The organism is Dickeya undicola (genome assembly GCF_000784735.1).
Classification (GTDB): domain Bacteria; phylum Pseudomonadota; class Gammaproteobacteria; order Enterobacterales; family Enterobacteriaceae; genus Dickeya; species Dickeya undicola.
On sequence record NZ_JSYG01000015.1, the window covers coordinates 1 to 115,343 of the forward strand.

Annotated in this window: 99 protein-coding genes, 1 pseudogene and 1 other annotated feature (1 of these 101 running past the window's edge); of the genes and pseudogenes, 41 read left to right on the forward strand and 59 right to left on the reverse strand. The window is 53.4% G+C overall.

Features of this window, described 5'->3' with window-relative positions:
• Positions 1-332 precede the first annotated feature (332 nt).
• Entirely contained in the window at positions 333-473 is a 141-nt protein-coding gene (locus OB87_RS20830) for a hypothetical protein (protein WP_161783612.1), read from the reverse strand.
• A 96-nt stretch (positions 474-569) separates the two neighbouring features.
• Complete coding sequence (adhE, locus tag OB87_RS06990) at positions 570-3,275, reverse strand: bifunctional acetaldehyde-CoA/alcohol dehydrogenase (protein WP_033568730.1); 2,706 nt, start codon at positions 3,273-3,275, stop codon at positions 570-572.
• A gap of 531 nt (positions 3,276-3,806) precedes the next feature.
• Between adhE and OB87_RS06995 the strand changes: the two genes are divergently transcribed.
• The 7 genes from OB87_RS06995 to oppF all read left to right on the forward strand — a co-directional run bounded on the left by OB87_RS06995 (position 3,807) and on the right by oppF (position 10,908).
• On the forward strand, positions 3,807-4,451 hold the full coding sequence (locus OB87_RS06995; RefSeq protein WP_033568731.1) for a YchE family NAAT transporter: 645 nt from the start codon (positions 3,807-3,809) through the stop codon (positions 4,449-4,451).
• 377 nt (positions 4,452-4,828) lie between these two features.
• Entirely contained in the window at positions 4,829-5,188 is a 360-nt protein-coding gene (locus OB87_RS20565) for a hypothetical protein (protein WP_148042031.1), read from the forward strand.
• 134 nt (positions 5,189-5,322) lie between these two features.
• Positions 5,323-6,966, forward strand: coding sequence for an oligopeptide ABC transporter substrate-binding protein OppA (gene oppA / locus OB87_RS07000; protein WP_033568732.1), 1,644 nt, complete (start codon positions 5,323-5,325; stop codon positions 6,964-6,966).
• Positions 6,967-7,059: 93 nt separating this feature from the next.
• Positions 7,060-7,980, forward strand: coding sequence for an oligopeptide ABC transporter permease OppB (oppB, locus tag OB87_RS07005; protein WP_033568733.1), 921 nt, complete (start codon positions 7,060-7,062; stop codon positions 7,978-7,980).
• Between the two features lie 12 nt (positions 7,981-7,992).
• On the forward strand, positions 7,993-8,901 hold the full coding sequence (gene oppC / locus OB87_RS07010) for an oligopeptide ABC transporter permease OppC (protein WP_033568734.1): 909 nt from the start codon (positions 7,993-7,995) through the stop codon (positions 8,899-8,901).
• 16 nt (positions 8,902-8,917) lie between these two features.
• Positions 8,918-9,907, forward strand: coding sequence for an ABC transporter ATP-binding protein (gene oppD / locus OB87_RS07015; protein ID WP_033568735.1), 990 nt, complete (start codon positions 8,918-8,920; stop codon positions 9,905-9,907).
• Positions 9,904-10,908, forward strand: coding sequence for a murein tripeptide/oligopeptide ABC transporter ATP binding protein OppF (gene oppF / locus OB87_RS07020; RefSeq protein ID WP_033568736.1), 1,005 nt, complete (start codon positions 9,904-9,906; stop codon positions 10,906-10,908). Before oppD ends, oppF begins: the two co-directional genes overlap by 4 nt.
• A gap of 107 nt (positions 10,909-11,015) precedes the next feature.
• On the opposite strand, the gene OB87_RS07025 is transcribed toward oppF, so the two are convergent.
• Both OB87_RS07025 and cls read right to left on the reverse strand, forming a co-directional pair.
• Positions 11,016-11,339: an HI1450 family dsDNA-mimic protein gene (locus OB87_RS07025; RefSeq protein WP_033568737.1), complete on the reverse strand. Its 324-nt coding sequence runs from the start codon at positions 11,337-11,339 to the stop codon at positions 11,016-11,018.
• A 53-nt stretch (positions 11,340-11,392) separates the two neighbouring features.
• Positions 11,393-12,853, reverse strand: coding sequence for a cardiolipin synthase (cls, locus tag OB87_RS07030; RefSeq protein WP_033568738.1), 1,461 nt, complete (start codon positions 12,851-12,853; stop codon positions 11,393-11,395).
• A 245-nt stretch (positions 12,854-13,098) separates the two neighbouring features.
• On the opposite strand from cls, the gene OB87_RS20570 reads away from it, so the two are divergent.
• Positions 13,099-13,275 (forward strand): YciY family protein, encoded by a 177-nt coding sequence (locus OB87_RS20570; RefSeq protein ID WP_123250658.1) that lies wholly within the window; start codon positions 13,099-13,101, stop codon positions 13,273-13,275.
• A gap of 71 nt (positions 13,276-13,346) precedes the next feature.
• Here the strand turns inward: OB87_RS20570 and OB87_RS07035 are convergent, their stop codons facing one another.
• Both OB87_RS07035 and OB87_RS07040 read right to left on the reverse strand, forming a co-directional pair.
• On the reverse strand, positions 13,347-15,047 hold the full coding sequence (locus OB87_RS07035) for a methyl-accepting chemotaxis protein (RefSeq protein WP_033568739.1): 1,701 nt from the start codon (positions 15,045-15,047) through the stop codon (positions 13,347-13,349).
• 129 nt (positions 15,048-15,176) lie between these two features.
• On the reverse strand, positions 15,177-15,473 hold the full coding sequence (locus OB87_RS07040) for a YciI family protein (protein ID WP_033568740.1): 297 nt from the start codon (positions 15,471-15,473) through the stop codon (positions 15,177-15,179).
• 209 nt (positions 15,474-15,682) lie between these two features.
• Between OB87_RS07040 and tonB the strand changes: the two genes are divergently transcribed.
• Entirely contained in the window at positions 15,683-16,435 is a 753-nt protein-coding gene (tonB, locus tag OB87_RS07045; RefSeq protein ID WP_033568741.1) for a TonB system transport protein TonB, read from the forward strand.
• Between the two features lie 62 nt (positions 16,436-16,497).
• Here tonB and yciA read toward each other — a convergent pair whose 3' ends face one another.
• From yciA to OB87_RS07060, 3 genes are all read right to left on the reverse strand, one after another.
• The gene (yciA, locus tag OB87_RS07050; protein WP_033568742.1) at positions 16,498-16,920 is read right to left on the reverse strand and encodes an acyl-CoA thioester hydrolase YciA; all 423 of its coding nucleotides are present in this window, start codon (positions 16,918-16,920) and stop codon (positions 16,498-16,500) included.
• Positions 16,921-16,971: 51 nt separating this feature from the next.
• Entirely contained in the window at positions 16,972-17,532 is a 561-nt protein-coding gene (locus OB87_RS07055) for a septation protein A (RefSeq protein ID WP_033568743.1), read from the reverse strand.
• Between the two features lie 192 nt (positions 17,533-17,724).
• Complete coding sequence (locus OB87_RS07060) at positions 17,725-18,477, reverse strand: YciC family protein (RefSeq protein WP_033568744.1); 753 nt, start codon at positions 18,475-18,477, stop codon at positions 17,725-17,727.
• A 363-nt stretch (positions 18,478-18,840) separates the two neighbouring features.
• On the opposite strand from OB87_RS07060, the gene ompW reads away from it, so the two are divergent.
• A complete protein-coding gene (gene ompW / locus OB87_RS07065) occupies positions 18,841-19,473 on the forward strand; it encodes an outer membrane protein OmpW (protein ID WP_033568745.1) in 633 nt (210 codons plus the stop codon).
• 78 nt (positions 19,474-19,551) lie between these two features.
• Here ompW and OB87_RS07070 read toward each other — a convergent pair whose 3' ends face one another.
• The 6 genes and pseudogenes from OB87_RS07070 to OB87_RS07100 all read right to left on the reverse strand — a co-directional run bounded on the left by OB87_RS07070 (position 19,552) and on the right by OB87_RS07100 (position 27,334).
• Positions 19,552-20,283, reverse strand: a complete 732-nt coding sequence (locus OB87_RS07070) for an oligogalacturonate-specific porin KdgM family protein (RefSeq protein ID WP_033568746.1) — start codon at positions 20,281-20,283, stop codon at positions 19,552-19,554.
• 475 nt (positions 20,284-20,758) lie between these two features.
• A complete protein-coding gene (gene trpA, locus OB87_RS07075; RefSeq protein ID WP_033568747.1) occupies positions 20,759-21,574 on the reverse strand; it encodes a tryptophan synthase subunit alpha in 816 nt (271 codons plus the stop codon).
• Positions 21,574-22,764, reverse strand: coding sequence for a tryptophan synthase subunit beta (trpB, locus tag OB87_RS07080; RefSeq protein WP_033568748.1), 1,191 nt, complete (start codon positions 22,762-22,764; stop codon positions 21,574-21,576). Before trpB ends, trpA begins: the two co-directional genes overlap by 1 nt.
• Before the next feature lie 17 nt (positions 22,765-22,781).
• Positions 22,782-24,167, reverse strand: coding sequence for a bifunctional indole-3-glycerol-phosphate synthase TrpC/phosphoribosylanthranilate isomerase TrpF (gene trpCF / locus OB87_RS07085; protein WP_033568853.1), 1,386 nt, complete (start codon positions 24,165-24,167; stop codon positions 22,782-22,784).
• A gap of 8 nt (positions 24,168-24,175) precedes the next feature.
• A pseudogene (gene trpD, locus OB87_RS21010) lies at positions 24,176-25,772 on the reverse strand (bifunctional anthranilate synthase glutamate amidotransferase component TrpG/anthranilate phosphoribosyltransferase TrpD).
• Entirely contained in the window at positions 25,772-27,334 is a 1,563-nt protein-coding gene (locus tag OB87_RS07100) for an anthranilate synthase component 1 (RefSeq protein WP_033568751.1), read from the reverse strand. Before OB87_RS07100 ends, trpD begins: the two are co-directional and overlap by 1 nt.
• A 22-nt stretch (positions 27,335-27,356) precedes the next feature.
• Positions 27,357-27,457: a sequence feature (Trp leader region), on the reverse strand.
• 250 nt (positions 27,458-27,707) lie between these two features.
• Between OB87_RS07100 and rnm the strand changes: the two genes are divergently transcribed.
• From rnm to rluB, 3 genes are all read left to right on the forward strand, one after another.
• Positions 27,708-28,589, forward strand: a complete 882-nt coding sequence (rnm, locus tag OB87_RS07105; protein WP_033568752.1) for an RNase RNM — start codon at positions 27,708-27,710, stop codon at positions 28,587-28,589.
• A gap of 79 nt (positions 28,590-28,668) precedes the next feature.
• Complete coding sequence (locus tag OB87_RS07110; protein ID WP_033568753.1) at positions 28,669-29,289, forward strand: L-threonylcarbamoyladenylate synthase; 621 nt, start codon at positions 28,669-28,671, stop codon at positions 29,287-29,289.
• Positions 29,290-29,478: 189 nt separating this feature from the next.
• Positions 29,479-30,369: a 23S rRNA pseudouridine(2605) synthase RluB gene (rluB, locus tag OB87_RS07115; protein WP_033568754.1), complete on the forward strand. Its 891-nt coding sequence runs from the start codon at positions 29,479-29,481 to the stop codon at positions 30,367-30,369.
• Positions 30,370-30,419: 50 nt separating this feature from the next.
• On the opposite strand, the gene cobO is transcribed toward rluB, so the two are convergent.
• Both cobO and OB87_RS07125 read right to left on the reverse strand, forming a co-directional pair.
• Positions 30,420-31,010: a cob(I)yrinic acid a,c-diamide adenosyltransferase gene (gene cobO, locus OB87_RS07120; protein WP_033568755.1), complete on the reverse strand. Its 591-nt coding sequence runs from the start codon at positions 31,008-31,010 to the stop codon at positions 30,420-30,422.
• 21 nt (positions 31,011-31,031) lie between these two features.
• Positions 31,032-31,793, reverse strand: a complete 762-nt coding sequence (locus OB87_RS07125; RefSeq protein WP_033568756.1) for a YciK family oxidoreductase — start codon at positions 31,791-31,793, stop codon at positions 31,032-31,034.
• 282 nt (positions 31,794-32,075) lie between these two features.
• On the opposite strand from OB87_RS07125, the gene sohB reads away from it, so the two are divergent.
• Entirely contained in the window at positions 32,076-33,122 is a 1,047-nt protein-coding gene (gene sohB, locus OB87_RS07130; protein WP_033568854.1) for a protease SohB, read from the forward strand.
• Between the two features lie 144 nt (positions 33,123-33,266).
• Here sohB and OB87_RS07135 read toward each other — a convergent pair whose 3' ends face one another.
• Positions 33,267-33,536, reverse strand: coding sequence for a YciN family protein (locus OB87_RS07135; RefSeq protein WP_033568757.1), 270 nt, complete (start codon positions 33,534-33,536; stop codon positions 33,267-33,269).
• 440 nt (positions 33,537-33,976) lie between these two features.
• Between OB87_RS07135 and topA the strand changes: the two genes are divergently transcribed.
• Positions 33,977-36,580 (forward strand): type I DNA topoisomerase, encoded by a 2,604-nt coding sequence (topA, locus tag OB87_RS07140; protein WP_033568758.1) that lies wholly within the window; start codon positions 33,977-33,979, stop codon positions 36,578-36,580.
• Between the two features lie 336 nt (positions 36,581-36,916).
• The gene (cysB, locus tag OB87_RS07145; RefSeq protein ID WP_033568759.1) at positions 36,917-37,891 is read left to right on the forward strand and encodes an HTH-type transcriptional regulator CysB; all 975 of its coding nucleotides are present in this window, start codon (positions 36,917-36,919) and stop codon (positions 37,889-37,891) included.
• Positions 37,892-37,975: 84 nt separating this feature from the next.
• On the opposite strand, the gene nth is transcribed toward cysB, so the two are convergent.
• The 10 genes from nth to OB87_RS07195 all read right to left on the reverse strand — a co-directional run bounded on the left by nth (position 37,976) and on the right by OB87_RS07195 (position 48,612).
• The gene (nth, locus tag OB87_RS07150) at positions 37,976-38,611 is read right to left on the reverse strand and encodes an endonuclease III (protein WP_033568760.1); all 636 of its coding nucleotides are present in this window, start codon (positions 38,609-38,611) and stop codon (positions 37,976-37,978) included.
• 1 nt (position 38,612) lies between these two features.
• Positions 38,613-39,305: an electron transport complex subunit E gene (locus tag OB87_RS07155; protein ID WP_033568761.1), complete on the reverse strand. Its 693-nt coding sequence runs from the start codon at positions 39,303-39,305 to the stop codon at positions 38,613-38,615.
• On the reverse strand, positions 39,302-39,931 hold the full coding sequence (gene rsxG, locus OB87_RS07160; protein ID WP_033568855.1) for an electron transport complex subunit RsxG: 630 nt from the start codon (positions 39,929-39,931) through the stop codon (positions 39,302-39,304). Before rsxG ends, OB87_RS07155 begins: the two co-directional genes overlap by 4 nt.
• A 12-nt stretch (positions 39,932-39,943) precedes the next feature.
• Entirely contained in the window at positions 39,944-40,996 is a 1,053-nt protein-coding gene (rsxD, locus tag OB87_RS07165) for an electron transport complex subunit RsxD (protein WP_033568762.1), read from the reverse strand.
• On the reverse strand, positions 40,997-43,204 hold the full coding sequence (gene rsxC, locus OB87_RS07170; protein WP_033568763.1) for an electron transport complex subunit RsxC: 2,208 nt from the start codon (positions 43,202-43,204) through the stop codon (positions 40,997-40,999).
• On the reverse strand, positions 43,197-43,787 hold the full coding sequence (gene rsxB / locus OB87_RS07175; RefSeq protein WP_033568764.1) for an electron transport complex subunit RsxB: 591 nt from the start codon (positions 43,785-43,787) through the stop codon (positions 43,197-43,199). Before rsxB ends, rsxC begins: the two co-directional genes overlap by 8 nt.
• Positions 43,787-44,368: an electron transport complex subunit RsxA gene (rsxA, locus tag OB87_RS07180; RefSeq protein ID WP_033568765.1), complete on the reverse strand. Its 582-nt coding sequence runs from the start codon at positions 44,366-44,368 to the stop codon at positions 43,787-43,789. Before rsxA ends, rsxB begins: the two co-directional genes overlap by 1 nt.
• Before the next feature lie 219 nt (positions 44,369-44,587).
• Positions 44,588-44,803, reverse strand: coding sequence for a transcription modulator YdgT (gene ydgT / locus OB87_RS07185; RefSeq protein ID WP_033568766.1), 216 nt, complete (start codon positions 44,801-44,803; stop codon positions 44,588-44,590).
• A 557-nt stretch (positions 44,804-45,360) separates the two neighbouring features.
• Positions 45,361-46,872 carry an L-arabinose isomerase gene (araA, locus tag OB87_RS07190; RefSeq protein ID WP_033568767.1) on the reverse strand — a complete coding sequence of 504 codons (1,512 nt, stop codon included), beginning with the start codon at positions 46,870-46,872 and terminating at the stop codon, positions 45,361-45,363.
• A gap of 54 nt (positions 46,873-46,926) precedes the next feature.
• Positions 46,927-48,612 (reverse strand): ribulokinase, encoded by a 1,686-nt coding sequence (locus OB87_RS07195; protein ID WP_033568768.1) that lies wholly within the window; start codon positions 48,610-48,612, stop codon positions 46,927-46,929.
• Positions 48,613-48,995: 383 nt separating this feature from the next.
• Here OB87_RS07195 and OB87_RS07200 point away from each other — a divergent pair, with 383 nt between their 5' ends.
• The 7 genes from OB87_RS07200 to OB87_RS07230 all read left to right on the forward strand — a co-directional run bounded on the left by OB87_RS07200 (position 48,996) and on the right by OB87_RS07230 (position 56,688).
• A complete protein-coding gene (locus tag OB87_RS07200) occupies positions 48,996-49,979 on the forward strand; it encodes an arabinose ABC transporter substrate-binding protein (RefSeq protein WP_033568769.1) in 984 nt (327 codons plus the stop codon).
• Between the two features lie 96 nt (positions 49,980-50,075).
• Complete coding sequence (gene araG, locus OB87_RS07205) at positions 50,076-51,599, forward strand: L-arabinose ABC transporter ATP-binding protein AraG (protein ID WP_033568856.1); 1,524 nt, start codon at positions 50,076-50,078, stop codon at positions 51,597-51,599.
• 18 nt (positions 51,600-51,617) lie between these two features.
• On the forward strand, positions 51,618-52,604 hold the full coding sequence (gene araH, locus OB87_RS07210) for an L-arabinose ABC transporter permease AraH (protein ID WP_033568770.1): 987 nt from the start codon (positions 51,618-51,620) through the stop codon (positions 52,602-52,604).
• Positions 52,605-52,672: 68 nt separating this feature from the next.
• The gene (araC, locus tag OB87_RS07215) at positions 52,673-53,623 is read left to right on the forward strand and encodes an arabinose operon transcriptional regulator AraC (RefSeq protein WP_033568771.1); all 951 of its coding nucleotides are present in this window, start codon (positions 52,673-52,675) and stop codon (positions 53,621-53,623) included.
• A gap of 222 nt (positions 53,624-53,845) precedes the next feature.
• Positions 53,846-54,895, forward strand: coding sequence for an oxidoreductase (locus tag OB87_RS07220; protein WP_033568772.1), 1,050 nt, complete (start codon positions 53,846-53,848; stop codon positions 54,893-54,895).
• A 154-nt stretch (positions 54,896-55,049) separates the two neighbouring features.
• Complete coding sequence (locus tag OB87_RS07225; protein WP_033568773.1) at positions 55,050-56,042, forward strand: bile acid:sodium symporter family protein; 993 nt, start codon at positions 55,050-55,052, stop codon at positions 56,040-56,042.
• 187 nt (positions 56,043-56,229) lie between these two features.
• The gene (locus tag OB87_RS07230) at positions 56,230-56,688 is read left to right on the forward strand and encodes an SgcJ/EcaC family oxidoreductase (RefSeq protein WP_033568774.1); all 459 of its coding nucleotides are present in this window, start codon (positions 56,230-56,232) and stop codon (positions 56,686-56,688) included.
• 110 nt (positions 56,689-56,798) lie between these two features.
• Here the strand turns inward: OB87_RS07230 and add are convergent, their stop codons facing one another.
• From add to manA, 3 genes are all read right to left on the reverse strand, one after another.
• Positions 56,799-57,815 (reverse strand): adenosine deaminase, encoded by a 1,017-nt coding sequence (gene add, locus OB87_RS07235; RefSeq protein ID WP_033568775.1) that lies wholly within the window; start codon positions 57,813-57,815, stop codon positions 56,799-56,801.
• A 330-nt stretch (positions 57,816-58,145) separates the two neighbouring features.
• Positions 58,146-59,684, reverse strand: coding sequence for a YdgA family protein (locus tag OB87_RS07240; RefSeq protein WP_033568776.1), 1,539 nt, complete (start codon positions 59,682-59,684; stop codon positions 58,146-58,148).
• 63 nt (positions 59,685-59,747) lie between these two features.
• Positions 59,748-60,932 carry a mannose-6-phosphate isomerase gene (gene manA / locus OB87_RS07245; RefSeq protein ID WP_033568777.1) on the reverse strand — a complete coding sequence of 395 codons (1,185 nt, stop codon included), beginning with the start codon at positions 60,930-60,932 and terminating at the stop codon, positions 59,748-59,750.
• A gap of 176 nt (positions 60,933-61,108) precedes the next feature.
• Between manA and fumC the strand changes: the two genes are divergently transcribed.
• Positions 61,109-62,506, forward strand: a complete 1,398-nt coding sequence (gene fumC / locus OB87_RS07250) for a class II fumarate hydratase (protein WP_033568778.1) — start codon at positions 61,109-61,111, stop codon at positions 62,504-62,506.
• A 3-nt stretch (positions 62,507-62,509) separates the two neighbouring features.
• Here the strand turns inward: fumC and tus are convergent, their stop codons facing one another.
• Together tus and OB87_RS07260 are read right to left on the reverse strand one after the other, a co-directional pair.
• Positions 62,510-63,436 (reverse strand): DNA replication terminus site-binding protein, encoded by a 927-nt coding sequence (gene tus / locus OB87_RS07255; protein ID WP_033568779.1) that lies wholly within the window; start codon positions 63,434-63,436, stop codon positions 62,510-62,512.
• Between the two features lie 172 nt (positions 63,437-63,608).
• Positions 63,609-64,859, reverse strand: coding sequence for an MFS transporter (locus OB87_RS07260; RefSeq protein ID WP_033568780.1), 1,251 nt, complete (start codon positions 64,857-64,859; stop codon positions 63,609-63,611).
• Positions 64,860-64,997: 138 nt separating this feature from the next.
• On the opposite strand from OB87_RS07260, the gene OB87_RS07265 reads away from it, so the two are divergent.
• The 3 genes from OB87_RS07265 to bioD all read left to right on the forward strand — a co-directional run bounded on the left by OB87_RS07265 (position 64,998) and on the right by bioD (position 68,069).
• Positions 64,998-65,912, forward strand: coding sequence for a LysR family transcriptional regulator (locus tag OB87_RS07265; protein ID WP_033568781.1), 915 nt, complete (start codon positions 64,998-65,000; stop codon positions 65,910-65,912).
• Positions 65,913-66,028: 116 nt separating this feature from the next.
• Positions 66,029-67,246 (forward strand): sugar metabolism global transcriptional regulator Mlc, encoded by a 1,218-nt coding sequence (gene mlc / locus OB87_RS07270; RefSeq protein WP_033568782.1) that lies wholly within the window; start codon positions 66,029-66,031, stop codon positions 67,244-67,246.
• A gap of 151 nt (positions 67,247-67,397) precedes the next feature.
• Positions 67,398-68,069: a dethiobiotin synthase gene (bioD, locus tag OB87_RS07275; RefSeq protein ID WP_033568783.1), complete on the forward strand. Its 672-nt coding sequence runs from the start codon at positions 67,398-67,400 to the stop codon at positions 68,067-68,069.
• 80 nt (positions 68,070-68,149) lie between these two features.
• Here the strand turns inward: bioD and OB87_RS07280 are convergent, their stop codons facing one another.
• The 3 genes from OB87_RS07280 to ydfG all read right to left on the reverse strand — a co-directional run bounded on the left by OB87_RS07280 (position 68,150) and on the right by ydfG (position 69,921).
• On the reverse strand, positions 68,150-68,437 hold the full coding sequence (locus OB87_RS07280) for a DUF1161 domain-containing protein (protein ID WP_050515668.1): 288 nt from the start codon (positions 68,435-68,437) through the stop codon (positions 68,150-68,152).
• Positions 68,438-68,514: 77 nt separating this feature from the next.
• Positions 68,515-68,871: a DUF1283 family protein gene (locus OB87_RS07285; protein ID WP_033568784.1), complete on the reverse strand. Its 357-nt coding sequence runs from the start codon at positions 68,869-68,871 to the stop codon at positions 68,515-68,517.
• Between the two features lie 300 nt (positions 68,872-69,171).
• A complete protein-coding gene (ydfG, locus tag OB87_RS07290) occupies positions 69,172-69,921 on the reverse strand; it encodes a bifunctional NADP-dependent 3-hydroxy acid dehydrogenase/3-hydroxypropionate dehydrogenase YdfG (protein ID WP_033568785.1) in 750 nt (249 codons plus the stop codon).
• Between the two features lie 343 nt (positions 69,922-70,264).
• On the opposite strand from ydfG, the gene OB87_RS07295 reads away from it, so the two are divergent.
• Positions 70,265-71,035 carry a class I SAM-dependent methyltransferase gene (locus OB87_RS07295; RefSeq protein ID WP_033568786.1) on the forward strand — a complete coding sequence of 257 codons (771 nt, stop codon included), beginning with the start codon at positions 70,265-70,267 and terminating at the stop codon, positions 71,033-71,035.
• A gap of 33 nt (positions 71,036-71,068) precedes the next feature.
• Here the strand turns inward: OB87_RS07295 and OB87_RS07300 are convergent, their stop codons facing one another.
• Both OB87_RS07300 and OB87_RS07305 read right to left on the reverse strand, forming a co-directional pair.
• Positions 71,069-72,295, reverse strand: coding sequence for a glycosyltransferase family protein (locus OB87_RS07300; protein ID WP_033568787.1), 1,227 nt, complete (start codon positions 72,293-72,295; stop codon positions 71,069-71,071).
• A complete protein-coding gene (locus tag OB87_RS07305; RefSeq protein ID WP_033568788.1) occupies positions 72,288-73,145 on the reverse strand; it encodes a mannosyl-3-phosphoglycerate phosphatase-related protein in 858 nt (285 codons plus the stop codon). Before OB87_RS07305 ends, OB87_RS07300 begins: the two co-directional genes overlap by 8 nt.
• A 260-nt stretch (positions 73,146-73,405) precedes the next feature.
• Here OB87_RS07305 and OB87_RS07310 point away from each other — a divergent pair, with 260 nt between their 5' ends.
• Positions 73,406-73,858 carry a GNAT family N-acetyltransferase gene (locus tag OB87_RS07310; RefSeq protein WP_033568789.1) on the forward strand — a complete coding sequence of 151 codons (453 nt, stop codon included), beginning with the start codon at positions 73,406-73,408 and terminating at the stop codon, positions 73,856-73,858.
• A gap of 208 nt (positions 73,859-74,066) precedes the next feature.
• Here OB87_RS07310 and OB87_RS07315 read toward each other — a convergent pair whose 3' ends face one another.
• The 4 genes from OB87_RS07315 to OB87_RS07330 form a co-directional block, all read right to left on the reverse strand.
• Positions 74,067-74,627 (reverse strand): RNA polymerase sigma factor, encoded by a 561-nt coding sequence (locus OB87_RS07315; RefSeq protein WP_033568790.1) that lies wholly within the window; start codon positions 74,625-74,627, stop codon positions 74,067-74,069.
• Positions 74,628-74,632: 5 nt separating this feature from the next.
• On the reverse strand, positions 74,633-75,001 hold the full coding sequence (locus tag OB87_RS07320) for a hypothetical protein (RefSeq protein ID WP_081977363.1): 369 nt from the start codon (positions 74,999-75,001) through the stop codon (positions 74,633-74,635).
• 270 nt (positions 75,002-75,271) lie between these two features.
• Positions 75,272-76,276 carry an acyltransferase gene (locus OB87_RS07325; RefSeq protein ID WP_033568792.1) on the reverse strand — a complete coding sequence of 335 codons (1,005 nt, stop codon included), beginning with the start codon at positions 76,274-76,276 and terminating at the stop codon, positions 75,272-75,274.
• A gap of 363 nt (positions 76,277-76,639) precedes the next feature.
• On the reverse strand, positions 76,640-77,158 hold the full coding sequence (locus OB87_RS07330) for a ClbS/DfsB family four-helix bundle protein (protein WP_033568793.1): 519 nt from the start codon (positions 77,156-77,158) through the stop codon (positions 76,640-76,642).
• A 422-nt stretch (positions 77,159-77,580) separates the two neighbouring features.
• Between OB87_RS07330 and OB87_RS07335 the strand changes: the two genes are divergently transcribed.
• Both OB87_RS07335 and OB87_RS07340 read left to right on the forward strand, forming a co-directional pair.
• The gene (locus OB87_RS07335; RefSeq protein ID WP_033568857.1) at positions 77,581-78,273 is read left to right on the forward strand and encodes an expansin EXLX1 family cellulose-binding protein; all 693 of its coding nucleotides are present in this window, start codon (positions 77,581-77,583) and stop codon (positions 78,271-78,273) included.
• Positions 78,274-78,577: 304 nt separating this feature from the next.
• Entirely contained in the window at positions 78,578-79,246 is a 669-nt protein-coding gene (locus OB87_RS07340; RefSeq protein ID WP_033568794.1) for a DUF3313 domain-containing protein, read from the forward strand.
• A 171-nt stretch (positions 79,247-79,417) separates the two neighbouring features.
• Here OB87_RS07340 and OB87_RS07345 read toward each other — a convergent pair whose 3' ends face one another.
• Positions 79,418-80,044: a TetR/AcrR family transcriptional regulator gene (locus tag OB87_RS07345; RefSeq protein ID WP_033568795.1), complete on the reverse strand. Its 627-nt coding sequence runs from the start codon at positions 80,042-80,044 to the stop codon at positions 79,418-79,420.
• Positions 80,045-80,478: 434 nt separating this feature from the next.
• Between OB87_RS07345 and OB87_RS07350 the strand changes: the two genes are divergently transcribed.
• From OB87_RS07350 to OB87_RS07360, 3 genes are all read left to right on the forward strand, one after another.
• Positions 80,479-81,039, forward strand: coding sequence for a TetR/AcrR family transcriptional regulator (locus OB87_RS07350; protein ID WP_033568796.1), 561 nt, complete (start codon positions 80,479-80,481; stop codon positions 81,037-81,039).
• Positions 81,040-81,230: 191 nt separating this feature from the next.
• The gene (locus OB87_RS07355; RefSeq protein ID WP_033568797.1) at positions 81,231-82,352 is read left to right on the forward strand and encodes an ABC transporter substrate-binding protein; all 1,122 of its coding nucleotides are present in this window, start codon (positions 81,231-81,233) and stop codon (positions 82,350-82,352) included.
• Positions 82,353-82,610: 258 nt separating this feature from the next.
• Positions 82,611-84,479, forward strand: a complete 1,869-nt coding sequence (locus tag OB87_RS07360; protein ID WP_033568798.1) for a potassium transporter Kup — start codon at positions 82,611-82,613, stop codon at positions 84,477-84,479.
• An 86-nt stretch (positions 84,480-84,565) separates the two neighbouring features.
• Here the strand turns inward: OB87_RS07360 and OB87_RS07365 are convergent, their stop codons facing one another.
• The 10 genes from OB87_RS07365 to OB87_RS07405 all read right to left on the reverse strand — a co-directional run bounded on the left by OB87_RS07365 (position 84,566) and on the right by OB87_RS07405 (position 97,259).
• Positions 84,566-85,612, reverse strand: a complete 1,047-nt coding sequence (locus tag OB87_RS07365) for a hypothetical protein (RefSeq protein ID WP_033568799.1) — start codon at positions 85,610-85,612, stop codon at positions 84,566-84,568.
• Between the two features lie 191 nt (positions 85,613-85,803).
• Positions 85,804-87,237 carry a serralysin family metalloprotease gene (locus OB87_RS07370; RefSeq protein WP_081977364.1) on the reverse strand — a complete coding sequence of 478 codons (1,434 nt, stop codon included), beginning with the start codon at positions 87,235-87,237 and terminating at the stop codon, positions 85,804-85,806.
• A gap of 415 nt (positions 87,238-87,652) precedes the next feature.
• On the reverse strand, positions 87,653-89,098 hold the full coding sequence (locus OB87_RS07375) for a serralysin family metalloprotease (RefSeq protein ID WP_033568859.1): 1,446 nt from the start codon (positions 89,096-89,098) through the stop codon (positions 87,653-87,655).
• 151 nt (positions 89,099-89,249) lie between these two features.
• The gene (locus OB87_RS07380; RefSeq protein ID WP_033568800.1) at positions 89,250-90,695 is read right to left on the reverse strand and encodes a serralysin family metalloprotease; all 1,446 of its coding nucleotides are present in this window, start codon (positions 90,693-90,695) and stop codon (positions 89,250-89,252) included.
• Positions 90,696-90,917: 222 nt separating this feature from the next.
• On the reverse strand, positions 90,918-92,309 hold the full coding sequence (locus tag OB87_RS07385; RefSeq protein WP_033568801.1) for a TolC family outer membrane protein: 1,392 nt from the start codon (positions 92,307-92,309) through the stop codon (positions 90,918-90,920).
• A 12-nt stretch (positions 92,310-92,321) separates the two neighbouring features.
• Positions 92,322-93,668 carry an HlyD family type I secretion periplasmic adaptor subunit gene (locus OB87_RS07390; protein WP_033568802.1) on the reverse strand — a complete coding sequence of 449 codons (1,347 nt, stop codon included), beginning with the start codon at positions 93,666-93,668 and terminating at the stop codon, positions 92,322-92,324.
• A 13-nt stretch (positions 93,669-93,681) separates the two neighbouring features.
• Positions 93,682-95,409, reverse strand: coding sequence for a type I secretion system permease/ATPase (locus tag OB87_RS07395; protein ID WP_033568803.1), 1,728 nt, complete (start codon positions 95,407-95,409; stop codon positions 93,682-93,684).
• Between the two features lie 16 nt (positions 95,410-95,425).
• A complete protein-coding gene (locus OB87_RS07400) occupies positions 95,426-95,788 on the reverse strand; it encodes a protease inhibitor Inh/omp19 family protein (protein WP_080762629.1) in 363 nt (120 codons plus the stop codon).
• 119 nt (positions 95,789-95,907) lie between these two features.
• A complete protein-coding gene (locus tag OB87_RS20835; protein WP_161783613.1) occupies positions 95,908-96,084 on the reverse strand; it encodes a hypothetical protein in 177 nt (58 codons plus the stop codon).
• Between the two features lie 317 nt (positions 96,085-96,401).
• Positions 96,402-97,259 (reverse strand): SDR family oxidoreductase, encoded by an 858-nt coding sequence (locus OB87_RS07405; protein WP_033568805.1) that lies wholly within the window; start codon positions 97,257-97,259, stop codon positions 96,402-96,404.
• Positions 97,260-97,667: 408 nt separating this feature from the next.
• On the opposite strand from OB87_RS07405, the gene OB87_RS07410 reads away from it, so the two are divergent.
• The 6 genes from OB87_RS07410 (at position 97,668) to OB87_RS07435 (ending at position 108,988) form a co-directional block, all read left to right on the forward strand.
• Complete coding sequence (locus tag OB87_RS07410; RefSeq protein ID WP_033568806.1) at positions 97,668-98,984, forward strand: SrfA family protein; 1,317 nt, start codon at positions 97,668-97,670, stop codon at positions 98,982-98,984.
• Between the two features lie 2 nt (positions 98,985-98,986).
• Entirely contained in the window at positions 98,987-101,977 is a 2,991-nt protein-coding gene (locus OB87_RS07415) for a virulence factor SrfB (protein ID WP_033568807.1), read from the forward strand.
• The gene (locus OB87_RS07420) at positions 101,974-104,481 is read left to right on the forward strand and encodes a putative virulence factor (RefSeq protein ID WP_033568808.1); all 2,508 of its coding nucleotides are present in this window, start codon (positions 101,974-101,976) and stop codon (positions 104,479-104,481) included. The genes OB87_RS07415 and OB87_RS07420 overlap by 4 nt, the downstream gene beginning before the upstream one ends.
• Before the next feature lie 542 nt (positions 104,482-105,023).
• Positions 105,024-105,482 (forward strand): hypothetical protein, encoded by a 459-nt coding sequence (locus tag OB87_RS07425; protein WP_033568809.1) that lies wholly within the window; start codon positions 105,024-105,026, stop codon positions 105,480-105,482.
• The gene (locus OB87_RS07430) at positions 105,479-107,317 is read left to right on the forward strand and encodes a GMC family oxidoreductase (RefSeq protein WP_050515670.1); all 1,839 of its coding nucleotides are present in this window, start codon (positions 105,479-105,481) and stop codon (positions 107,315-107,317) included. Before OB87_RS07425 ends, OB87_RS07430 begins: the two co-directional genes overlap by 4 nt.
• Positions 107,318-107,431: 114 nt before the next feature.
• Positions 107,432-108,988 (forward strand): ferritin-like domain-containing protein, encoded by a 1,557-nt coding sequence (locus tag OB87_RS07435; protein WP_033568811.1) that lies wholly within the window; start codon positions 107,432-107,434, stop codon positions 108,986-108,988.
• Between the two features lie 60 nt (positions 108,989-109,048).
• Here the strand turns inward: OB87_RS07435 and OB87_RS07440 are convergent, their stop codons facing one another.
• From OB87_RS07440 to OB87_RS07465, 6 genes are all read right to left on the reverse strand, one after another.
• Positions 109,049-109,813: an inositol monophosphatase family protein gene (locus OB87_RS07440; protein ID WP_033568812.1), complete on the reverse strand. Its 765-nt coding sequence runs from the start codon at positions 109,811-109,813 to the stop codon at positions 109,049-109,051.
• A 49-nt stretch (positions 109,814-109,862) separates the two neighbouring features.
• A complete protein-coding gene (locus tag OB87_RS07445; protein WP_033568813.1) occupies positions 109,863-110,621 on the reverse strand; it encodes a glycerophosphodiester phosphodiesterase family protein in 759 nt (252 codons plus the stop codon).
• A gap of 129 nt (positions 110,622-110,750) precedes the next feature.
• Entirely contained in the window at positions 110,751-111,878 is a 1,128-nt protein-coding gene (locus tag OB87_RS07450) for an extracellular solute-binding protein (protein ID WP_081977366.1), read from the reverse strand.
• A gap of 35 nt (positions 111,879-111,913) precedes the next feature.
• Entirely contained in the window at positions 111,914-112,747 is an 834-nt protein-coding gene (locus OB87_RS07455) for an ABC transporter permease (RefSeq protein WP_033568814.1), read from the reverse strand.
• Between the two features lie 2 nt (positions 112,748-112,749).
• A complete protein-coding gene (locus tag OB87_RS07460) occupies positions 112,750-113,604 on the reverse strand; it encodes an ABC transporter permease (protein WP_033568815.1) in 855 nt (284 codons plus the stop codon).
• On the reverse strand, positions 113,601-114,683 hold the full coding sequence (locus OB87_RS07465; protein ID WP_033568816.1) for an ABC transporter ATP-binding protein: 1,083 nt from the start codon (positions 114,681-114,683) through the stop codon (positions 113,601-113,603). The genes OB87_RS07460 and OB87_RS07465 overlap by 4 nt, the downstream gene beginning before the upstream one ends.
• A 360-nt stretch (positions 114,684-115,043) precedes the next feature.
• Between OB87_RS07465 and OB87_RS07470 the strand changes: the two genes are divergently transcribed.
• Positions 115,044-115,343, forward strand: partial view of an ROK family protein gene (locus OB87_RS07470; RefSeq protein ID WP_033568817.1) — the 5' portion only. The gene runs 825 nt beyond the window's last position; the window shows 300 of its 1,125 coding nt (coding positions 1-300); it begins with the start codon at positions 115,044-115,046; the stop codon falls past the right edge of the window.

Sequence of the window (115,343 nt, forward strand, 5' to 3'; positions counted from 1 at the left end):
GAATTACGTACACCCTCCCGAGTAACGCAGCCAACACACCTGCAACTTGACGTATGACGGGTATAAATTAAATATTCGTTACCAGATGCGTATTTACCGCTTTTGTCGTGGTTTTCACAGACGTCTTCACGGTGTTATTGATGCGATTCAGGACTGCCATGCACCATCTTAGCCGAATAATCCTTTACCGACCTTTGTGGATGTCGCGGTGTTGCCACTGTGCTCGCAGGCCAGACCCGATACCAGTAATACGCTGCTACCGGGTTATTGGCGACACGGGCGCTATACAAGACCGCAGGGCGTTTGCGCGCCGATAGGCTGCTTTACCAGCGTCAGGCATTGCGTGGTGGCGCAGGGGCGTTATCAGAGAGAGCTGGCTGCTGACCGACAGATTCCTGATTACAGGAGAGGGTGGTGCGCTCGCGGCGGATTGTGTTTCGGTAGATGATTTCTTTGCGGTTGATGTCAGCCATGTGCGAACTATTTCTTGTCCAGCATGATGCGACAAATCCAAAAAAAAGCCCTGTGCGTGAGCGCAGGGCTTTTGAGTGTGTTGCCGTCATACGATATTAGTTAACGGTTTTTTTCTCTTTCTTCTCGGCTTTTTCTGCCTTAGCGGGTGCGCTGGCAGCCGCTGGGGTAGCTTTGTTCTCGGTGGCGGCTGCATGTTCGACAAACGAGCGGCCGTAGAACGTATCCAGCAGGATTTGTTTCAACTCGGAAATCAGCGGATAACGTGGGTTAGCGCCGGTGCACTGATCGTCAAACGCATCTTCAGAGAGTTTATCCACCTTGGCCAGGAAATCGGCTTCCTGTACGCCAGCTTCACGAATAGAAGTAGGAATCCCCAGTTCTTTCTTCATGCTTTCCAGCCAGGCCAGCAGCTTTTCAATCTTCTGCGCTGTACGGTCGCCAGGCGCACTCAGTCCCAAATGGTCAGCTACTTCCGCATAACGACGGCGAGCCTGAGGACGGTCATACTGGCTGAACGCGGTCTGTTTGGTCGGGTTATCGTTGGCGTTATAGCGGATTACGTTACTAATCAGCAGGGCATTAGCCAGCCCGTGCGGGATATGGAACTCGGAACCCAGCTTGTGCGCCATCGAGTGACAGACACCCAGGAAGGCGTTAGCGAAGGCGATACCGGCGATTGTCGCCGCGTTATGGACGCGCTCGCGGGCAACCGGATTTTTGGCACCTTCACGGTAACTGGTCGGCAGGTTTTCTTTCAACAGCTTCAGTGCCTGCAGCGCTTGCCCGTCGGAGTATTCGTTCGCCAGTACGGATACATAGGCTTCAAGTGAGTGGGTCACTGCATCCAGGCCGCCGAACGCACACAGCGATTTTGGCATGTTCATCACCAGATTGGCATCCACAATCGCCATATCCGGGGTCAACGCGTAGTCCGCCAGCGGATATTTCTGGCCGGTGGCGTCATCGGTCACTACGGCAAACGGTGTGACTTCAGAACCGGTGCCGGAGGTGGTGGTGACGGCAATAAGCTTGGCTTTCACACCCATTTTCGGGAACTTGTAGATACGTTTGCGGATATCCATGAAACGCAGCGCCAGTTCTTCAAAATGGGTATCCGGATGTTCGTACATTACCCACATGATCTTGGCAGCATCCATCGGTGAACCGCCACCCAGCGCGATAATGACGTCGGGTTTGAAGGCATTCATCTGTTCAGCACCTTTGCGAACGATGCTGAGTGTCGGGTCGGCTTCCACTTCAAAGAAGACATCGGTATCCAGACCCTGCTGTTTCAGCACGGACGTAATTTGGTCGACGTAGCCGTTATTAAACAAGAAGCGGTCAGTAACGATGAACGCGCGTTTAGCGCCGTCGCTCGCAACTTCTTCCAGCGCGATCGGCAGAGAGCCGCGGCGGAAGTAGATAGATTTGGGAAGTTTGTGCCACAGCATATTCTCTGCTCGCTTAGCCACGGTTTTACGGTTAATCAGGTGTTTCGGCCCGACGTTTTCGGAGATAGAGTTACCCCCCCATGAACCGCAACCCAGCGTCAGCGACGGCGCCAGTTTAAAGTTGTACAGATCGCCAATCCCACCCTGAGACGCGGGGGTGTTGATCAGGATACGCGCGGTTTTCATCTTATCGCCGAAATAGTTGACGCGACGAGCCTGATTGTCCTGATCGGTGTACAGGCAGGAGGTATGGCCGATGCCGCCCATGGCGACCAGTTTTTCGGCTTTGTCTACCGCGTCTTCAAAATCTTTCGCACGGTACATGGCCAGCGTCGGGGACAGTTTCTCGTGAGCGAACGGTTCGGACTCGTCTGCATTCGTCACTTCGCCGATCAATACCTTGGTGCTGGCAGGCACGGTAATACCGGCCATTTCCGCAATCTTGATGGCTGGCTGGCCGACGATAGCGGCGTTAAGTGCACCGTTTTTCAGCAGAATACCTTGTACTGCGCTGAGTTCCTTACCCTGAAGCAGGTAACCGCCGTGGGTTGAGAAGCGTTCACGTACAGCATCATAAATTTCATCGACCACGATTACCGACTGCTCGGATGCGCAGATCACGCCGTTGTCGAAGGTTTTGGACATCAAAATCGAGGCTACAGCACGTTTGATATCGGCCGTTTCATCGACCACTACCGGGGTATTACCTGCGCCCACGCCGATTGCTGGCTTGCCTGAGCTGTAGGCTGCTTTCACCATACCTGGGCCACCTGTTGCCAGGATCAGATTGATATCTGGGTGATGCATCAGTTGATTAGACAGTTCTACTGAGGGTTCATCAATCCAGCCGATGATATCTTTGGGCGCACCGGCTGCGATCGCCGCCTGCAATACGATATCTGCCGCTTTGTTGGTGGCATTTTTGGCGCGCGGATGGGGAGAGAAGATAATGCCGTTACGGGTTTTCAAGCTGATTAATGCTTTGAAGATTGCCGTGGAGGTCGGGTTGGTGGTTGGCACGATACCGCAGATTAGGCCAATCGGTTCGGCAATGGTGATCGTACCGAAAGTATCATCGACGGACAGTACGCCACAGGTTTGTTCATCCTTGTAGGCGTTATAAATGTACTCGGATGCGAAGTGGTTTTTGATCACTTTATCTTCAATAATACCCATGCCGGATTCGGCAACCGCCATTTTTGCCAACGGGATACGGGCATCGGCAGCAGCCAGTGCGGCAGCGCGAAAGACCTGATCGACCTGCTCCTGAGTGAAGTTTGCGAACTCTTGTTGCGCTTTTTTGACGCGTTCGACCAAAGCGTTAAGTTCAGCAACGTTTGTTACGGCCATAATGCTCTCCTGTAATGTTAAGCTCTTTCAGTCAATGGTCAGCCCGGTAACTGAGCAGTATAGATAATGCTCATGACACCTTATGGTAGTGACAGCAAACTCCATTGACTCAATGTGCTCCAGGTAAAGGCCAGCGCCTGTTAATACTGGAAACTTTAATTTCTTAATATCTCGTTAAAGTATTTTTAATAACGAAATATTGCCACCCGATCTGTTTTCCTGATATGTCGGCAGAATACACGCTTGTTAGCCCGTGTTTTGTGATCTACTTCTATAAAATCCAATGCTGACTCCTTTCAGCACGTGCTTAACGTGATAATGATTATCATTTTATGGCTGTTTGTGAAAAATAAATCCCCATTCAACATGTGGTTTATAAAAGATTTGTCGATAAATAGCGTGAATGCAGAGGATAATTATCCCTTTGGGAGATGGATAGCCATCATGCATTACATTACTGTAAGCGGGAGTTTGTCAGTGTCGTAAAGCGCAGGGGCTTCCCTGGTTGACAATAATGATCAGAGGTGGAATGTGATTCAGCCTGTTCTGGACTTCTCCGGTTACATCAAATTCTTTATCGGGTTGTTTGCGTTGATTAACCCGGTGGGCATTCTGCCCATTTTTATTAGCATGACCAGCTATCAGGGAGCGGAAGGGCGGTCGAAGACCAATCTGACAGCCAACGTTTCCGTGGTCATCATTCTTTGGGTGGCGCTGTTTTTTGGCGACGTTATTTTGCGGCTGTTTGGCATTTCCATTGATTCATTTCGAATTGCGGGTGGCATTTTGATTGTCACCATCGCCATGTCGATGATCAGCGGCAAGCTGGGTGAGGATAAACAGAATAAGCAGGAGAAAACGGAAACCGCCAACCGGGAAAGTATTGGCGTGGTGCCGCTGGCATTACCGCTGATGGCAGGGCCAGGGGCAATCAGTTCTACCATTGTCTGGAGTTCCCGTTATCACGGTTGGCAGAATCTACTGGGGCTGTCGGTGGCGATTGCGATTTTCGCATTTTGTTGTTGGTTGTTGTTCAGAGCGGCACCAGCGCTGGTACGGCTGCTGGGGCAGACCGGCATTAACGTGGTGACACGTATCATGGGGTTGTTGCTGATGTCGCTCGGTATTGAATTTATCGTCACGGGAATTCGGACCTTGTTTCCCGGCTTGCTATAGCAGCAAGCGCTGCTACCTTCTTTTTATTGATACTTTTTTCTTATGTCTATTCCCCCGGCAATAATCGAGCCGGGGATGTTATGTCGGCCGTTATTATTTAGCACTTCAGATGGCATCGCTTATTTGATTCTTTATCACATGCCTTAGATAAGCTAATGCATGTGGCAGGAAAGATAACTGGCATTATGGTGAGTCACATAGATGTTTTCGCTGTTAATTTATTCACATGTATAGGGGGTGGCGTCAGGCGTGGTGTTATTGTGTTCGGAAGTGTTTTATCGTGTGTTTTTTATCCTGATCTACTGTTAATCCTTTCATACATACAAGTTATTGGACAATCTGCTACTGAGTGAATCTTTACCGCCGTGACACTCCTCATGGATGTTTTTATATCCATTTCTACGTTCACGCCATTTTGTGACTTTCCGAGATGGAAAAGAAATTTAAGTAACAGCCTGCAAAATCTATTGGCGAAGACGGATTCTTCTGATACGTTCGGCATCACGCTATTCCCCTTGGCTGTTATGGATAAGTTAATTTTATTAGAGCTTTATCCGTGGCCGCTTTTTTATCGGGGGGCGTACCATCAGGGAAGAGTGGAAATGGCGGTGGCTGCCGGGCCTGGGAAAGGTTGCGGCGGTTTTTGGGTTGCCGAAAATGTGCTGTTTTTATCTCTGTTGATTTTTCCAACACGTTGGCGCGGCGCTATGACGTATCTGGCCGTGTTGCGTGGATAAAACAATTTAGATGTGATTGAGCGGCAAGTTGCCAGATTCGTTCCTCTGGTGGCGATGATGTCTGTCCGCTTAATACGTAAAAAAAGTTATGTGCCTGATTGGGCGATAACAGTAGAACAGGAGCAAGGTAAATAATGGTAAACAACACTATTAAAAAAAGATTGGCGGTCAGCATTTTCGCTGCTATTACTGCCTCTACTGGCGTTTCCGCCTGGGCCGCCACCGTGCCGGCCGGCGTTCAACTGGCTGAGAAACAGGAACTGGTGCGTAATAATGGTTCCGAGGTTGCTTCGCTGGACCCGCATAAGATTGAAGGCGTGCCGGAAGCCAATATCGCACGTGATCTGCTGGAAGGGTTGCTAGTGACTTCTCCAGATGGCCACCCGGCTCCGGGTGTGGCAGAAAGCTGGGACAACAAAGATTTCAAAGTATGGACCTTCCACCTGCGTAAAGATGCCAAATGGTCCAACGGTGATCCGGTTACCGCTCAGGATTTCGTTTACAGCTGGCAGCGTATTTCTAATCCGAAAACCGCCTCTCCTTATGCCAGTTACCTGCAATTTGGCCATATCGTTAATATTGACGACGTTGTGGCAGGCAAAAAATCCCCTGATGCGCTGGGCGTAAAAGCCATTGACGATCACACGCTGGAAGTGACCCTCAGCGAGCCGGTCCCGTACTTCTATAAGTTGCTGGTTCACCCGTCTACTTTCCCGGTAAATCAGAAAGTCGTTGAAAAATATGGTGACAAGTGGACCCAACCGGCTAACTGGGTCGGCAACGGTGCTTACAAGCTGAAAGAATGGATCGTGAACGAGAAAATCGTTCTGGAGCGTAATCCGAACTACTGGGATAACGCCCACACCATCATTAACAAAGTGACTTATCTGCCGATTTCCTCTGAAGTAACGGACGTGAACCGTTATCGCAGCGGCGAGATCGACATGACGTATAACAACCTGCCGATCGAACTGTTCCAGAAGCTGAAGAAAGAGATCCCCAACGAAGTGAAGGCGGATCCGTATCTGTGCACCTACTACTATGAGATCAACAACCAAAAAGCGCCGTTTACCGATGCCCGTGTGCGTCAGGCGTTGGTGCTGGGTCTGGATCAAGACATTCTGACCAACAAAGTCAAAGCTCAGGGTGATACGCCAGCGTTTGGCTTCACGCCGCCGTACATCGACGGCCTGGATGGTAAACTGACTCCACCGGAGTGGGTGAGCTGGTCACGTGAAAAACGTAATGCCGAAGCGAAGAAACTGTTGGCTGAAGCAGGCTTCACTGCAGAAAAACCGCTGACCTTTAACCTGCTGTATAACACTTCCGATCTGCACAAGAAACTGGCTATTGCCTCATCGTCGATCTGGAAAAACAATATCGGTGTAGATGCGAAGCTGGAAAACCAGGAGTGGAAAACCTTCCTGGATAGCCGTCATCAGGGCACATTCGATGTTGCTCGTGCCGGTTGGTGTGCGGATTACAACGAACCGACCACGTTCCTCAACATCATGATCGCCAACAGCAGCAGCAACACTTCGCACTATAAGAGCGCGGATTTTGACAAGCTGATGGCGCAAGCGCTGGCGGCTAAAACCGAGGATGAACGCGCTAGTGTTTACCGAGCAGCGGAAGCGTTGCTGGAAAAAGACGCGGTTATCGTTCCGGTTTACTACTACGCGAATACCCGTTTGGTTAAACCGTATGTGGGTGGCCTGACTGGCAAAGATCCGTTGGATAACCTCAACGTTAAAAACCTTTATATTATCAAGCATTAATGATGACAGGGCTGTGTGTCGACTGGCACACGGCCCTTATTCGGTTTGATAAAGAGAAGCGAAAATTTCAGACCGGTTTTATAGGTAAGGTCAATGTTAAAATTTATTTTCCGTCGTTGCCTGGAAGCAATCCCGACGCTGTTCATCCTGATTACCATCTCGTTTTTCATGATGCGACTGGCACCGGGAAGTCCGTTTACTGGAGAACGCAATCTTCCCCCTGAAGTGATGGCTAACATCGAAGCCAAATACCATCTGAACGATCCCATCATCAAACAGTATGGTAATTATCTGGTGCAGTTGCTGAAGGGCGACTTCGGGCCGTCTTTCAAATACAAGGATTATTCGGTAAACGATCTGGTTGTTCGGGCTTTCCCGGTATCAGCCAAGTTGGGTGCCGCCGCGTTTCTGCTGGCTGTGGTGCTGGGGGTGACCTCTGGCGTCATTGCTGCATTGAATCAAAACAGTAAATGGGATTATACGGTGATGGGGTTCGCCATGACCGGGGTGGTCATCCCGAGCTTTGTGGTTGCGCCGCTGCTGGTGCTGATCTTCGCGATAACCCTGCGCTGGTTGCCTGGGGGCGGCTGGAACGGTGGCGCGCCGAAATACATTATTCTACCGATGGTTGCGCTGTCTCTGTCCTATATCGCCAGCATCGCCCGTATTACCCGCGGTTCGATGATTGAAGTCCTGCATTCGAACTTTATCCGCACTGCGCGCGCCAAAGGGTTGCCGCTGCGTCGGATTATTTTGCGTCATGCCTTAAAGCCAGCGTTGTTACCCGTCCTTTCCTATATGGGCCCGGCGTTCGTGGGGATTATCACGGGCTCTATGGTGATTGAAACCATTTTCGGTTTACCTGGTATTGGTCAGTTGTTTGTTAATGGTGCGCTGAACCGTGACTATTCACTGGTGCTCAGTTTGACTATTTTGGTGGGCGCGCTGACCATTCTGTTTAATGCGGTCATCGATGTGCTGTACGCTGTTATCGATCCGAAGATCCGTTATTAAGGTAAATCACTGATGTTTTGGAATAAACGTAACCGCGAAGCGCTGGATAATTTCAGCGAAAAACTGGAAGTGGAAGGACGTAGCCTGTGGCAGGATGCGCGCCGTCGCTTCATGCACAACCGGGCGGCGCTGGCTAGCTTGTTCGTCTTGATGCTCATCACGCTGTTTGTTGTCGTTGGCCCGATGCTGGCACCGTTCAACTATGCTGATACCGACTGGAATATGATGTCCAGCGCACCTGACATGGTGTCTAAACACTATTTCGGCACCGATTCGTCTGGCCGCGACCTATTGGTGCGTGTGGCGATCGGTGGACGTATTTCTCTGATGGTCGGTGTTGCCGCTGCTCTGGTGGCCGTGATTGTCGGTACGCTGTATGGCGCGGCATCCGGTTATATGGGTGGGAAAGTGGACTCGGTCATGATGCGTCTGTTGGAGATCCTTAACTCCTTCCCGTTTATGTTTTTCGTTATCCTGCTGGTGACGCTGTTCGGGCAAAATATCCTGCTGATTTTTGTGGCTATCGGCATGGTGTCCTGGCTGGACATGGCCCGTATCGTGCGCGGCCAGACCCTGAGCCTGAAACGTAAAGAGTTCATTGAGGCCGCGTTGGTGTGCGGTGTATCCACCCGCAGTATTGTGCTGCGCCATGTCGTGCCGAATGTGCTGGGCGTGGTTGTGGTATACGCATCGCTGCTGGTGCCGAGCATGATCCTGTTCGAATCTTTTCTGAGTTTCCTTGGTCTGGGCACCCAGGAACCGCTGAGCAGTTGGGGCGCGCTGCTGAATGATGGTGCCAATTCAATGGAAGTGGCACCGTGGCTGCTGCTGTATCCCGCCGGTTTCCTGGTGGTGACGCTGTTCTGTTTCAACTTTATCGGCGATGGCCTGCGTGATGCCCTCGACCCGAAAGACCGCTAAGGAGACGCTTCATACCATGATGAATACGTCACAACCTCGTGAAGCGCTGCTTGATGTTAAAGATTTGCGCGTGACTTTCAGTACGCCTGACGGTGATGTCACCGCGGTAAACGACCTTAATTTCTCTCTCAGCGCCGGTGAGACGCTGGGGATTGTTGGGGAGTCCGGCTCAGGTAAATCCCAGACCGCGTTTGCACTGATGGGTCTGCTGGCCGCTAACGGCCGCATCGGCGGCTCCGCCTGTTTCAATGGCCGTGAAATTCTCAATCTGCCGGAACGCGAGCTTAACCGCCTGCGTGCGGAAGAGATCGCCATGATCTTCCAGGACCCGATGACGTCATTGAACCCGTACATGCGTGTCGGTGACCAGTTAATGGAAGTGCTGATGCAGCACAAGAAACTCGGTAAAAGCGAAGCATTTGACGAGTCGGTGCGTATGCTGGACGCGGTGAAAATGCCGGAAGCCAGAAAGCGTATGCGCATGTACCCGCACGAGTTTTCCGGCGGGATGCGTCAGCGTGTGATGATTGCGATGGCGCTGCTGTGCCGTCCCAAATTGCTGATTGCCGACGAACCGACCACCGCACTCGACGTGACGGTGCAGGCGCAGATCATGACATTGCTCAACGACCTGAAGCGCGAGTTCAATACCGCCATTATCATGATCACCCACGATCTGGGCGTGGTAGCCGGTATTTGCGATAAGGTGCTGGTGATGTACGCTGGTCGTACGATGGAGTACGGTAGCGCGCGCGAAATTTTCTATGAGCCGACACATCCTTACTCACTTGGCCTGCTGAAAGCGATTCCCCGTCTTGATGAGGAAAATGAGGAACTGGCCACTATTCCGGGAAATCCCCCCAACCTGCTGCGGCTGCCGAAAGGGTGTCCTTTCCAGCCTCGTTGCCCTTATGCACAGGAGCAATGCCAGCATTCGCCTGAGTTGACGCCGTTTGGCGAAGGTCGTCTGCGTGCCTGTTTCCGAAGTGTGGGGGAATTAGTATGAATGAGCTGGAAAACAAAAAAGTCTTGCTGGAAGTGGATGAACTGAAAGTCCACTTTGATATCCGCGATGATAAACAGTGGTTCTGGCAGCCCGCCAGGAAGCTGAGAGCGGTTGATGGCGTGACCCTGCGGCTGTATGAAGGGGAAACGCTGGGGGTGGTTGGTGAGTCCGGTTGCGGCAAATCCACGCTGGCCCGTGCGATCATCGGCCTGGTGAAAGCCACCAGCGGGCGCATTAGCTGGCTGGGTAAAGACCTGCTGGGGATGCGTGACACCGAATGGCGCGATGTGCGCAGCGATATTCAGATGATTTTCCAGGATCCGCTGGCGTCACTGAACCCGCGTATGACCATCGGTGAAATTATCGCTGAACCGCTGCGTACCTACCACCCGGAGATGTCGCGTCAGGAAGTAAAAGACCGTGTTAAAGTGATGATGATGAAGGTTGGTCTGCTGCCAAACCTGATCAACCGCTATCCGCACGAGTTTTCTGGTGGTCAGTGTCAGCGTATCGGTATTGCCCGTGCACTGATTCTGGAACCGAAGCTGATCATCTGTGACGAACCGGTTTCCGCGCTGGACGTGTCGATTCAGGCTCAGGTGGTAAACCTGCTGCAACAGTTACAGCGGGAAATGGGGCTGTCGCTGATCTTTATCGCCCACGACTTGTCGGTGGTGAAACACATCTCCGACCGCGTGCTGGTGATGTATCTGGGTCATGCGGTGGAGCTGGGAACCTATGATGAGCTGTACCACAATCCACAGCATCCTTATACCCGCGCGCTGATGTCGGCGGTGCCGATTCCTGACCCGGACAAGGAGCGCAACAAGCAGATTCAACTGCTGGAAGGCGACCTGCCGTCACCGATTAACCCGCCAACCGGTTGTGTGTTCTGCACCCGTTGCCCGGTTGTCGGGCCGGAATGCACCAAAACCCGGCCGGTGCTCGAAGGTAGCTTCCGTCATGCGGTATCCTGCCTGAAGGTGGATCCGCTGTCGTAATCCAGTGCTGCTTGTTTAAGCACAGCGCGTGAATAGACAAAACGCCCCGTCAGGGGCGTTTTGCTGTTCGTCGCTGATGATGGCCAATTAGGCCGTGATCACGGCGGTTACTCTTTCCACAGAATGTGGCACAGTTTATGGTCTTTTTCGCGGCAGATCAGGATGCGGGCGAAAATATCATTGATTTCCTCACCGTCTTGCTCAGCCAGGCCAATCACCACTTCGGCGAAGAAGTCTGGATTCAGGTCGAAATCTACGTGCTCCTGCCAGTCTTCCGCCGGGTCAAACAGCTCCGCACCGCCTCGCTCTTCGAACTGCAGGTTGAACAGTAGAATATCTGCCGGGTCCAGGTTATCCGCTGCCAGTTCCAGAAAGATATCGTAAGCCTGTTCCAGCGTTTCATCTTCGGTCAGGCGGTTATTTAAATCCATACAACATTCCTGTTAAAACGTGATGGGGTATTAGAGCATGAAGGGCGATGTGATTACAGCAGAGGACTGAAAAAGTAAAACAGCCGCTCGACGATACGCTGCCAATAGGGGCGTTTTAGCCACTCCTTGGCGTTCAGCAGGCGGGAGCGGGACATGTAATCCTCCTGTACACAAGCCAGGTCGCTACCGAACCCGTCGTCGTCAATCACCAGTGTGATTTCGAAGTTCAGCCACAGGCTACGCATATCCAGATTGACTGTTCCCACCAGGCTGAGCTGGCCGTCGACCAGCACGCTTTTAGTGTGCAGTAATCCGCCTTCGAACTGATAGATTTTGACACCCGCCGTCAGTAATTCACTGAAAAAGGCTTTGCAGGCCCAGCCAACCATCATGGAATCATTCTTGTAAGGTACGATGACGCTAACGTCTACACCACGCTGTGCGGCAGTACAGATGGCGTGTTGCAGGTCGTCGCTGGGGACAAAGTAGGGTGTGGTCATGATCAACTGATGACGAGCAGAGTAAACGGCGGTCAGCAATGCCTGATGGATCATATCCTCGGGGTAACCAGGACCGGAGGCGATGACCTGTACCGTATGGCCGCGCTCTTGCTCAAACGGCATGATATTCACGTCGGGTGGCGGTGGTGGCAAGCGCTGGCCGGTTTCCATTTCCCAGTCAAGGCTATAGATGACACCCATCGTGGTGGTTACCGGGCCTTCGATACGCACCATCAGATCCACCCACTGGCCGACACCGGAGTCCTGCTTGAAATAACGCGGGTCCACCATGTTCATACTGCCGGTATAGGCGATGCGGTTATCAATCAGGATCACCTTACGGTGCTGGCGTAAATCCATCCTACGCAGGAACGCGCGCAGCAGGTTGACCTGTAATGCGTCCACCACCGTGATGTCGGCAGCCCGCATGATCTCTGGGTAGGTACTGTGAAAGAATTGTACGCTGCCAGCCGAATCCAGCAGGATACGGCATTTGACCCCACGCCGTGACGCCGCCAGCAGGGCGGCCATCACCTGATCTACCAGCCCGCCGGTCTGCCAGATATAAAACACCATCTCGATGTTATTGCGAGCCAGCTCGATGTCGCGGATCAGCGTCTTAATGGTGTCGTCGAATGAGGTCAACAGCTGTAACTGATTGCCTTTGATGCCGCCAATGCCCTGACGACGTTCACAGAGCTGAAACAATGATCGCGCCACTTCGCTGTTTTCAGTAGCAAAAATGCGACGATACTCTTTCAGATCTCGCAGCCATTGGGCGGTAACCGGCCACATTTGCCGGGCACGCTCCGCACGGCGTTTCCCCAGGTGTAGTTCGCCGAATAACAGATAGGCGACGATCCCGACCAACGGCAGAATATAAATCACCAATAGCCAGGCCATCGCCGAAGGGACCGCACGCCTTTTCATCAGAATACGCAGCGTAATACTGGCAACGAGCAGCCAATAGCTAAAAACCAATAATCCACTCAGTACAGTATAAAATGCTGTCATAGTAACAATGCACGGTTCCCTGCGGCGGAATGTTTACGTGTTCAAGTGTATGCATAGTTCCCCAAAGGGGAAAGTCCTTTACTCTGAATACTATAGCGCATGAAGGGCAAGTGTGCGGATTCGGGAAAATCCTGTCGTATCGCTTGGCGGAGGATATCAGAGGGATATAATACCCCGGTCCCGTCACGCTGATTACAGAGCCGTGCCATGAAACAAGAGTTGTGCCATGAAACAAGAGTCGTGCTATGAAACGCAGCCGGAATGAAGTGAGCCGTTGGCGTATGCAACGCCAGGTACAGCGACGCCGCAGCCGTTGGCTCGAAGCCCAGTCGCGCAGTTATCGGCATATCCACCAGGTGCGTTACCTGCGAGAGAAACAACAGCGTCGAGCGTTATTGTATGCGGTAGCTTACGAGTGGTAACTATGTAGTCGCCTGTGTCAGGCCCAACGGTCGTGAGATCGTTGGGCTTTTTTGTCAGCGGGAATAGGGGACTACAACGCCGGTGAGTGTTGTGGCAGTGCGACATAGCGACTGGTGACCGGCGTCGGCATGGTGCGCGGCTCATCCGGTTCGTTTGCCGTTACCGTGTCGGGCAATTGAAACAGCGACACCGACAGATTGAGCTGTTCGGTTTGCTCCAGCAACTGAAGACAGGTGCGGGCAGAGGCCTCCACCTGCAGAGCATTCTGTTTCACTGTGTCGTTGAGTGAACTGATACGGTTGGTCACTTCATGGATGCTTTGGTTCTGTTGCTGCGAAATGTCGGTGATTTCACTCAGGAATGTGCTGGTGCCTTTGGCTGCCTGAATGATCTCTTGCAGGCTGTCATTGAGGTGACCCACCACTCTGGCCCCGGTCGCGACACTACTGTCCGATTCATGAATCAACGCATTGATGTTCTGGGCCGATTGACTGCTTTGCGATGCCAACGTGCCTACCTCACGGGCAACGACCGAGAAACCTTTACCCATATTGCCCGCACGGGCTGCTTCAATTGCTGCATTGAGCGACAGGATATGCGTCTGAAACGCCACGTTTTCAATCATTGAGATAACTTCCGTCATTTCTTTGCTGCGGCAGGAAATGTCTCGCATCGCGTTTCTGACGTCGCTCATCATGGTTTCGCCCTGTTCAGCGATATGACTGGTTTCTTGCGCGTGATGGCTGGCCTGCTCGGTGTACTGGGCATTCTGTTCCAGATGCTGGCTGATCTGGATGATGTGTTCGGTGGTGACCTTCAGCTCAGCGGATTGCCGATTGGCCTGTTCAGACAGCAGACGGTTGTCGGTCGTAACATGGCTGACTTGTTGCATCATGGTTTCCATACCCTGACGAACCTGACTTATCAGATCCACCAGCCCACTCTGCATTTGCACTACGCTGCTGTTTAGCAGCGCGATTTCGCGCGTTGCACGTTTTTCGATGCCAATATCATGCGACAGATCGCCCGCGGCAACCCGTCGCAGGTGGTCGGTTATGCGCTTGAGTGGGTGAACGATAACCTTGTTCACGCCAACCCAGACCACCAGCGAGATTGCCAGCAATAACCCCAAAATGATAATAAACAAGGTGTGGGCAGCATCAAGATTATTCAGTAACTGTTGAGCATGTTGTTTCTGACGGGCATCATTTTCCTGCAGGTAGCGGGCATATTTTTGGGTAAACAGGGTTTGATAGGCCTGGATGGGGACGGCAAAGAAAATATCGATTTCGTTGGTTTTCTTGATGCCTTGCGCCAGTTCGAGCAGCCCGTTATAGAGCTGCTGATAACTGCTTTTTAGCTCGGTGAAGGCGGCGTCATTGCGGGCAGCATCAGAAAAGCGATCCAGTTTTTGATAATACGCTTGAGCGTGGGTTAACGACTCTTCGGCTTCGGTCATCAGGCTGTTCCAGCTACCGACCGACCCGGTTTCTTTGTCAAACATCAGGTAAATACCGGCGCGATTGAGTTTATCGCTGGCGTTCATGACCTCCATGCGAGCCTGATCCATCAGTGCCTGTTGCTGGCGCAGGGCTTCGTTGGCCGCACTATCCTGGCGCACTTCAATCATGGTTTTCGATATCATCCCTACGGACAACAATTGCAGTAAGGAAAATAGCCCAATGATTAACAGCAAACCGGAAAGAAAACTCAGGCGATATTGACGCACTTTGCCCAGAAAACCGGAGCGTGACGGGGCGGATGTTGACATGACTAGTTACTCTCTGAAGATAAATTGCCGCCAACATAACATCATTAAATGACTAAAATATTTCAGATATTCAAGAGGAAAACGGAGGTAATGATTGGTGAAAATACCATGACCTCCGTCAAATTCGGATTAAAATGCTCTTCTGAAGGGTTTGACGCTGACAGACTCGTAGACACCGGCGGCGACATAGGGATCTTCGTCTGCCCAATGGCGGGCATCTTCCAGCGACGGGAATTCGGCAATCACCGTTGAACCGGTAAATCCAGCGCTACCAGGATCTTCACTGTCGATAGCGGGCAGTGCGCCTGCCGTTAACAAACGCCCTTGATCCCGTAGTGTTTGCAGTCGGGCGATATGAGCCGGGCGGGCGGCCAGGCGTTTTTCCAGCGAGCCAGGTACGTCGGTGGCATAAATCACATACAGCATGGTAAACCTCGGTCTGTCAGACCATTGTGAGAGGGAACCGTCATCATACGCGATGATCCCGGCAGGACAATCCTTGTTACTGCCAGTTCGATTTTACGGCACTAAACCTGATGTAGAGCAGACCGTCTTACACGGGAATTGATCGGCTTCTATTGAATATGATTGTCATTTGCATTTAAACTTGCGCAGTGAGAGGACATCATATAACTATGCCGCAGAAAACATTTTTCCTGACCCGCCGATATTCCTGGCCGATGCTGGTTTCCGTGGGTTTTCATGGTTCACTGATTGCAGGGTTGCTGTTTGCTTCATTTAATACATCAGTCAAGCCGCCGTCGACGCCGCAGCCGATCCAGGTCGTGATGGTCAATACCGCACCGGAGGAAGCGACACCTGCCCCTGCAGCCGCACCTCAGCCCGAACCGGAAAAAATACCGGAACCGACGCCGGAGCCAGATGTTCAGCCCGAACCGCCACCGTTGCCAAAACCGGTTCCTGTTCCGCTACCGGAGCCGAAGCCTAAACCTAAGCCGAAACCGGAACCGAAGCCCAAACCGGTGAAAAAGGTAGAACAGCCCAAGGACACGCCGCGTGAAACCGCGCCGCAACCGACAGCAACGCCGTCCGCCAGCCAGACGCCCAGCCGTAACACGGCACCGGTCAGCCAGGCACCCGTCGCCAGTGCTCAGCCCTCGGGGCCAAGACCGTTAAGCCGGGTTCAGCCGGAATACCCGGCGAGGGCGTTTGCTTTGCGCATTGAAGGCCGGGTTAAGGTGCAGTTTGACGTCGATGACTCGGGACGCGTGGATAATGTTCGCGTGTTATCGGCTGAGCCTAAGAATATGTTTGAGCGCGATATCAAGCAGGCGATGCGAAAATGGCGTTATGAAGAGCGCAAGCCGGGGAAAGACCTGGTGGTGACGATTATCTTCAGAATCAATGGCGGCACCGCGATGGAGTAAACCGCAGCGGAGTGACGTCGGAAAAATTAAGGCACCGCGAACGGTGCCTTAATCATTTGTTATTATTGCTCTGGCTCGAAATGGCTTTTCCCTTCCGGCAATTCGCGCGGTCGGCCTTCTTCATCCACGGCAACGTAAGTAAACAGCGCCTCAGTGGCACGGTAGCGTTGGCCGATGGGGTCGGTTGAAACCTTTTTCACCCACACTTCCACATTAATTGTCATCGAGCTGCGACCGGTACGGACACAGCGGGCATAGCAACACACCACATCGCCGACGGCGACAGGTTTTAGGAACGTCATGCCGTCAACCCGAACGGTGACGACACGACCTTCTGCAATCTCTTTCGCCTGGATGGCTCCGCCGATATCCATCTGCGACATCAGCCAGCCGCCAAAAATATCACCGTTAGCGTTGGTGTCTGCTGGCATGGCCAGCGTGCGTAGCACCAGTTCGCCGTGAGGTAATGCGTCTTGTTTGCTCATAGGGTCAACGAATCCGCTTGTGAATAGTCAATGTCAGTCGGTATCCGGCAATCATTTATCGCTCTCATTTTCTGTTTTCTCCGGCTCAGCCGGCAGATGACGATAAATGTAAACGCCGCACAGCAATGTAAATACCAGAGTCAGGCCAGTGAGGCCAAATACTTTAAAGTCAACCCAAACGCTTTGTGGCAACCAGAAAGCAATATAAATATTAGCCAGACCGCACAGCAGGAAAAAGACTGCCCACGAAATATTCAGTTTCGCCCATACCATTTCGGGTAACGACAGCTCTTTTCCCAACATCCGTTGAATCAGGGTTTTCTTCATCACGAACTGGCTAAACAACAACGCGATGGCGAACAGCGTATAAATAATAGTCACTTTCCATTTAATAAACTGGTCGTTGTGGAATACCAGCGTCAAGGTGCCGAATACAGCAACCATCAGGAACGTCAGCAGCATCATTTTTTCGATTTTGCGGTAAATAAACCAGCTCAGCAGCAACGCTGCCGCCGTTGCCGCAATCAATGCACCGGAGGCGACATAGATGTCGTACAGTTTATAACAAACAAAAAAAACAATAAGGGGAATAAAATCAATAAGTTGCTTCATTTTGCTAATCCGTCGATTACCCGTGTGAGGTGGTAGCCTGCATGTATCAAAAGGGCCGATTTATTCTGGATTATTATCGCCGTTTGCGCAGCGCGATTCCCGATTTATCGTAACAATTTGCAGAAAATTACGTTATGACGGCCGACGATAGTGGAGCAGCACCGTCGCTGCTCCAGAATAATCGGTGCGAATTTAGCCGCGCAGCAGCATGTATAGACGGAATACATAGACCAGCAGCATGGCAGAAAGCACGTTGCTGATACCGTTTAGCAACACCGCCATGGTAGTCGGCGACACCAGTGGCAATCGGGTGAGCAACAGCAACAGCGCGACTTTGGCCAGTAGCCACAGCAGCACGGCCGGTGCCGTCTGGCGAAAATGGGCGAATGCCAGTTTGCTGCTGGTGCGCATAGAGGCAAAGACACCGCGTTTTTCGGTAACGGCGATCACGGGGGACAGACTAAAAGCGATGGATAACAAGATTCCTGGAACCACGACCAATAACATGCCCAGTTGAATCAACAGGGTACAAACCAGTATCAGCAAAAACAGGCGGGGTAACAGTGGTGCCGATGCGCTAATAGCGCGCAGCGCGCTGGTTTTATGACCTCCCGACACCAGTTGGATCAGCATCAGGATGCCGCCAGTCAGCAGCGCATTGCCGACCAGCGTGGCAAACGTACCGGCAGCGGAAGCTTTCAGCAGCACCATTTGTTGCTCGGGGGAAAGCTGCTGGATGATATCGCTGATACCAGGCTGCTCAATGGAAGACAGGTCTACATTACTGTTGCTGAGTAGTTGCAGCTGATCGTTGCCGGGCGTAAAGATGTGCCCGAGGACGACGGTGATCAAAGACGTCAGCAGCGCTAGCATCAGGATGCTGAAGAACTGGTTACGCGTAAAATTCAAGGTGTCACGGTATAATCTGCTGGCCGTGATAGGCATGAAAACTCCTTGGCAAAGGTTAGCAATAGGGCTTTTAGCAAAAAATATTATCCGGCCATTGTAACCTGTTCGGCTGTTCCGTGGCACCCCAGCGTAACGTTCCGCTTTTTATTCTGATCCATATACACAACAACAGTAACCCGGCTGATATCAACGGTAACAAGCCGTAGGTCATGAATGAGCTATTGGTCTTTTTTGCGCTTTTTGATTTGGATCAATTCTTTGTTTTTTAGCGACTTGTGGTGATTTGATTGATGGCATAATGCCGCAAAAATCATGTCAGGATGTGATCTGGCTTCAAACAAAAATACCCCTTGATGGGTATAGTTCGCCCGGATATTAACCTTACAAAAGGAGTGGATAATGAAGAAGGTTTCTTTATTGATGATGGCTGCCGCGCTGATGCCGGCATTGGCACAAGCACATCAGGCGGGTGATGTGATTGTTCGCGCTGGAACGGCAACCGTGCGTCCGAATGCTGGTTCTGATGATGTGCTGGGGTTGGGATCATTCAATGTCAATAACAATACCCAGCTCGGGCTGACCTTTGGCTACATGGTGACGGATAATATCGGCGTAGAGCTGCTGGCCGCGACGCCGTTTCAGCACAAAGTGGGTGTAGGTGGTGTTGGGCAGATTGCTGAAGTAAAACACTTACCACCCACCTTGATGGCGCAGTACTATTTTGGTCAGAGCACGGATAAGCTGCGCCCTTATCTGGGGGTCGGCCTGAATTACACCATGTTCTTTGATGAGAAATTTAACCAGACGGGTAAAGACGCCGGGTTGACTGACCTTAGCCTGAAAAATTCCTGGGGCGTTGCGGCACAGGCTGGTCTGGATTACAACCTGACTAAAGACTGGTTGTTAAATATGTCGGTATGGTGGATGGATATCGATACTACCGTGAAATTCAAAGCTGCCGGTCAGGACCAGAGCATCAAAACACGTCTGGATCCCTGGGTATTTATGTTTGGCTTCGGTTACAAATTCTGATAAACGAAGTAAAAAACAAAAAGAGAAGGCGGAACCGAAGTTCCGCCTTTTTTACGTCAGATGATAACCGGGGCGATATTAGAAGTTGTACTGAACACCGACACGGTAACGGGTTTGGCGTTCATCAGTGGTTTTAGATGGGCCTTCAACATTGGCAACCTGAACGTATGGGGTCCAGTTTTTGTCAATTTTGTAGGCCAGCTTCACGTCATGCGTAAAGTTGTCGTTATCATTGTCGTAGATGTAACCAAAGTTACCTGCTTTGGTATTTTTGTTGTATTCCAGTTCGTATTCAACGGTGAAGTTGTCCAGAAACTTATAACCCAGCACGCTGGTAATGGTATAGCCTTTCATATTAGTGGCTTCAGCTGGCGTTGAGGTATTGATAGTGCTGCTGAAACGCTGATAGAAAGGACGGTAACGCAAGGTATAGTAAAGGCTGTCAGTAAAGTTTACGCCACCTTTGATATAAGGACGGTATTTGTTACCTGTATTGTCGGAAACCAGATTGAAACCAGCTTCGGCATTAAACATCTTATTGAATTTATACAGGTAGCTGGCAGTGACTTCAGTGCCGTTGCTGACTTGCTCGTTATAAGGTTTGTTTGGTGTAGAATCATTGCCGGATTGTTTCCATTTCACTTCAGAAGACAAACCGAACCCGTTCTCAAAACGGTGCGAAATCAACAGACGATCCTGATGGTTTGCATTTTGGGTATCTTTCATTTCATGGCGGTAATCGAAGGTGACTGCCATTGAGCTCATACTTACTACAGACGCGACCATCATCGTCAGGATTTTAAATTTCATTGTTATAACCCTCATCAGAGATAATTATTTGAATTTTTTGCAATGGTGTCTTATCCGACACAAGTTCAATTCTATTCATTGTTATTTACAAATATGTGAGCGAGATCGGTAAAGCGAAAAAATGAAAAGCTATTTCATTTATGTGATATTCGTCTATTTACAGAAGAAAAAATTATTGCTTTCGCAGCAAATGTAATAATGTTTATTATTTTTAATATTTAGAATTAAATAAAATTATTTAGAAACAAATAATCACAATATTTTATTTTTGTGAGCTATTTGTATGTGGATGTGTGCTTTAAATTGGAGTTAATAATGTCCTTAAGGTATCCATAGTTATGAATTTTTATGTCACTTTGTGAGTGTTCATGGTGTTTTCTGAGCCGCTTAAAAATGGCAGTAAAAAGCGCCATAACCTCATCGATAGGTTATGGCGCTCGATATGTTGAAATGCGCTATATCTGGCGGGGTGGAATTAGTGTCCGTTCGCGCGGGTGGCGGCTTTCATACCACGGACAAAATCGGCCAGTTTTGCCAGCATGTCATCCGGCTGGGAATGGTATTGCTCGATGATTTTGACAATCGCGGAGCCAGATATTGCACCAGCTGCACCGGATTCCAGCGCTTTTTGCACCTGAGTTGACTCGGAAATGCCAAAACCAAGCAACGGTGGTGCCGCGTGATATTCCTGCAATTTTTCCAGCAGATGGTGCAGCGGCAACTGAGCGCGGGTTTCTGCGCCGGTTACACCAGCCCGTGAAAGCAGGTAGGTATAGCCGCGACCGAAGGATGACACTTCACGCAGCAGGTCATCATCTGCATTCGGCGGGCAGATGAAGATAGGCGCGATGCCATGCTTCATTGCTGCGGTGCGAAACGGCGCTGATTCTTCCAGCGGCACGTCGGCGACCAGCACCGAGTCAACGCCGGTTTCGGCACAACGTTGATAAAAGGTGTCAATGCCGTTGCTGAACACCAAATTGGCGTACATCAGCAAGCCGATCGGCAGGTCAGGGTATTTTTGACGGATGGTTGCCAGCATTTCAAAACAGTGGGCTGGGGTGACGCCAGCCGCAAAGGCGCGCAGTGTGGCGTTCTGAATAGTCGGGCCATCCGCCAGCGGATCGGAGAACGGGATCCCCAGCTCCAGCGCGTCCGCCCCGGCCGCCACCAGCGTATCGATAATGCGCAGCGAAAGTTCAGGGGAAGGGTCGCCCAGCGTGACAAACGGCACAAACGCCCCTTCCTGTTTTTCCGACAGTCGTTTAAACAAAGCGTGGTAGCGTTCCATCAGATCTCTCCCCGGGATTTCAGAATGTCGTGAACCGTAAAAATATCTTTATCACCACGTCCGGACAGGTTGACCACCAATATTTGCTCTTTTTCCGGTTCCGCTTTGATCATTTTCAGCGCGTGGGCCAGCGCATGGGAGGACTCCAGCGCCGGGATAATTCCTTCGTGACGCGACAATTCCCGGAATGCGCTCAACGCTTCGTCGTCGGTGACTGACACATAATCCGCACGGCCGATACTGTTCAGGTGCGCGTGCTGCGGCCCGACGGAGGGGAAGTCCAGACCGGCCGAAATAGAGTACGACTCTTCGATTTGACCGTCTTCGGTCTGCATCATCGGTGATTTCATACCGAAGTAGATACCGACGCGGCCATGCTTCAGTGGTGCGCCGTGTTGTCCGGTTTCGATACCCAGACCCGCCGGTTCTACGCCGATCAAACGCACGGACGGCTCGTCGATGAAATCAGCAAACATGCCGATGGCGTTGGAACCACCGCCGACGCAGGCCAGCACCGCATCCGGCAGGCGACCTTCTTTTTCTTTCACCTGGGCTTTGGTTTCTTCCCCGATCATGCGCTGAAACTCTCGCACGATGGTAGGGTAAGGATGTGGACCAGCAGCAGTACCCAGCAGGTAATGCGCCGTCTCATAGCTGCCGGACCAGTCGCGTAATGCTTCGTTGCAGGCGTCTTTCAGGGTGGCGGAACCGCTATGTACCGGGATGACTTCTGCGCCCATCAACCGCATACGGAACACGTTCGGCGACTGGCGCTCCACGTCCTTGGCACCCATGTAGACGCGGCATTTCAACCCCAGCAGGGCGCAAGCCAACGCGGTGGCAACGCCATGTTGTCCCGCACCGGTTTCAGCGATGATTTCGGTTTTACCCATACGCTTCGCCAGCAATGCTTGCCCCAGTACCTGATTGGTCTTGTGCGCGCCGCCATGCAACAGGTCTTCGCGTTTCAGATAGAGTTTGGTTCGGGTGCCTGCGGTCAGGTTTTTACACAGAGTCAGTGCTGTCGGCCGTCCGGCGTAGTTCTTCAGCAGGTCGCTGAACTCAGCCTGAAACGCCGGGTCACGCTGCGCGCTGACGAAGGCTTCTTCCAACTGGCGCAGAGCTGGCATCAGGATCTGTGGCACGTACTGACCACCAAATTCACCAAAATAAGGGTTAAGTAACGTCATAATCAGCCTGTATCTTGTTATTCATGAGAGGTACGGCGAGGTTGCACCGTACGCAGCGTCCGGAATACCGCCGCGATTTTCTGTGGATCTTTGATGCCGGGTTGCGACTCCACACCAGAGTTGAAATCCAGCCCGGCTGCACCGAGCTTCGCCGCTTGCGCCACGTTGTCCGGGCTAAGTCCACCGGCCAGCAACACCTGCTGCAGCGATTGCCCCTGCAACAAGGACCAGTCGAACGCCTGACCGCTGCCGCCTTGACCGTTGTCGAACAGCACCCGGTCAACCTGCGCCAGCGCCAGCGGGGGCAGAGTGTCGCCGACACGCTGTGCTTTCCAGATCTGACAGGTTGCAGGCAGTTGCTCACGTAAGGCAGCGATGGCGGTTTCATCTTCGCTACCATGTAACTGCACGGCTGCCAGTTGGAGCGACGATGCGGTTGCCACGATGTCGGCCAGCGGCGCGTCACGGAATACCCCGACATAGCGCAAGGGCGCACCTGCCATCACGGTACGTGCCTGTGACGTTGTCACGCAGCGTGGGGAACTGGCGACAAAAATCAGCCCGCCGTACACCGCGCCCGCCTGAAAGGCCGCGGCGGCATCGTCAGGCCGGGTCAACCCGCACACTTTGTTTTCCCCGAGGATGACCCGGCGTACCGCCAGCGTCAGGTCGTCTTCTTCCATTAGCGAACTGCCGATCAGAAAACCATTGGCGTACTGGCTCAGTTCCTGAATATGGGCATGACGGCTGATACCGGATTCGCTGATCACCGTCACACCGGCAGGCAGACGCGGTGCCAGCGTGCGGGTACGGTTAAGGTCGATAGAGAGATCGCGCAGGTCGCGGTTGTTGATACCGACCACGCGTGCTTCCAGCGCAATCGCGCGTTCCAGTTCGGCTTCATTACTGACTTCCGTCAGGATGCCCATATTCAGGCTGTGCGCTACCTGTGCCAGTTGGCGATACTGGTCATCATCCAGGACCGACAGCATCAGCAGAATCGCGTCGGCCTGATAGTAACGGGCCAGATAGATCTGGTACGGGTCGATAATGAAGTCCTTGCACAGCACCGGTTGGGTAACCGCCGCGCTGACCTGGGTCAGGAAAGCAAAATCGCCCTGGAAATATTTCTCGTCGGTCAGCACCGAAATAGCGGACGCGTAATCCTGATAAACCCGCGCAATAGCGACCGGGTTGAAATCAGCGCGAATCAACCCCTTGGAGGGCGAGGCTTTTTTGCACTCCAGAATAAACGCTGGACTAGCCTGTTTCAGCGACTGATAGAAGTGGCGCGAACTGGGCGTTACCTGTGACTGAAAGCTGTCGAGCGGCTGTCGTTGCTGCCGTTCGGCGATCCACTGCGCTTTGTCGCGCACAATTTTGGTTAATACGGTTTCCTGCATTTTCTTCATCATCCTCTGGCTGCCAGTTCCAGCACGCGCTGGTAAGCCTGACCGCTGTGAATCACTTCCAGTGCTTGTTGGGCATTCTGCCGCAGATCTTCCTGTCCGAACAGTTTCAGCAACAACGCCACGTTGGCTGCAACAGCGGCATCATGAGCTGGTTGGCCCTTACCTTGCAGCAATCGGGCCAGAATATCACGGTTTTCCTCCGGCGTGCCGCCCTGCAAATCATCCAGTGTGAAGGTGTCCAGCCCGAAATCATGGGGCGTTAGCGGGTAGGTTTCTATCTGGCCATCACGCAGTTCGGCGACCTGTGTCGGTGCGTGAATAGCGACTTCATCCATGCCACCACCATGCACCACGGCCGCGCGTTGGTATCCCAGCACTTTTAGGGTTTCGGCAATCGGTTTCACCAGTTCCGGCCGGTAGACGCCGATCAGCGCCAACGGCGGACGAGCCGGGTTGATCAGCGGCCCCAGTACGTTAAACACGGTACGGGTTTTCAACTGCTGGCGCACTGGCATCGCGTGACGAAAACCGGTGTGATATTGCGGCGCAAACAAAAAACAGACCCCCAGATCGTCCAGCGCCTGACGCGATACCTCTGCCGACATATCGAGCTTGATGCCAAACGCCGATAGCAAATCCGACGAGCCGGAGCGGCTGGAAACACTGCGGTTACCGTGCTTGGCGACTTTCAGCCCGCAGGCGGCGGCCACAAAGGCACTGGCGGTGGAGATATTGATGCTGTTGGTGCCGTCGCCGCCGGTGCCGACGATGTCCGCGAACCGGTAGTCTGGGCGCGGGAAGGGTTTGGCGTCAGCCAGTAGCGCGGTGGCGGCCCCGGCGATTTCATCCGGGTGTTCGCCGCGTACCTTCATGCTAATCAGCGCCGCCGCCAGTTGCGTCGGCTCCAGTTCACCCTGAATGATGGCGGCAAACAGCTGCTGACTTTCTGCCTGGCTCAGGATCTCGGCACGGTACAGTTTTTCAAGAATCGGTTGCATCAGTGGTGTCTCCTTCAAATCAAGCCAGTGCCCAGTCCAGCGTCTGGTTCAGCAGACGTGCGCCGTGAGTGGTGAGGATGGATTCCGGGTGAAACTGGAAACCGCAAACGCGATGCTTGTCATGGCGCACCGCCATCACCATGCCGTTGAAACTGGCGTTGATCACCAGCTCTGCCGGGATATTGCTGCCAACCAATGAGTGGTAGCGAGCCACTGGCAGTGGGTTGGGCAGGTTGCTGAACATCGCCTGACCGTCATGCTCAATGCTGGAGGCTTTGCCATGCAGGATTTCACCAGCCTGACCAACATGCCCACCGTAGGCTTCAACGATGGCTTGATGACCAAGGCAGATGCCGATGATTGGCAACTGGCCACGCAGGCGTTGCAGCAGTGTCGGCATACAACCGGCTTCAGATGGCGTTCCAGGGCCGGGTGAGAGCATCAACACCGGTTTTTCCATGTGTTGCAGGCGGTCGATAATGACATCGGCAGGCAACTGGTTGCGGTACACCACAACGTTATGGCCACTGGCGCGCAGTTGGTCGACCAGGTTATAGGTAAAGGAGTCGATATTATCGAGCAGCAGGATATCGGCCATCAGAACACCTCCCGGGCATGATGCGCACTGGCAATCGCGCGCAGAACCGCGCGGGCTTTGTTACGGGTTTCATCGGCTTCAGCTTGTGGGTGGGAATCCAGCACCACACCTGCGCCAGCCTGTACGGTGGCGATACCATCTTCCACGTAAGCAGAACGGATCACGATGCAGGTGTCGAGGTCGCCACGGGCAGTAAAATAGCCCACTGCGCCACCGTAGCTGCCGCGGCGGGTTTTCTCGCTGTCTGCGATCAGTTGCATAGCGCGCACTTTGGGGGCGCCGCTTAACGTCCCCATGTTCATGCAGGCGCGGTAGGCGTGCAGCACGTCCAGATCCGCACGCAGGGTGCCGACCACGCGGGACACCAGATGCATCACGAATGAATAACGGTCTACTTTGGTCAGGTCTGCCACATAGCGGCTACCAGGTTCGCAGATTCGCGCCAGATCGTTGCGAGCCAGGTCCACCAGCATCAGGTGTTCGGCCAGCTCTTTATGATCGGTACGCATTTCCAGCTCGATACGGCTGTCCAGATCCCGGTCCAGTGAACCGTCAGCACGGCGGCCGCGTGGGCGAGTACCCGCGATGGGGTAGATTTCGATCTGGCGGCTAACGGCGTCGTATTTGAGCGAGCTTTCCGGTGACGCGCCGAACAGGGTGAAATCTTGATCCTGCATGTAGAACATGTAAGGACTGGGGTTATTGTCTTTCAGGGTCTGGTAAGCGGCCAATGGCGACGGGCACGGTAACGAAAAGCGACGGGACGGGACTACCTGGAAAATTTCACCGATGCGAATTGCCTGCTGCATCTGGCTAACCACCGCGCCGTAATCTTCATCGCTCTGGTTGCAGGTCAGCGTCATGGTGTCGACCGTTTGGCACGGTAACGCCGGTGCAGGCTGACGTAATTGATGCTGCACCTGTTCCAGACGCTGCTGTAAACGCTGACGTTCCGCCGTGTTAGGGGTGAACAGGCTGGCCTGTAGATGGGTGGTGCGTTGCTGATGGTCCACCACCAACAGGGTTTCGGCCAGATAGAAGCAGTAATCCGGGCAGCGCTGTTGCTGGCTAAGCGGCGGCAGACTTTCGAACCCCGCCACCAGATCGTAGGCGAACAGCCCACCGAAGAACATGGCTTCACGCTCATGTTCTGGGGAGGCCACCAGCGTCAACAGCTGACGCAGTGCGTCAAATACCGACAGTGAGCGCAGACGTGTGTCTTCGTCCTGCATGATATCAATGGTTGGAAAGGTCAGTTCACGGCTATTCGGTCGTACATCGACGGTAACATCAGCAGGCAATGCGCTATCTAACAGCGGCAACAGCGATGCGCCGTTAGCGGTCAGTGCCTGAATCGACACCTGGGAACCGAGGGCGGTAATGCGCAAGGCGCTGTCAACGATAAGCAGGCTTTGCAGGTTCTGTTTGCTGTCGATTTCCGCCGACTCCAGCAGCAGGGTTGCCGGGCGAGCACCGCACAGTTGATGGAACATTGCGCTGGGGTCGTTGCGGTATTCGGCATTGACGCGTAGCAGCTCCAGTTCAGGTTGTGGTATTTGCATGATGTTTACTCGTATTTTGTCCATAAAAAAACCCGCTAATCAGCGGGCTTCAGGATATGCATGTCAGATAATGGCTATGCGTCATCACTTCGCCCGCAACAGGGAGAAGCGCCACCAACCAGCATGATTTTTCAGGGTTAGGGTCATTACCGTCATCGCCATTGTCCTCATTTATCTGTGTGTTTGAACTTGTGTACTAGTTAACTGGAACGTAGAGGGGAAGTCAATAACATTTCACCTGATTTTTTCGGGGAGATGTCCGGTTGTGGCTGGCTGAGTGGCAACGGCATCGAACCAACCGATCTTTTTTCCTTTTTAGCGAGGTTGGTGGCATCATGCCGCCTGAAATTTCCTGAATAGAGAGACACCTGACGTGCCAGACGAGTTGCCGGTATCACCGACGTATCCCCTGTATGATCTGCACAGCCACACCACGGCTTCCGATGGTTTGCTGACGCCAACCGAACTGGTGCAGCGTGCGGTGAGTATGCGTGTCAGCGTGTTGGCTATCACCGATCACGACACTACGGCAGCGCTGGATGAGGCTCAGATCGCTATCCAGCAGCAGGCGCTGCCGCTGCGGTTGATTTCCGGCGTTGAGATTTCCACCGTGTGGGAAAACCATGAGATCCACATCGTCGGGCTGGGGCTGGATTGTCACCATCCGGCGTTAACGGCATTACTGCAACAGCAGGTGCAGTACCGCGAGCAGCGGGCCGTGCAGATTGCGCAGCGGCTGGAAAAGGCGCTGATTCCGGATGCGCTGGCAGGGGCTTCCCGGCTGGCGGACGGCGGCATGATAACGCGCGGGCATTTCGCGCGTTATCTGGTGGAATTAGGCAAAGCCACCACGGTGGCGCAGGTGTTCAAAAAGTATCTGGCCAAAGGGAAAACCGGTTATGTGCCACCGCAGTGGTGTACAATACAGCAAGCCGTGGACGCTATCCGCCAGTCGGGCGGGGTTGCGGTGCTGGCACATCCCGGCCGTTATGATCTGACCGCCAAATGGTTGAAACGGTTGATCGGGCACTTTGCCGGGTGCGGTGGAGAAGCGATGGAAATAGCCCAGTGTCAACAGGCACCGGATGAGCGTTCACATTTGGCGCGTTATGCGCAGGATTACCATTTGCTGGGGTCGCAGGGTTCGGATTTTCATCAGCCCTGTGCCTGGATAGAACTGGGGCGAAAATTGTGGTTGCCCGGCGGTGTAGAGCCGGTCTGGCAACATCCGGCGTTAGTCGATTCATCCCGGTAAATATCACGCAGCATCCGTTCAACCCGCTATGGTTTATCACCTGGCGGGGTGTACGTTTTCAGAAGACAGAGGACGTAGCATGAGTCAGTTTTTCTATATTCATCCACAGAATCCGCAGCCACGGCTGATTAACCAGACGGTGGAAATCCTGCACAAGGGCGGAGTGATTGTGTATCCCACCGATTCCGGGTACGCGCTAGGGTGCATGTTGGAAGATAAAGCGGCGATGGAACGCATCTGCCGCATTCGTGAGCTGGATCCAAACCATAATTTTACCCTGATGTGCCGTGACCTGTCGGAGTTGTCTTCTTACGCCTATGTGGATAACGCCGCGTTCCGGTTGATCAAAAATAATACCCCCGGCAATTACACCTTCATTCTCAAAGCGACCAAGGAAGTACCGCGTCGCCTGATGAGTGAGAAACGCAAAACTATCGGTATGCGCGTGCCGTCTAATCCGATTGCGTTGGAGTTGCTGGCGGCGTTGAATGAACCGCTCATGTCGACCACGCTAATGCTGCCAGGCAATGATTTTGCTGAGTCTGATCCGGAAGAAATTCAGGAGCAACTGGGCAAGCGGGTGGATTTGGTTGTTCACGGCGGCTTTCTGGGGCAACAGCCCACGACGGTTATCGATCTGACCGAATCTGTGCCCGTGGTCGTGCGCGAAGGCACCGGCGATGTGACGCCATTTTTGTAACACAGAAACCCCGCAAGGGGGTTTCCTAACGCGCCTGCATGGCTGCTAACATTTGGCATACAAACGGCACGAATCAGGGTATAATCGCGATAATATGCGTTAACTCTTTATTTTTCATGAGTTAACGCGATTTCTGGTCATCATGACATTCCCCCCGACGCCTGTGAAGGCGGCATCAGAGGTTGCTCAATGAGCGAAAAGCTACAGAAAGTGCTGGCGCGTGCAGGGCACGGTTCACGCCGCGAAATTGAAAGTATGATTGAAGCCGGGCGCATTAGCGTTGACGGCAAAATTGCCACGCTGGGGGACCGTGTTGAGGTTACCCGTGCGACCAAAATTCGTCTCGACGGGCATGTGGTGTCGGTGCGCGAAACCGAAGAAGCGGTGTGCCGTGTGCTGATGTATTACAAGCCGGAAGGGGAGCTCTGTACCCGTAGCGACCCGGAAGGGCGGCCAACGGTATTTGACCGTCTGCCGCGCATTCAGGGGTATCGCTGGGTAGCGGTAGGGCGTCTGGATGTGAATACCTCCGGCCTGTTGTTGTTCACGACGGATGGTGAGCTGGCGAATCGCCTGATGCATCCCAGCCGTGAAGTGGAACGTGAATATGCCGTGCGCGTGTTCGGCGAAGTGGGCGATGACAAAATTCGTCAACTGAGTAAAGGCGTACAGCTGGAAGACGGTCCGGCGGCGTTCCGCTCGATCCGCTATCAGGGGGGCGAAGGGTTGAACCAGTGGTACAACGTGACCCTGACCGAAGGCCGCAATCGCGAAGTGCGTCGCTTGTGGGAAGCGGTTGGTGTGCAGGTTAGCCGATTGATTCGTGTTCGCTACGGCGACATTCAGTTGCCGAAAGGGCTGCCGCGTGGCGGCTGGACGGAAATGAGCTTGACCGACGTTAACTACCTGCGTGAGCTGGTGCAACTGGCACCGGAAACGGTCAGTAAATTGCCGGTGGAACGTGAGCGACGCCGGGTGAAAGCCAATCAGATCCGCCGGGCCGTGAAACGCCATAGCCAGGTTGGGGCCAGTAACCGCCCGGCTGGTGGCCGCCGTAGCGCGCCGAAGCGTAACGGTTAAGCCCCCAGTCTAACGCTGCGTCATCTGGCGCAGCGTCATCCTTTTTTATCCTACCAGTCAATGCCTTGTTGAGCCTGAATGCCAGCATCAAAGGCATGTTTTACCGGGCGCATTTCCGTTACCGTATCCGCCAGTTCCAACAGTTCTCGATGGCAGCCTCGACCGGTAATAATGACGCTTTGGTGCGTTGGGCGCTGTTGCAGGGCGGTGATCACGTCATTCAGTGGCAAATAGTCGTAACTGATCATATAGGTCAACTCGTCGAGCACCACCAGGTCGAGCGAATCATCCGTCAGCATTCGTAATCCATGCTGCCAGACTTGTCTGGCTGCGTCGGTGTCGGTCTGGCGATTCTGCGTTTCCCAGGTAAAGCCGGTCGCCATCACCTGAAACTCCACCCCGTGCTGTTGCAACAGGTTCTTTTCGCCATTCGGCCATTCACCTTTGATGAACTGGATCACCCCGGCTTTCAGGCCGTGGCCCACTGCCCGAGTAACAGTGCCGAAGGCCGCGGTAGTTTTGCCTTTACCGTTGCCGGTAAACACCATCATGATGCCGCGCACGTCAGTGGCGGCGGCGATGCGGGCGTCTACTTTTTCCTTCAGCCGTTGCTGACGTTGCTGATGACGATCATCACTCATGCGGCGGTATCCTCTGCGTAATCACTCGACCGGGCCGGGTTTGCGGTCAGGTTGGGCATCGAAACTCATGCCGGTTTTACGACGGCTGTCATCTCCCATCAAATACAGATAAAGCGGCATGATGTCGGCTGGGGTCTTGAGTTTATTTGCATCTTCATTGGGAAAGGCGGTGGCGCGCATTGACGTGCGGGTGCCACCCGGATTGATGCAATTGACCCGTAAGTTGCGGTTGCGGTACTCCTCGGCCAGGACCTGCATCATGCCTTCGGTAGCGAATTTGGATACCGAGTAGGCACCCCAGTTGGCGCGCCCCTGCCGACCAACGCTGGAACTGGTAAAAACCAATGACGGACTGCTTGATTTGAGCAACAACGGTAGCAACGCCTGCGTCAACATAAAAGGCGCATTAACGTTAACCTGCATCACCTGATGCCAGACGGTGGCAGACTGTTCTTCCATCGGTACGATGTCACCCAGCAGACCCGCATTGTGCAATACGCCGTCCAGTCGTGGCAGCGCCTGACCGATCTGCCCGGCGATCTGTATGAAATCATGGTGGCTGGCGGTCAACATATCGCAGGGGATCAGATAACTGTGGACGCCACACTCCTGCAGAATGTGTTGCTCCACTTCCTGCAGTTTGCTTTCTGTGCGCCCCAGCAACACCAGTCTTGCCCCGTGGCGCGCATAGGTCAGTGCCGCTTCGCGGCCGATGCCGTCACCGGCACCGGTGACCAGAATGATACGGTGTTGCAGTAGGTCGTTCTTGGGTTGGTAATGCAAAACAGTGTCCTCTGGCTGTCATCATCCGGGGATAATGAGGTGTTTCCAAAAAAGCCATAATGGGTGTTTTATGCCTGAAACAATAGGTGTTTTCAATCAGAAGGTCCGGTTTTCTCACAGTTTGTGCGGTAAAAAGCACCGGAAAGTACAATTTATGTATGAAGATCATCGCCATCACGTCCGTCATACGTTAGGTTAGAGGCTCGGCGCACCGCGCTGGAACCGTAATGGTTGTTGAAGAATCAACGTCATATATCACATTGGTCAATGAAGGCGGTATTTGTGGAATTACTTTCTCAGTATGGTTTATTCCTGGCAAAAGTCGTCACCCTTGTCGTCGCCATCGGCGCATTGGTGGTGCTGACAGTCGGTATGACGCAGCGTAAGCGCCATCGAAAGGGCGAACTGCAGGTGATTAATCTGGGCGAACAATACCGTGAAATGCGGCAGGAGATGCAGTCCGCCGCCATGAGCGATACCGCGCGCAGCCTGCTGGAGAAAAAGCAGAAGAAAGAAGAAAAGGAAACCGCCAAACAGGAGAAGAAACGCGCTAAACGGGGGGAAGAGAAGTCCGCTCGCCCTTGTCTGTATGTGCTCGATTTTAACGGCAGCATGGATGCCGGAGAGGTAAGTTCATTGCGTGAGGAAGTGTCCGCCGTGTTGGCGGTGGCACGTCCGGAAGACGAAGTGCTGTTGCGGCTGGAAAGCCCCGGTGGTGTGGTGCACGGCTACGGGTTGGCGGCGTCGCAACTGCAACGTATTCGTCAGCGCGGTATCCGCCTGACGGTGGCGGTGGACAAGGTGGCGGCCAGCGGCGGTTATATGATGGCGTGCGTGGCAGATCGCATTGTGGCGGCACCGTTTGCTATTGTCGGGTCGATTGGTGTGGTAGCGCAAATCCCCAACTTCAATCGGTTGCTGAAGAGCAAAGACATTGATGTGGAATTGCATACTGCGGGTCAGTACAAGCGTACCCTGACGTTGTTCGGCGAAAATACCGAAGAAGGCCGGGAGAAGTTTCGTGAGGAATTGAATGACACACATCTGCTGTTCAAACAGTTTGTCAGCGAAATGCGCCCGTCGCTGGATATTGAGTCGGTTGCTACCGGCGAGCACTGGTTTGGCACGCAAGCCAGAACGATGGGGTTGGTAGATGCTATCGGCACTAGCGATGATTTGCTGATCGCGGAAATGGAAAACCATGAAGTGCTGGCAGTACGCTATACCCGTCGCAAACGCCTGCTGGACCGCCTCACTGGCAGCACCAGCGAGGCTCTGGACCGCCTGATGCTGCGCTGGTGGCAGCGGGGGAATCACCCCCAGCTATAAGTGGTTTTAAGGCTTACCCTCTGCCTGCGCCCTGTTGAACAAGGCCAGCCGCATTATCCGTGGTCAGGCAGATGGGTAAACCCGTTTCCGGTGATTCAAGAACAGCCCGCATCCGCGTAGGTATTACCCGGTGGGATTGCGGGGTTAATCGATTAACTGGTATTTTTCCGACAACACGTGTGCCAGGTGTTTGAACATATTGAACACGGCCGTGGTCTTGTGCGTTGGCAAGCCATCACTGTCGAGAAAGTACTCACCACGAAAGACCAGCACACCACTCTTTTGCTCTACTGCATTGGCTACCATGCCGTGCAGGTAGTCTTCATGATTTTTGATCAGTGTATTGGCCTCCAGCAGTAAAGCTTCTCGACCAATCGGCGTTTTTTCTTCATTTATGTGTGTAAAACCGGACATGGGATTGTTCTCCTGCAATAACCCTTGTTTTGCTGGCGCTATTGTACCGCCTGAACGGAATTTATCGCAAACTGACTGATTTTTAGTCGCTAGTGTGCCGATAAATACAAGGGAAACGATTGGCGAAAACGGGTTTTACATGCTAATTAGGTTGCGTGGTGTTATTTATCAGGTAGAGTGTGGGATTTTGCATCGTCAAGCGGAATAATTGCTTTGCACCGGGGCGGAACCGGTTATCGTAAGAGACGGTGCGGTAAAAGAATAATCCTGAATTGTCATAGGGTTGCGACGCGATGAGCGCGTGCGGCGCGCCGTCGATGCATCAATAGAACGATTTTCCCGCAACCCTGATGGTTTAGGCTACGCCGGCTGGAAAGCCAGAGCGAATAACTGAGAAAGTTTCTTCTTTTTTCAAAGAATTCAGTAGGTAACAATATATTATGGGTAAAGCTCTCGTTATCGTCGAGTCCCCGGCAAAAGCCAAAACGATTAATAAGTACCTTGGCAATGATTACGTGGTGAAATCCAGCGTGGGGCATGTCCGCGACTTGCCGACCAGCGGCTCCGGTTCAGCGAGCAAGAAAAGCGCTGAAGCCAACGGGGAGAAAGCCAAAAAAGCCGTCAAGAAAGATGAGAAAACCGCGCTGGTCAACCGCATGGGGGTCGACCCCTATCACGGCTGGCAAGCCCAGTATGAGATTCTGCCCGGCAAGGAAAAAGTGGTATCGGAACTGAAAACGCTGGCGCAGAACGCCGAGCACGTCTATCTCGCAACCGACCTTGACCGCGAAGGGGAAGCCATTGCCTGGCACCTGCGGGAAATCATTGGTGGTGATGACAAGCGTTTCAGCCGTGTGGTGTTCAACGAGATCACCAAAAATGCCATTCGTCAGGCGTTCGACAATCCTGGCGAACTGAATATCAACCGTGTTAACGCCCAGCAGGCCCGCCGTTTTATGGACCGCGTGGTGGGTTACATGGTGTCGCCGTTGCTGTGGAAAAAGATTGCCCGCGGGCTGTCCGCCGGGCGCGTACAGTCAGTGGCGGTTCGCCTGGTGGTGGAACGCGAGCGTGAAATCAAAGCGTTTGTGCCGGAAGAGTTCTGGGAACTGCACGCCGATTTGCTGGCGAACCCGGACATTGCGCTGCAGATGCAGGTAACGCACCATAACGGCAAACCGTTCCGGCCGGTGAATCAGGCTCAGACGCAAGCGGCGGTCAGCCTGCTGGAAAAAGCCAGCTATGTGGTGGCTGAACGGGAAGACAAACCGACCAGCAGCAAGCCGGGCGCACCGTTCATTACCTCTACTTTGCAGCAGGCTGCCAGCACCCGTCTGGGCTTTGGCGTGAAAAAGACCATGATGATGGCGCAGCGGTTGTATGAAGCGGGTCATATCACTTACATGCGTACCGACTCCACCAACCTGAGCCAGGATGCGCTGGCGATGGCGCGTGATTATATCCATGACGAATTTGGCAAACGCTATCTGCCGGAAGCTCCGAATCTTTACACCAGTAAGGAAAACTCACAGGAAGCGCATGAAGCCATTCGGCCTTCCGATGTGAAGGTGCTGGCCGACCAGCTCAAAGACATGGAAGCGGATGCGCAAAAACTATACCAGCTGATTTGGCGGCAGTTTGTCGCCTGCCAGATGATGCCGGCGCAGTATGATTCCACTACGCTGCTGGTCAGTGCTGGCGACTATCAGTTGCGAGCCAAAGGACGCACGCTGCGCTTCGACGGTTGGACCAGGGTCATGCCTGCGCTGCGCAAGAGCGACGAAGACCGCACGTTGCCCGCCATCGAGGTGGGGCAATCCCTGTCACTGGAAAAACTGTTACCGAGCCAGCACTTTACCAAACCGCCAGCGCGTTACAGCGAAGCATCGTTGGTCAAGGAGCTGGAAAAGCGTGGTATCGGCCGTCCTTCCACCTATGCGGCCATCATCTCTACCATTCAGGATCGTGGTTATGTGCGGGTGGAGAATCGCCGTTTCTACGCTGAGAAAATGGGGGAGATCGTGACCGATCGGCTGGAAGATAACTTCCGCGAGCTGATGAACTACGATTTTACCGCCCGTATGGAAAATAGCCTTGACCTGGTAGCAAACAGCCAGGCCGAGTGGAAAGCGGTGCTGGATGAATTCTTCGCCGAATTCAGCAAACAGCTGGAAACCGCCGAGCTGGAGCCGGACGAAGGCGGCATGAAGCCGAACCAGATGGTGCTGACCAGCATCGATTGTCCGACCTGCGGCCGCAAAATGGGTATTCGTACCGCCAGCACCGGGGTGTTCCTCGGTTGTTCTGGCTATGCGCTGCCGCCTAAAGAGCGCTGCAAAACCACTATCAACCTGATTCCGGAAGCGGAAGTGTTGAATGTGCTGGAAGGCGATGAGGCGGAAACCAATGCGCTGCGCGCCCGTCGCCGTTGCTCGAAATGCGGCACGGCGATGGACAGCTACCTGATCGACAATCAGCGTAAACTGCATGTGTGCGGCAACAACCCATCCTGCGATGGCTATGAGATCGAGCAAGGTGAATTCCGCCTGAAAGGCTATGACGGCCCGGTGGTGGAATGCGAGAAATGTGGTTCGGAAATGCACCTGAAAATGGGGCGTTTCGGTAAATACATGGCCTGTACCAGCGAAACCTGTGGCAATACCCGCAAGATTTTACGTAACGGGGAAGTCGCGCCGCCGAAAGAAGATCCGGTGCCGTTGCCGGAGTTGGCGTGCGAGAAATCCGATGCCTATTTCGTGCTGCGTGATGGCGCTGCTGGTGTATTCCTGGCGGCGAATACTTTCCCGAAATCGCGTGAAACCCGCGCGCCGCTGGTCGAAGAGCTGGTGCGTTTCCGTGATCGCTTACCAGAGAAATTACGCTATCTGGCCGAGGCGCCGGTGACCGACCCGGAAGGTAACAAAACGCTGGTGCGGTTCAGCCGCAAAACCAAGCAGCAGTATGTCTCCTCGGAGAAAGAGGGCAAAGCTACCGGGTGGTCGGCATTTTATGTAGACGGTAAATGGGTGGAAAGCAGTCGCTAATTACGTCGATAATTGACTAAAACCGCATTTTTCTCATCTGCTTGCGGTTACATTACGTTAAGCCAGCCTGTATAGGCTGGCTTTTTTGATCCATTAACCATGAATATCATCCGCCGGCAGCCGATAACAAAAAAGGAAATAAAAACCCGTTTTCCAGTACCAGTACTGTCTAAGTAATACAGAAAGTGGTTATATAAAATATTTTTTTATGATTAAATGGCATTTAGGTGGCGAGAATCTATACCGTTGCATTGAGCAGTCACTCCCTTGTCAACGCAGATAACGTCAACAATACAGATGCCGCCGCGCATGACATATTACGGAATGGGATAACTTATGAAACTGCAACAGCTTCGTTATATCGTTGAAGTTGTTAATCACAATCTGAACGTTTCTTCAACCGCTGAGGGGTTATACACCTCCCAGCCGGGGATCAGTAAACAGGTTCGGATGCTTGAAGATGAACTGGGTATTCAGATCTTTGCACGCAGCGGAAAACATTTGACCCAGGTGACGCCCGCCGGGCAGGAAATCATTCGTATCGCCCGTGAGGTGCTGTCTAAGGTTGATGCCATCAAGGCGGTGGCAGGCGAGCACACTTATCCAGACAAAGGTTCGCTGTACGTCGCTACCACCCATACTCAGGCACGTTACGCATTGCCTGAGGTGATCAAAGGGTTTATCGAGCGTTACCCGCGAGTCTCGCTGCATATGCATCAAGGTTCGCCGATGCAGATTGCTGAAGCCGTGGCTAAAGGCTCAGCGGATTTCGCCATCGCTACCGAAGCACTGCATTTGTATGAAGACCTGATCATGCTGCCGTGCTACCACTGGAACCGTGCCGTGGTCGTGAAGCCGGACCATCCGCTGGCGGGTAAAACCGATATCAGCATAGAGGAACTGGCCGCGTACCCGATCGTCACCTATACCTTCGGTTTTACTGGCCGTTCTGAGCTGGATACCGCGTTCAACCGGGCCGGACTGACGCCGCGCATCGTGTTTACCGCGACCGATGCTGATGTGATCAAAACCTACGTCCGCCTGGGATTAGGTGTGGGTGTTATCGCCAACATGGCGGTGGACCCGGCCAGCGATCCGGATCTGGTCGCCATCAATGCCGATAACCTGTTCAGCTATAGCACCACCAAAATCGGTTTTCGTCGCAGTACATTCCTTCGTAGCTACATGTATGATTTTATTCATCGTTTTGCACCGCACCTGACGCGAGATGTGGTGGATTCGGCGATTGCGTTGCGTTCGAATGAAGAAATCGAAGCCATGTTCAAGGATGTGACGCTGCCGGTGAAATAATCAATCCATTTTTACGCCGCGATATAATGCGACAAGGGCAGGTGAAAACCTGCCCTTGTCATGATTGAATACGTTTGTCATCGGTCAGATATCGACCTTTTCCTTATATTCGCACAAGTCCTCTATCAGGCAGGCACCGCAGCGTGGCTTGCGGGCAACACAGGTATAGCGGCCGTGCAGGATCAGCCAGTGGTGACAGTCGACCTTGAATTCCGCCGGGACATATTTCAGCAGTTTTTCTTCCACCTGTTCGACGGTTTTACCCGGTGCAAAGTGGGTGCGATTGCAGACGCGGAAGATATGGGTATCCACCGCGATAGTGGGCCAGCCAAACGCTGTGTTCAATACCACGTTGGCAGTTTTACGCCCGACGCCGGGCAACGCCTCCAGTGCGGCGCGATCTTCCGGCACCTGACCCTGGTGCTTATCCAGTAAAATGCGGCAGGTTTTGATGATGTTTTCTGCTTTGCTGTTGAACAGCCCGATGGTCTTGATATACGACTTCACGCCGTCCACACCGAGATCCAGCATCGCTTGCGGCGTATTCGCCACCGGATAGAGCTTTTCCGTGGCTTTGTTAACGCTGACATCGGTGGCCTGTGCGGATAGCAGCACCGAAATGAGCAGTTCAAACGGCGAGTTGAACTTAAGTTCGGTGGTGGGGTGCGGGTTGTCTTCTCGCAGGCGGCTAAGGATGGCGATCCGTTTCTCTTTGTTCATATTATTCCGTCAGCGTAGATGAGGCAGAAGGCGATAGCCGTATTGTTCGGGTACGGCGCTGTTTACGTTTTTCGTCGATAACGTATTTGGCCGCCAGCATCATTCCCAGACCGAGAAAGGCACCCGGCGGGAGAATCATCAACAGGAACGGGGAGTCCATATGCACGACTTCAACCCGCAACACGCGTGCCCAACTGCCCAGCAGTAGGTCTGCGCCGTCAAACAGGGTGCCATTGCCGAGAATCTCTCTTATTGCGCCCAACACAAACAGCGCACTGGTGGCACCCAACCCCATGAACAGGCCATCAAGTGCCGACAAGATCACCGTATTTTTTGATGCGAAGGCTTCTGCGCGCCCAATCACGATGCAGTTGGTGACGATCAGCGGAATAAAAATCCCCAACGACTGATACAGACCGTAAGCGTAAGCATTGATCAACATCTGTACGACGGTGACCACCGAGGCAATCAGCAGGACATAGATGGGAATACGAATTTCACCCGGCACCCAGCGGCGCAGCGCAGAAACGGCAATATTGGTGCATATCAACACCAGTGTGGTGGCAAGCCCCAGTCCGAGCGCATTCGTGGCGGTAGACGTGACCGCCAGCAGCGGGCACAGCCCCAGCAGTTGTACCAGTGCCGAGTTGTTTTTCCACAATCCTTGCAGGGCCAGTTCTTTGGTCTGGTTCATGGTTTATCTCCACATGGCGTCAGGGTGGGCAGTCGCGGCGGCAAGGTTTGCAAAAACAGTGCACCCCGTTTCACCGCATTGACTACCGCGCGCGGAGTGATGGTGGCACCGGTAAACTGATCAAACTGGCCGCCGTCTTTTTTTACCGCCCAGCGAGTATCCTGTGAGTCTGTAACGGTTTGGCCGGTAAAATGCGTTATCCAGTCGGAGATACGGATGTCGATTTTATCGCCCAGCCCCGGTGTTTCATGATGTTCGGTCACCCGTGTGCCTAGCACAGTACCATGAAAGTCTGCGCCAATCAGCAGGCTGATCACGCCGGAATAACCATCTGGCGCGGTGCTTTCCAGCGCAGCGGCGACCGGTGCACCGTCATGACGAGCGATGTAGACACGGTGTGGCGAAGCGGAACCCAGTGCCGGGTCGCTGACCAGATAGCACTCGCTGAGCAGGTCATTGTTATAGCGATCGACCGGGATCACTTGATCCAGCAACGCCCGTTGCTGTGCAGCAACTTGCTGCGAAATGGTTTTTTCGGTCAGGGAGTTAACCAGTGCAGTCAGCCCGGTGGTAAAGGCGGCAAACAGCGCCAGCGTGGTAGCGTGGCGGCGCATAGTGGTCAGCAGCATAATCCGTCCTTAGCGATGGCCGTAAGCGCGCGGTTTGGTGAAATAGTCGATCAACGGCACAGTAATGTTGGCCAACAGCACCGCAAAAGCCACACCATCAGGGTAACCGCCGTAGGTACGGATGGTCCATACCAGCACACCGATCAACGCGCCGAAAATCAGACGCCCTTTGGGGGTGGTGGAGGCGGTTACCGGGTCGGTGGCGATAAAGAACGCGCCCAGCATGGTCGCACCGGAAAACAGATGCAGCAGCGGGGGGGCGCTAGCCTCCGGATGCAGATACCAACCCGCTAGCGCGCATACAGACAACGCGCACAGGAAACTGAACGGAATCTGCCAATTGATGACCCGCAGCAACAGCATAAACAGGCCACCAGCCAGAAACGCCAGATTCACCCATTGCCAACCCAGCCCGGCCAGTTCACCGGAAAGTAACGGTTGATGCAGTAACACATCGGGTTGATGACCACTGCGCAGGCCGGTTTTGAATGCATCCAGCGGCGTGGCCTGACTGACACCATCCACCCCCTGAATCAATTGCGGGATCGTCTGGCCCGTCACCCCGTGGCCGGTAAAGATCGCAGTTAGCGCATCCATAAACCCGGCAGGCGACGCCTGTAACCCCTCCGGCGGCAACCAACTGGTCATCTGCACCGGGAAAGAAATCAACAGCACCACATAGCCGATCATCGCTGGGTTGAATGGGTTTTGCCCCAGTCCGCCGTACAGCTGTTTGGCGATGATAATGGCGAACAGGGTGCCTAACACCACCATCCACCAGGGCGTAAACGGCGGCAGACTGATGGCCAGCAGAACGGCTGTTAACAGCGCGGAACTGTCTTGCAGCGTTTCCAGTACCGGACGTTTTCGCAATGACAATATTGCTGCTTCGGTAAAGAGCGCGGTGATACTGGCCAGCGCCAACTGGATCAGGTTGCCGTAACCGAAAAACCAGGCTTGCGCCATGATACCAGGCACGCAGGCAGCCAGGACCCAGCGCATAATATTACGGGTCGACTGCTTGTTATGGGTAAACGGTGAGGGTGCGATTCTGAAAGCCATTTAGTCCTCTTGCGATGCCTGCGATACGGCGGCTTTACGGGCTTTAACCCGCGCGATGGCGGCAGCAACGGCAGCTTTTCGCGGGTCGATAATCTCGGTTGAGTCGACATCAGCCGATGTGGCTGAGGGCGCACTTTCCAGCGTTTCCGCCGCGGTGGCTACCGGTACGACAGGTGACGCTGTCACGTCTTCGGTAGTGCCAGACTGCGCGGCTTTACGCGCTTTAACCCGCGCGATGGCGGCAGCAACGGCAGCTTTTCGCGGGTCGATAATCTCGGTTGAGTCGACATCAGCCGATGTGGTTGAGGGCGCACTTTCCAGCGTTTTCGCCGCGGTGGCTACCGGTACGACAGGTGACGCTGTCACGTCTTCGATAGTGCCAGACTGCGCGGCTTTACGCGCTTTAACCCGCGCGATGGCCGCTTCAACCGCCGCTTTACGCGGGTCTGACGCTGCATGTTCTTCGGTTACGGCAACCGATGATGATGGGGTCGACTCGGCCTGTCTGGCTTTGACTCGCGCGATCGCTGCCGCGATGGCGGCTTTCGGCGTGTTATCTTCCGCCGTATTCAGTGCTTTCTCCGCCTGATGCTCGCGGGCCTGCGCCTTACGGGCCTCGCGGGCGGCAATCACGGCGCGGTTATCTGGCTGTTGGCCCGGCTCAATGCGGATTTCAGCTTGTGCGGCTGTCGCCTGTTTGGTGCGAACTCTTTCCAGTGCCGCCATCACCGCGTCTTTGTCGGTGGCGGCTACGCTGACGGCGGCTTGTTTATGGCGTTGCTCGCGTGCCTGTTTTTCCCGTTCCAGGCGGACCTGACGCGCATCGAAGCGCGCTTTGGCTTCTACCGCTTTGCGGGATTCGTGGTCCAGCGCCTGGATCTCGGCTTTTTCCTGACGGTAATACTGCACCAGCGGGATATTACTGGGGCAAACGTACGCGCAGGCACCGCATTCGATACAGTCAAACAGATGATGCTGGCGCGCTTTCTCGTGCTCCTGTCCCCGGCTGAACCAGTAAAGCTGCTGTGGCAGTAACCCGGCCGGGCAGGCATCGGCGCATTTACCGCAGCGGATGCAAGCCTGCTCCTCTTCCTGCGCCTGAATCTCATCGCGGGCGGGGGCCAGAATACAGTTGCTGGTCTTGATGATCGGTACGTCCAGCGCAGGCAGGGTGAACCCCATCAATGGCCCGCCCATGACCACCATCGGCTGCGTGGTGGTGACATGGTAGCCAGCGTGCCGCAGCAAATGGCGCACGGGGGTGCCCAGCCTGGCCCAGACGTTGCCTGGCTGGCGTAAGGCATCGCCGGTCAGGGTAACCACACGTTCGGTCAACGGTTCGCCGTTAATGACCGACCGTTTGATGGCGTATGCGGTGCCGACGTTTTGCATCAATATGCCGATAGAGGCTGAATGCTTGCCGAAAGGCACTTCTTTGCCGGTCAGGATCTTGGTTAACTGTTTGGCACCGCCGGAGGGGTATTTCGTGGGGATCACCCGCATCTGGATACGCGGATAATCCACTAATGCGTAACGCAGCGCCGCGATGGCTTCCGGTTTATTGTCTTCAATGCCCAGCAGGATACGTTGCGGTTGCAGCAGATGGTCAAGGATGTCGATGCCTTGCGTGATCTCCTGCGCACACTCCTGCATCAGGCGATCGTCAGCGGTGATGTAGGGTTCGCACTCGGCGGCGTTGATAATCAGGGTGTCGATACCGCGCAAACCGCCTTGCAGTTTGGCGGCCGTCGGGAAGCCTGCACCACCCAGCCCGGCGATACCGGCCTGATGGAGATGCTCAACCAGCTCGGACGGCGTTGCCTGACGGTAATCGGTGATGGGGCGGCGTTCGCACCAGCGGTCCTGACCGTCGGGAATGATGATGATGCTAAGCTCGGTCAGCCCAGAGGGGTGATTACTCATATGCTGGCGGATGGCGTGCACCGTCCCAGAGGTCGGCGCGTGCACCGGCAGCATCCGGCCAGTACCGCGTGTCAGTGGCTGCCCTCGTAGCACCGGGTCGCCGACGTTGACGCACAAGTCACCTTCTGGCCCGAGATGTTGCTTGAGCGGGATGATCAAATAGTCAGGCATAGGGGCTTGCCGCAGCGGTATCTGACTGGACTGGGTTTTCATTTCCGGGGGATGAATTCCGCCTGAGAAATCCCAGATTCTGTCTTTTCGGAAGGCGGCGAACAGCTTAAACATGATTTTCGATCACACGGTTTTCTGACTGAATGACGCGCACCGGAATGGCGTCGAGATTCCATTTCCAGTTGGCGGTTGTCGGTGCTAACGGTCTTAATTCAATACAATCTGTCGGGCAGGGCGGCACGCACAGGTTACAGCCGGTACACAGATCGCGGATGACGGTATGGACCGCACGAGTTGTGCCGACAATGGCGTCTACCGGGCAAGCCTGGATACATTTGGTGCAACCGATGCAGTTGTTCTCATCCACCCAGGCGACCAGCGGTTCCGGTTTTTGTGGGGTTTCGGCACCCAGCGGTTGCGGTTCGACGTTGAGTCGCTCCGCGAGCTTTAGCATGAGCGGTTCACCACCCGGCACACATTTGTTGATGTGTTCGTTATTGAGTGCGATGGCCTCGGCGTAGGGGCGGCAGCCGGGATAACCACACTGACCACACTGGCTTTGCGGCAGCATGGCCTCCAGTTGCTCCACTACCGGGTCTTCTTCCACCTGAAAACGGCGCGAGGCAAAGCCCAGGACTAACCCGAACACCAGCGCCAGCGCACTGAGCGCCGCTATCGCTATCCAGACGGTGGTCATCACAGTTTCACCAGCCCGGTAAAGCCCATAAAGGCCAACGACATCAGGCCCGCTGTCACCAGTGCGATCGACGAGCCGCGAAACGGTGCAGGCACATCGGCGACGGCAAGGCGCTCACGCAGCGCGGCGAACAGCACTAATACCAGTGAAAAGCCGACGGCAGCGCTAAAACCATAAACGGTTGATTGCAGAAAGTTGTACGATTGATTCACGCTAAGCAGCGCGACACCGAGAACGGCACAGTTGGTGGTGATCAGCGGCAGAAAGATACCCAGTAAGCGGTAGAGCACCGGGCTGGTTTTCCGTACCGCCAGTTCGGTGAATTGCACCACAACGGCAAAAACCAGGATAAAGGCCAGCGTGCGCAGGTAGAGCAGGTTTAACGGCAGCAACACATAGGTGTTGACCAGCCACGAGAACACCGACCCTATCGTCATCACAAATGTGGTGGCAAACCCCATGCCGATGGCGGCTTCCAGTTTTTTGGATACGCCCATGAACGGGCATAAGCCCAGGAATTTCACCAGTACGAAGTTGTTGACCAAAATCGTGCCAACAAACAGCAAGACATATTCGCTCATTACAGTGCCTACAAAATAAAACCGGCGTATTATCGGGCATTGTCCGGCATTCGGCAACTTACCCTCTGTGGGGTTATTAGGCAATCGCACTTATCGGTGCCATATCAGGATGAGGAAGGAAAGACGAAGAAAGAGGGAACGGGGGAAGAGCGTGCAGCAGTGGCACGCGCATCCATGCTGTATCGTCAGACGATCTGTCGCATCAAGCGGTGTGTCTCATCAAACCACAAAATGCCAGACAGATTTCGGCACTTGCCCGACGTCAAACAGTTTTCCGCCTGCGGCTAATTCGGCACGGCGATGATCGGCAGCCCGATACATATTGATAATGTCGTGATTGTCAGTCAGAGAATAATTCAAATGATCAAATAGCTTCTCAAGACTTTCCAATGTGTTCACTTTTCTGAACTTCAATAAATATTCGTAGACACTCATTTGCGTAAAATAATCAAATAGAGTTTAAAGGGAGTTCAGTATATTCACCTCGGGCATTCTGTCCAGTGTTGAATCTAAAAGCGCAGCGTGTAATAGGTCAGTGTAATAAAAAAACATATACCCGTCATACTTCAAGTCGCAGGTGCGTTGGCCTTATGAGGCCGAAAATCATAGCGTTGCTAAAGGGTCAACGCCTCGCGTTGTTCAAAACGCTAAATGTTTTGTCCAGCAACTCGAATTATTTAGGGTATAGAGGTTAACAGTTTATTCATCTTGTGATGTTTTTTGCGCACGTCATCCGATCTGTGTCACATTTTTAAGCTGCGCTATTATTTCCTTTCGTGGCTATAGAAATCTTTTGTTGCATTTAAATAGAGAGAAGCTCAGGCATTAATAATACCGGTTTTTATTTTATTCTCAGAAATATCCCATCTTGCCTGATGGGATGTGCAGATACGAATGCGGTACAGATATGAATGTAATAACCGAAATGGTTACCTGTCGGCACGAGGCGGCCGACAGGTAGGGTTGCAGTGCGCTGACGGATTGCCGGTATATTACGCCCGGTGTCCACACAGCTTGTAGTACAACTCGTTCCAGCGTAGTCCGTCTCTGAAGGCCGACAGGGTGGTGTCTTGATCAATCACCGTCAACTCGATGTTGTGCAGGTCGGCGTACAGTCGCAGATAGTCGAGATCGAGTGATTGGGTAAATACGGTATGGTGAGCGCCGCCCGCCAGAATCCAGGCTTCGGCCGCCGTTTCCAGCGATGGCTGCGCCTGCCAGAGCGCGCGGGCCACCGGCAGCTTCGGTAGAGGATGCGGCTGGGCGATGGCATCCACCTGATTAACCAGCAGGCGGAAACGATCGCCGAGATCGATCACGCTGACGTTCAGCGCCGATCCGGCTGGCGCAGAGAAGATCAAACGCACCGGATCCGCCTTGCCGCCGATCCCGAGGTATTGCGCATCCAGCAGCGGTTTTTCCTCGCTGGCGATGCTGGGGCACACTTCCAGCATATGAGCACCGAGCACCAGATTGTTGCCAGGCGCGAAGTGGTAGGTGTAGTCCTCCATGAAGGAGGTGCCACCAGGTAATCCCTGCGACATGACCTTCATTACGCGCAGCAGTGCAGCGGTTTTCCAGTCACCTTCGGCACCAAAGCCGTATCCCTGCTGCATCAGACGCTGTACCGCCACGCCAGGAAGCTGCTTGAGGCCGTAGAGGTTTTCGAAATTGGTGGTGAACGCTTTAAAGCCGCCCTGATCGAGAAAACGTTTCAGGCCGATCTCGATACGGGCCGCATCCAGCAGATTTTGCCGTTTCTCACCATGCAACCTGAGTGCTTCGCTGAGGGTGTAGCTGGCTTCATACTCTTCAATCAGTGAATTCACATCACCTGAGCTGACATCGTCCACCACGCCGACCAGATCACCCAGCCCCCAGGCGCTAACCGCGTAGCCAAACTGGATTTGCGCCCCGACTTTATCTCCTTCGGTGACCGCCACTTCCCGCATGTTATCGCCAAAGCGGGCTACCTTGAGCTGACGGCTTTCCTGTAGCGCTGCCGCGACCCGCATCCACTTGGCGATGCGTTCATGGGCGTGACGATCCTGCCAATGGCCGACCACCACCTGATGAGACTGACGCATACGCGCACCGATAAAACCGAACTCGCGCCCGCCGTGGGCGGTCTGGTTCAGGTTCATGAAATCCATGTCCATGGTGTCCCAGGGAATATCGGCGTTGAACTGGGTATGGAACTGTAACAGCGGCTTATTAAGGATACTCAGGCCACCAATCCACATTTTGGCGGGCGAGAAGGTATGCAGCCAGGCCAGTAGCCCGATACAGTTATCCTGATAGTTAGCATCGCGACAGAGTGCGGTGATTTCATCCGGAGTTTTGACTAACGGTTTGAGTACCAGCCGCACCGGCAGATTGGCGTCGCGGTTAAGGCCATTCACCACTTTTTCAGCGTTCTCTTTCACCTGACGCAGCGCTTCCGGGCCGTACAGATGCTGACTGCCAATCACAAACCAGACTTCGAGCGGCTTAAATTGTTCCATGATGACTCCTGTTTGGGTTCCCAAAGGGATGTAAAAGTGATGTTCGGCAAACGCTCAATGGTCTGCCCCGGTCTGGGGGCTGTAGGCGGGCTCCGCCAGCCGACACCACTGCTGATAACGTTCGTAAAGCTGTTGATAACGAGCGACCCGTTTCGGGTCGGGCGTGAGGGTGCGCTCAATGCCACAAGCCATGTGCTGCTGGGCGCTGGGAATATCCGGGTGAACCCCGGCTGCCACCGCAGCGAAGATGGCGGCACCCAGGGCGCAACATTGATCCGAGGCGACGATCTGCATCGGGCGGTTCATGACGTCGGTGCAGACTTGCATGATGGTGGTGGACTTTCGGGCGATGCCGCCCAGTGCCAGCAGGTTTTCCACCGGGATCTGCTGAGATTCGAAACAGGCCATGATAGCGCGGGCACCAAACGCGGTGGCGGCGATCAGTCCGCCGAACAGCGCCGGTGCATCGGTGCCAAGATTCAGGTCGGTGATGACGCCTTTGAGCCGTTGGTTGGCAAACGGCGTGCGGCGGCCATTAAACCAGTCGAGCACCACCGGAAGATGATCAAGCGACGGGTCGTTAGCCCAGGCTTGGGTCAGTTGCGCCAGCAGGCTGGATTGCAGCTGTTCCAGTTGCGGCTGCCAGTCTGGGTGTTCGCGTGCGGCCAGTTGCAACGGCCAGCCCAGCACGCGGCCAAACCAGGCGTACATGTCGCCAAAGGCGGATTGACCAGCTTCCAACCCGATGAAGCCGGGCACCACGCTGCCGTCCACCTGACCGCAGATCCCGGCGATCGTGTTGTTGCCCACACGATCCGCGTCGGCGATCAGAATGTCGCAGGTTGAGGTGCCGATCACTTTGACCAGCGTGTAGGGCTGCGCCCCGGCACCGACAGCGCCCATATGACAATCAAAAGCACCGCCGGATATCACGACGTTTTCCGACAGCCCTAACCGGCGAGCCCATTCCGATGTCAATGTGCCGACCGGATGATCGGCGGTCCAGGTGTCGGTAAACAGCGGGTACTGCAACGTCTCCGTCAGGCAAGGATCGAGCGCCTGCAGAAAGTCTTTTGGCGGCAGGCCACCCCAGTCGGGATGCCACAGCGATTTATGCCCCGCGCTGCAACGGCCGCGACGAATGGCATTTGGGGCTGTGGTGCCGGAGAGCAGGGCGGGCACCCAGTCACATAACTCGATCCAGGAAACCGCTGTCTGACGTACCGACGGGTCTTCACGGGTGATATGGAGAATTTTTGCCCAGAACCATTCTGATGAGTACACCCCGCCGATGTAACGGGTGTAATCCGGGAACTGGCCACTGCGGCACAGCTGGTTAATGGCTTCTGCTTCGTCAATCGCGGTGTGGTCTTTCCACAGCACAAACATGGCGTTAGGGTTGTCCGCGAATTCCGGACGCAATGCCAGCACGTTGCCCTGTTCGTCGATCGGCGCTGGGGTAGACCCGGTAGAGTCAACACCAATGCCGACTATTTGCTGACGCTGTTCAGGAGTGAGCCGCGCCACGACCGCACGAATCGCCAGCTCCAGCGACTCAATGTAGTCCAGCGGGTGGTGGCGGAACTGATTGCTGGCAGGATGACAATATTGTCCCTGACGCCAGCGCGGATAGTAGACCACTTCTGTTTCCAGCTCCTGCCCGCTGCGGCAGTCCACCGCCAGCACACGGACAGAATCGCTGCCAAAATCAAGACCAAGAGTAATGGCACCCGCACTCATCGTTGCTGCTCCTGTTAAACGTAGGGATCACGCTGTTTACGATAGACAGGCCATGCCGGTGCAGTGAGGAGCGGTTGGCTGGAAGTATGCATTTTTCTGTCGCGGGCAGGCGTTTTGTGATGGCGGTCATAAGTTAATGGCAGGTTAAATTCGCTGAATCTATGTACGAATCAGCTGTAGTTTCTGAATGTGATAACGCTCTCTCTTCGTGATGAAAATAACAGCTACAAATTACGCGTCTGAAGGAAATCGGAAGATGAAATTACAATAACTCTTTGTTTTTTTCATTGTTCCAAAAAGGAATGTCTCGCCGGGAGCGTTTACACCCGTGAGGGCACCCCCGGTTGCCAGCATGTTAAAGATAACAATGAGCGGAGAAGACCATGCATAAATTCACTAAGGTTCTGGCAGCAATTGGCCTGGCCGCGGTTATGTCACAATCGGCTATCGCGGAAAACATGAAGCTGGGCTTTCTGGTGAAACAGCCGGAAGAGCCCTGGTTCCAGACCGAATGGCGGTTTGCTGACAAGGCCGGTAAAGACCTGGGATTTGACGTTATCAAGATCGCCGTACCGGATGGCGAAAAAACCCTCAATGCTATCGACAGCCTGGCGGCCAGCGGTGCCAAAGGGTTTGTCATCTGCACCCCAGACCCGAAACTGGGCGCGGCCATCGTTGCCAAAGCGCGCAGCTATAACCTGAAAGTGATCGCCGTCGACGACCAGTTCGTCAACGCCAAAGGACAGCCGATGGACACCGTACCGCTGGTGATGATGGCTGCTACCAAGATTGGTGAGCGTCAGGGGCAGGAGCTGTGGAAAGAGATGCAGAAACGCGGCTGGAAATTGCAGGACACCGCAGTGATGGCGATCACGGCGAATGAACTGGATACCGCCCGTCGCCGTACCAGTGGTTCGATGGACGCGCTGAAAGCCGCCGGATTCCCGGAAAAACAGATCTACCAGGTTCCGACCAAATCCAACGATATCCCCGGCGCGTTTGACGCCGCCAACTCGATGCTGGTGCAGCATCCGAACGTGAAAAACTGGCTGGTGGTTGGCATGAACGACAACACCGTGTTGGGCGGCGTGCGTGCGACAGAAGGCCAGGGGTTCAAGGCAGGTAACGTGATCGGTATCGGTATCAACGGGGTGGATGCGGTCAGTGAGCTGTCCAAATCGCAGCCGACCGGTTTCTACGGTTCGTTGCTGCCAAGCCCGGACGTGCACGGTTACAAGAGTATCCAGATGCTGCATGACTGGGTGACCAAAGGCGTCGAACCGCAGAAATTCACCGAAGTGACCGATGTGGTGTTGATCACTCGCGATAACTTCAAAACTGAACTGCAGAAGAAAGGCCTGATGTAATGACCCTTGTCCACGTTCGCCATCGTCGGCGGACGTGGACGCTGGCCGCGCCGTCATATGTCATAAATGACGGCGCAGACCATTGAGGATGCTGAAATGACCGTACAGTCACCTTATTTATCCTTTAGCGGGATTGGCAAAGTGTTTCCCGGCGTTAAAGCGCTGGATGACATCAGTTTCGACTGCCATGCCGGGCAAATCCATGCATTGATGGGGGAAAACGGCGCAGGGAAATCCACGTTGCTAAAAATTTTGAGCGGCAATTACACGCCGTCACAGGGAGATATTCATATTAAAGGGCAGCCGGTGCGCTTCGCTAATACGATGGATGCGCTGAACGCCGGTGTGGCGATCATCTATCAGGAGCTGCATCTGGTGCCGGAAATGACGGTGGCAGAGAACATCTATCTGGGGCAGTTGCCGCACAAAGGCGGGGTGGTGAACCGTAGCTTGCTACGTTATGAATCGCGCCTGCAACTGGAACATCTGGGGTTGGATATCGACCCGGATACCCCGCTGAAATACCTGTCCATCGGCCAGTGGCAGATGGTGGAAATCGCCAAGGCGCTGGCGCGCAACGCCAAGATTATCGCTTTTGATGAGCCAACCAGTTCGCTGTCCGCACGGGAAATCGAACAGCTGTTCCGGGTGATCCGCGAATTACGCAGCGAAGGGCGGGTCATTCTGTATGTGTCGCACCGTATGGAGGAAATCTTTGCGCTTAGTGATGCCATCACCGTGTTCAAAGACGGGCGTTATGTCAAAACCTTCGCCGACATGCAGCTGGTCGACCATGAACAACTGGTGCAGGCGATGGTAGGCCGCAATCTGGGGGATATCTATGGTTATCAGCCGCGCCCGCATGGTGAGCCGCGGCTGGAATTACATGAGGTGAAAGCGGTCGGGGTGAAGTCACCGATTTCGTTGTCAGTGCGCAGCGGCGAAATTGTCGGCCTGTTCGGACTGGTGGGCGCGGGTCGCAGTGAATTGATGAAAGCACTGTTCGGGGCCACCGGTATTACCCGTGGCGAAGTGCGGCTGGATGGGCAGCCACTTCACGCCCGTTCGCCTGGTGATGCCATCCGCAATGGGTTGATGTTATGCCCGGAAGACCGCAAAGCCGACGGCATTATTCCGGTGCACTCGGTGCGGGATAACATCAATATCAGCGCCCGCCGCAAGCATATCAAAAACGGTTTCATCATCAATGAAGCCTGGGAGGAAGAAAACGCCGACCACCATATTCAGGCGCTGAATATCAAAACGCCATCGCCAATGCAGTTGATCATGAACCTGTCCGGCGGCAACCAACAGAAAGCGATTCTCGGTCGTTGGCTGTCGGAGGAGATGAAAGTGATCATGCTGGACGAACCGACGCGTGGTATTGACGTCGGTGCCAAGCACGAGATTTACCATGTGATTTATGAACTGGCCCGTCAGGGCATTGCGGTGCTGTTTGCGTCCAGCGACCTGCCTGAAGTGCTGGGGTTGGCGGACCGCATCGTAGTGATGCGCGAGGGCACCATCTCCGGTGAGCTGTCGCACGATGAGGCCAGCGAACAGAAGGTCCTGAGTCTGGCGATGTTGAAAACGACTGCCACTGAACCCGCGGTTGCCTGACCGCCAAGGAGTTGATAAATGTCTACGGTAAGTTCCTCTTCCCACGCCAGCAAGTCTCAAGGCCTCAGTTTTTCCCGCATCTGGGATAACTACGGCATGTTGGTGGTGTTTGCTGCGCTGTTTCTGGCTTGCATGTTATTCGTGCCGAATTTCGCTACCTTCGTCAACATGAAAGGCTTGGGTTTGGCGATATCCATGTCGGGTATGGTGGCTTGCGGTATGTTGTTCTGCCTGGCTTCCGGTGATTTCGACCTGTCGGTCGCCTCGGTGATTGCCTGTGCTGGTGTTACCACCGCGGTGGTAATCAACGTCAGCGAAAGCCTGTGGTTGGGTGTGGCTGCCGGGTTAGTGCTGGGGGTGGCGTTCGGCCTGCTCAACGGGTTTGTTATCGCCAAATTAAAAATCAATGCCTTGATCACCACGTTAGCCACCATGCAGATTGTGCGCGGTCTGGCGTACATCATTTCTGATGGTAAAGCGGTCGGCATTGAAGATGAGCGTTTTTTCACGCTGGGATACGCAAACTGGCTGGGACTACCGGCACCGATCTGGCTGACGGTTTTCTGCATGGTGTTATTCGGCTTGTTGTTGAACAAGACCACCTTTGGACGCAACACGCTGGCGATCGGCGGTAATGAAGAAGCCGCACGGCTGGCTGGGGTGCCGGTGGTGCGGACCAAAATCATTATCTTCGGTTTGTCCGGGCTGGTTTCCGCAGCGGCGGGTATCATCCTGGCGTCGCGCATGACCAGTGGCCAGCCGATGACGTCGATTGGTTATGAACTGATCGTGATTTCAGCTTGCGTACTGGGCGGTGTGTCACTGAAAGGCGGTATCGGCAAGATATCCTATGTGGTCGCCGGGGTGCTGATTCTGGGGACGGTGGAAAACGCCATGAACCTGCTGAATATCTCGCCTTTTGCTCAGTATGTGGTGCGTGGCCTGATTCTGCTGGCGGCGGTGATCTTTGACCGCTACAAACAACTGGCGAAGAAAACGGTTTGATAGCCGGTAAGCGTCAGCCTGGGCTGGCGCTACCTATCACAGACGAGGATGCCTTTTCAGGAGGCCGTATGTATCACCGCATGGCGCATGAGTCCCAGCCCAACCCGTTGCTGCCCGGTTATGCGTTTAACGCCTATCTGGTCGCCGGGCTAACGCCGATTCTGGCGGGCGGGCCGCTGGATTTCTTTATCGACAGGCCGGATGGTATGAAGGGGTACATCATTAACCTGACCATCAAGGGGCAAGGCAAGGTGCTGGATGGCGATGACACCTTTTTTTGCAATCCCGGCGACCTGCTGCTGTTTCCGCCCCGGTCGCGCCACTATTACGGCCGAGCGCCCGGTAGCGACAGCTGGTATCACCGTTGGGTCTATTTCCGGCCTCGTGCTTACTGGGCTGACTGGCTGGAATGGCACAGCAAGGGGTGCGACGTCGGTCGGTTGACGTTATCCAGCACCGATTTATTGCAGGAGTTCGATAAGCTGTTCGCCAATATTGAGCAGACCCACCGTTCCGGCCGACGTTTTGCCGAAGAGCTGGCGATGAATTTGCTGGAGCGCCTGTTGCTGCGCGCGATGGAAGAAGACCCGCAAAGCCCACAACGCATTATGGATCCGCGGGTCATTGAAGCGTGCCAGTTCATTACCGGTAATCTGGCTGGGGAACTGCGCATCGATGAAGTGGCGCGTCACGTGTGTCTGTCACCGTCGCGGCTGGCGCATCTGTTCCGTGATCAAGTGGGGGTGAATATTCTGCGCTGGCGGGAAGACCAGCGGGTGATCCGCGCCAAACTGTTGCTGCAAACCACGCAGGAATCAATCGCCGCCGTCGGGCGGGTGGTCGGCTACGATGACCAGCTCTATTTTTCCCGCGTATTTCGCAAACGCGTAGGGGTTAGCCCCAGCGATTTTCGCCGTCGCAACAGCGAAATCCATCATCCGGCGTTGGAAAAAAACGCGGATACGACCCTCTGGCGGGGAGAGGCAAGCGCGCCGCACCCGTGGGTGGTCACGCCGTAACGGTCTGACGCTATTCTATCTAATGTCATTGTATCATCGGGCATGACTGCCGACGGGGGGTCATGCCGGTTTGGATAACGGAACCGTCCGATAACCATCTGTTTCCCCGGTGCTATACTAGGCGGTGCACTGCAATACAGCATAAAACGTGATTGTGGTGCACGGCCGTATTTCATGAGGATCACGGGTCTGAACACCAGAGCCGCCAATGAGGGGAAATATATGACGGATACTATCCGTGTTGGTCTGCTGGGCTATGGCTATGCCAGTAAGACATTTCATGCACCGTTGATCGCCGCTACATCAGGAATGAAACTGGCGGCGGTGTCCAGCAGTGATGCTGGGAAGGTTCAGGCTGACTGGCCCTCGATGCGGGTCGTGCGCGAACCGCAGGAGCTGTTCAACGATCCAGATATCGATCTTGTTGTGATACCCACCCCGAATGACACCCATTTCCCGTTGGCCCGTCAGGCGTTACTCGCCGGTAAGCATGTGGTCGTCGATAAACCGTTCACTGTGACGTTGTCACAAGCGCGAGAGCTACATCAGCAGGCGGAACATGCGGGTAAGCTGCTTTCTGTGTTTCATAACCGACGCTGGGACAGCGACTTTTTGACGTTGCAGCAATTGCTGAAAACCGGCGTGCTGGGCGATGTGGTGTACATGGAGTCGCATTTTGACCGTTATCGCCCGCAAGTGCGTCAGCGCTGGCGTGAAGATGGTAGTGAAGGTAGCGGTATTTGGTTTGATTTAGCGCCGCATCTGATTGATCAGGTGTTGCAGTTATTCGGTTTGCCAGTAGCGATTCAGGCTGACCTGGCGCAACTGCGGCCGGGCAGCAAAGCTACGGATTACTTCCATGCGACATTGATTTACCCTCAGCGACGCGTGGTCGTACACAGCAGTATGCTGGCGGCGGCGGAAAGTGCGCGGTATATCGTCCACGGCACCCAGGGCAGCTATGTGAAATTTGGTCTTGATCCGCAGGAAGCTCGGCTGAAAGAAGGCGAGAAGCCGCAAGCCCATAACGATTGGGGGCAGGACAGCCGCGATGGCATGTTGACGTTACATCAAGATGGCGTGCTGGTGGAACAGACGGTGCCGACCATTCCCGGACATTATCAATCCTATTACGCCGAGATTCGTGATGCGCTGCTGGGGCGTGGCGACAACCCGGTGCCGGTTGAGCAGGCCATCAAAGTGATGGAACTGATAGAGCTGGGGCTGACTTCTCATGAGCAGAAAAAGGCAATGACCCTGAAAAATAGCTAACCGGGATTCGTCATGATTTGTGACGTAAAACCTTGACTGTGGGGCAAGCTTCAGCCTTGCATTATGGGTGTTTATTGCCGATAGTAGGGCCTTGTTTAATACAGGCGATCTTAGGATCGCCTGTATTTTTTATGTCTGAGGATGCAAACACGTTATGGCATGGTTACAACGCTTAAAAATTGACAAGTTTTTGCTGGTGTTGATCGCGGTGGTGATCACCGCATCGATTTTCCCGTGTGAAGGCGCGGCCAAGGTTTTCTTTGAGAATTTGACCAATGCAGCCATCGCTCTGCTGTTCTTCATGCATGGTGCTAAGCTGTCCCGTAATGCCATCACCACCGGTATGGGCCATTGGCGTTTGCATCTGGTGGTGTTTGCCAGCACCTTCATTCTGTTCCCGCTACTGGGAATAGGTATGGCGTTTCTGTCGCCGCAGGTATTAACGCCGGGGTTGTATCTCGGTTTCCTGTATCTGTGCGCGCTGCCTGCAACTGTGCAGTCTGCCATTGCTTTTACTTCTATGGCGCGCGGCAACGTGGCTGCTGCCATTTGCAGTGCCTCGGCATCCAGTATTCTTGGGGTCTTTCTGTCGCCGGTACTGGTCGGCTTGCTGATGCATACGCAGGGCGGACAGACGGATACGCTGCACGCGATTGGCGCGATTATCATGCAACTGATGGTGCCGTTTGTCATTGGTCACCTGTCCCGTCCGCTGATTGCCGGTTGGGTTGATCGTCATCGTAAACTGATCAATATCACTGACCGGTCATCTATTCTGCTGGTGGTATATGTGGCGTTCAGTGAGGCGGTGGTGCAGGGGATCTGGCATCAAATTAATGGCTGGTCGCTGCTAGCGGTCGTCGCTTGTTCGCTGGTGCTGCTGGGCATTGTGCTGGTCTGTACTACGCTGGCGGCTCGCAAGCTGGGATTCAGTACAGAAGATGAAATCACTATCGTGTTCTGTGGTTCGAAAAAGAGCCTGGCTAACGGTATTCCGATGGCGAATGTGCTGTTTCCTGCGGCAGCAGTAGGCGCGATGGTGCTGCCGTTGATGATATTCCACCAGATCCAGCTGATGGTGTGCGCGACACTGGCACAGCGTTATGCCAAAAGAGCAGCATCAAGCGACAAGGTGACAGAGAAATAACTGGTAAGACAAGCAGTTAGGTGTAATTTTTTCATCGGTAGAGACTATCGCTAATATAGTTTCAAATTGTTATAGTCAACAAGATAAAGCTTTATTATAGTGCTTATCTGTGATGCTTCTGATGGCTCACAGAGACAAGCGCAGATACATGGAGTATCTGAATTAATCACTATTTATGAGGGACATAATGAATAAGAAAGCGTTGTTATTGCTGAGCCTGCTCAGTGCAGCCGCCACTTCTCAGGCTTATGCTGCCAACACCGAAACGTGCGTCAAAACCGATGAAAAAACCATCGCTAGCTTGTTCGACCGTTGGAACCAGTCATTGCAGACTGGCGATGCCAAAAAAGTGAACGCCAATTATGCCTCTGATGCGGTATTGTTGCCGACACTGTCTGGAAAAATACGCACGACAGACGCCGAGCGTATTGATTACTTTGAACATTTCCTGCCGAAAAAACCGGTTGGTAGCATCGATAAGCGTGTCATCAAGATCGGCTGTAATGAAGCGCTGGATACCGGGAACTACACCTTTACCTTCAGCGATAAATCGCAGGCTAAGGCCCGTTATACCTACACTTATGCTTTCAAAGATGGCAAGTGGCTTATCACCAGTCACCACTCGTCCGTCCAGCCACAAGACTGATGTGATATTGCGCTCGGTATGACGGCAACGCCGTCAGCCAGTTGAAATAAAAAAAGCGGATACCCAGGTATCCGCTTTTTACGTATTGTGTCGGGGTTAACCGGACGACATCAGGACGGTTGACGTTGCTGTACTCGCTGGCGCAGCAGTTGTTTTTCCTGTTCGGAGATAAACGCGACACGCAGACCGTTTTCCTGAGCCTGGCGAATATCATCCGGTGATAAACCGGCCTGCGGGGCGGCTATCTCATACTCGTGACGGATATCGATCCCCTGAACTGCCGGGTCATCCGTGTTGATGGTGGCTGGAATACCGTGGTGTAAAAAATGCACCAGTGGGTGCTCATTCATCGCTTTTACTGTGCTGGTTTGCAGATTGGAGGTCAGGCAGGACTCGACACCGATCTGGTGTTCAGCCATGTATTCCATCAACGCGCGATCGACGATAGCGGCTACGCCATGACCGATGCGCTCAGCACCCAGTTGTTTAATCGCCTGCCAAATGCTTTCCGGACCGGCGGCCTCGCCAGCATGGGTGGTCAGATGCCAGCCAGCATCACGGGCGCGGGTAAAATGGCTGGTGAACAGTTCGCCGGGGAAACCAAGCTCATCACCCGCCAGATCGATAGCGACGATATGGTCTTTTTGTGCCAGCAATGCATCCAATTCCTGCTCGCAGGCCTGAGTACCAAAGGTGCGGCTCATGATGCCTATCAGTCGAATCATCACGTCATGGTTATGGTCGCGGCAACCAGCGGCGATGCCGTCAATCACGGCTTCCACTACGCCTTCCAGCGGCAGTTGATGGCTGCGGGCCATGTAGTAGGGGGAAAAACGCAGTTCGGCATAATCCAGTCCGGCACGTATGGCGTCCTCAACATTTTCGTAAGCCACCCGGCGACAGGCATCCAGCGACCCCAGCACCGCCACGCCCCAATCCAGTTTTTGCAGAAAACGGAGCAGGTCGGGTTCGCTGTCGACGATCTGGACATGAGGGCGCAGTGAAGCCAGGTCGTTACCCGGCAGTTCAATAGCAAACTGGCGGCCCAATTCAAGGATGGTCTGAGGACGAATATTACCATCGAGATGGCGATGGATATCCGTCAGCGGAATGTGTGGATTAATCATGTTCTACTCTTTTTTTATTAAAAAAATCCATCAGTCAGGCGGTATTCCTCATGACGTTGACGTTATCGTCACTGCGGCGTGAGGGACAGGGTCTGATAACTCGCTGTGCAGTATAAGAATAAAGCCACTCACTTTGCTATTGATTGATAAAAAGAAATTTGTATGTCACTGCTGGCATAACACAGGTTTAGCATAAATGAGACAGTCTCGCCTGTGCATCGCGGACGGGTGAGCGACATTATGGGCGTTAACGTTGTCTACTCAATAATACGCAAGAAAAGATGGGTAGGTGAGAAACAGGCGCCCTGTTGTAGAGCGCCTGAGAGGGAGTTACGGACTGACGGACGCGTCCGGGGCGTCATCGCCTTCTTCAGGCACGTTCTCTGACGGCAGCGTGATGAACGGGGCGATAAACTCCGCTAATGGAATCTTGCGACCGTTGAAGGTGACGACACCATCGTTGTATTGCAGTGAGCTGGTGATGGCATTGTCTTTGGTCACGGTGACCTGGCTCATCTGGCCGATGTTCGCCATCAGTTGTGTCTGCTGGCGTGCCATCTGTTCCAATTGTTTTTTCTCGTCGTCAGACGAGGCTTTCGGCGCGGTTTGCACCATCAATTCGGTGACCATGTCCAACGGCACGTTAAGACGAGCATCCAGATTTTTCACCGACTGGCGAATGATCGCTTCTTCATCGGACAAATTGCCGGTTGGTGCGGCGCTTTTTTGCAACGGATCGGTCAGGTCGAGTGCCAGTGTGAAGCTACTTTCGCCTTTGGCGTTCTTCCAACTGAACGGCGTGACCTTGACGCTTGGATTGCCTTTCAGCAATTGCGGCAGGTTGTGCAGAACCAGCGCGGCCAACTGTTGGTCATAAACCTCTGGCGTAACCTGGTCGATATGCTGCAACAGCAATTGCAGGTTTTTCTGGTATTCGGTCATGAACTGGCGAGTGCCTTTGCCATCCAGCCCGGAAAAGTTGACGTTCATGTTCAGCGAACCCAGATTTTGATCGCGGAACAGCGCCGAGCCCAGCGTCAGCGTCATCTGTCCTGCCAGGTTAGCGTCATCTTCTGAGGTGTGATTGACCAGTGCGAAATCATTCAGCGCCAGGCTATCGCCCCCTTCAACGTCCAGCGCCAGTTTTTTCAGCGTTAACTTGACGTCACCAATTTCGAGATCGAACTTCCCTTTGTGGGTATCGCTGTTCAGCGCCAGGTCTTGCAACGTTAGCTTTTCATTTGTCCCTTGCAGATTGGGCTTTTCCATCGTCAGACTGGCGACATTGCCAATGACTTTACCGGCTCGCAGGTCACCTGTCAGGTCTACCGACAGGGTGGTGCCACTGAAATTGGCCTTCATGTCCGGGCTTTGAACGTCCAGTGCTTCCAGCGTAACCGCAGAGTGCGTGTCGCCACTGTAGCCGATACGGCTATTGGCGGTGATGAACGGTTTGTTTTTGGTCAGTTCAAACAGTGCTTTCACTGAGTCGGTGTTAGCCAGTTCGCTGTGCACGGCTGCCATCACCGGTTTCAGGCTAAACTGGCTGGCGGTGAGCGGGAAAGGGCCGTGGAAGACGGTGGTGTTAAACACCACTTCGTCGTTCGCAGCCAACAGATGCTGACGGGCATCAGCACCGTCTGACTGTACTACCAGGGCAACCTTGCTCGTAAATATACCGCGCTGATAGTCGCGGAAGGTTACCTTGATGCCCGCCTGTGGGTAGGCGTTTTTTAACCCGTTGTTTAGATTGTCGGCTACTTCGCCCATGTGTTGTTCAATCTGTTTACCGGTAAACCAGGAGGCTCCCCCCCAGGCTGCGGCAAGCGCAATAACGATTCCCGCTGCTACCACTGTTTTTTTGGTCACGCTATATGTTTCCTTGTTGATGTGCGGTGTTGTATCCCTCATCGGGGGAGTAAATAAATCGCTTTATACCACTAAAGGTTGGTTATAGACGCGGGCAATCTGACCCTGGCCCAGAACCTGAACCGGTGATTCGCTGGCGGAAATAAAGCAGGACTCACCTGGCAGCAGCTTGACCTGTTTCGTTCCTTTTTCCAGCACCGCCTGCCCCTCGACGCAAAAGATTATCGCCGCGCTCTGTTGGCTGAGCGTTTGTGGCGCATCCGTAAGATAATGCAGTGAAAAAGCAAAGTCATCGACCGGAATAGGGAAACTCAGCTCATTGGCCGTTTTTATTGGCGAGGTGAGCAAAGAGGCGGCAGGTTTCGATTCGAAGCGGACGTTGGCGAGCAACTCGGGGATATCAATATACTTGGGTGTCAGGCCCGCGCGCAGAACGTTGTCTGAATTGGCCATCACTTCCAGCGCTACGCCCTGTAGGTAAGCATGAGGTGTTTCGGCATACAGGAACATGGCTTCGCCGGGTTTCAGGGTGACGACATTCAGCAAGAGTGGGGAGAACAGGCCACCATCATCAGGGTAAAACTGCGCAATAAAGCGGATGGTATCCCAGGGCTCGCCGTGTTGACTATTCAGCACGCGTTTCAGTTCGGCAATAGCCGATGCTTTCTGGTCGCCGCTCATGCTCAACAGGCTAGAGAACAGCGTGGTCAGGGTCTGGCTATCAGGGTGTTGTAAAAACGCGGTGATCGCGGGATGGGCATCAGCCAGGGGTTGCAGCAGATTGGCAATCTCGGTCAGCTCGCGAAAGCCGTTCATCGCCAGATAGGGCGTAAGCGCGAAAACCAGCTCCGGTTTATGGTTGGCGTCTTTGTAATTGCGTTGAGGAGAATCCAGCGCGATACCGGCGGCATTTTCCCTGGCGAATCCTGCCTCGGCGGCGGATTTATTGGGATGTACCTGAATCGATAGCGGTTGTTCAGCGCACAATACCTTGAACAGGAACGGCAACTCACCAAAGCGCTGAGCGACCGCATTACCCAGAAAACCGGGTTGATCGCTATTGATCAATTCCCGCAAGTTGTGCGCTTGGCCGTGCTCGTCAAGCAGCAAGGAGCTGCTTTTCGGATGTGCGCCCATCCACAGCTCCGCCATTGGACGATCGTCCGGGTTTTCAACCCCATACAGTTCAGTGAGCGCATGTTTACTGCCCCAGGCGTAATTCTGCACACTGTTGCGCATTTTTTGCATAATATTTTCTCGTCATTAAACAGATTGTTAATTTCCATAACGGCGACGGTAGAAACTCCGGTGAAAGGGGGGCACCGTCTTAATGCACGCCATGTTAATGCTTTATATGCCATGATTCCAGAAGGGTAAAAATTCGCACTCATCTGAAAGTGACTTGTTTTACAAAGGAGAAAACCATGTCAGACACGCGCATCGAAAAAGACTCTATGGGGCCGATTGCCGTACCGGCCGCACACCTCTGGGGGGCGCAAACCCAGCGTTCGCTGGAGCATTTTCGTATTTCGGAAGAGAAAATGCCAAGAGCGCTGATCGTGGCGCTGGCGCAAACCAAGCGGGCGGCCGCCCGCGTTAATATGGATCTGGGGCTGTTACCTGCCGATAAGGGTAACGCTATTCTTCAGGCCGCAGATGAGGTGCTGAACGGAGTGCACTCTAGTGAATTCCCGCTGGCTATTTGGCAAACCGGCTCCGGCACCCAGACCAATATGAATATGAATGAAGTGCTGGCGAATCGGGCCAGTGAAATATTGGGCGGTGTGCGGGGTAACGAACGGCTGGTGCACCCAAATGATGATGTCAATAAAAGCCAGAGCTCTAACGATGTTTTCCCCACCGCGATGCATGTGGCGGCGGTCACTGTGGTGCGGGAACACCTGATCCCTGAGCTGAACGTGTTGCAGCAAACGCTGGCGGATAAAGCTGCACAATTCGCCGATATCGTCAAAATCGGCCGCACCCATTTGCAGGATGCCACGCCGTTGACATTGGGGCAGGAAATTTCCGGTTGGGTGGCAATGCTGGCGCACAACCTGCGTCATATTGAAAACAGTATTCCGCACTTGTGCGAACTGGCGTTGGGCGGCACCGCGGTTGGCACCGGATTAAATACGCATCCGGAATACGCGGTGCGGGTGGCGGCGGAACTGGCGTCGCTGACCGGTCACCCGTTTGTTACCGCGCCGAACAAGTTTGAAGCGTTAGCCACCTGCGACGCACTGGTTCACGGGCACGGTGCGTTGAAAGGGCTGGCGGCATCGTTGATGAAGGTCGCTAACGATGTTCGCTGGCTGGCGTCCGGGCCTCGTTGCGGTATCGGTGAAATCGCCATTCCAGAAAACGAGCCGGGCAGCTCCATCATGCCAGGCAAAGTCAATCCGACGCAGTGTGAAGCCATGACTATGCTGTGTTGCCAGGTGATGGGGAATGATGTGGCGGTAAACATGGGCGGCGCGTCCGGTAATTTCGAATTGAACGTGTTCCGGCCGATGGTGATCCACAACTTCCTGCAGTCGGTACGGTTGCTCGCTGACGGCATGGAGAGTTTCAACGAGCATTGTGCGGTGGGGATTGAACCCAATCGCGAGCGCATCAACCAGTTGTTGAATGAGTCGCTGATGCTGGTGACCGCGCTCAATACGCACATCGGTTATGACAAAGCGGCGGAAATCGCCAAAAAAGCCCATAAAGAAGGGCTGACGCTGAAAGCGTCGGCGTTGAAGCTGGGCTACCTGACCGAAGAACAGTTCACCCAGTGGGTACGTCCGGAAGACATGGTTGGCAGTATGAAGTCTTAACGCTCACATACCGTCATCGGTATACAGATGCAGCCGGGGGATCAATAACCGTAAGGGTTTGGCTTTGGGGCGATGCCGGTGCTGAATGTTATCGGCATCGTAGTCATTCAGTTCACCCATCACGGGTATGGTGTCATCGCGGCATAACACCAGTAACGGCGAAGGGCAGGGATACTGCACCTGCTTCTGCTGTTCCTGATACCAGACTCTGGCGATAGGCTGCACTTTTACTGGTCGTTTTATTTTCAGCGACGCCTGCTCCGGCAGGCGTTTTACATCACGAATTTCCTGCTCCAGCAGCGATGCCCATTGTTCCTTGCTGTACGGTGCCTGGCTACGCCCGGCGTGCAGGCTTTTTTCCAGCTTTTCCAGCAACGCATCACGGGTAACATTGTTGATGATGTTCTTATTTGCCCAGCCAAATCGCACCGATGTCGGGTCAACCAACAGGGTAATGCTGCGGTAGGCACTGAGCGTGATCAGTCCTTTTAAGTGCGTATGAACAAAATCGAAGCGCTGCTCTGGCTCCAACCCGGACTCCACCGTAATGATCCGTTCCAGCTCTTTTTTCCTGGTATTGATATCGGTAATTAACTGGTGTGCCTGACGGTATTCAGGCTGATCAACCCGAAAGCACAGTACACCGGGCAGGCGAATCGCCGCTTTGCTGCTGACGGTTTCTGCATGATGATGAATAAACAGGTGACGAAAATGCTGCAAGCCGATGTCGCGTGCGTCATCACCGGTGACCGACGTGACCTGAATCTGTGTGATGGGATCGTGCTCCGTGCCTTTCTCTACCGGTGGAAGGGTAAAGGCATATCCACCAGCAAAGCGAAAGGTCCGAAACAACTGATGCATTTCGGACAATTGTGCTTCAAGGGTGGTGAAGCAATGATTCATTCTCTCAATCAGGTCATAAGCCGCCATTCATTACACTCTTTTTAGTTACAACATACTTATGGATTCTATCCTAAACGCTCAGTTTAGCAACCAGCTTCACGATTGTTTTAACAGCGGGAAAAGCGGAGAGCGACGGTGGGGGACTCACCGGCCTATGTGGTCAGGTCCGGTGAGTTGAAATAATACCATAAGTGCTGAATTACACTGTGTTTTTCAGGGACTTCAGTTTCCATCCGATCCACAGTGCCAGTATCAGCAGGCATGACAGAAACAGCACTAAACCCGTCCAACCGTAGTGATACCAGAAGAAACCGCCGGAGGTGCCAGCCAGGCTCGACCCCAGATAATAACAGAACAGATATTGGGATGATGCCTGGCCTCTGGCCCGCAGCGCCCGCACGCCAATCCAGCTACTGGCGACCGAATGGGAAGCAAAAAAACCGGCGGCAAAGAGCATCATCCCGACGAACATGACCAGCAGCGAGCTGAACAGGGTCAACAACAGTCCGGACAACATCAGGGCAACACTGCCGACCAGCACCGGCCCCCGACCAAAGCGGGCGATCATCGCCCCCGCGCGCGGGGAGGCGTAGCTACCGGTCAGGTAGACTACCGACAACAATCCTACGACAGTCTGACTTAAGTTATAGGGGGCACCCAGCAACCGATAACCAATGTAGTTGAACAGGGTGACAAAAGTCCCCATCAGCAGGAAGCCCTCGGCGAACAGCAACGGCAAGCCTGCGTCACGCCAATGCAGGCGGACATTGATCCACAGTGTTTTAGGCCGCAATGAACCTGCACGAAAATGGCGGGAGTCAGGCAATATCCGCCAAAATGTCAGCGAGGCCAACAGCGCGACAACACCGATGCTGGCAACAGAGACTCGCCAGTTGAAAAAATCGGTAATAACCCCGGTCAGCAGGCGTCCGCTCATGCCGCCAATAGAGTTGCCGCTGATGTATAGCCCCATGGAGAACGCCACCACGCTGGGATGAATCTCCTCGCTCAGATACGTCATTGCCACCGCGGCTACGCCACTGAGTGATAAACCGACCAGCGCTCGCATAGCCAGTAGCCCGGTCCAGTTCGTCATCATCGAACCAATCAGGGTACAGACCGAGGCCAGCAGCAGGGATACCACCATCACATTTTTACGACCGATGGTGTCCGACAGCGGGCCGGTAAATAACAGCCCGACCGCCATGGTAATGGTGGAGACAGAGAGCGACAGGCTACTGGTCGCCGGTGACACACCAAACGCCTGCGACAGTACCGGCAATATCGGTTGTACGCAGTACAGTAAGGCAAACGTTGCCAGACCGGCGGAAAACAGAGCCAGTGTGACGCGAATGAACGTTGGCGTACCTCGGGTGATAAATGGATTTTTACAAACAGGCGCTTGGGTGTCGCGTCGAGATTGGATGTCATCGGTGACAGAAACGGACATTCCTTGTGCAGACAGCGGGGTACTCAAAATCAATCCTTATCCGGAAAAAATACGGCAAAAGCATCAGTGAGCGCATCATAGATTTGGCCTGATTGTTTTGTATAATATATTAATCATTAATAATGATATTTTATAAATATGAATATCGAACTCAGACATTTACGCTACTTTATCGCTGTAGCAGAAGAACTTCATTTTGGGCGAGCGGCTGAAAAGCTGCATATCTCCCAACCGCCGCTCAGTCAGCAGATACAGGCGCTGGAAGAAAAGATTGGTGCTCAACTGCTGGATCGAAATAATCGTAACGTGCGGCTGACCCAGGCAGGCGAGCTGTTTTTGAAGGAAGCCTGGGCCATCATCAATCAGGTTAATCAGGCAGCGGAACGCGCCGCTCGTATCCAACGAGGGGAAATTGGGGAACTCAATATCGGTTTCACCTCATCGGCACCTTTCGTCAAACAGGTGTCGCGCAGTTTGTTGCAGTTTCGTCAGCATTATCCCGAAGTGCATATCCAAATGCTGGAGATCAACACCAAGCAGCAGATTGAGCCGCTACTTGACGGCAAACTGGACCTGGGGGTAATGCGCAACAATCCGTTGCCGGAACCACTACGTCATCAGTTGTTGCTGCATGAGCCGATGGTTGCGGTGGTGCATGAAGAACATCCGCTTGCTGCCGCCCCTGGTGGTCACATCAGTATTCAGCAGTTAGCCAATGAGCCGTTTGTATTTTTCGCCCGAGAAGTCGGGACCGCGTTGTACGACGAAGTGCTAACGTTGCTCAAGAAATACGGCATTACCCCGTACATCACTCAGGAAGTCGGCGAAGCGATGACCATTATCGGGCTGGTGTCTTCCGGCCTGGGGGTGTCTCTGCTACCGGCTTCATTCCGCCGTATTCGGGTGGATGGCGTCAAATATCTGTCGCTGCAAGAGAAAGACGCTATCAGTGAAATGTGGTTAGTTACCCATCAACACCGGCCGTTGAACACCGCAGCTCAAACGCTGATCACACTTATGCTGGGCAGTACCGTCAAAAATATGTGCAGTTAATCACATATCGAATCAAATATTTGACGGCTATTTACAAAAGCTCCACCATAGCCTCAGTTTTTTATTTTACAGCGTAAAAAATACTGATTACGCCTAGTCGCAGGAGCCGTTTCAGAGTGATTGTCAGTGGTCAGCCGGGACACATCGATCAGATTAAACAGATGAATGCAGGTGGCGTTTATCGCCTGATCGATGAACATGGCCCCATCTCCCGCATCGAGTTGTCAAAACAGGCCCAGCTTGCTCCTGCCAGCATTACCAAAATTGTGCGCGAACTGATGGAGGCCCATCTGGTACGGGAAACCGAGTATCAGGAAATGGGCAGCCGCGGGCGACCAGCCATCGGCTTGGTTTTGGATACCGAAGCCTGGCACTACCTGTCGGTACGGATCAGCAACCAGGTCATGACGTTGGCTCTGCGTGATCTCAGCGGTCATCTGGTTGTGGAAGATCAGGTTGATTTACCTAAAGAGCATCCTCAGTCATTGCTTGACCGCATACTGATTGAAATCGACCAGTTTTTTATTCGTCACCAGCGCAAACTGGAACGGCTGACGGCGATTGCCATCACGTCGCCGGGTATGGTGGATTCATCCACTGGCATAATTCATCGGATGCCGTTTTACGACGTGGAAGAGATGGAGATCGGCCCGGCGCTGGAAAAACGTACCGGCGTGCCGGTTTACTTACAGCATGATATCTGCGCCTGGACGATGGCAGAGGCGCTATTCGGCGCATCTCGCGGTTGCCAAAACGTCATCCAGATTGTCATTGACCATAACGTTGGTGCCGGTGTGATTACTGGTGGCCGCATCCTACATGCGGGTAGCCGAACACTGGTGGAAATTGGTCATACCCAGGTCGACCCTTACGGCAAGCGTTGCTATTGCGGTAATCACGGTTGTCTGGAAACTGTCGCTAGCATAGAGAGTATGCTGGAGCTGGCTCAGCAGCGCCTGAAAGGGTCAATGAGTTCGCTACTGCACGGCTCGCCATTAACCGTTGAGTCTTTATGCGACGCGGCGCTGAAGGGGGATCAACTGGCGAAAGATATCATTGTGGATGTCGGCAATAACGTGGGGCGTATTACCGCCATCATGGTTAATTTGTTCAATCCGGAAAAAATTCTGATCGGTTCGCCGCTGAATCAGGCCGCGGATATCCTGTATCCTGCCATTATCGACTGTATTCGCCGTCAGGCATTGCCAGCTTACAGTCACCACCTGCAGGTGACGTCCACCCATTTCTATAATCAGGGAACCGTACCTGGTGCGGCGCTCATCAAGGATGCACTCTATAACGGCTCCTTGCTAATTAAACTGATGCAAGGCTAATCAACTGCTTAATCACGATGTGGTTTCCCGTTGACCGACAAAACATTGCGCTAACGCAAGCCGCTCTGGCGGCCCATCCCCTAGACTTTGGACTCATAGTAAGTGTTTTGAGGTTTATTGTTCAGGTGGGGCCTGCTGGAGTGGTGTTTTCATGTTAAAGCGTATGTTTGTTACAGGAACGGATACTGCCGTGGGGAAAACGGTGGTGTCGAAGGCGTTATTACAGGCGCTGACGAAAACGGGCAAAACCGTCGTGGGTTATAAACCTGTTGCCAAGAGCTGTACGGAAACCGAAGAGGGATTGCGCAACAAAGATGCGCTGGTGTTACAGGAAGCGTCGTCGATCCCATTAACCTACCAGCAGGTCAATCCTGTGTCGTTGCAGGAAGATGAGATCAGTGCCAGCGAGCTGGAGATCAATTACTGCGCGATGACCGAGGGGTTGAACCAACTGAGTGAATTGTCGGATATGGTTATCGTCGAAGGCAGCGGCGGCTGGCGTACCCTGATGAACGATATGCGAACTTATTCGGAGTGGGTCGTTCAGGAGCAATTGCCGGTTGTGCTGGTGGTGGGGATCAAGCTCGGTTGCATTAACCATGCGCTGTTGACGGCGCAAGCCGTTATTAACGATGGGCTGCCGCTGGTGGGTTGGGTGGCGAACCGTATTAATCCGGGGCTGGCCAACTATGCTGAAATCATTCACGCTCTGCGCGAAAAAATCCCCGCGCCTCAATTGGGGGAATTACCGTATCTGCCTCGTGCCGAACAGCGTGACTTGTCCGCTTATATTGACCTTTCCGCGATAAAGCAGTCGTTCTAAATCTGGTCAACATGCCCTGTTTGTTATCTTAAAGAGCAGGGCATGTTTGATAGTTGCATCAGGTTATCCATCAAACCCAGTCAGCGAGGTTTGCCGGTCGGTGCCACAGATTGGGGCAGCACATCGGAGTCATCGGACAGGCGGACATAGACAATTTTTTGCGTATCCTGTTCGCAATGACCAACAACCTGCCCACCATGCTGGCTAACCTGATCATTAGGCACAATATCCAGCTCAAAACCCGACGCAGGTACACCGTTCGCGATAATCTTGCGGGCAATATCATCACGAACGCGCTCGCAGGAGGCTTGCACCATTAGTGGTGTAAACAACAGTAACAGCGTACCGGTGAGCATTACTTTCTTCATCATATCCTCCTGACGATTCGACGGATTTATCCACCCAGTAATAAGCTGATAAATCCGTAGCCGGATGAGGTGAACGATCAGGGCGTTACCGGGCGGCCAGAGCGACGGTCAAGGCAACGTAATGAATTGGGTTCCCAATACGCATTGAAATTAGAGCTGGCTTTACATTTTTCTTCCAGCGCTTCAGCCCTATCCGCCTTGTCGAAATCTCTGTCAGCCTTGTCGACCCGCTTTTCAAGATGCTTGTTGAGTTTATTACGCAAAGTGCGTGTTTCGTTCCAATCTTCACTGCTCTGACGCGCAGCTTCTTTGGATAACGCACTGTTACCGTTATCAATAATGATATGTTGTGCTGCCTGTACAGACTGGCAGAGACTCAGACTAAACAGCGATGAAGTAAGAAGAAAGAGTAAGTTACGTGTTTTTTTCTGCATGTTTCACCCAGACAGGAATTTCTGTAAATACGATCGTTGTCATAACCAAGAATCATAACGGTGACTATAGCATCCGCTGCCATAACCAAACTATAACCGACCCGAAATATTCAAGAAAACGCCCTCGCTGACCCGTACATACTTAGCGGCGCGGGTCTATTCCTGAATAATAACAAACGGGCGAAGAGCCTATCTCAATAGGCGCTAAAGAGGTTGTGATGGTTTTCTCCTTGCGCCCGATGTTGGTGTACGACGTGGCAATCGTTAACCGATGCCGCGCCGAAACGTCAAGAAGGGGATTTACTCGTCGCGAGTCACCTTCAGGCCACCGTAGGTTTGGCTAACAGGCATCATTTCCAGCGTGTTGATGTTGACGTGAGCCGGTAGCGTCGCGACCCAAAATACCGCTTCTGTCACATCTTCCGGCGTCAGCGGGTTGGATTTGTCATACGTCTGGCTGACCCTGGCCTCATCCCCTTTGAAACGAACGGCAGAAAACTCGGTTCCGCCCACCAGACCCGGCTCAATGTTGGTCACCCGCACTTGAGTGCCGGAGAGGTCAGCGCGCAGCCCCAGACTGAACTGGCGCACAAACGCCTTGCTGGCACCGTAGACGTTCCCGCCCTGATAAGGCCAGTTACCCGCAGTGGAGCCGATATTGATGATATGACCGGCATTGCGCTTCACCATTTCCGGCAGCAACGCATGGGTCATGAACACCAGCCCCTTATTGTTGGTATCGATCATGGTTTCCCAGTCACTGACGTTGGCTTTGTGAGCAGGCTCCAGCCCCAATGCCAGACCGGCGTTGTTAACCAGCACATCAATTTTTTGCCATTCAGCAGGCAGAGCGGCGATAGCCTGCTCGATAGCCTGTCGATCGCGCACATCGAGGCGCAATGTGAGAAGCGCGTCACCAAACTCGGCTTTCAGCGCATCAAGGCGATCCTGTCGGCGGCCAGTAGCGATGACTTGATGGCCTTCCTTGATAAACCGCCGGGTAATCGCTTCACCGAATCCCGCCGTTGCACCGGTAACAAAAATAATCATGCGTTTTTCCTCTTTCATTCCTGACTGCAGTGATCCCGAACTAACCTGATGACGTTGTGCTACATATCGAAAAAGTCAGCCCTTCGACCGCGATGACACCATCATAACAATGAGCATACCTTAACCTTGATGCTATCTCTATGTCAGCATTGAGCTTTTCGGTAAGCCTCGCAGATAGTCCCCACATTTGCAGTATGTTACAAACATAACGTCGGGCAGGATTCCAGCCTGGCTAAAACGGGTTTGTCACACGCGTTTTTTCACGGTAGTTTTCTTTATCGGGATAATGGTTTCGTCGAGGCAATTATTGGTCCGGTATTGATAACACAGGTAAGGAATACACATGGAAAGCAGTAAAAGTCACCAGCAGTCTGTTGAGCAACAATTTGGCGAACAGGCCAACGCCTATCTGAACAGTGCCGTTCATGCGCAGGGAGAAGATTTGGCCGAATTGGCTCGCCGTCTACAGGGTAAAAACCATGCCAGCGTGCTGGACTTGGGCTGCGGTGCCGGTCATGTCAGCTTTACCGTTGCCAGCCTGGTCGACAACGTGGTGGCGTGCGATTTGTCGCCGCGTATGCTGGATGTCGTCGCCAGCGCCGCACAGGAAAAAGGCCTGACCAATATCAGCACTCAGCAGGCGGTGGCGGAGTCGTTGCCGTTTGCTGATGACAGCGTTGACGTGGTGGTTAGTCGTTATTCGGCCCATCACTGGCAGGATGTCGGGCAAGCCTTACGGGAAGTAAAAAGGGTGCTGAAACCAGGAGGTGAAGCCATTCTCATGGATGTGGTTTCCCCTGGGCACCCAGTACTGGATGTGTATTTACAAACCGTAGAAATGCTGCGCGACACCTCACACGTGCGCAATTATACGCCGGGTGAGTGGCTGACGATGTTGGGCGAAGCCGGGCTGACAATACGTTCGCTGCAAACTTCACATTTGCATCTGGAGTTCCAGAGTTGGGTGGCACGCATGAGAACCCCTGAACATTTTGTCACCGCCATTCGTGCTTTGCAGCAACAGATGTCCGCTGAGGTCACTCGCCATTACAACATTCGACAGGATGGCTCATTCACCACTGATATTGCCTTTATCGTCGTCAGTAAAGGGTAAAGTTATCGCCCCTTCGGGGGCGATACAATGGTGTTATACGCCGTTCATTTCCTGATTGTCTGCTTCAACGGCGTCGTACAACCGCTCCAGAATATCAGGGAATGCCGACTGAACTCGGTTCCAACTGGGTACAAACGGTTTATCTCCCGGACTTTCGCTGTATGCCTGGCCGGATAGGGTAATGACATCGGCAAACAGCTCCACCGCCGATTCCTCGGTATGCCGGTCAAAATGCAGGCCGTTCATGCGTGCATCGTGTTCAAACGAGTCGATCATATCCAACGCAGTGCGGTAGTAAGTGGCGCGCAGTACCCGGAATGAATCGGTGGTGATGTTGACGCCCTGAATCGCCAGTTTGCGGTACAGCGCTTTGGTGATGTCCATTGCCATACGTTGCAACCCTGAACTGGGGTCGTTTTCCGATATCGGCTGATGTTTGTGGTCATAGTTATCAGCAATATCTACCTGGCAGATACGGCTAGTCGCCGTTCCGCGATGGATTTCCGATAACATGCCGATCTCCAGCCCCCAGTCGCTCGGGATGCGCAAATTACGTAATACATGGCTGCGCATGGCGAACTCACCGGATAACGGGTAGCGGAAACTGCGCATGTAGTCGAGATAATCTGAATTACCGTAAACGCTTTGCAACGATTTCAACAGCGGGAATACCAGTAACCGTCCGACGCGCCCGTTTAATTTCCCCTCGGCTACCCGCGCATAGTAGCCTTTACAAAAGTCGTAGTGAAAATAGGGATTGGCGATCGGGTAGAGCAGGCGAGCCAGCATTGCGCGATCATAAGTGACAATGTCACAATCATGCAGGGCGATACAGGCAGTACGGCGTGATGCCAGGGTATAACCGACGCAAAACCAGACATTTCGCCCCTTTCCCTGTTCCATTGGTGCCAGTTCCTTGTCGGCCAGTTCCTGGCTGAGCCGGGTCAGACGCGGGCCGTCATTCCACAGAATGCGGTGCCGCTGTGGGAGCCGGGAGAAGAATTGACGGGCAAACAGGAACTGATCGCGGTCCGCCCGATCAAGACCGATGACAATCTCAGACAAATAGGGAACCTGGGCTAGCATATCGATAATCTTGCCTAGCGCCGGGCCTTCCAGTTCTGAAAACAGGGAAGGGAGGATCAGCCCCATACTGCTTTGACCAGAAAATACCTGTAGTTCGTATTCCAGTTCCTCTACGCTACGTCGGGTAAGGTTATGAAAGTTGGTAATAATGCCATCCTGATAAAACTCACTCATGTTGTACTTCTCCCTTGTCAATCAAGCCATTCAGCCCATATCGGCTGATAAAATAGCGTAATCCTTCACTCCAGCCAGCCGGTCCGGCGGCCTGAGTACGATAGGATTGACCACGAAAGTTTCGTGACAATGTCACTTTTTCACTGACGCGCCCTTTAATGATGACGGCATAATCAGTTGCCTCCAGCAGAGAAATGTCATTCGGCCCATCACCTAAGCCAACGGTGACAGGCAACGAGTGGGTTCTCGATGCAATATATTGCGTCAACCAGCTCACGGCGGTGCCTTTACTGGTGCCTTCATGCATCACGTGAAAAAAACGGCCGCCTTCGGTTAGTGACAAGTGGTGTTGGGCCAAACACGTCTTAAACATGTCGAGTGATGCGGCATCCCCTTGCCACAGCAAGGGTTCCGAAGCAGTGCGTTGGCGAGCCAGTGCCGCCTGCGGCCGAGTCAGACCGGTGGCAACTGCCACTTCAGCATCGTCCATATCGACAAAACTATGGAAAGAGAATCCATACTGTTCACGTAAGGCCTGCAACTGTCGGCAGATGTCGGAATAAGTCTGTGGGATGGGCGGCGGTGATGTCTGAACCCCTGTTTGCCAGGATGTGGGTAGCAGAATATGTGCGCCGTTTTCCACGATGGCTGGCATGTCGTGCAATGCCAGCGTTTGCTGAATAGGCACAATTTCCGCTGCAGTCTTACTGGTCGTGATAACCACCGGGACCTGGTGAGAACGAAGTTGCCTCAGACACGGACGAGCCTCATCCCAACGATAGGTATCGTGGTCCAATAGCGAGCCATCAAGATCGGTAAAAATAACCACGTTTTTAGTCAATTCGGGCATTTTGTCTCCTATAGGCGCTCGGCAGGTACTGATTATCCAGAGTACAGCAACAAGACAAACTGACATGCGGATCGGGTGGGAAACACTATTTGCCTGATTATTTTGATAAAAATTATTCTGATGCTTTATTAAGCCTATGCCTAGATCACAGTTTTCGCAAATTCAGTACCCAAATGACCCGTGAAGTAAACTGCTGGTGAAAAATCAGGACTAAGCATAAGGTAAAAGCTATTGATGAACTCAATTTGAAGAGCGTACTCATGACGACCGGGATGCAAGGCCTGCGGCTGATCAAAGCCAGCCGAACTGATTACCAATGGATAGGCGAGTTAAGCAGAGTAAATATGATGGATTACTATCAGCGTTATGGTTTGATCTGGAATGAAGCGCGCTACAGTACCTTGCTGAATTCACTCGATGTATCGGTTATCTGTTCTCATCAACAGACAGCCGGGTTTGTCAGTCAGCAGATTAATACTCAGGCTTCGTTTTGCCTGATAAACGATTTGCAGCTTTACCCACAGTGGCAACAAAAAGGTATTGGGACTTGGGTACTGGAACACGTTGAAGAGCAAGCACAGCAACAGGGGCTAAAAAGTCTGCGTATTTGTGCCTTTCGGGATAATCCGGCCAAAGGGCTTTACCTACGTCATGGCTTTAGGCAAGTCAATGAATCGGCGGATATCCTTAGGCTGGAAAAAACCTTAAGGTAAAGCCTGAATACAGGCAGAACAGTACGTCATAACTGCACGAGGATTACCAGCCAAAAATGCCAGAACCTGCCTGATTCCATCTTGGTTCGCATAATGTATATTATGTTAAATAAGGTGTAAGAGGCGCTTCCCCCATACGCTTGTCACATGCTTAGTCAAATCACGACAATCCGCACAAGAACACACCACTGCCCAACCGTGACGCTAACTACTCTGCTGTTAGCGCATCGTAGACATGGCGTAGCCGCGTGCGCAGGTAGAGAACGGCTTTCTGTTTGCGTGATAACAGCGCCTGAACACTGACGCCCGTTTCTTCTGCCAGCTCGTTATAGCTGTAGCCCTGCAACTCGGTCTTGTCGAACACCTCACGTTGTGCGGATGGCAATTCAGATAACGCCGCGTCCAGTTCATCCCACAATAACGCCTTAAGATACTCATCTTCCGGCGTTTGTGGTGTGCCGAATAGCGTTTCTGCCAGTTCATCCTCCGGGGAATCTCCGACATCATCGTCAATGAAATATCCGGACAACGGCAGTTCGCGTTTTTTACGTGCAAGGTCGGTCATCTCGTTACGCGCAGCACGAAACAACCAGGCGGCGATGTTTTCCACCGGCTGTTCCACCGTCATCAACTGATAAGTAACTTCCTGCAAAATATCGTCAGCGTCATCACGCACAGCCTGTCGGCCACGGATAAAAGCAATTAACCGTGGCCGACAGGCTTTGATGGCTGAAACCAGCAACGACTCCCCCGCCATTTCGGCTTTCATCACGTTTACTCAGCTTCCGGTGTTTTAGGGGTTGCGTCGGCCGGGTTGCTATCATGATGACGCCCGTGCCAGTTGCAGCGATCACGATGGTCAAACCCGTCACGACGCTGCCGGATAAATTCGTCACGCTGTTCCGGTGTCATTTGCATCCAACGCTCGTGCATACGGCGATGCTCGCGTTCCTTACCAAACATCCCAGGCCGAAATCCCAATCCGCCAAAAAGAATGCGACTCAGTACCAGCAACCCCAGAGCCTGCCAGAAACCAATACTTTTTACCCCTATAATTGCTGGTAACAACGCATTCCATAACGACATCACCAGTAGCCCCAGTACGACAAACAGCACAAGGGCAATCAATAGCGGTTTTACCATCCGATGCCCATGGAAGCCATAACCTCGACCGTGCCGATTTCTCACCATATTGTTACCTCATCACATTTGCGGATAAATTGCCTATGATGTAGTAGACGAATGAGCGGGAAAAATATTGCTGAAAATTTGAAAAAAATCGAAAAGACGCTTTAGCAGCCACCAGCTTATTCATGATCAGACTGACTCCGTGGTACTGCTCTCAACCGTTTGCCCCTACATTCTGGCGTTTCTCAGTTTTCCGTACCCCGGCGCATAGCAGGGCGGCTAAAATTACACCACTCTTCTTAAGTAAGGAATTTTTTTTATAAAAAATACCGAAACCACGCAACATGCGAAAACAATAATGGACATCAACGGTATGGTAATGATGGAGTAATCGAGCCATCGCCTTGCGGCCAGATAATAAAGAGACTCAACAAAAACTGGATGGATTAAATAAACGCCTAAACTAACATCAGATAAAAACTTCAATTTATCATGGTGAGAGGCATTCAAATGAGTAAATTTCAAAATCTGCATAAAGGAAATAGACATCACTATGACATTGACGCTTAAGTAACTGTAAAAGTAAATGCCTGACTCTTTCCCTGAAAAAGATGAAAGAAAATAGCACCCAGCACAGGTTGCAAAAAGTGAGATTATAAATATAAAAATGTAAAATGAGATTGTCCTGGTGGTGCGGGTTTTAGCGATTAAATGACCGCAGATGAAATACGGAAGATAATAAATAGACTCATTAATAAAAAAGAAATCACGGCTCCCAATAGAAAATCGATGCATGTCACTTAAAGAGCAAAAAGCAAACATCAGTAAAGCAAAAAACAATAGCTGAGATTTATTTGTGTTAGCGACTAAAATCCTAATCAGAGGCGTGAATACATAAAGCCCTATTATCATGTACAAAAACCACAGATGGTAATAAGGCCTTCCGGCAATAATATTTTTTAATATATTACCCTCTCCCTCGCCGTTGAATTTGGTTTTAAATACACCCCATAAAATAAAGAGTAAAGACCAAAAAATCAATGGAACCAGTATCTTGCTCATCCTTTTTTTATAAAAAACAGATAGACTGTCTATTCTTTCAGGGGGAAGTAATAGTGCCCCACTAATCATAATAAAAACAGGAACGCACCAACGGACTGAAGAGTCATACAAATTACCTACCCACCAGGAAAACGAGCCAAGCTCAGCCTGAGTGACAGTGTAAGCAGAGATATGCAAAACGATAACAGCAAAGGTTGACAAAATCCTCGCTATATAAAGCCATTCCATTTTATTATGTTCTCTTTTTATTCTTATGATGAATAATTCAAAGTGAAATTATTTTCTCAGATCACAATCAGAACTGACGCTGGTAATGCTTTGCTATTTGAGTTCGCGCTACCTATTCCCGAACCACAGCGTTTTAGCCTGAGAGAAAACTTCTGCTGCAATAAATAAATGCAATAACTGGTTGAAACGCACAAAGGTGTTGATGATTAAATGGTCAAAAATGGTAATTTGGATAATCCTAATTAGGGAATGGATTAATCATATCACAGTAAAAATAGCATTCCACGCATAAAACACTCGACCATGACCGTTTGCACCATTTTCACATATGAATATGTCACGGTGGTGATTCCATGCCGATGATTACCTTACCTTGATGTGATTGTTTTTTGCCCATTTTTTTAATCTTCCCTGCGCATTGGCATAGGGTGATGATGTGTTAAATGAAATCATGCGACCCATTGTCCATTTGCCATACCATGGTTTTCCATACAGTTCTTCATGAGTGCGCTCATCAATAAGCTTCACTATTTCATCTTTTGCCGACTGGAGGTCATTTATTAATGACTGGTAATTCAATTCTTTGTAATCTCTGTAAAACTTTTGCGCCAGGAGCCCCAGTTGATTCCACTTATAACCGGTTTCCGGGAAGTCGACAGGCTGACCTTTTGCATCACTGGTTATCCATTTTACCACCAGTGTGTGCCATCCCAGCAAATACGCAACAAGATCACTTACGCTCATCACCGTTCCTTTTGCATGGCCTTCCATCGATTTATCCGAAGTGAGTTCAGGGGGAATCGCGTTAAGGTAACTGATTAATTTAATAAAATTTTTATCGATAGCGGAAAGCAGTTCAGACTTTGTTTGTGGCACACCCATCAAGCATTTCCTCTCAATTTTAAAGCAGGAGTATGAAAGCATCCGTGGTGTTTGAAGAAAATCAATTATGTACCACTCATCACGACAGGGGAAGCGCGGTGAAAAAGCATTGCTTAAGGTCTGCGCTGAGGAGTTCATGCGTGTAGTCGCTGTCATTAGTCCCTGAGATTTACTCGGATGAGTCTGGCTCTAAAGGGTTTACGTATTGCGTTGTCCAAAACGTGGCACATTTTATTCTGTAATTCGTATTATTTTGGGTGTTTGTTTAGTAACGTCATGGAAAGAGTTTCTTTATTTATGATGCATGGCTTTTATTGTTTTTTTGGGATTTGTCTCATTCATTGCGGTGTGGATATTTTAAAGTATTAATGAGAAGCAGGACGTGCTTCTTATCTTACATCAATAAATATATGGACGTGGATATGATGAAATTCAAAAAGGCTTTATTGATCTCTTCAGTATTATTACCTCTGGCCCACAGTGCTCAAGCTGCGTGGGAGCTTGGCGATATCTGCTATGGCTATGCGACCGCCACCGGTTCGGGTTATTCCGGTGGGGCTTTATTGTTGGACCCTATCCCCTCTGATATGGAGATAACCGCGTTAAACAGGACACAGCTGGACTATAAAGGTGTGAAAGCGACACTCGCCGGTGCTTATCTCAAGGTTACCGGTCCAAAGGGAAGCACAATCGTATATGTCACTGATTTATATCCTGAAGGTGGTGATTGCGCCCTGGACTTATCATTCAATGCTTTCGAGAAAATTGGTAATTTGCAAGATGGCAAAATTAACATCCAGTGGGAGCTGATAAAAGCGCCGATAAGCGGTAATGTGGTGTACCGGGTTAAAGAGGGTTCGAATCCTTATTGGGCGGCGGTGCAATTCAGAAACGTCAAATACCCAATTATTGAGATGAAGTATCTCCGCGGTAGCCAGTGGGTAAGCGCGCCAAAAACAGATTATAATCATTTTATTCTGGAATTCGTTGGTAAGAATGATATTCCGATCGAATTTACCGATATCAAAGGGAATATATTAAGCGATACACTTCCACCGATGTCAGACAGCACCTCATCTGCCTATTTGATCACTGGGAAAGTACAACTTCCCTAATCTTCATGATGGCAAGATGCCGTTGAGTCGTGAGAGTTATCGGTGTAACCGGTAACTCTCTTTTTTAAGTCCCCTTCACGTCTTTCGCCCCTCTGATAGCCAATGTCATGCCGCTTGCCCGCAACATCCCCTTGACAGCTTTAGAACACCAATGCAAAACTATACCGTACAGTTTAGTTATGGTTTGGCGCAATCCTCCTACATGGGGTTAACCCGGAGTTAGCGCGGTATAGGAAGGTTTTTGCCTTCATCAGGGAAGTGTTACTTCATTCAATAGCAAGTTCTTTATTACAGGATACGTCAAATGAAAGCATTCACTCGGGCCGCCCAGCCCGCTATTGTGACTCTCGCCCTCTTGTTGGCCGGGTGCTCTGGTAGCCAGCAACCTTTACGCTACACCGGTATTGGGTCATCAGCGATGCTGATCCCCAACAGCGGTGATGCATCAGACCGAATTCCCTTCCGGTATGCCGCCCCGGTTGATTGGAAAAAATACGACAGCATTATCATTGAACCTGTCGTGGTTTATTCAGGCAGCGACAATCAGTTTGGCGACATGTCAGCGTCTGACAGGCAACAACTTGCCACCTATATGCAAACAAAGTTCGAAGAGGCGCTGCGCCCGCGTTTCAGCGCAGCGACAGCCTCAGCGCCGGATGTTTTACGTCTGAAACTGACGCTTACCGGCGCAGAAACTACCACACAAGTTGTCGGAACATTCACCAAATTCGACCTTGCCGGTGGGCCTTACAACATTGTGCAGTCTATCCGTGGGAAAGAAGGTATGTTCAGCGGCTCAGTCAGTTACGCTGTCGAAATCTACGACTCTACGTCCCATCGTTTGCTCCACGCCTATGTTGCCAAAGAATACCCGAACGCGATGAATGTCTCTGCCAGTATTGGCTCATTAAGTGCAGCTGAAGTTGGGATTGATAAAGGGGCGGAAGAGCTGGCCGACATCCTGAAAAAATAAGCGATTAGTTAAAAACAACAGATAGCCGAGAGTCGGTTATCTGTTTCATCTTATGGTGTGTATTGGAAGTATCGGAGATAACGTGCGTAACCGACGGTAAACGGGAACATTAATCAGCAGCCGGTGTGGGTGCCGGTTCTAAATCAGTCACGCTACCGGCTTGCGAGTGTCTTACTGGCCCTTCTGAAAAGAGGCTCCATGCAGAAAAAGCGCGACGCCATTTCTCACCATTTCTCTGACTTGCGCCGGAGAACAATCGGGCGGCTCACGTTGCAACAGCATCGCATCCGCTTCCGCTTTGACCAATGCCGTAAACTGTTTGGCCCTTAACGTGGGGTCTGCTTGAGTCAGCTCACATTTTTGCATGGCATCGGCCATGAGATCAGCCAGCCGGGTCATGCTTTCTTTCGTTCCCGAGCCTTGAAATAACTCACCAATGTCAGAATGGCCTGCTTCACCAACCACAATACGATAGATTTGCAGCGCCGGATTTCCACCAGTCAGCACGAGCATCATTTTCTCGCCAAAACGCGTCAGCTTCTCTTCCAGAGAAAGCGGCCCTGCTTCCGGCGTGTCGAGTTCTGCCGCGGCTTCTGTCAGAAAACGTGTACTGTAGGTACGGACGATCGTCTCAAACAATTCTTCCTTTGACGCGAAGTAGTTATAGAGCGTCGCTTTCGATCCCCCGACACGTTTAGCGACTTCACTCATGGATGCTCGCTCGTATCCTGTTTCCTGAAAAAGTTGAGTGGCGGCATCAATAATCGCCTGCCGTTTTTCCTCGGTCAGTGTTCGCATTATTCCTCCTCTGGTGTCTACCCGGTTAGTTCAATCAGCGTTATTTTTAGGTAACCGGACAGTACAGTTTAATTATATCGCAGTATGCCATATTTAGGCTGCCCCCAAAACCACGCTGCATCAACGATCCTCATCCGATATAAGGCGAATTTCGATAGCGGCGTGTTCAGTACTTAAGTTTGTACGTTTGTATTAAAATAGATATTTAAATTTTTACAATTGGTTTTTTATCACATTTAATAGAATTAAGTTCTGATAAAAAATCAATATTAGGTCTTTTGATCTAAAATTCCATTCTGTTTTTTTGAGCAAGACTATCAAATCCACGCTATTCTCTTCTCACTGTCGGCAAGGATACGATGCAGGCCAGATTACGGAACGCCAACCCAGCTTTATCGTGGGCTGGCGTTCCCGCTGATGCCCGGAGAGGAACCATGAGATCGAAAAGCGAAATCACAGCAGAACAACTGATACGCAGCGCGGCGACCATCATTCGGCGTGATGGCCTGCACGCCTGTACACACCGGGCAGTCGCTGAAGAGGCGCAGATGTCGCTGGGTGCCACCACCTACCACTTTAAAACGTTGGATGACCTGCTGGTTGCGGTGATGCATCAGGCGATTGAAGACTTTGAGAGCAGCACCCGGCATTGGCTTTCTCTGCGTGGAACCGACGATCCTGCTGAGATCCTGACTGATTTCGTCTTCTGGACTATTAGCGAGCGCTCAAGGCTAACGCGTGAGTACGAACTGTTCGTCGCCGCAGTATCCCGCCCTCTCCTGCGGCCACACGCTGCCGAGTGGCTCCATGCTCATGAGACGATATTGCGCGAGCATTTCGGTTTCAGCCGCCCGGTATCACAAGCGGCGGTATCGTTCACCGATGCCTGGCTGATGCGCGGCATTCTGAGTGGCGTCGATGACTTGCCGGATGCGAATGTTATTCGGGCAGCGTTTCACGCCATCGTCACCAACCGATCCGCTATCGGCCCTTAAGGCACATCTGTACGGGTCACCGTCACCCGGCACTATTGAAATTGAAACGAAACCTATACCTCCGGGGTGGCTAACTGCCCCGGCAGGCATGGCTTTGCCGGTAATAAACGACCGGTAAAACTGGAGCAGTACCTACACGGGAAAAGTACCTGCATGGGGAAAAGTTCCTACACGTAACCAAGGACTATCGTATGAAGAATGTAAATAACGCGATGAAGGCAGCCGGGCTGATGCTGGCTCTCGCGGGAGGCTCGGCCGCCTTTTCAGGGTATGCCGCCACCACGCCGGAACAGCGCTCGCTGGACCAGATTTACCAGAGCGCACTGAGAGAAGGCGGTGTGCTCACGGTCTATGCTGGTGGTGATACCCCAGGCCAGCAGGATGGCATCAAGCAGGCATTCGAAAAGCGCTTTCCGGGCATGACGTTGAATGTCATCGTGGATTACAGCAAGTTTCATGACGCCCGCATCGACAACCAACTGGCTACCGACAGCCTGATTCCGGACGTTGTACAGTTACAGACGTTGCAGGATTATCCACGCTGGAAAAAAGAAGGCGCACTGCTGAACTATAAACCGGTCGGTTGGGACAAGATCTGGCCAGCATTCAGGGATCAGGACGGTGCCTGGACCGGCGTTTTCGTCGATGCGTTCAGCAACGTGGTCAACACCAAACTGGTCGACCAGAAAGCCTGGCCGCGTGAAGCCAATGACTACCTGCGACCAGATCTGAAAGGGAAAATCGTCGTCACCTACCCGAACGACGATGATGCGGTTCTGTTCTGGTTCAAACAGGTAGTGGATAAATACGGCTGGGACTATGTAGCGAAATTCAGCGAACAAGAGCCGGTTTACGTGCGTGGCACCCAGGCACCGGCTGACGATGTGGAAAGCGGCACGTCCGCGGTAACCTTCTCCACTGACGGCGCGCTGGTTCCTGATGGCAAAGCCAATTCCCGCTTTGTGCTGCCGGTGCAAGACCCGTTTGTCGCCTGGGCGCAGCGCGCGGCTATATTCAAGCAGGCCAAGCACCCGGAATCTGCCAGGCTGTATCTGAGCTGGCTGCTGGACCCGAAAACGCAAACCGATGTTTGGTATATGTGGTCAGTTCGCACCGATGTCACACCGCCGACCGGTTACAAGCACATCTGGGAATACAAGAATGCCAGCCCGGAAGCGTTTGAGCGTTTCATGAGCGACCGGGCGGCCGTTGAACGCTTCAGAGCGCAGATCGGTCTGTATCTGGGCGAAGTTAAAGGCGAACCGTCGCCGGGCTGGCTCGGCCTTCATCCGGAACAGGCGCTGCCGCATTAAGTTATCCGCCACGTAACACGTGCGTGTATGACATACCGCGCAGTTGCCAGGGATTCCGATGTGTCTCGGAATCCCTTTTTTATCTTCGTAGAAAACCACTTCCCATTGGTAAGCCAGGCTTTATCGCGCTTCACGTTACTTTATGTTTTCTGATGTTATCCAGAATTTCCGGCTTCATCACATCCGGGGAGATATAACAGACTACACTATGATTGCACGGCACTTTTCCTGATTATAATCCTTCACTGGGATGTGCATATGACACATACGCAGCAAGAAAAATCACCAGGTTTGTTGGCTATTTCCGCATTGGGCATTGTCTTTGGTGATATCGGAACCAGCCCACTTTATACCTTCAATACCGTGATCCAACTGGCTGGTGATTCGGCCCGGCCGGAAACCATTCTGGGTCTGCTTTCCACATTGTTCTGGACGTTGATCATCGTCACTTCCATCAAGTACGCGTTGTTCGCCATGCGGATTGACAACAAAGGTGAAGGCGGCGTACTGGCATTGATGTCGTTGCTACAAAATAACCAGGTTAAGCGTCAGAAATGGATTATTGCTGCCGGGCTACTGGGGGCGGCCTTTATCTATGGCGACGGCGCGATCACCCCCGCTATTTCGGTGTTGTCGGCGCTGGAGGGGTTGGAACTGGTTTTCCCGGAAACGGCTAATTACATTCTGCCAATGACGCTGGTTCTACTGGTTCTCATCTTTGCCATTCAGCCACTGGGCACGGCTAAAATCAGTCAATTTTTCGCACCGGTGATGCTGCTATGGTTTGCGACGTTGGCTCTGTTGGGGATCAAGAGCATCATTGATTATCCCGCTGTGCTCTTGGCGTTGAACCCGGTTTACGCGTTGACGTTTTTTGCCACCCACGGACATATTGGGCTGCTGATTCTGGGCGGTGTGTTTCTGTGTGTCACTGGGGCGGAAGCGTTGTATGCCGATATGGGGCATTTTGGCCGGAAACCTATCTGGATTGCCTGGTATACGATAGCGCTCCCTTGCCTGCTGCTCAATTATGCCGGTCAGGCGGCATTTATCTTATCCGGTAGCGATGCCAACAATAATATTTTTTACCGCCTGTGCCCTCCCGCGTTGCAAATACCGTTAGTTATTCTCGCCACCCTGGCTACTATTATTGCCAGTCAGGCGATTATCTCCGGGGCGTTCTCCATGACCCGACAGGCGATTCAGCTTGGTTGGTTGCCCAGAATGAAAATCACCCAGACGGCAGAGCAAAGCTATGGGCAAATCTATTTGGGCACCGTCAACTGGTTATTAATGGCGGTCACCCTGAGTCTGGCGATTTTCTTCCAATCTTCAGAGCGGCTGGCCGCCGCTTATGGCATTGCCGTTTCCATTACGATGCTGATGACCACACTGTTGCTGTATATGGCAATGCGTAAGATTTGGCACTGGAACAAGATGCTGAGTTTCAGCATCACCGCTATTTTCATCCTGATTGATGTGGGATTCTGCGTCGCCAATATGCTGAAAGTGTTTGAGGGCGGCTATGTTCCGCTGCTACTGGCGATGCTGATTTTCTGCGTGATGTTTATCTGGCGTCAGGGGGTTACTCGCGTATCGCAGAGTGTGGCGGAGAAAACGCTGTCGGTAGACGAGTTCCTTTCATCACTGCGGGCCGATGGTATTTCTCGCGTGCCGGGCGTCGCCGTATTTTTAACGCGTGTGCAAAATGTCGCACCGCCGGTCATGCGCTGGCATGTCAAACGGAATCAGGCCTTGCATGACAAGATCATCGCCCTGACCATTCAGGTGTTGGATGTGCCGCGTGTCAGAGAAGAGGACAAACTGGTGTTAACCGAAAAACTGCCCGGTTTCTGGCAAGGTGTGGCCTACTACGGGTTTATGGAGAAACCCAATATTCCCGAACTGCTCAAGCAAACGCCGCCGCTGCAAGCCTGTATCGATCATGAATCTGTGACCTATTACATCGGTCATGAGTCGATTGTCGCCAAAGACGGAGCGGATGCTCTGCCGCGCTGGCAATCTTATCTGTTCGGCTGGATGATGCGAAATAGCCTGCATGTCACGGAATACTACCAGCTACCGGGAAATCAGGTGATCGAGATCGGTCGACGCATCGCCATTTGATAGCCAGCTCGTGTCACCCATTTGATAACTGAAAGGCCCCAAGCCTGTGCTTGAGGCCTGCCTGGCACGAATCTAATACCATTAGGTTATTTTTCAGCCAGTGCCTTGTAGCGCCTGGCTACGCTAAAGAACGCTTGCTTCGGCTCCCAGGGCGGCATTTTCCCCGCGTTGGGGTGTGCTGCCGGATAGGTTTTGACAAGGGAAAAGCTCATCATGTCAAAGTCACGCGCCCCTTCGGCATAGGGAAAGGTCGGGAAGGAAAAGACATAAATGAATACCCCATCGATACCGGCATTTGTCAGAAGTTGCAATTGTTCTTCAACGTAGTTGGCCTGCTCATATTCACTGCGGGTAGGTACGATGCCATCCGTAAAGATCCCCGTTCCGTCAGGGTTAACCCCTTCCAGACGCATGAAACCTCCAGCACCCAGTTTACCGGCGCCTTCATAGGCACAAGAGCCGACTTCCATCACCACTAATGGTTTATTCAGCCGGTAAGGATCGAGTGCTTTCGTGTATTCTTCAGCCGACTCGTTGCTTCGGTAATGGTCGATGCCAACCATGTCGAACAAACTCCAGTCAACCGTTTCCCACATCCCGGCAGAGTACGTCACTCGGCCGGTAAATGTTTCGCGTACCCTGGCAACAATCTGAGCCAGCGCGTTATTAAGCCTCTCCATTCTGGCGAGCTCTACGTCGTTATCTCCGGCTTGTTTCGCCGTGCTAAGCGCAATAATCCCCTGCACACGCTGCGCGATAGATGAGCCGTCAAGAATACCCTCATTGAACAGACTCATTTCACAACCAGCAACGAAGATAAGATCAACCCCTTCATTCCTTAATTGCTCCGCTGCGAGCGCCGCCTGCGCAAAATAGGCGGGTAAGTCGGCAACAGGTACATTCATTTTCCATGGGTTGAAAAACACGGTCAGCCCAGCGGCATGTGCCATTCGTGATGCCACCAGCAGACGATCAATCTCTTCTCCTTCGATACGGATGGTATTCGCGTGCATGTGAGTTGCGATAGTCTGTACATCATGCGCCACAAGCTCCGCATCGAAATGCTCAACAGAATAAGGATTATCCGGCGTGAATCTCAGACCAACGTCATAAACAATTCCACGATATATCATATAATTAATCCTTGTCGGTAATGTCATTCCTGCCATCAGACTCAGCGAAGCAATATCCGCCTTTTCCGCCCTGTTCAGCGATAAGCATACCAGTGTTACCGGCGAGAGACAGGGAGTAAAGATAATAGTATGTTGTAACTAAACAGACATTAAGGAAAAAGGGCGGAGAACCCGCCCTCAGCGATCAGCGATTACACAACGAAATCAGCAGTCTGTGATACCTGACCCACAATTTTCACCAGGAATTCTGGCGAGGTATTGTTATCGAGGTTCAGATAAAGATTGCTGACGTTGGCTGACGAATCCCAATTGATCATCATCTCACCGCCGCTGCCACTGAACTGATTAACAAAGTGCAGATTATTGCCGGTGTTCAGCGCAGACAAGTCGATTTTATCGGTGCCAGATTGGAAATCGAGAATCCAGTCAGGTGCTGACACTTTGGAGTCAGATACCGCGGTATACACAAAGGTATCTCGGCCACTGCCGCCATACAGACGATCTGCCCCCCCCCCTCCGTATAAGGTATCGTTACCGGCCCCCCCTTGTAGCACGTTGTCTGCATTGTTACCGATCAGCAAATCATTGCCGGAGCCACCAATGGCGTTTTCAATGGTTACACCGTGCGCGATTGACACGTTACCTTTCAACCCACCAACATCAGACAAGGAGCCTTCGTTCAGGTTGATACGCTGGTTGTTACTGTAACCAGAGAAGTCGAACGTATCGTTACCACCGGCATCCCATACCGAGAAAATCAGCGCTTTGCTGCTGCTGGTCGCGGTGTAGAAATCGCGGTCGGTGTTGGAGTTGAAGCCATACACGCTATCACCGGTACGGGTGGTCATGTTGGCACCGTACAGGCGCTGAATGGCGGCGATATCATCCAGCATCGGACCGGCAGCATAATGACCGTTGAAATCCCCACCGGTATTTTTCTCACTCCAGTAGCTCATGATACTGAACTGGCGGGTATCTTCGGCATAGGTCACATCACTGTAGCTGGGGTTCCCTTCGCCCGCGTTATAGTCGCCCGGATGGTTCAGACCCAGCGCATGGCCGATTTCATGCGTCAGCGTCTGACGGCCGTACTCCATTTTGTCCGGGCTGCGAATGTTGTCCACATTGTAGTTGTACCAGGTGGTGCCAGACGCACTGCCACTGCCCGGCAGATAGGCGTAAGCCTGTGTGCCGTAATCCAGGCGGCCGCTGGAGTCACGGGTATAGTTACCAAAGGTGACGTTGGCCGACTGATTCCCTGTCACTTCCGTGAAGGTGATGTTGGCCAGATCCGACCAGGACTGTAATGCCAGCTTGGCCTGGGCAACCTGTGCCGCATTGAATTTGACAAACCCGGTATCACCATCCGGTGTAGAACGCGCCGACTGTAGAAACTTGAAGGTCAAATTGGCGGATTTGCCAAATACATTCGAGCCATTCCACGTGATGTCATCACGGGTAATTTGCTCACCTGCATCTTCAATGGAATAAGATGGTTTGCCGTTAATCGTTAAGCCATTGCCCCGCTCGTGATAATGCAGCAGATCATAAACAGAATCATAGTTGCTGCTAGCGGATAATGAATGCAACGCGTCATCATCACGTGAAGACAGATTTTTTTCCATAAAACCCTCATTGGTATAAATAATCAGAAAATTTCATAGCCATTAAATTTTAAGAAAAAGACACCTCTGCCAATTCAATGGCATTTTTCAGCATATAAGTTAACAATATAGAATAGAGACAAAAAGCACCGTCACTGGTGCTAATTATTTATATAAGACACTGTAATGTTTTTGTAAAGGATTGTTGGTTATTTTTTCATTTAACGAGTATTTAACGCACGATTTTGCTATTCCGCTAATTGATTAAGGTGAAATAAGTTATTTGAATGATGGAAATAAAAAAGGGAAACGATTGCTTTTTTTCATTAAAATTAAAATCGATGTAAAACCATTTCGTAAATAAACTTTTAGCCATGCGAGATAATTTATTAAACAGGGCAGATAAACTGCCCTGGGCAATATTCTTAGAATATCATTACACAATAATATCGGACTGTGTTGCCTGACCGACAATTCGTACCAGGAAATCTACCGAGCTGTGACCCGCTTCATGCACCCACAGGTTGGTGACGCTGTTGGCCGCATCCCACTGCAACATCACTTCCTGGCCGTTTCCAGTGAACTGGTCCTGAACAAAGCTCAGTTGGCCTTCGCTGCGGAACGCTGACAGGTCGATTTTATCAATACCTTTCTGGAAATCAGCGATCCAGTCATACGCTGCAACGGTGGAGTCCTGACCACTGCCATAAACAAACGTATCACGCCCGGCACCGCCGTACAGCGTATCGGCACCGGCACCACCGTACAGCACGTCGTTACCCGCGCCGCCTTGCAGTATGTTGTCAGCGCTGTTACCCACCAGAAGATCGTTACCGGAACCGCCAATCGCATTTTCAATGGTCACACCGTGGGCGATCGACACATTGCCTTTTAATCCGCCAACATCCGAGAACGAGCCTTCATTCAGGTTGATACGCTGGTTGTTACTGTAGCCAGAGAAGTCGAACGTATCGTTGCCACCCGCATCCCATACCGAGAAAATCAGCGCTTTGCTGCTATCGGTTGCGGTATAAAAATCACGGTCTGTATTAGAGTGGAAGCCATACACGCTATCACCGGTGCGGGTGGTCATGTTGGCACCGTACAAACGCTGAATTGCCGCGATGTCATCAATCATCGGCGCACCGCCATAGTGACCATTGTAGTCAGCGCCGGTTTCGTTCTCGCCCCAGTAACTCATGATGCTGAACTGGTAGCTATCTTCTGCATACACGGCATCGTGATAAGACGGATCGCCTTCGCCAGCGTTGTATTCACCAGGGTGCGCCAGACCGAGTGCATGACCAATTTCGTGGGTGAATGTCTGACGGCCATACTCTTCCGACCCCGGATTGCGGACATTAGACTGGTTATAATTGTACCAGCTACTCCCCGCGCCCTGATAATTACCTGGATAATAGGCATAAGCCTGCGTGCCATAATCCAGATTACCATTCGCATCACGCGTATAGTTACCAAAGGTGATATTGGCTGACTGATTTCCCGTTACTTCAGTGAATGTCAGATTAGCCACATCCGACCAGGATTGCAGCGCCAGTTTCGCCTGCTCAACCTGTTCTGGATTAAATTTTACAAACCCGGTATCACCGGATGGAATGGCATTGACCGACTGCAAAAACTTAAACGTCAGATTGGCTGATTTACCAAAAACGTTGTTGCCATTCCAGCTGACGTTCTCACGGGTAATTTGTGCAGCCGCTTGGTCGACAGAATAAGATGTTTTGCCATTGACGCTCAAACCATCACCACGCTCGTGATAATGCAGAAAGTCATAGACAGAATTATACGCGCTGCTGGTATTCGCAGATGCAGATAATGCGTGTTGAGCGTCATCTTGACGTGAAGACAGATTTTTTCCCATAAAATCCTCTAGAAATAACATAACGAATTACTGTCACTCCTTATTCAGGGCGAACAACACCCTGCCAGAATGACATGATAATAAGATTCCCGTTGAAATCTTATTTAAACAGGGTCGTTAACCCACCCTGTTTAATATTTTCAGTGGTTGATTACACAATAATATCGGATTGCGTAGCCTGGCCAACAATGCGTACCAGAAAATCCACTGAGCTGTGGCCTGCCTCATGCAGCCACAAATTAGTCACGTTGCTGGATGAATCCCATTGCAGCATCACTTCCTGACCCTGACCAGTGAACTGATCCTGTACAAAGTTCAACTGTCCCTGATTGCGGAACGCCGACAGGTCAATCTTATCTATGCCGGTCTGGAAATCGGTAACCCAGTCATACGCTGATGCGGTAGAGTCCTGCCCGTTACCGTAGACGAAGATGTCACGCCCGGCACCGCCGGTCAGTGTATCCGCACCCAGGCTGCCATACAGCACATCATCACCAGCGCCCCCCTGTAATACGTTGTCTGCGCTGTTACCGATAAGCAAATCGTTACCGGACCCACCAATCGCATTTTCGATGGTTACACCGTGTGCGACAGATACGTTGCCTTTCAGCCCACCAACATCCGAGAAAGAACCTTCATTCAAGTTGATGCGCTGGTTATTGCTGTAGCCGGAGAAGTCGAATGTATCGTTGCCACCCGCATCCCATACCGAGAAAACCAGCGCTTTGCTGCTATCGGTTGCGGTATAAAAATCACGATCGGTATTGGAGTGGAAGCCATAAACGGTATCACCGGTGCGGGTGGTCATGTTAGCGCCGTACAATTTCTGGATCGCGGCGATATCATCCATCAGCGGTCCTGCCGAGTAGTGACCTTTGAAGTCACCACCGGTATTTTCCACTTCCCAATAACTCATGATGCTGAACTGACGGGAGTCTTCTGCATAAGCTGCACTGTTTTTGTAACTGATGTCCCCTTCACCAGCATTGTATTCCGCCGGGTGGCTCAACCCCAATGTATGGCCGATTTCATGGGTGAACGAATGACGTCCATACTCATCGGTATCTGGGTTACGAATACTGGATTGGTTGTAGTTAAACCAGGCGCTGCCGGATACCGGATGGGTGCCAGGATAAGCCGCATAGGCCTGAGTATCTGTATTCAGGCTACCGTCGGCATTACGGGTGTAGTTAACAAACGTAATGTTCGCTTTTTGATTAGGGCTGACTTCGGTAAACGTCAGGTTTGCCACATCCGCCCAGGATTGCAATGACAGCTTAGCCTGCTCCATCTGTACCGGTGTAAATTTTACCGGTCCGGTATGGCCGTTCGGCGTCGAGCTAAACGTGTCCAGAAACGAATAAGTCAGATTCGCAGCTTTGCCGAATACGTTATCACCATTCCAGGTGGTATTAGGCCGAGTTAACCCCTCGCTGACCGCCTTATCGGTGGTATACGACGGTTTGCCATTGACAGTCAGGCCGTCGCCACGCTGATGGTAAAACCAAAAATCATACACATCGGCATAGCCGGTATAACTGCCTGCCCTGGCAGCCGCAGCAGAGGTATTTAACGAAGCGCTTTCGTTTTGTTGCATATCACTTCTTCCATAAAGTCTGACGTATTACTGTCAGAATGCCTTGTTTCGCCATTAAATCACTGCCCACTATCACACAGCGAATTAATGACATACCCATCCCTCGCAGCAAGCTGCGAAAGAAATTTCGTGGCAACGACAATCAATTTTGTGGAAACAATAATCAATTTTCGCAGAAACAATCAGTTCCGTAGGAACAATATTTAACGCAAAAGGTTACCGTTAATTCGCTTTATTCCCGGTAGCCGAATTCATTCCATTTTTATTTATTGGATGCGCAGCCTGAAACCATGCCGCCAGTTGCATCATATCCTGCTCATTTAGCGTACCGGCGGTATAACGCAAATTCAGCCATGCCTGTAACCAGCGATATTTGACCTCTGTCAGTTCGCGGCGGGCGTTGTACCACTCTTGTTCCGCCATCAGTACATCCAGATTGATACGTTCACCGCCCGCAACACTTTGCCGCGTAGCCCGGATCGCTTCCTCGGCGGCAGCCACACTCATCTGCCAGGCCTGGATTTTAGCCGCCCCGTTGGTACACAGGTTGAATTGACGACGCAACTCGGCAAAGGTTTGTCGGGTCTGGTTATCCAATTCCGCCTGACTTTGTGCGTATTCCGCCGTCGCCTGACGCATCGAGGCAGAAACAGAACCACCGGAATACAGCGGCACGCGCATCTGCAAACCAACGGTTTGAGTATCATATTTCTGGTTGTAGTTGTATTCAGACTCCGACAGGCTGCTGCGCGTGGACGCCACCAGATCCAATGTTGGCAAATGCCCGGCACGGTTACGTTCGATTTCATAGCGGCTGTAATCGACGTTTTCACGCTGCACCGCCAACTTAGCGTTATGCCGCACCGCCAGTTCACGCCATTGCGACAGCGAACGATTTTCGGTGACGTTGTCCGGCAGCTCGTTCAACGCCAGCGGCGACAGATCCTGAATTTGCAGCGGCGAACCTATCATGTTTTCCAGGTCGGTCATGGCAGCATCCAGCGTATCTTCCTGCTCGATACGTTGCGCCTGAGTGACAGTGTAACGTGCCTCCGTTTCGCGCAGGTCGGTTTGTGTCCCTTCCCCTGCGGCTAACAGGCGACGGTTCAACGCCAGTTGTTCCTGATAAGCACGGCGCTGCGCATCCAGCAGCATCAGTTTTTCCTGTGCCAGTAATGCTTCACTCCAGGACTGATAGAGACGCACCATCAGATCCTGACTGCGATCGCGAAATCGTTGATCGGCCATCAGTTTGCGGGTGACACCCTGCTGGTAACGCGCCCAGGCGGCATAGTCCAGCAGCGGCTGACGCAACGTCAACGTCGAGACGTAGTTATCGTAATCACGTTTCGTCGTGTTATTCACCGTCCGGTCGCGTTGCGTTACCTTGGAATGACTGTAATTAGCGCCATAGCTATATTGCAGCGATGGCAACAATCCCGCACGGCCAATCGCCACTTCCTCCTGTCCGGCATCCCGCTCGAAACCGGCCGCCCGCAGTTGTGCATCATTGCGTAGCGCCAACTCCCACGCATCCAGTAGCCCCATCGCCTGGGCACTTTCCCCGGTCAGCAGGGATAACATGACTGTCAGTAATACAACTTTCCTTCGCATGGCTTCCTTCCGTTACTCTTCCGTCAAGGCCAGATGCATACGATCCATCAGGGGTTTAAACAGATAGTTGATAAACGAGCGTTCTCCGGTGCGGACAAACCCTTGCACCGGCATACCCGGTTTAATTTCCAACCCATGCAACGAACGCTTGCCTTCTTCACTCACCTGAATACGCAAGCTGTAGTACGGCGTGCCATCTTTTTCGTCCACCAGTCGGTCAGCGGAAAGCAGGGTCACCGTTCCCGGCACCCGAGGCGTGGTGCTTTGGCTAAATGCGGTGAATTGCAACTCCACTGGCAGCCCAGACCACACTTTGTCCACCATTTCTACCGGGATACGCCCATCCACCAGCAACGGCTGATCTTCAGGAACAATTTCCATCATGACTTGCCCTGGTGCGATTACCCCGCCTTCGGTGAAGATCTTCATGTCCACCACGGTGCCAGCAACCGGCGCACGCACCTGCACATTAGCCAGATTGAAATCCGCCTTTTCGCGCTGACTGATCACTTCATTCAGCTTGGCCTGCACATCGGACAACTCGCTGTTGACCTCTTTGTCATACTCTTGCTGACGCTGGGCGATACGCAATTTCTGCTGCTGGATATCACGCCGGGTTCGCCCGACTTCGCCGCTGGTCTGGGCCAGTTCACCACTGACCTGCGCAAACAACCGTTCCGTTTCCAGCATTTTATTCCGCGGAACATAGTTATCCGCCGCCAACGGCCGCAACCCCTGCAACTGCTGGCTCAACGTCGCCTGCTCAGACTGCTTGCTGGTCATCACCTTTTGCAACGCCCCAAGCGACATCTCCAGGCCATCAATACTGGCGCGGATCCCTTCGGTTTCAAGCTTTAACGCTTGCTGACGGCTACGCAGCAGATCTTCCTGCAACGCGATGATAGCGGCCATTTCCGGTCGCTGACGCGCCTGAATCAGGCGCGAAGTTGCCACCAGCGATGACTGATTACTCTGCTCCGCCAGCAGACGGGCTTCGCGGGCGATCAGCTGATCATATTGGGAACCCAGTCCTTCGCTGGTGGTACGCGCATCTACCGCATTCAGCGTCAGCAGCACCTGGCCTGCCGCAACGCGATCGCCCTCTTTCACCTGAATCCGGTCGACTATGCCGCCCTGCATGTGCTGGATCACTTTGCGATTGCCGGACACCACAACATTGCCTTGTACCGCGACCCCTTTATCCAGCGGTGCCAACAGCGCCCACAGTAAAAAACCGCCAAAACCGGCGAGCACCAGCCACCATCCTAACCGCAGCGCCCGTGCTTCATCACGGCTGGCACGATCGCGCATTGCCGCTTCGTTCAATTCATCTTGGGGGGTTATATCCATACCTGTCATCGCGAGATCCCTGTCATTGCGGCATTGCGGCCGGGGGCGTCATCCGGGCCTGATTGGCGGCACTACGCTGCTGCAGTTCTGTCAGCACATCTCGCGCCAATCCCATTCGCTGCTGCTGGCCCTCATGGAGAATCAGAATTTTTTGTGCCAGCGTCGTTAATGCCGGGCGATGGGTGATCAGCACCACGGTCGCCCCCCGCTTCTGCAACGCAACAATCGCCTGCATCAACGCCTGATCGCCTTCGCTATCGAGGCTGGCATTCGGTTCATCCAGAATCAGCAAGCAAGGGTCACCGTACATCGCGCGTGCCAGGCCAATGCGCTGCCGTTGACCACCAGACAAACCGCTGCCGCCATCGCCCAATTCGGTGTCATAACCATTGGGCAACGATAAAATCAGCTCATGCACACCCGCCAGCTTCGCGGCAGCCACCACCTTCTCCGGGTCGGCGTCGCCAAAACGGGCAATATTTTCCGCCAATGTGCCCTTGAACAGCTGAACATCCTGCGGCAAATAACCGATGGCTGGCCCAAACGTGTTTTTGTCTACCTGATTTAAATCAGCGCCATCCAAACGCACTTTGCCTTGCGTGGGGGTTTGTGCGCCGACCAGCAAACGCGCCAGCGAGGACTTGCCGGATCCAGATGCGCCCAGAACGACCAACGTTTCACCTGCCTGAAGCGAAAAATGAATGTTCTGCAGTCGGGCTTTGCCCTGTGCCGGGCGCAGCGAAACCTGTTCCACACCGAGATGCCCTTCCGGCGCAGGCAACGCCATTGTCGTCTGACGTGGTGGATAGACGGCAATCAACCGGGTCAGGCGCTGCCAGGCAATGCGCGCGCTGCTCCACTGTTTCCATACCGCAATTAACTGATCGATCGGGCTCAGCACCCGGCCAACCAGAATCGAACCAGCAATCATCATCCCCGGTGTGATCTTACCGTCGATCGCCAGCAACGCCCCCAGCCCCAACATCAGCGACTGCAACGCAATGCGGCTGTACTTGGACGCGCCCCCTACTGCGGCAGCACGCTCGCTGGCCAGATTCTGAAGAGAAATAAAACGATAATGACGCGCCAGCCAGCGCCGACGCAGATTGCCCAGCATTCCCATTGCTTCGATAACATCGGCATTACGTAGCTGGGCGTCCGCCAGGTGGGTCGCTTGTTGTGATTGCTGATTGGCTTCCGCCAGCGGTTGATTGGTCAGGCGCTGGTTCAGCCAGGTCAGCGCCACCAGCACCACGGTGCCACCTAGCGCCAACATCCCCAGCCAGGGGTGCAACAAAAACAGCACCAGCAAGAACAACGGAAACCAGGGCACGTCAAAGAAAGCAAACAGCGCATTACCGGTAATAAACTGGCGTAACAACGTCAGATCGGTCAACGCCAGCCCGGCACGGCTATCGCCAGCTTCCAGATTACGGGCAAACGCCGCATTGAAGACATCCTGATTGAGCGCCAGATCGATCCGGGTGCCCAGTCTCACTACCAACAGACTACGAACCCATTCCAGCGCGCCCATAAAAGCACACAGTCCCGCCATCAATAACGTCAGCATCAGCAGGGTTATACCGTTGCCAGATGCCAGCACCCGGTCATACACCTGAAGCATATACACCGAAGGTGCCAGCATCAGTATATTGATGACGGCGCTGAAAATCCCGACACTCCAGAAACTGCGGCGGAACTGGCGCAGCACGCCGAACAACGAACGATCTCGCTCAGAGGAAGCATTCACGGCAGAGCACTCTCCCTCAGGCTTTCTTTTTCAGGGTGCGAACACTGCCGTCAGCCAGCTTGTGTTCGTAGTGATCACGATTGCGGCTGAAAAACGCCACGGCCGAACCGTCTTGCTGCGTCAGCGTTAAACCGTCGGGTGTGGGCCGCCAACCAACCGGTGCTTCCGGCAGCAATTTTTGCAGACAGGCACTGTCGCCAGCCAACCGCCAGGTCGTGCCGTCAAGCACATCCGTATTCAAGCGGATATCACAATGCTGTTCCGCGCCACTCAATACCCATTGCCCGCTCATTTCCGCCGCGGACGGCAATCTCAAACTGCTCGCCATACATCCTCCACTCAGTGCACTCAATAATGTCGCAATAATAAGTTGTTTCATGATATTTCCATCATTCGGTCATCAGTGAACGCGTTTAATAATTGAAACTATCTTGTTAAATACATGAATAACGGCAGGCGTATCCCAACGCGGGAAAATACCTGCCGGTATTCAATTAATCAGGAAATGAAGACAAGCGAAAAATTGCCTTGGATCTTTTGGTCGCGTACCGGTTGTGACATAGCGGGCAAATCACCGGCCACGCCGCCATTGGGTAAGTGATAGCCGTCTGCCCCACCGGTATAGCCACTGGGTGACGCGGAAGAAAGAACGGTTTTCTTTCCATATAAAGCCATAATATTTCCTCCATGAAATTCGCCTTAAACGCCAAGCAATTCACTTTCTTCTCGTTGAAGATTTTTGTCTTATTGACAGTGAATATTCTCGTAGCGCGTTTATCAAATAAAAATGCGGCCCAGGCTGACAACACAAATAGGTTAGTAAAACAGAAATAAAATGACAAGATTCTGTCAGGAAAATCGACGTTTCATTACCATACGTTCAGGCCACAAAAAAAAACCACACAGAACATCGCAGAAGGGAAAATTGGCAGGATAAAAAGTGGCGCTTCTGTCACCAGACACGCCATCACGCTTAATAACATGAAAACAAATTACAGAGACGCTAACGTCGCGCGGATGACTTCAGCGTAGGGGGTCGTCGGGCGACCCAGCAACCCGGCCAGCACATTTTTGTCGTCAAACAGTCCGCCTTTTTCCGCGCCAGCGTCAGAATCCGCCAACATATCAGCCAGGAAGTCCGGTAATCCCGCGCCTTTCAGCGCGTTGGCAAAGTCCGCCTGGGGCAGGTTGACATATTGCACCGGTTTGCCGCTCTGCTTCGCAACTTCTGCGGTAAACTCCGCCAGCGTGTAACTGTTATCACCGGCCAGCTCATAGACTTTCCCTTCCTGGCCATTCAGTTGCAGTACGATTGCGGCCGCTTGCGCATAATCGCTACGCGCCGCGGAGGCAATCCGCCCTTCGCCAGCCGCCCCGATAAACGCACTGTGCGCCAGCGCTGGTGCGATGCTGGCAGCGTAGTTTTCGGTATACCAGCCATTACGTAAAATAACATGGGGAATGCCAGCGTCACGCAATGCACTTTCGGTCGCCAGATGCTCCACCGCCAACCCCAATGCCGAGGTATCCGCGTGCAGCAGACTGGTGTAAGCAATCAAGCCAACACCGGCTTTTTTCGCCGCGTCGATCACTGCCTTATGCTGAGTTTCACGCTTACCGACTTCACTTGATGAAATCAGAAGCAGCTTGTCTACCCCACTTAACGCGCTGACCAGCGTATCCGGCCGGTCATAATCGCCATGTCTTACATGAATGCCCTGTGCGGCCAACGCGCTGGCTTTGGCCGGATCGCGCACGACCGCAACGATCTGTTCTGCCGGTACTGACTTCACCAGCGAATCAATCACCAGACGGCCCAACTGACCGGTTGCTCCTGTAATCGCAAACATAACGAACTCCTGTTAATGAGAAAACCCTGTGCCCTTCTTCAACCTGAACCGACTCGACGTCATAGCAAGTTGAAGTTCGTGCCAGCAGCATATGACCAAAACTTACTTTTAGTAAGTACTAACACAAATGTTAGTATCAAATAAAAACGACGACACCATCACAGAATGCTCACCATCGGCTTCCTGCAGGTATGCTGCCGGGTAATCTGTAAGATAATCGACCTGCCGGTTTTTTAGTTTCAGTCACATCGCACTTATGCGATATTGCTTTTCAGAGCGCTGATGGGGCAAATATTTGTCATATTTGTCACTTCTTTACGTATTTGATTCGTTATCATCAGAATTATAATCGCAGATATTGAACACGATTTTCTGCCTTGACGGTTTATCACAAAAGGTTTCTTTGGCGTGGCAAAATTATTTTTACGCAGTGGAAATTTAGACGATTTTCTTGCGTTGGGAGAGAACGGCCAGCCCGTTTATGCTTCCGCGTTGCAATTACGGGAGACACTGCGTCTTCGCAAACAGCAGCACATCGCAGACTGTCTGGCTATTCCCCAACCGAATGAGGATGGCGATCGCATCGACTGGTATGCGCCCTTCACCGGGAAAATCACCTCCTGGATGGCGGCCAGCGACGAGCAGCGCGAACAAGCGTTACTCTTACTGGAGGAGTATCTCGGCACCGTTGACGCCATTAGCGAGCGAGCGCGTCAGTCCAACAAACCAGCCCAGAAACTCTTCGGCGTATTGTTGTCGAAAGCCTTTCAGTTTCCGGGCTCCAATCACGTTTATCTGGTGGACGATAAACCGGTCATCACTTTTTGGGGGTTCGTCAGCCTGGGTAAAAAATCCCGCATTGATGTGCTGGAGTGCCTGCGCCCGGTTGAACCGGTCGAGATTCCCGAGCCGGTTGTGGAACCGCTGCCGGAAGTGACCACGCAGGTTGCCGACCCCGAACCAGAACAACCTGCGCTGCCGGTCGAACCAGAACCCGTGGTCATGGCTGAACCCGTCGCCCCACCGCAAGCTACCCCGTCGCCACGACGAGTCTGGACCAGCATCTGGTTGCTGGCACCGGGTGCCGCACTGTTGGCGACACTGGCGTTCCAGATTCGCGGCTGCGTGTCTCAACCCGAAAGCAGCGCCCCTGCGGTGGTAAACACCATTAAGCCGGAAAAACGCGCGCTGAGCGCGACACCAACGGATACGTTCCCTCAGCCAAATCTGCCGCTGGAAGTGGCTACGCTGTTACCACCGCCTGCGGTGGCTGAGCAGAAAAAGCCTGAAGAAAAAGCGCCGGAAGCTCCTGCGCATGTTGAAGTCAGCGCCGCCCCGAAAGGCGCGCTGGTGATGCCTGCCGACGCGGTAAAAATTGGCTCCATCCGTTTTCTGGACGGCAACTGGCAGGCGACGCTCATAGCGAAAAATCCGCTGACCGGCAAACCACCGGTACTCCGCTACCAAATCAAAAACGGCAAAGGCCGGGTACGCTTTACCTACGGCGAGAAAGTCACCTGTCAGGCCGAGGTAGAGGCCGGGTTGCACCAGTCCGGCAATCTGGTGATCAATAGCCGCTATCGGGCGCGCTGCAGCGATGGCTCCCGTTATCCGATGCCGGAAATCGTCTGTACCCGACAGGAATCGAGCGAGGCCGCCGAATGTAAGGGCCGCTACGATGCCGATACTGAGCTACCGATGACGATTAAGCGTGAGAGCAAATAACCATGCTGGCAACCCTGACAGATTACAAACAACACATTACGCTGATTCAGAATAGCGGTATTCAGTTTCTCGATTTTGCGTTAAAGCTCCCGCCAGCCCGGTCAAGCTTTGCCAATCGCTTTGTTCGCAAGAGCGCCAACGGGCCGCTGTTGCGGCTGACGTACAATGAACACAGCGGCAAATACGCGTTGCCGAGCGATATGCAGGTGCTGCCGGAAGCGGTCAACCCCGAATCCAGTTACACGCTGGAACAGTCGCTGCGGCTGCTGAGCAACGTATGGCTACCGTTGCCCTTCTTCCGCTTTAACCCGCCACGTACCTTTATGGGTGGCCCGAACAACTGGGCGCGGGTACAGGTGCTGGAACTGGGCGAGCCGGACGATGACGGCAACACCCACCGCCTCTGTTTAGCCTTCGATACCCGCGTTTATGCGGAAAGTCAGGATCTGGAAGCACTGGCACCCAGCGAGAACGACATCAATGCCGGGCGGTTATTCACGCTGGCCCATCGCAGCGAAGAGCTGGACGATTTTCTCGACCAGACCTGGGTCGATGGCTGGCTGCGGGAAACGTTTTCCCAGCAGGCACTGCAAGTGGAGGGCCGTAAACCCCGCGATATCCGCCAGAATCTGCGTGAATTCGAATATCAGGCACATTACCTGAACCTGCTGGATGTGATGGCGACACTGCTGGATGTGCCGGAAATCCGCCTCACCAGTAGTACCCTGAAAGAACCGGCCATCAATGTGGACCTGATTCTGGATGTCGGCAACTCCCATACCGCCGGGATTCTGGTGGAAGATCACGCTGACGAAAGCAACGGCCTCAAGCAGACCTACGAGCTACAGATCCGTGATTTAGGCCAGCCTCATTACTTGTACAATGAGCTGTTCGACAGCCGGGTAGAATTCGCCCAGGCCCGTTTCGGCAAGCAGAATTTCTCCTTTGAAAGCGGCCGCGACGATGCGTTTGTCTGGCCGTCTATTACCCGTGTCGGGCGTGAAGCCAGCCGTCTGGCGTTGCAGCGTCAGGGGACCGACGGTGCCAGCGGTATTTCCAGCCCACGCCGCTATCTGTGGGACGAAGAGCCGTATGTGCCAGGCTGGCGTTTCAGCCAAACCAACAACCCACGTCAACAGGAGCCGCTGGCGACCGCCATGCCGCTGACCATGCTGGTCAACGATGAAGGCCAGCCGCTGTTCAGCCTGCCGCTGGACGAGCGCCTGCCAGTGTTCGACCCGCACTACAGCCGCAGTTCGGTGATGACGTTCATGCTGTCCGAGCTGCTGGCGCAGGCACTGATGCAGATGAACAGCGCGGCCCAACGCCTGAAGATGATTCACGCCAACGCACCGCGCCAGTTGCGCAATATCATTCTGACCCTGCCCTCGGCCATGCCTAAGCCGGAACGCGAGATCTTCCGCCGCCGCATGATCGAAGCGATCGGGCTGGTATGGAAAGCGATGGGCTGGCACCCGGCCGATGACGATTTCCTGACGTCGGATGACAAGCAACGCAGCAGTGTGCCGGTGCCGGATGTTCAGATGGAGTGGGATGAAGCCACCTGCGGACAGATGGTGTACCTCTACAACGAAGCACAGGTGAATTTCGGCGGCCGGGCGGAGGCGTTCTTCGCCAGCATGGCGCGCCCGGACAAAGAACTGGCAGACGACGAGCAGCCAGGGAAAACCTTGCGTATCGCGTCTATCGATATCGGCGGTGGCACCACCGATTTGGCGATTACCCAATACTGGCTGGACGACGGCGTTGGCAGCAACGTCAAAATCATCCCGCGCCTGCTGTTTCGTGAAGGATTTAAAGTCGCCGGTGACGACATTCTGTTGGACGTGATCCAGTTGTATGTCCTGCCCGCATTGCAGGCCGCGCTGAAACAAGCCGGCGTCACCGGTCCGGACAGCCTGATGACCCGCCTGTTCGGCAGTGAAGGCCGCATGGACGGCCAACTGACATTGCGCCAGCAAGTCACATTGCAGGTGTTCATTCCTATCGGTCAGGCGGTTCTGGAAGCCTACGAACAGTTCGACCCACTCGACCTGAACGCAGAAATTGACACCACGTTCGGTGACATGTTGTCGCAGACACCGACGCGTAAAGTGCTGGAATACCTCAACAGCGAGATCCAGCGTGAACTGCCGGACGAAGAAACCCCGTTCGACATCCTACAAGTGCCGTTCATTCTGCGTCTTGCCAAGCTGCACAGCGAATTTCTGGCTAACCGCATGAGCATTACCCAGCACCTGCGGCTGATGTCGGAAGTGGTGTCGTTGTATGCCTGTGACGTGCTGTTGCTGACTGGTCGGCCGTCCCGTTTCCCCGGCATCCAGGCGTTATTCCGTCATCTGCAACCACTACCGATTAACCGCATGATGTCGCTGGATGGTTACCACACCAGCGACTGGTATCCGTTTAACAAACGCGGGCGGATCGAAAACCCGAAATCCACCGCCGCGGTGGGCGCGATGTTATGCCTGCTGGCGTTGGATCTGCGCCTGCCTGGTTTCTACTTCAAGGCCGGGGATTTCGAACCCTATTCCACCGTGCGCTACCTCGGAATGCTCGACAGCAGCCACACCCTCACCACCGATAACGTCTACTATAACGATATCGATCTGGATGACGCCGATTTCACGCTGGACGATCAATCCGGTTTCGAAGTACGCGGATCGTTATGCCTCGGCTTCCGCCAGTTGGACAACGAACGCTGGCCTGCTTCGCCGCTCTATTCATTGTCGATCGTCGATCCGGAGCTGGCCCGCAAGGTGGCTGGCGACAGCGTTCTGCACGTGCGCCTGAAAGTGGTGCCGGGTGACGATAACCTCACGCCGGAACGCGTTGAGATAGCCGACGCGGTGCTGGGCTCCGGGCTTGCTATTTCACCGCATCAGTTAAGGCTGAAACTCAATACCTTGTCCAGCACGGTTTCCGGCATGGCACATTACTGGATCGATAGCGGGAGCGTCTTCAAGAAATGAAACCATTAACGCCCAAACAGCTGTCGAGCCGTCTCAGCCGCCAGTTAAACGCCGTTTCGCAAGGCGTCGATCAGGCGATAGCCTGGGTGGATGAAACCCGGCGCAACGTTCCGCGCCTGGATATGGAAGCCGATCGGCTTGTCGTTAAGTTGCGGCGATGCCGCAACAAGGCCCGAGGGCTGTCTGATTCGTCACTTAAAGAGATCGCCATGGGCATGTTCGGGTTGGCTCAGGGGGGTAAAACCTATCTGCTGACCTCGCTGGCCGGTGGCGAGAACGGGCGCATTGAAACCTCCGTCGGCGGCGTCACGCTGGATTATCAGAAAAACATCAATCCAGACAACCAACAGCCTGCGTTTGTCACCCGCTTTACCCGGCAGGCTGAAGGCAAAAACACCCCCAATCCGGTACAGGTCCAGTTGCTCAACGAAGCCGACATCGCCCGAATTATGGCCTACGCCTTCGTACTGGAAAACAGCCAGACCCCCGTGCCTGAGCTTGATGAGCAACATATCGCCGAGCACCTGAAAACCCTGACATTGCACCGTCAGCAAGAGGCGGTGCCGGGGCTGGACGGCGATGCCGTGGTCGCGCTGTGGGATTATCTGGTTCGCCATGACGCCCGGCGTCAAAAGCCGCTGGAGCGTAAATTCTGGCCGCTGGCAGTAGAACTGGCACCGCATCTCAGCATCGACGACCGCGCCAGCCTGTTCTCCATTCTGTGGGGCGAGCAATCGGAGTACACCGCGCTCTACCGTCATTTTGCCCACACGCTGGAGCAATTGTCCGGTGCCCACAAGATACTGGCACCGATCAGCCTGCTGGTGGATGAGTCGCTGCAACCTGACAGCGGTATTTTCAACGCCAACCTGTTTGATCGGCTCAATAGCCCTTCCGATCTCAGTACCCAGGTGCGCCCCATCGTTAACGGCCGCGCGGCCAGGAATGTGGAACTGTCACTGGCGGAACTGCTCATGCTGGCAGCCGAAGTGCAAATTCCGTTGTTGTCACCACCGAAAGAAACCTTGTTCGAACAGGTAGACCTGCTTGATTTTCCGGGTTTCAGCCTACAGGACGAGCCGGAATTCGAACCCGATGAGGACAACAACCCGGAGCGGCTGTTGCGCCTCAAACCTCACCCACTATCCCGTGCCTTGATGCGTGCCAAACGCGCCTATCTGCTGGAACGTTATACCGACGATCAGGAAATGAACCTGCTGATGGTCTGTACCGCCGCCGCCTGCAAAGCGGACGTGCGCCACGTTGGCCGGGCGCTGGATTTCTGGGTGCGTCACACCCAGGGTGAAAACCCGCAGGTCCGTAGCCGCCGTAAACCTGGCCTGATCTGGGCGGTGACTCGTCATGACCGCCGTTTCACCCACGGCTACAACAACGATGAAGCGGTGCAGCGTTATGTGGGTAACCCCGGCGATGCCTGGGGCACCATGTTGGCGATGGACAAACGCGGCATCAACCGGATGGCAGCCTGGCTGGACGCCGAAGTCCGCCGTGAAGTCAAACTGGGGCGTATCAACGAACAGCTCAGCGAATTACAGCGCGAGCTGTCTGATAACCTGCTCGGCAGTTGGTATCAACCGGCCGGGGCGGATGACCCTGCGCACAAACAGCATATCGCCGAGTCGATGCTTAAGGCATTGCAAACCCGAACCGGCGTGCATGGCGAACTACTGGAGCGGTTATTGCCTTCCCGCGATGAATTACGTCGGCTGTATCTGCAACAACAGGAGCAGACGCAACGCAACTTCGCCTCCTACCAGGAAACGCAGGATACCGTGGTGCCGCTGGCCAGCTACGAACCCTTTGGTGTCGGGATGGATATCGACCTGTTCAGCGACGACGCGACGCCGGGCGAAGAAAACGAAGCGGTCGTCGCCCCGGTGCCAACCGAAGAAGAGCAAACTGAAAACCACAGCTATGAGTCGGAATTCGCTCGTCATCTGTACCGGTATTGGATCAACCATCTGCGTAACCTGCCGGAAAACATCGCCATCATTGAATTGCTGGGGATTAACCGCCCTACCATCGAAATGCTGGTGGAAGAGCTGATTACCGCCAGCGTGCGGCTCAAGCTTGATGATGAATTGCAAACCATGTTGGTGGATTCCGGGCAACTGGGTATTAACCGGGAAAGCAAGGCCGACCGTCAGGTATCGCGTGCGCTCAATGTCCTTGGCGATTTCGTTGCCTGGCTGGGCTTCCAGCAGGTGCCCGAGGCAGACAGACCAGACAGCCGCGTCAACAAAGGCAACAAGATCTTTGCCAAACCGGAAAAACAGACGGCTAACTTCGGCACCGCTCGCCGGTTAACCAAACTGTCGGTGACGCCAGTCAACAATACCGCCTATTACATTTATGACTGGCTTATCGGCCTGAATGAAATGATTATTCAAAATGCTGGCTATGCGGCCGGACGTGATATCAAACCCAAACAGCGTGAACGTTTGGGGGCGATTCTGAGTCTGATCAAACCCACCGAAGGCTGACTCCTACGGCGGAGCGCACGCTCCGCCTTTTCAGCATAAAAGTTTACACAATCAAACGATTATGCTGTTTTTATTATATCGCACTTCGATAAAATCACGTTATAAATCAGGCTGGTCTTGCAAAAATGCCGCTCTCACGTCATAGTTTTATCCGGGGTATGCACTGCTGTACCAAATGTGTAACGAATGCTTTTATTGCCATGTTTTTTCTTTAATTCGCCCGGTTTAAAACAACACTGTTGTCGCTAAAAAAAGGAACACAGGCTACCCCGTTCTTTTTTCCACCATCATAACGACCACGCTGTTATTCCTGGTAAGGAATAACGGAGCGGCCCTTCTTCCAGGGATATCGGGTTATCGCTATTTATTGGTGCGCGCTGAAACGCACTGACACCCGTATTGATATACCAGACTGCGGTGATGTCGCCTGGTCGGCAATCCCGTCAGAAAACCATTGATATTCCCGTTCCACGACGCCTGATACCCGACTCAGACGCGCGGTTTTCTCTCAGCTGTTCACGACATGGCACAGGTAACGCATCATGAGTAACAGTAGTGAACCCGACACCGTCTTTGACGATTTTATGATCTTATCCGCCCTGCTTACCGGTTTCAGTCAGTTTGAACTGACCGGAACCGGGCTGGCCCGCGACTACTTTACCTGGCTGCAACATAACGCCGCCGGTCCGTTCAAGCACCTGCTAGACGACTTTGCGGCGCAACCACACGATGACGCATTACGACTCAGTTGGCTGGAAGCCACGGTGCTGACATCACTGACGCTCGGCCCCGTCGCCCGCAGCGTGCTGCGTCTGTGGTACACCGGTCAGTGGGTTCCCATCACCCCGGAACCCGATGCTGCCGCCTATTTCCTCAGCGATGCTGCCTGGCGCGAGGCGTTGATCTGGCAGGCTATCCATGCGCATCCACAGGCACTCCGCCAGCAGGAATTCGGTGCCTGGGCCGAGCCACCCAGTGCCGAATGGAGAACGCGCGGATGAATGTCATCACGCCTCATCAGGCCGAGCAAACCGATTACGACGTGGTGATTGTTGGTGGTGGCATTGCCGGTTCACTGATGGCCAAAACCCTGACCCGTGGAGGAAAACGCTGCCTGATACTGGAGGCGGGCAACGGCGATAATCTGCATTACACCGGCTACCGGCAAACGCTACAGCATTATCGACAACACCCGGATAAAAGCCACCGGGTATCCGGGCGGCGTAACGTCAATGCGCCGACGCCGCACGATACCGCCCTACAGCCCCTGATACCTGACGGGTATGACGACCGTGGCTACCTGGTGCAACGCGGCCCATTGCCATTCAGCTCCACCTATTGTCGCCAACTCGGCGGCACCTCGTTACAGTGGCTCGGCAGCGCCATGCGTATGTTGCCTGAAGATTTCGAATTACAAAGCCGCTACGGCATTGGGCTGGACTGGCCGGTGCACTATAACGATCTTGAACCCTGGTATCGGGCGGCAGAATACGAACTGGGCGTCTCGGCCAATGTCGAGGAGCAGGCTTATCTGGGGATTCGATTTCCGCCGGATTATGTGTATCCGATGCACGGTCTACCCCCGACCTGGGGCGATCGGCAACTGGCGCGCCGCCTCAACGGCATGACGGTCATGGAAGACGGGCAAGCTACACCACTGGCCCTACGCAGCACGCCATCCGCGCGCAACGGTGTGCCGCATCCCGCTTATGACCACGGCCACGGCTACCATCCTCACGGTGCGGCGGGTAACCCGCACCTCGGCCTGCGTTGCTCCGGCCATAGCTACTGCACGCCGCTCTGCCCAACGCAGGCACGCTACAATGCACTAAAAACCCTGGAAGACGCCGACCCCGCCTTGCTGGATGTCGTCACCTGTAGCGTGGCACACAAGTTACTCATCGACCCCTCGACCGATGCCATCACCGGCGTTCAGTTTCGCCATTATGTGCATCAGGAAACGGCATTGCATCACCTGCATACCGTCAGCGCCAAACGCTATGTGCTGGCTGGCAATGCCATTGCCAATGCCGTGCTGTTGCTGGCGTCCGACGCCTGCAACGGTAATGATTTGGTAGGACGTCATCTGATGGATCACCCGGTGCTACCGGTCTGGGGCCGGGCAGACGCGCCGTTGTGGCCGATGCGCGGGCCGCTAACCACCTCGGGGATCGAAGCCATGCGGTCCGGCCCAGCCCGCGCCCATCGGGCGGCCTATCGCATCGAGCTGAGTAACGACGGCTGGCGCTGGCCGGTCAACGCCTTATACCATGATGTCGAACAGTTGCTGGCGGAGCCGTTGTGCGGTCCCCGCTTACGCCGTCAAATGCGTGAACGACTGTCACGGCAATTCAGCGCACGCTGCCTGGTGGAACAGTTGCCGGAATACAATAACCGGGTGACCATTCATCCTGACTACCGCGATGCACTGGGTAATTACCGTCCGGTCATCCACTATGACCTGTCGCCGTACACCCGCACGGGCATCGCCCGCGTCAGCACCGCTATGCGGCAGATATGTCGCTATATCGGTATTCGCGATCACAGCCATTACTCATCCGCCGACCCTGGCTACTTCACCTGCCAGGGGCAACCGCTGGCATTTACCGGTGCCGGACATATCGCTGGCACCCACTGTATGGGTAGCTCACCTCACCATTCGGTGGTTGATCGTCAGCAACGTAGCTGGATTCATAAGAATCTCTATCTGGTGGGGGCCGGGAACATGGTGAGCATGGGCACCGCACCGCCGACCCTGACGCTGGCGGCGCTGACACTATGGGCCGCAGACACAATTCTTTCCGAACTGGACAGAATGTGTGCCAGTACACGTTAAACGCGAAAAAAGCGCTACAAAAGATGATGATATTCGGGTTTCATGCTACGAATAAATAGATAAGACTAACTACACACTTCGTCACTGCCGCAACTGACTAAGACGGAAAACATCATGAACTTAAATGAACACGCCGCACACCAAGATGTAGACACGACCTTCAGGGAAAAAGGCTATGTCAAATTAACCAGCCATAAGGATCTGGCGCACGAGTTAGACGATATCCGTGATTTGTTGCAAAAAGCGATGGTGCTGGAACACGCCGTTATTCCTCCTTACCTGACCATGCTTTATACGATGGACGAGGACATCGATCCCCGCGTCCCCGAGGTGATCCATTCCGTCGTGATTGAAGAAATGCTGCATTTCGTGATGGTTGGCAACCTGCTGAATGCAGTGGGCGGCACACCGAATACCAGTGGCCCCGACTTTTTACTCGATTACCCGGCTACGTTACCGTTTGGTATCGAAGATCTGGAAATTCAACTGCACCCATTTTCTCAGCACGCCATCCATCAGGCGATGCAAATCGAACACCCGAAATATGTGCGCCCTGAAGTGGTCGCCAGCCATGTTTGCAGTGACATGTCGATCGGTGAGTATTACGTTTATATCGAATCGCGCCTGCGGGCAGCGGTAGAGTCTTTCGGCGAAAAAGCCGTGTTCTGCGGCGACCCCACGCGCCAGATTGAGCCTGAGCAGTTCTGCCACGGCTCCTACGGTACAGTCATTCCGGTGACCGGCCTGGACAGCGCGGTCGCCAGCCTGCGTCAGATTTGCGATCAGGGCGAAGGGTCACCGCACAATATCTGGCAGGGTGAAGAGAATGACATCCCGCACTATTACCGCTTCAACGAAATCTACTGTGAGCGCATGTACGCCCACGGCGATACCATCGCCAGCGGCCCGACCGGTGAACCCTTGACGATTGAATGGGACAAAGCGGTCAGAACGCACAGCGCGGCTAAAGTCAGCGACTATCCGGAAGGCGAGTTGCACAAGGCGATTGTGCGTTTCAACCGTCGCTACAGCGAGCTGCTGGAAAACTTGCAACTGGCACTGTCCGGTCGACCGTTAAAACTCACCCCGGCGGTGATGGCGATGGGCTCGCTGCGTGAAGATTTCCGGGCGATTGTCTCCCACCCGTTCCCCGGCGACAACGCCTACCACGCTGCGCCGACGTTCGAATATACCCCGCCGCCGCCGCCACGCTTCCAGGCCAAAAGTCAGGCGGTAACCTTCTCCAACAATCAGGCTACGCTGGAGAAACTGAGTCAGGCCTATGCCGATGGCGACCTGCCGATGGCACTAGCCTGCCTGAGCGAACAGCTGGTATGGGACATGACCGGCCCGGTGGACGTGCCTTATACCGGCGTGTTCTACGGCCACGAAGGCTTCTCCCGTTTCTGGTCGCTGATGAGCCAAACGGTAGAGTTCAGTAGCGAAGTGGTGGAAAAAGTCTTCTTCAGCGACAATCAGGCGATGGCTTACGGCAGTCAGCAGGGGATCACCAAATCAACCCGCGTGCCTTACAGCTACGACTGGGCGATACGCTATGAATTCACCGATGACCATCGTATCCGACTGATGCGCAACTACTTCAACCCGATGCGTATTCAAGCCGCGCTGGCCGCGACGCCGCCAAAACCACGATCGTTCATCAATAAGTAACGAGACTGAATTTTCACCCTTCCCGCACCGCCTATCAGGCGGTGCTTTTTTTGGGCCGCGTCACAGGCTAAAAAACGGTTCCACTATCTGTTGCACGTCGGGGATAGCCGTCGCTACATGCATCCCACCGGCGTCATAACTTCCCCGATATTTCACCACCAGCCCGGCTTCCGTGCAGATAACCACCCCAGCAGCGATGTCCCAAATGCTGGTATTTTTCTCCACATAACCGTCGGTAAAACCCAGCGCAGCAAACCCCAGCCCGACCGTAGCACAGCGATAGCGCGCCACCGCCCAGCCTTCGTCGCGCAGGTAGCCATCCAACATTGCCACTTCCGCCGCCGCCCATTTATTGCTTTCTCCCAGTGCCACCAGCCGAACTTCGCTGAACGGCACCTGACGGCGATACGGCATCCCGTTACGCCATACGCCACAACCGATCGCCGCTGACAGTGTCAGGTTCAACATCGGCAATGCGATGGTGCCGACCATCGCCAGCCCATTTTCGACGTATCCGATGGAAATGCCCCACAGCGGCAGACCGCGTAAAAAATTAGTGGTGCCGTCGATCGGGTCGATGGCCCAAAAGCTCTCACCAACCTCACCGCCCATTTCCTCGCCCAGAATGGCGTCCTGCGGGAACGCCTCACGCAGGCGGTCGCGAATCAACTGCTCGACTTGCCGGTCTGCATCCGACACAAAATCATTGGCGGATTTCTGTTCCACCACCACACTGTCACGTCGGGCAAACAGCTGCCTCGCCAGCATCGCAGCTTCCTCCATGACCATGTTGGCAGTCTCAAAGCGTAACTGCAGATCAGACATGACCTCCTCCTGTTATCAATTCACTTTGGTTATCAACCCACATTGGTTATCACCCCAGTAAATCGGGAATATCAGACAAAATCGTCTGCGCGCCATTGTCGAGAAAACGCTGTGCCTGTGCGGCGTCATTGACGATCGCCACCGCGTATTCGATGCCGCTGTCCGCCAGGATGTGCTGGGCATCGTCATCCAGCAAGTCCGACAGGCAGTGCAAAATCTGGCAGTTCGTTTCCTGCAACAGTGCCACTGGTCGCTTGGGCGGCACCACCACGGCAAACGCTCGTGGCACATCCGGCATCAGCCGTGCCGCCGCCTGGATGGCGCGCACGGAAAAACTCGACAGAAACAGGCGGTCACGGTTGGCAGGCCACATCGATTTCAGCACCGTCAACGCCACCTCTGCCGTTTCTACATCGTCACCCGCCGTCGGTTTCAGCTCCAGCTGTAATCCCATATCCAGCTCCAGCACGCACGCGATCAGCTCCTGCAATGTGGGGATAGTCACCCCAGCAAATGCGTCATCAAAATGCGCGCGCGCCTCCAGCCGACGAATGTCCTCCAGCGTCAGGCCAGCGACCCAGCCACGCCCGTTGGTGGTACGGTCCACCCGGTCATCATGGATGATCACCGGCTGGCTATCCCGCGTCAGTTTGACGTCCACCTCCAGCCACTTCGCCCCCCGTTTCGCCGCCTCACGCATGGCGGCCAGCGTATTTTCCGGTGCCAGCGCCGACGCGCCACGGTGGGCGATAAGCGCGTCATTCACTACACGGTGACGACGAAGACGATCAGTTATCGCATCAGTCATAATGGTTTCCCTGGTGTTTCAATACATCGGTGTTGAGTAAGAAAATATGTAGCCTTTAAAATGCGCCTGGCCTTGCCCGTAACGGATACCGGAAAGGGTTTTCGCACGTCGTAACCAGGCCGCGTGATGTCATTTCAGCATCACGTCTTGAATAAACTGCTTTTTGATTTCGTCGCCCAACGGCTTGGCCGCCCAGGCAAAACTGCGTGACCGATCGAGCGAATCCACCGCCTGACCGCCATCGCCTGTCGGTGCTAACAGTGCCGTGCCGAACTGCGAATGGAAGCGCAATTGCGTTTCCGGCAATGTCAGCCAATGGATGAACAGTAACGCCGCCGCCTTGTGTCGGGCGTTCGCCGGAATCGCTACCACATTACCGCCGCCCGGCATACCAAAGTCAGGCAGGTAGAATTTGATATCCGGCGACACTTCGCCTTTGCGTTGCAGCGAAAGCACCAAGTCTTCCCATGACGCAGCGAGCTTAAATTCACCGGCATTCAGCCGGGTAATGCTATCGGCGTTGGAGGCGCTGATTACCATGCTGCTTTTGTAACGGTTGAACCACTGCCAGGACGGCGCAAGCCGTTGCAACACCGCCGGTGACGCGGTGCCGTCGCGGTAGTTCACGTCGGTGACCAAGGTGCGGGTGATGGACTCGATGAACGCCGGACCAGAACCGCCATTCTCTACGTTAAAGGTGAATTCACCGGGGTTTTTCACCAGAAACTGTTCAAACTGAGTCAACGAATGCGGTAGCGAGGCGGCGTCGATACGGGCTGAATTGTAAGCAATCACGGTTTGGTTGCCCCAGAACGCCACCGCGTAGCCCTGCGTATCAACCCCTTCAATCTGATAGGTCAGCTTATCACCGGACGGCAAACGGGATTTGAGCGGCCCCCAGAACAGTTTGGGGCCGTCCAACAAGCCGAACTGACTGCCTCCCACCGAGATCACGTCGATATCGCCTTGCTTACGGTGCTGTTCCGCCAGCAGTTTGTTGATATTGGCCATCACCTCGCCGTCCGGAATGGTGACGCGAATGCCATACTGTTGCTCGAACGCTTTCACCTCGTCGCGCAACCGGTCCTGATAGTACCAATTAAACCAGGTAAGCTGACCTTCCTGACGCGCCTGTGCCTCTATTTCCTGCCAGGACATCGTATTCAGATCGGCCGCCTGCGCCGGGTACAACGGCAGCAACAGTGCCGACAGCGCCACGAGCTTTCGCAGACTGGATAGCTTGGGTCGAGTAAACATGCAGTATTCCCCTGACTGGTTAAGCAGCATCATCGTTATCCCTTATTGACGAACGTAGACGCCGGAATATTTTTGAGACAGCGCTCCATCAACAGCATTAACAGCACGTTGGGGACGACCAGAATCAGCGACACGACTGCCGCGTTGGGCCGAATAAAGTTATACCCCAGGTACGAATACAGAATGGTTGGCACGGTAATAAAGTCGGGCGCGCCCACAATGTAGGAAACGGAAAACTCTTCGATGGACAGAATGAACACCATGATCATCGCCGCCATCGCCCCGGACTGTAGCGCAGGCCAGTAAGCGACCCGGAAGACTTCCCGCCTGGAGGCCCCCAGATTGCGCGCCGCATCCACCAGATCCTGCCGGACCTGACTGAAAGAAACGCTCAAAATGCGGATGGCATACGGCAGAAACAACACCGTATGGCCGAGAAAGATCCCCATGAATCGCGAATACACCCCCAGTTGCGTCAGCAATGAGGAGAAAAAGACGGCAACCACAAACCCCGGTAAGACAATGGGCAGCAGCGTCAGCACCTGAGCCACGCCCTTACCGGGGAACGACAACCGACCAAACGCATAGGCCGTCGGCATCGCCAGTAACAGACAGGTCAGCGTCACCATCGGTGCCAACAGATAGCTGTGTAATAGCGCCTCGGGCAGCGAGGTGTTGCGCCATAACTCCCCCCAGCGCAGTAACGATAATACTGGCGGAAAGACATCCGGATACGCCCACGGGTGAGAGGGATCCACCAATGACCACAGCACCGCCATGGCAAACGGCAGAATCAGCCAAACGGTCCCTAACAGCAGGATTACCGCCACCAGCAGGTAGTTGAGTCGGTCAATCACAGCCTGTTGCATCGTTACCTCCTCATCCCGTTCACGGCTTCACGGGTCGCCACCGCCAGTAACCCGGCCCCCACCAGCGACAACAGCATCAGCATCACCGCCACCACGGCTGCCTGATTCCAGCCTTCCGCGCCGGACTGCTGCACGCGTAGCATCAATTGCGACAGAGAATTGAGGTTGACCGGCCCGGCGACAGACTGAAAGGAGAAATCACCGGCGGCACCGATAAAGATCAGCATCATCGACGTCTGCAACGCCCGTAGCGTCAGCGGCAGTACAATGCGGCGAAAGCGGACCCAGGCACCCGCGCCAAGATTGCGGGCCGCCTCCAACAGCGTTTCGCCGATGGCCTGTACCGAACCACTTAGCAGCAGCAACGCAAACGGCATCTGTTTCCAGACTTGCAACAGAATGACACCGATGCCGCTGGCGTCGTTTTGCATACGAATCGGCCGTTCCGTCAGCCCTAATCGCAGCATCGCCAGATTGAGAAAACCCTGATAAGAGATGAAATTGACGAACAGAAACGCGGCGGTCAGCCCCGGCACCAGCAACGGTGCTTTTAGCAACGCGCGCAGGGTCACCGCCCCCGGAAACGGTTTACGTAGCCAGAGTGCCAATGGGTAGGCCAGCGCCACCGACAGTAATGCACTGAACAGTGCAATGCGCGCCGAATAGAAAAAAGCGCGCCACAGCTGTTCGTCGGTCAACATGGTTTGCCAGAAGCGCAGCGATAACCCGCTATCACCGGCAAAATTGAAGAATCCTAGCGATTGGGAAAGCGCCATCCACAGCACCGCGCCCATTGCCAGTACGATGATACCCAGCCCCGGCAGCAGCATCAGGTAAGCCATCAATGACGACCTCATGCCGCCACCGCTTCACGCAAGAATCGCAACGCGCCGGGTGCCAGTGAGAAATAGTAGGTTTCACCTTCCAACAGTGGCTGATAGCCCAGAAGTTGGATACGGTAATAAACGTTGTCGACATCCTGATAGCAACCTTCGATATCGGTCAGATTGCCGAGAAAGGTCTGGCGCTTAACCCGCAGTGAAAAGATATTCTGCCCCACCGCAGGCAACGACAGCAGGCTGGCGTTTTCCGGCCGCCAACAGAGATAGACCCGAGAGTGCATTGGCGGTTCATCCGATTCCACCATGAACTCGCCCAGTGCAGTAGTGACCCGATACTGCCCTGCGGCCTCATCCCGTACCGTCACCGTCCCCACCATAATGTTGGCGGTGCCGATAAAATCGGCCACAAAGCGGTTAACTGGCCGGTGGTAAATCTCCTGCGGGGTGCCAGACTGAATCACGCTGCCGCCGTGCATCACGACAACCTTATCGGACATCGCCAGCGCCTCCGCCTGATCGTGCGTCACATAAACCGCGGTAAAGCCATGCTTACGTTGCAACGCACGGATCTGCAACCGCAGTTGCTCTCGTAATCGGGCATCCAGATTGGACAACGGTTCGTCGAACAGCATCACATCCGGGCGTACCGCCATAGATCGCGCCAGTGCCACCCGCTGCTGCTGACCGCCCGACAACTGGGTGGGTAATTTATCCAGATGCCCCGCCAGCGCCACGGTTAGCGCGGTTTCAACAACCCGGTGGCTTAACGTCTCCCGCGGTATGTTGCGCTGTTGTAGCCCAAAGGCGATGTTTTCCGATACCGTCAGGTGGGGAAACAGCGCATAAGACTGAAAGCACATCGCCGTATTGCGTTTTTCCGGTTCCAGTCCGTTCATTTCCCGGCCACCGATGCGGATATGCCCGCCATCCAGGGGAACAAAACCGGCAATGGCGCGCAGCAACGTGGTTTTGCCGCACCCGGACGGCCCTAACAACGTAACAAACTCACCCTCATTAACGTTAAACGACACCCCTTTCAGGACAGGAACATCACCGTAAGCCACACTGGCGCGCTCTACTTCCAGCCTACTCATTACACAGTCTCCCGAGAGTCGTAAGGCGTCATATTCAGTCAGGTGAAAACGCTGTGAATTCAACTTATAATGCATTGTGCATAATAATAGTGACAGATATATTGCAGGCGCGCGGATGCAAAGGTGATAATTAATGCACTGATATAAATGTGATTATTTTTTAATTTTCTATGCTATCGATATTGTGGTGATTATTTTCGGGTTGTATCACGGCAATGACCTGATTATCATTCAATACGTTTAATAATTAACACGGCAAGTATTCGTGCTGACGCGCTGTTGGCTCGGATTTAACCGCACGATTTAGCACTATAAAAAGGATCGGCACACCATGAATACTCACACGGGAACCCGCGTCTGATGCGGTCAATACTTCACACCGTCGAAAGCATTACCGTGAATGAACGTATGGTGCTGGATATTGTCCGCCGCCATCGGCCCATCATGCGCTCGGCGGTTTCCCCGCTAACCAACCTCACCCAGCCATCGGTACACCGCATCATCGACAACCTGTTGGAGCGCGGGTTGCTGCGGCTGGGCGAAAGCGTCGTGCATGGTCGCGGCAAACCCAGCCCGTCGCTGGAGCTGGCACCCACCGCGCGCTACAGCATCGGCATTTCAGTCAATACGGATATGTTGGCGTTTTGCCTGTGCGATTTC

What these genes read in the sequence shown, in the direction of transcription:
- OB87_RS20830 (WP_161783612.1), bottom strand. Translation starts at nt 473, where the DNA reads ATGGCTGACATCAACCGCAAAGAAATCATCTACCGAAACACAATCCGC.
- adhE (WP_033568730.1), bottom strand. Translation starts at nt 3,275, where the DNA reads ATGGCCGTAACAAACGTTGCTGAACTTAACGCTTTGGTCGAACGCGTC.
- OB87_RS20565 (WP_148042031.1), top strand. Translation starts at nt 4,829, where the DNA reads ATGGATGTTTTTATATCCATTTCTACGTTCACGCCATTTTGTGACTTT.
- oppA (WP_033568732.1), top strand. Translation starts at nt 5,323, where the DNA reads ATGGTAAACAACACTATTAAAAAAAGATTGGCGGTCAGCATTTTCGCT.
- oppB (WP_033568733.1), top strand. Translation starts at nt 7,060, where the DNA reads ATGTTAAAATTTATTTTCCGTCGTTGCCTGGAAGCAATCCCGACGCTG.
- oppC (WP_033568734.1), top strand. Translation starts at nt 7,993, where the DNA reads ATGTTTTGGAATAAACGTAACCGCGAAGCGCTGGATAATTTCAGCGAA.
- oppD (WP_033568735.1), top strand. Translation starts at nt 8,918, where the DNA reads ATGATGAATACGTCACAACCTCGTGAAGCGCTGCTTGATGTTAAAGAT.
- oppF (WP_033568736.1), top strand. Translation starts at nt 9,904, where the DNA reads ATGAATGAGCTGGAAAACAAAAAAGTCTTGCTGGAAGTGGATGAACTG.
- OB87_RS07025 (WP_033568737.1), bottom strand. Translation starts at nt 11,339, where the DNA reads ATGGATTTAAATAACCGCCTGACCGAAGATGAAACGCTGGAACAGGCT.
- cls (WP_033568738.1), bottom strand. Translation starts at nt 12,853, where the DNA reads ATGACAGCATTTTATACTGTACTGAGTGGATTATTGGTTTTTAGCTAT.
- OB87_RS20570 (WP_123250658.1), top strand. Translation starts at nt 13,099, where the DNA reads ATGAAACGCAGCCGGAATGAAGTGAGCCGTTGGCGTATGCAACGCCAG.
- OB87_RS07035 (WP_033568739.1), bottom strand. Translation starts at nt 15,047, where the DNA reads ATGTCAACATCCGCCCCGTCACGCTCCGGTTTTCTGGGCAAAGTGCGT.
- OB87_RS07040 (WP_033568740.1), bottom strand. Translation starts at nt 15,473, where the DNA reads ATGCTGTATGTGATTTATGCCACCGACGTACCTGGCTCGCTGGAAAAA.
- tonB (WP_033568741.1), top strand. Translation starts at nt 15,683, where the DNA reads ATGCCGCAGAAAACATTTTTCCTGACCCGCCGATATTCCTGGCCGATG.
- yciA (WP_033568742.1), bottom strand. Translation starts at nt 16,920, where the DNA reads ATGAGCAAACAAGACGCATTACCTCACGGCGAACTGGTGCTACGCACG.
- OB87_RS07055 (WP_033568743.1), bottom strand. Translation starts at nt 17,532, where the DNA reads ATGAAGCAACTTATTGATTTTATTCCCCTTATTGTTTTTTTTGTTTGT.
- OB87_RS07060 (WP_033568744.1), bottom strand. Translation starts at nt 18,477, where the DNA reads ATGCCTATCACGGCCAGCAGATTATACCGTGACACCTTGAATTTTACG.
- ompW (WP_033568745.1), top strand. Translation starts at nt 18,841, where the DNA reads ATGAAGAAGGTTTCTTTATTGATGATGGCTGCCGCGCTGATGCCGGCA.
- OB87_RS07070 (WP_033568746.1), bottom strand. Translation starts at nt 20,283, where the DNA reads ATGAAATTTAAAATCCTGACGATGATGGTCGCGTCTGTAGTAAGTATG.
- trpA (WP_033568747.1), bottom strand. Translation starts at nt 21,574, where the DNA reads ATGGAACGCTACCACGCTTTGTTTAAACGACTGTCGGAAAAACAGGAA.
- trpB (WP_033568748.1), bottom strand. Translation starts at nt 22,764, where the DNA reads ATGACGTTACTTAACCCTTATTTTGGTGAATTTGGTGGTCAGTACGTG.
- trpCF (WP_033568853.1), bottom strand. Translation starts at nt 24,167, where the DNA reads ATGCAGGAAACCGTATTAACCAAAATTGTGCGCGACAAAGCGCAGTGG.
- OB87_RS07100 (WP_033568751.1), bottom strand. Translation starts at nt 27,334, where the DNA reads ATGCAAATACCACAACCTGAACTGGAGCTGCTACGCGTCAATGCCGAA.
- OB87_RS07110 (WP_033568753.1), top strand. Translation starts at nt 28,669, where the DNA reads ATGAGTCAGTTTTTCTATATTCATCCACAGAATCCGCAGCCACGGCTG.
- rluB (WP_033568754.1), top strand. Translation starts at nt 29,479, where the DNA reads ATGAGCGAAAAGCTACAGAAAGTGCTGGCGCGTGCAGGGCACGGTTCA.
- cobO (WP_033568755.1), bottom strand. Translation starts at nt 31,010, where the DNA reads ATGAGTGATGATCGTCATCAGCAACGTCAGCAACGGCTGAAGGAAAAA.
- OB87_RS07135 (WP_033568757.1), bottom strand. Translation starts at nt 33,536, where the DNA reads ATGTCCGGTTTTACACACATAAATGAAGAAAAAACGCCGATTGGTCGA.
- topA (WP_033568758.1), top strand. Translation starts at nt 33,977, where the DNA reads ATGGGTAAAGCTCTCGTTATCGTCGAGTCCCCGGCAAAAGCCAAAACG.
- cysB (WP_033568759.1), top strand. Translation starts at nt 36,917, where the DNA reads ATGAAACTGCAACAGCTTCGTTATATCGTTGAAGTTGTTAATCACAAT.
- nth (WP_033568760.1), bottom strand. Translation starts at nt 38,611, where the DNA reads ATGAACAAAGAGAAACGGATCGCCATCCTTAGCCGCCTGCGAGAAGAC.
- OB87_RS07155 (WP_033568761.1), bottom strand. Translation starts at nt 39,305, where the DNA reads ATGAACCAGACCAAAGAACTGGCCCTGCAAGGATTGTGGAAAAACAAC.
- rsxD (WP_033568762.1), bottom strand. Translation starts at nt 40,996, where the DNA reads ATGGCTTTCAGAATCGCACCCTCACCGTTTACCCATAACAAGCAGTCG.
- rsxC (WP_033568763.1), bottom strand. Translation starts at nt 43,204, where the DNA reads ATGTTTAAGCTGTTCGCCGCCTTCCGAAAAGACAGAATCTGGGATTTC.
- rsxB (WP_033568764.1), bottom strand. Translation starts at nt 43,787, where the DNA reads ATGACCACCGTCTGGATAGCGATAGCGGCGCTCAGTGCGCTGGCGCTG.
- rsxA (WP_033568765.1), bottom strand. Translation starts at nt 44,368, where the DNA reads ATGAGCGAATATGTCTTGCTGTTTGTTGGCACGATTTTGGTCAACAAC.
- ydgT (WP_033568766.1), bottom strand. Translation starts at nt 44,803, where the DNA reads ATGAGTGTCTACGAATATTTATTGAAGTTCAGAAAAGTGAACACATTG.
- araA (WP_033568767.1), bottom strand. Translation starts at nt 46,872, where the DNA reads ATGGAACAATTTAAGCCGCTCGAAGTCTGGTTTGTGATTGGCAGTCAG.
- OB87_RS07195 (WP_033568768.1), bottom strand. Translation starts at nt 48,612, where the DNA reads ATGAGTGCGGGTGCCATTACTCTTGGTCTTGATTTTGGCAGCGATTCT.
- OB87_RS07200 (WP_033568769.1), top strand. Translation starts at nt 48,996, where the DNA reads ATGCATAAATTCACTAAGGTTCTGGCAGCAATTGGCCTGGCCGCGGTT.
- araG (WP_033568856.1), top strand. Translation starts at nt 50,076, where the DNA reads ATGACCGTACAGTCACCTTATTTATCCTTTAGCGGGATTGGCAAAGTG.
- araH (WP_033568770.1), top strand. Translation starts at nt 51,618, where the DNA reads ATGTCTACGGTAAGTTCCTCTTCCCACGCCAGCAAGTCTCAAGGCCTC.
- araC (WP_033568771.1), top strand. Translation starts at nt 52,673, where the DNA reads ATGTATCACCGCATGGCGCATGAGTCCCAGCCCAACCCGTTGCTGCCC.
- OB87_RS07220 (WP_033568772.1), top strand. Translation starts at nt 53,846, where the DNA reads ATGACGGATACTATCCGTGTTGGTCTGCTGGGCTATGGCTATGCCAGT.
- OB87_RS07225 (WP_033568773.1), top strand. Translation starts at nt 55,050, where the DNA reads ATGGCATGGTTACAACGCTTAAAAATTGACAAGTTTTTGCTGGTGTTG.
- OB87_RS07230 (WP_033568774.1), top strand. Translation starts at nt 56,230, where the DNA reads ATGAATAAGAAAGCGTTGTTATTGCTGAGCCTGCTCAGTGCAGCCGCC.
- add (WP_033568775.1), bottom strand. Translation starts at nt 57,815, where the DNA reads ATGATTAATCCACACATTCCGCTGACGGATATCCATCGCCATCTCGAT.
- manA (WP_033568777.1), bottom strand. Translation starts at nt 60,932, where the DNA reads ATGCAAAAAATGCGCAACAGTGTGCAGAATTACGCCTGGGGCAGTAAA.
- fumC (WP_033568778.1), top strand. Translation starts at nt 61,109, where the DNA reads ATGTCAGACACGCGCATCGAAAAAGACTCTATGGGGCCGATTGCCGTA.
- tus (WP_033568779.1), bottom strand. Translation starts at nt 63,436, where the DNA reads ATGGCGGCTTATGACCTGATTGAGAGAATGAATCATTGCTTCACCACC.
- OB87_RS07260 (WP_033568780.1), bottom strand. Translation starts at nt 64,859, where the DNA reads ATGTCCGTTTCTGTCACCGATGACATCCAATCTCGACGCGACACCCAA.
- OB87_RS07265 (WP_033568781.1), top strand. Translation starts at nt 64,998, where the DNA reads ATGAATATCGAACTCAGACATTTACGCTACTTTATCGCTGTAGCAGAA.
- bioD (WP_033568783.1), top strand. Translation starts at nt 67,398, where the DNA reads ATGTTAAAGCGTATGTTTGTTACAGGAACGGATACTGCCGTGGGGAAA.
- OB87_RS07280 (WP_050515668.1), bottom strand. Translation starts at nt 68,437, where the DNA reads ATGAAGAAAGTAATGCTCACCGGTACGCTGTTACTGTTGTTTACACCA.
- OB87_RS07285 (WP_033568784.1), bottom strand. Translation starts at nt 68,871, where the DNA reads ATGCAGAAAAAAACACGTAACTTACTCTTTCTTCTTACTTCATCGCTG.
- ydfG (WP_033568785.1), bottom strand. Translation starts at nt 69,921, where the DNA reads ATGATTATTTTTGTTACCGGTGCAACGGCGGGATTCGGTGAAGCGATT.
- OB87_RS07295 (WP_033568786.1), top strand. Translation starts at nt 70,265, where the DNA reads ATGGAAAGCAGTAAAAGTCACCAGCAGTCTGTTGAGCAACAATTTGGC.
- OB87_RS07300 (WP_033568787.1), bottom strand. Translation starts at nt 72,295, where the DNA reads ATGAGTGAGTTTTATCAGGATGGCATTATTACCAACTTTCATAACCTT.
- OB87_RS07305 (WP_033568788.1), bottom strand. Translation starts at nt 73,145, where the DNA reads ATGCCCGAATTGACTAAAAACGTGGTTATTTTTACCGATCTTGATGGC.
- OB87_RS07310 (WP_033568789.1), top strand. Translation starts at nt 73,406, where the DNA reads ATGACGACCGGGATGCAAGGCCTGCGGCTGATCAAAGCCAGCCGAACT.
- OB87_RS07315 (WP_033568790.1), bottom strand. Translation starts at nt 74,627, where the DNA reads ATGAAAGCCGAAATGGCGGGGGAGTCGTTGCTGGTTTCAGCCATCAAA.
- OB87_RS07320 (WP_081977363.1), bottom strand. Translation starts at nt 75,001, where the DNA reads ATGGTAAAACCGCTATTGATTGCCCTTGTGCTGTTTGTCGTACTGGGG.
- OB87_RS07325 (WP_033568792.1), bottom strand. Translation starts at nt 76,276, where the DNA reads ATGGAATGGCTTTATATAGCGAGGATTTTGTCAACCTTTGCTGTTATC.
- OB87_RS07330 (WP_033568793.1), bottom strand. Translation starts at nt 77,158, where the DNA reads ATGGGTGTGCCACAAACAAAGTCTGAACTGCTTTCCGCTATCGATAAA.
- OB87_RS07335 (WP_033568857.1), top strand. Translation starts at nt 77,581, where the DNA reads ATGATGAAATTCAAAAAGGCTTTATTGATCTCTTCAGTATTATTACCT.
- OB87_RS07340 (WP_033568794.1), top strand. Translation starts at nt 78,578, where the DNA reads ATGAAAGCATTCACTCGGGCCGCCCAGCCCGCTATTGTGACTCTCGCC.
- OB87_RS07345 (WP_033568795.1), bottom strand. Translation starts at nt 80,044, where the DNA reads ATGCGAACACTGACCGAGGAAAAACGGCAGGCGATTATTGATGCCGCC.
- OB87_RS07350 (WP_033568796.1), top strand. Translation starts at nt 80,479, where the DNA reads ATGAGATCGAAAAGCGAAATCACAGCAGAACAACTGATACGCAGCGCG.
- OB87_RS07355 (WP_033568797.1), top strand. Translation starts at nt 81,231, where the DNA reads ATGAAGAATGTAAATAACGCGATGAAGGCAGCCGGGCTGATGCTGGCT.
- OB87_RS07360 (WP_033568798.1), top strand. Translation starts at nt 82,611, where the DNA reads ATGACACATACGCAGCAAGAAAAATCACCAGGTTTGTTGGCTATTTCC.
- OB87_RS07365 (WP_033568799.1), bottom strand. Translation starts at nt 85,612, where the DNA reads ATGATATATCGTGGAATTGTTTATGACGTTGGTCTGAGATTCACGCCG.
- OB87_RS07370 (WP_081977364.1), bottom strand. Translation starts at nt 87,237, where the DNA reads ATGGAAAAAAATCTGTCTTCACGTGATGATGACGCGTTGCATTCATTA.
- OB87_RS07375 (WP_033568859.1), bottom strand. Translation starts at nt 89,098, where the DNA reads ATGGGAAAAAATCTGTCTTCACGTCAAGATGACGCTCAACACGCATTA.
- OB87_RS07380 (WP_033568800.1), bottom strand. Translation starts at nt 90,695, where the DNA reads ATGCAACAAAACGAAAGCGCTTCGTTAAATACCTCTGCTGCGGCTGCC.
- OB87_RS07385 (WP_033568801.1), bottom strand. Translation starts at nt 92,309, where the DNA reads ATGCGAAGGAAAGTTGTATTACTGACAGTCATGTTATCCCTGCTGACC.
- OB87_RS07390 (WP_033568802.1), bottom strand. Translation starts at nt 93,668, where the DNA reads ATGACAGGTATGGATATAACCCCCCAAGATGAATTGAACGAAGCGGCA.
- OB87_RS07400 (WP_080762629.1), bottom strand. Translation starts at nt 95,788, where the DNA reads ATGAAACAACTTATTATTGCGACATTATTGAGTGCACTGAGTGGAGGA.
- OB87_RS20835 (WP_161783613.1), bottom strand. Translation starts at nt 96,084, where the DNA reads ATGGCTTTATATGGAAAGAAAACCGTTCTTTCTTCCGCGTCACCCAGT.
- OB87_RS07405 (WP_033568805.1), bottom strand. Translation starts at nt 97,259, where the DNA reads ATGTTTGCGATTACAGGAGCAACCGGTCAGTTGGGCCGTCTGGTGATT.
- OB87_RS07415 (WP_033568807.1), top strand. Translation starts at nt 98,987, where the DNA reads ATGCTGGCAACCCTGACAGATTACAAACAACACATTACGCTGATTCAG.
- OB87_RS07420 (WP_033568808.1), top strand. Translation starts at nt 101,974, where the DNA reads ATGAAACCATTAACGCCCAAACAGCTGTCGAGCCGTCTCAGCCGCCAG.
- OB87_RS07425 (WP_033568809.1), top strand. Translation starts at nt 105,024, where the DNA reads ATGAGTAACAGTAGTGAACCCGACACCGTCTTTGACGATTTTATGATC.
- OB87_RS07430 (WP_050515670.1), top strand. Translation starts at nt 105,479, where the DNA reads ATGAATGTCATCACGCCTCATCAGGCCGAGCAAACCGATTACGACGTG.
- OB87_RS07435 (WP_033568811.1), top strand. Translation starts at nt 107,432, where the DNA reads ATGAACTTAAATGAACACGCCGCACACCAAGATGTAGACACGACCTTC.
- OB87_RS07440 (WP_033568812.1), bottom strand. Translation starts at nt 109,813, where the DNA reads ATGTCTGATCTGCAGTTACGCTTTGAGACTGCCAACATGGTCATGGAG.
- OB87_RS07445 (WP_033568813.1), bottom strand. Translation starts at nt 110,621, where the DNA reads ATGACTGATGCGATAACTGATCGTCTTCGTCGTCACCGTGTAGTGAAT.
- OB87_RS07450 (WP_081977366.1), bottom strand. Translation starts at nt 111,878, where the DNA reads ATGTTTACTCGACCCAAGCTATCCAGTCTGCGAAAGCTCGTGGCGCTG.
- OB87_RS07455 (WP_033568814.1), bottom strand. Translation starts at nt 112,747, where the DNA reads ATGCAACAGGCTGTGATTGACCGACTCAACTACCTGCTGGTGGCGGTA.
- OB87_RS07460 (WP_033568815.1), bottom strand. Translation starts at nt 113,604, where the DNA reads ATGAGGTCGTCATTGATGGCTTACCTGATGCTGCTGCCGGGGCTGGGT.
- OB87_RS07465 (WP_033568816.1), bottom strand. Translation starts at nt 114,683, where the DNA reads ATGAGTAGGCTGGAAGTAGAGCGCGCCAGTGTGGCTTACGGTGATGTT.